107 protein-coding genes, 3 tRNA genes and 1 other annotated feature (2 of these 111 running past the window's edge) are annotated in these 115,343 nt (G+C 60.1%); of the genes, 61 read left to right on the top strand and 49 right to left on the bottom strand.

Features of this window, described 5'->3' with window-relative positions:
• On the bottom strand, positions 1-82 hold the beginning of the coding sequence (locus N675_RS11485) for an efflux RND transporter periplasmic adaptor subunit (RefSeq protein ID WP_038040060.1). 896 nt of this gene lie to the left of the window's left edge; 82 of the gene's 978 nt are visible here — the first part of the coding sequence; it begins with the start codon at positions 80-82; its stop codon lies beyond the left edge, outside the window.
• Entirely contained in the window at positions 75-2,420 is a 2,346-nt protein-coding gene (locus N675_RS11480; protein WP_051914689.1) for an FtsX-like permease family protein, read from the bottom strand. The genes N675_RS11485 and N675_RS11480 overlap by 8 nt, the downstream gene beginning before the upstream one ends.
• A 219-nt stretch (positions 2,421-2,639) precedes the next feature.
• Here N675_RS11480 and N675_RS11475 point away from each other — a divergent pair, with 219 nt between their 5' ends.
• Positions 2,640-4,532: a peptide ABC transporter substrate-binding protein gene (locus N675_RS11475; protein WP_038040059.1), complete on the top strand. Its 1,893-nt coding sequence runs from the start codon at positions 2,640-2,642 to the stop codon at positions 4,530-4,532.
• Positions 4,533-4,596: 64 nt separating this feature from the next.
• On the opposite strand, the gene N675_RS11470 is transcribed toward N675_RS11475, so the two are convergent.
• The 4 genes from N675_RS11470 to N675_RS13815 all read right to left on the bottom strand — a co-directional run bounded on the left by N675_RS11470 (position 4,597) and on the right by N675_RS13815 (position 7,647).
• The gene (locus N675_RS11470) at positions 4,597-5,331 is read right to left on the bottom strand and encodes an ABC transporter ATP-binding protein (protein ID WP_038040058.1); all 735 of its coding nucleotides are present in this window, start codon (positions 5,329-5,331) and stop codon (positions 4,597-4,599) included.
• Between the two features lie 14 nt (positions 5,332-5,345).
• Positions 5,346-5,618: a GlsB/YeaQ/YmgE family stress response membrane protein gene (locus tag N675_RS11465; RefSeq protein ID WP_422396429.1), complete on the bottom strand. Its 273-nt coding sequence runs from the start codon at positions 5,616-5,618 to the stop codon at positions 5,346-5,348.
• Positions 5,615-6,382 (bottom strand): tRNA (guanosine(37)-N1)-methyltransferase TrmD, encoded by a 768-nt coding sequence (gene trmD, locus N675_RS11460; protein ID WP_051914688.1) that lies wholly within the window; start codon positions 6,380-6,382, stop codon positions 5,615-5,617. Before trmD ends, N675_RS11465 begins: the two co-directional genes overlap by 4 nt.
• A 65-nt stretch (positions 6,383-6,447) precedes the next feature.
• Positions 6,448-7,647 (bottom strand): HD domain-containing phosphohydrolase, encoded by a 1,200-nt coding sequence (locus tag N675_RS13815; RefSeq protein WP_231578030.1) that lies wholly within the window; start codon positions 7,645-7,647, stop codon positions 6,448-6,450.
• Between the two features lie 619 nt (positions 7,648-8,266).
• Here N675_RS13815 and rfbB point away from each other — a divergent pair.
• From rfbB to N675_RS11440, 3 genes are read left to right on the top strand one after another with little or no spacing between them, the layout of a single operon-like run.
• Complete coding sequence (gene rfbB, locus N675_RS11450; protein WP_051914686.1) at positions 8,267-9,310, top strand: dTDP-glucose 4,6-dehydratase; 1,044 nt, start codon at positions 8,267-8,269, stop codon at positions 9,308-9,310.
• A gap of 19 nt (positions 9,311-9,329) precedes the next feature.
• Positions 9,330-10,043: a SpoIIE family protein phosphatase gene (locus N675_RS11445; RefSeq protein ID WP_038040752.1), complete on the top strand. Its 714-nt coding sequence runs from the start codon at positions 9,330-9,332 to the stop codon at positions 10,041-10,043.
• Positions 10,040-10,420, top strand: a complete 381-nt coding sequence (locus N675_RS11440) for an ATP-binding protein (protein ID WP_231578029.1) — start codon at positions 10,040-10,042, stop codon at positions 10,418-10,420. The genes N675_RS11445 and N675_RS11440 overlap by 4 nt, the downstream gene beginning before the upstream one ends.
• Here N675_RS11440 and N675_RS13810 read toward each other — a convergent pair.
• Positions 10,395-11,630, bottom strand: a complete 1,236-nt coding sequence (locus N675_RS13810; protein ID WP_051914684.1) for an Ig-like domain-containing protein — start codon at positions 11,628-11,630, stop codon at positions 10,395-10,397. The two genes, N675_RS11440 and N675_RS13810, sit on opposite strands and share 26 nt — an antisense overlap.
• A gap of 218 nt (positions 11,631-11,848) precedes the next feature.
• Here N675_RS13810 and N675_RS11430 point away from each other — a divergent pair, with 218 nt between their 5' ends.
• The 3 genes from N675_RS11430 to aroC are packed head-to-tail and all read left to right on the top strand — an operon-like array spanning position 11,849 to position 15,594.
• Positions 11,849-13,606 carry an ABC transporter substrate-binding protein gene (locus N675_RS11430; RefSeq protein WP_038040057.1) on the top strand — a complete coding sequence of 586 codons (1,758 nt, stop codon included), beginning with the start codon at positions 11,849-11,851 and terminating at the stop codon, positions 13,604-13,606.
• A 20-nt stretch (positions 13,607-13,626) separates the two neighbouring features.
• Complete coding sequence (locus tag N675_RS13805; protein WP_051914683.1) at positions 13,627-14,514, top strand: GNAT family N-acetyltransferase; 888 nt, start codon at positions 13,627-13,629, stop codon at positions 14,512-14,514.
• 9 nt (positions 14,515-14,523) lie between these two features.
• Complete coding sequence (aroC, locus tag N675_RS11420) at positions 14,524-15,594, top strand: chorismate synthase (RefSeq protein WP_038040049.1); 1,071 nt, start codon at positions 14,524-14,526, stop codon at positions 15,592-15,594.
• Here the strand turns inward: aroC and aroA are convergent.
• The 15 genes from aroA to N675_RS11350 form a co-directional block, all read right to left on the bottom strand.
• Positions 15,591-16,901 carry a 3-phosphoshikimate 1-carboxyvinyltransferase gene (aroA, locus tag N675_RS11415; RefSeq protein WP_038040048.1) on the bottom strand — a complete coding sequence of 437 codons (1,311 nt, stop codon included), beginning with the start codon at positions 16,899-16,901 and terminating at the stop codon, positions 15,591-15,593. The genes aroC and aroA overlap by 4 nt on opposite strands.
• A gap of 16 nt (positions 16,902-16,917) precedes the next feature.
• On the bottom strand, positions 16,918-17,373 hold the full coding sequence (locus N675_RS11410; protein WP_038040047.1) for a dTDP-4-dehydrorhamnose 3,5-epimerase family protein: 456 nt from the start codon (positions 17,371-17,373) through the stop codon (positions 16,918-16,920).
• A gap of 101 nt (positions 17,374-17,474) precedes the next feature.
• Positions 17,475-17,547: transfer RNA gene (locus tag N675_RS11405), tRNA-Arg, on the bottom strand.
• 42 nt (positions 17,548-17,589) lie between these two features.
• Positions 17,590-18,294, bottom strand: a complete 705-nt coding sequence (locus N675_RS13800) for a class I SAM-dependent methyltransferase (RefSeq protein WP_051914682.1) — start codon at positions 18,292-18,294, stop codon at positions 17,590-17,592.
• Between the two features lie 238 nt (positions 18,295-18,532).
• Entirely contained in the window at positions 18,533-19,555 is a 1,023-nt protein-coding gene (locus N675_RS11395) for a glycosyltransferase family 2 protein (protein WP_231578028.1), read from the bottom strand.
• Between the two features lie 44 nt (positions 19,556-19,599).
• The gene (locus N675_RS11390) at positions 19,600-20,601 is read right to left on the bottom strand and encodes a methyltransferase (protein WP_051914681.1); all 1,002 of its coding nucleotides are present in this window, start codon (positions 20,599-20,601) and stop codon (positions 19,600-19,602) included.
• Between the two features lie 18 nt (positions 20,602-20,619).
• On the bottom strand, positions 20,620-21,750 hold the full coding sequence (locus N675_RS11385) for an FAD-dependent oxidoreductase (protein ID WP_338417757.1): 1,131 nt from the start codon (positions 21,748-21,750) through the stop codon (positions 20,620-20,622).
• An 84-nt stretch (positions 21,751-21,834) separates the two neighbouring features.
• On the bottom strand, positions 21,835-21,969 hold the full coding sequence (locus N675_RS14780; RefSeq protein ID WP_338417753.1) for an NAD(P)-binding protein: 135 nt from the start codon (positions 21,967-21,969) through the stop codon (positions 21,835-21,837).
• The gene (gene rsmG, locus N675_RS11380; RefSeq protein ID WP_051914680.1) at positions 21,966-22,826 is read right to left on the bottom strand and encodes a 16S rRNA (guanine(527)-N(7))-methyltransferase RsmG; all 861 of its coding nucleotides are present in this window, start codon (positions 22,824-22,826) and stop codon (positions 21,966-21,968) included. The genes N675_RS14780 and rsmG overlap by 4 nt, the downstream gene beginning before the upstream one ends.
• 17 nt (positions 22,827-22,843) lie before the next feature.
• On the bottom strand, positions 22,844-24,718 hold the full coding sequence (gene dxs / locus N675_RS11375; RefSeq protein WP_038040044.1) for a 1-deoxy-D-xylulose-5-phosphate synthase: 1,875 nt from the start codon (positions 24,716-24,718) through the stop codon (positions 22,844-22,846).
• A gap of 197 nt (positions 24,719-24,915) precedes the next feature.
• Positions 24,916-25,617, bottom strand: coding sequence for a hypothetical protein (locus N675_RS13795; RefSeq protein ID WP_051914679.1), 702 nt, complete (start codon positions 25,615-25,617; stop codon positions 24,916-24,918).
• Position 25,618: 1 nt separating this feature from the next.
• Positions 25,619-27,112 carry a sensor histidine kinase gene (locus N675_RS13790; RefSeq protein ID WP_051914678.1) on the bottom strand — a complete coding sequence of 498 codons (1,494 nt, stop codon included), beginning with the start codon at positions 27,110-27,112 and terminating at the stop codon, positions 25,619-25,621.
• 115 nt (positions 27,113-27,227) lie between these two features.
• A complete protein-coding gene (locus N675_RS11360) occupies positions 27,228-27,923 on the bottom strand; it encodes a response regulator transcription factor (protein ID WP_038040043.1) in 696 nt (231 codons plus the stop codon).
• A 51-nt stretch (positions 27,924-27,974) separates the two neighbouring features.
• Positions 27,975-29,855 (bottom strand): hypothetical protein, encoded by a 1,881-nt coding sequence (locus tag N675_RS11355; protein WP_038040042.1) that lies wholly within the window; start codon positions 29,853-29,855, stop codon positions 27,975-27,977.
• A 10-nt stretch (positions 29,856-29,865) separates the two neighbouring features.
• Complete coding sequence (locus tag N675_RS11350) at positions 29,866-32,256, bottom strand: flippase activity-associated protein Agl23 (RefSeq protein WP_051914677.1); 2,391 nt, start codon at positions 32,254-32,256, stop codon at positions 29,866-29,868.
• Positions 32,257-32,389: 133 nt separating this feature from the next.
• Here N675_RS11350 and N675_RS11345 point away from each other — a divergent pair, with 133 nt between their 5' ends.
• Positions 32,390-33,265, top strand: a complete 876-nt coding sequence (locus N675_RS11345) for a pyruvate, water dikinase regulatory protein (protein ID WP_051914676.1) — start codon at positions 32,390-32,392, stop codon at positions 33,263-33,265.
• A gap of 8 nt (positions 33,266-33,273) precedes the next feature.
• Here the strand turns inward: N675_RS11345 and N675_RS11340 are convergent, their stop codons facing one another.
• Positions 33,274-34,662, bottom strand: a complete 1,389-nt coding sequence (locus N675_RS11340) for a hemolysin family protein (RefSeq protein WP_081887083.1) — start codon at positions 34,660-34,662, stop codon at positions 33,274-33,276.
• A gap of 127 nt (positions 34,663-34,789) precedes the next feature.
• Positions 34,790-35,818, bottom strand: a complete 1,029-nt coding sequence (locus N675_RS11335) for a sigma-70 family RNA polymerase sigma factor (protein WP_038040041.1) — start codon at positions 35,816-35,818, stop codon at positions 34,790-34,792.
• A 226-nt stretch (positions 35,819-36,044) separates the two neighbouring features.
• On the opposite strand from N675_RS11335, the gene N675_RS11330 reads away from it, so the two are divergent.
• The 3 genes from N675_RS11330 to N675_RS11320 all read left to right on the top strand — a co-directional run bounded on the left by N675_RS11330 (position 36,045) and on the right by N675_RS11320 (position 41,120).
• Positions 36,045-38,603, top strand: a complete 2,559-nt coding sequence (locus tag N675_RS11330; protein ID WP_038040040.1) for an AAA family ATPase — start codon at positions 36,045-36,047, stop codon at positions 38,601-38,603.
• A 211-nt stretch (positions 38,604-38,814) separates the two neighbouring features.
• Positions 38,815-40,254 (top strand): NfeD family protein, encoded by a 1,440-nt coding sequence (locus N675_RS11325; RefSeq protein ID WP_081887082.1) that lies wholly within the window; start codon positions 38,815-38,817, stop codon positions 40,252-40,254.
• A 29-nt stretch (positions 40,255-40,283) separates the two neighbouring features.
• On the top strand, positions 40,284-41,120 hold the full coding sequence (locus N675_RS11320; RefSeq protein ID WP_038040038.1) for a slipin family protein: 837 nt from the start codon (positions 40,284-40,286) through the stop codon (positions 41,118-41,120).
• Here the strand turns inward: N675_RS11320 and pyrB are convergent.
• Positions 41,117-42,088 carry an aspartate carbamoyltransferase gene (gene pyrB, locus N675_RS11315; protein WP_338417752.1) on the bottom strand — a complete coding sequence of 324 codons (972 nt, stop codon included), beginning with the start codon at positions 42,086-42,088 and terminating at the stop codon, positions 41,117-41,119. The two genes, N675_RS11320 and pyrB, sit on opposite strands and share 4 nt — an antisense overlap.
• Positions 42,089-42,339: 251 nt before the next feature.
• On the opposite strand from pyrB, the gene N675_RS11310 reads away from it, so the two are divergent.
• Positions 42,340-43,485 carry a site-2 protease family protein gene (locus tag N675_RS11310; RefSeq protein WP_051914674.1) on the top strand — a complete coding sequence of 382 codons (1,146 nt, stop codon included), beginning with the start codon at positions 42,340-42,342 and terminating at the stop codon, positions 43,483-43,485.
• 55 nt (positions 43,486-43,540) lie between these two features.
• Positions 43,541-43,972, top strand: a complete 432-nt coding sequence (locus tag N675_RS11305) for an Hsp20/alpha crystallin family protein (protein ID WP_038040034.1) — start codon at positions 43,541-43,543, stop codon at positions 43,970-43,972.
• Positions 43,973-43,981: 9 nt separating this feature from the next.
• On the opposite strand, the gene N675_RS11300 is transcribed toward N675_RS11305, so the two are convergent.
• Both N675_RS11300 and accD read right to left on the bottom strand, forming a co-directional pair.
• Complete coding sequence (locus N675_RS11300; protein WP_038040029.1) at positions 43,982-44,818, bottom strand: acetyl-CoA carboxylase carboxyltransferase subunit alpha; 837 nt, start codon at positions 44,816-44,818, stop codon at positions 43,982-43,984.
• Entirely contained in the window at positions 44,815-45,714 is a 900-nt protein-coding gene (gene accD, locus N675_RS11295; protein WP_038040026.1) for an acetyl-CoA carboxylase, carboxyltransferase subunit beta, read from the bottom strand. The genes N675_RS11300 and accD overlap by 4 nt, the downstream gene beginning before the upstream one ends.
• 129 nt (positions 45,715-45,843) lie before the next feature.
• Between accD and N675_RS11290 the strand changes: the two genes are divergently transcribed.
• From N675_RS11290 to N675_RS11225, 14 genes are all read left to right on the top strand, one after another.
• Positions 45,844-47,130, top strand: coding sequence for a glucose-1-phosphate adenylyltransferase (locus tag N675_RS11290; RefSeq protein WP_038040024.1), 1,287 nt, complete (start codon positions 45,844-45,846; stop codon positions 47,128-47,130).
• A 103-nt stretch (positions 47,131-47,233) separates the two neighbouring features.
• Positions 47,234-48,439 (top strand): hypothetical protein, encoded by a 1,206-nt coding sequence (locus tag N675_RS11285; RefSeq protein WP_231578027.1) that lies wholly within the window; start codon positions 47,234-47,236, stop codon positions 48,437-48,439.
• A 353-nt stretch (positions 48,440-48,792) separates the two neighbouring features.
• Positions 48,793-50,688 carry a peptide ABC transporter substrate-binding protein gene (locus tag N675_RS11280; RefSeq protein WP_038040020.1) on the top strand — a complete coding sequence of 632 codons (1,896 nt, stop codon included), beginning with the start codon at positions 48,793-48,795 and terminating at the stop codon, positions 50,686-50,688.
• Positions 50,689-50,816: 128 nt separating this feature from the next.
• Positions 50,817-51,776 carry an ABC transporter permease gene (locus tag N675_RS11275; protein ID WP_038040018.1) on the top strand — a complete coding sequence of 320 codons (960 nt, stop codon included), beginning with the start codon at positions 50,817-50,819 and terminating at the stop codon, positions 51,774-51,776.
• 33 nt (positions 51,777-51,809) lie between these two features.
• On the top strand, positions 51,810-52,769 hold the full coding sequence (locus N675_RS11270; RefSeq protein ID WP_081887081.1) for an ABC transporter permease: 960 nt from the start codon (positions 51,810-51,812) through the stop codon (positions 52,767-52,769).
• Between the two features lie 15 nt (positions 52,770-52,784).
• Positions 52,785-54,116 carry a threonine synthase gene (thrC, locus tag N675_RS11265; protein ID WP_231578026.1) on the top strand — a complete coding sequence of 444 codons (1,332 nt, stop codon included), beginning with the start codon at positions 52,785-52,787 and terminating at the stop codon, positions 54,114-54,116.
• A complete protein-coding gene (gene thrB / locus N675_RS11260; RefSeq protein WP_051914673.1) occupies positions 54,103-55,026 on the top strand; it encodes a homoserine kinase in 924 nt (307 codons plus the stop codon). The genes thrC and thrB overlap by 14 nt, the downstream gene beginning before the upstream one ends.
• 133 nt (positions 55,027-55,159) lie before the next feature.
• Positions 55,160-55,477, top strand: coding sequence for a 30S ribosomal protein S6 (gene rpsF / locus N675_RS11255; RefSeq protein WP_081887080.1), 318 nt, complete (start codon positions 55,160-55,162; stop codon positions 55,475-55,477).
• 56 nt (positions 55,478-55,533) lie between these two features.
• Positions 55,534-55,992: a single-stranded DNA-binding protein gene (locus tag N675_RS11250; protein ID WP_038040016.1), complete on the top strand. Its 459-nt coding sequence runs from the start codon at positions 55,534-55,536 to the stop codon at positions 55,990-55,992.
• Positions 55,993-56,021: 29 nt separating this feature from the next.
• Positions 56,022-56,327: a 30S ribosomal protein S18 gene (rpsR, locus tag N675_RS11245; RefSeq protein ID WP_038040015.1), complete on the top strand. Its 306-nt coding sequence runs from the start codon at positions 56,022-56,024 to the stop codon at positions 56,325-56,327.
• Positions 56,328-56,376: 49 nt separating this feature from the next.
• Positions 56,377-57,912 (top strand): peptidylprolyl isomerase, encoded by a 1,536-nt coding sequence (locus N675_RS11240; RefSeq protein ID WP_081887079.1) that lies wholly within the window; start codon positions 56,377-56,379, stop codon positions 57,910-57,912.
• Between the two features lie 77 nt (positions 57,913-57,989).
• A complete protein-coding gene (locus N675_RS11235) occupies positions 57,990-59,033 on the top strand; it encodes a DUF1648 domain-containing protein (protein WP_038040014.1) in 1,044 nt (347 codons plus the stop codon).
• 55 nt (positions 59,034-59,088) lie between these two features.
• Positions 59,089-59,769 carry a CDP-alcohol phosphatidyltransferase family protein gene (locus tag N675_RS11230; protein WP_231578025.1) on the top strand — a complete coding sequence of 227 codons (681 nt, stop codon included), beginning with the start codon at positions 59,089-59,091 and terminating at the stop codon, positions 59,767-59,769.
• Positions 59,770-59,797: 28 nt separating this feature from the next.
• Positions 59,798-60,775 (top strand): lysophospholipid acyltransferase family protein, encoded by a 978-nt coding sequence (locus N675_RS11225; protein ID WP_051914672.1) that lies wholly within the window; start codon positions 59,798-59,800, stop codon positions 60,773-60,775.
• Here N675_RS11225 and rimO read toward each other — a convergent pair.
• Positions 60,720-62,141 (bottom strand): 30S ribosomal protein S12 methylthiotransferase RimO, encoded by a 1,422-nt coding sequence (gene rimO / locus N675_RS11220; protein WP_038040011.1) that lies wholly within the window; start codon positions 62,139-62,141, stop codon positions 60,720-60,722. The two genes, N675_RS11225 and rimO, sit on opposite strands and share 56 nt — an antisense overlap.
• Before the next feature lie 172 nt (positions 62,142-62,313).
• On the opposite strand from rimO, the gene N675_RS11215 reads away from it, so the two are divergent.
• Positions 62,314-62,385, top strand: a tRNA-Ala gene (locus N675_RS11215).
• A gap of 43 nt (positions 62,386-62,428) precedes the next feature.
• Positions 62,429-62,644 (top strand) — a binding site (T-box leader).
• Between the two features lie 79 nt (positions 62,645-62,723).
• Complete coding sequence (gene leuS, locus N675_RS11210; RefSeq protein ID WP_038040009.1) at positions 62,724-65,207, top strand: leucine--tRNA ligase; 2,484 nt, start codon at positions 62,724-62,726, stop codon at positions 65,205-65,207.
• Positions 65,208-65,245: 38 nt separating this feature from the next.
• On the opposite strand, the gene N675_RS11205 is transcribed toward leuS, so the two are convergent.
• Positions 65,246-65,884, bottom strand: coding sequence for a YdcF family protein (locus tag N675_RS11205; RefSeq protein ID WP_051914671.1), 639 nt, complete (start codon positions 65,882-65,884; stop codon positions 65,246-65,248).
• Between the two features lie 75 nt (positions 65,885-65,959).
• On the opposite strand from N675_RS11205, the gene N675_RS11200 reads away from it, so the two are divergent.
• The 23 genes from N675_RS11200 (at position 65,960) to N675_RS11090 (ending at position 84,438) form a co-directional block, all read left to right on the top strand.
• A complete protein-coding gene (locus tag N675_RS11200; RefSeq protein ID WP_051914670.1) occupies positions 65,960-66,640 on the top strand; it encodes a regulatory protein RecX in 681 nt (226 codons plus the stop codon).
• Between the two features lie 109 nt (positions 66,641-66,749).
• Positions 66,750-67,391, top strand: a complete 642-nt coding sequence (locus tag N675_RS11195) for an MBL fold metallo-hydrolase (protein ID WP_038040004.1) — start codon at positions 66,750-66,752, stop codon at positions 67,389-67,391.
• 29 nt (positions 67,392-67,420) lie between these two features.
• Positions 67,421-69,094 (top strand): CTP synthase, encoded by a 1,674-nt coding sequence (locus N675_RS11190; protein WP_038040002.1) that lies wholly within the window; start codon positions 67,421-67,423, stop codon positions 69,092-69,094.
• A 14-nt stretch (positions 69,095-69,108) separates the two neighbouring features.
• On the top strand, positions 69,109-69,378 hold the full coding sequence (locus tag N675_RS11185; protein ID WP_038040000.1) for an AtpZ/AtpI family protein: 270 nt from the start codon (positions 69,109-69,111) through the stop codon (positions 69,376-69,378).
• A gap of 16 nt (positions 69,379-69,394) precedes the next feature.
• Positions 69,395-70,201, top strand: a complete 807-nt coding sequence (atpB, locus tag N675_RS11180) for a F0F1 ATP synthase subunit A (protein WP_051914669.1) — start codon at positions 69,395-69,397, stop codon at positions 70,199-70,201.
• Positions 70,202-70,273: 72 nt separating this feature from the next.
• The gene (atpE, locus tag N675_RS11175; protein ID WP_081887076.1) at positions 70,274-70,519 is read left to right on the top strand and encodes an ATP synthase F0 subunit C; all 246 of its coding nucleotides are present in this window, start codon (positions 70,274-70,276) and stop codon (positions 70,517-70,519) included.
• 115 nt (positions 70,520-70,634) lie between these two features.
• Positions 70,635-71,138: a F0F1 ATP synthase subunit B gene (gene atpF / locus N675_RS11170; protein ID WP_038039998.1), complete on the top strand. Its 504-nt coding sequence runs from the start codon at positions 70,635-70,637 to the stop codon at positions 71,136-71,138.
• A gap of 15 nt (positions 71,139-71,153) precedes the next feature.
• Positions 71,154-71,744 carry an ATP synthase F1 subunit delta gene (gene atpH / locus N675_RS11165; RefSeq protein WP_051914668.1) on the top strand — a complete coding sequence of 197 codons (591 nt, stop codon included), beginning with the start codon at positions 71,154-71,156 and terminating at the stop codon, positions 71,742-71,744.
• A gap of 22 nt (positions 71,745-71,766) precedes the next feature.
• A complete protein-coding gene (atpA, locus tag N675_RS11160; RefSeq protein WP_038039997.1) occupies positions 71,767-73,302 on the top strand; it encodes a F0F1 ATP synthase subunit alpha in 1,536 nt (511 codons plus the stop codon).
• Between the two features lie 25 nt (positions 73,303-73,327).
• Positions 73,328-74,221, top strand: coding sequence for a F0F1 ATP synthase subunit gamma (locus N675_RS11155; protein WP_038039996.1), 894 nt, complete (start codon positions 73,328-73,330; stop codon positions 74,219-74,221).
• A 27-nt stretch (positions 74,222-74,248) separates the two neighbouring features.
• On the top strand, positions 74,249-75,661 hold the full coding sequence (atpD, locus tag N675_RS11150; protein ID WP_038039993.1) for a F0F1 ATP synthase subunit beta: 1,413 nt from the start codon (positions 74,249-74,251) through the stop codon (positions 75,659-75,661).
• A gap of 21 nt (positions 75,662-75,682) precedes the next feature.
• Positions 75,683-76,138 (top strand): F0F1 ATP synthase subunit epsilon, encoded by a 456-nt coding sequence (locus N675_RS11145; protein WP_038039992.1) that lies wholly within the window; start codon positions 75,683-75,685, stop codon positions 76,136-76,138.
• A 62-nt stretch (positions 76,139-76,200) separates the two neighbouring features.
• Positions 76,201-77,499 (top strand): UDP-N-acetylglucosamine 1-carboxyvinyltransferase, encoded by a 1,299-nt coding sequence (gene murA / locus N675_RS11140; protein WP_038040709.1) that lies wholly within the window; start codon positions 76,201-76,203, stop codon positions 77,497-77,499.
• 92 nt (positions 77,500-77,591) lie between these two features.
• A complete protein-coding gene (locus N675_RS11135) occupies positions 77,592-78,185 on the top strand; it encodes a TlpA family protein disulfide reductase (protein ID WP_038039990.1) in 594 nt (197 codons plus the stop codon).
• Between the two features lie 56 nt (positions 78,186-78,241).
• Positions 78,242-78,685: a hypothetical protein gene (locus N675_RS11130; RefSeq protein ID WP_038039988.1), complete on the top strand. Its 444-nt coding sequence runs from the start codon at positions 78,242-78,244 to the stop codon at positions 78,683-78,685.
• 19 nt (positions 78,686-78,704) lie between these two features.
• Positions 78,705-79,160: a cytochrome c maturation protein CcmE gene (locus tag N675_RS11125; RefSeq protein ID WP_038039985.1), complete on the top strand. Its 456-nt coding sequence runs from the start codon at positions 78,705-78,707 to the stop codon at positions 79,158-79,160.
• A 34-nt stretch (positions 79,161-79,194) separates the two neighbouring features.
• Positions 79,195-81,192, top strand: coding sequence for a heme lyase CcmF/NrfE family subunit (locus N675_RS11120; protein ID WP_038039983.1), 1,998 nt, complete (start codon positions 79,195-79,197; stop codon positions 81,190-81,192).
• A gap of 18 nt (positions 81,193-81,210) precedes the next feature.
• A complete protein-coding gene (locus N675_RS11115; protein WP_051914667.1) occupies positions 81,211-81,681 on the top strand; it encodes a cytochrome c-type biogenesis protein in 471 nt (156 codons plus the stop codon).
• 12 nt (positions 81,682-81,693) lie between these two features.
• Positions 81,694-82,065 carry a hypothetical protein gene (locus N675_RS11110; protein ID WP_038039982.1) on the top strand — a complete coding sequence of 124 codons (372 nt, stop codon included), beginning with the start codon at positions 81,694-81,696 and terminating at the stop codon, positions 82,063-82,065.
• A gap of 24 nt (positions 82,066-82,089) precedes the next feature.
• Positions 82,090-82,800, top strand: coding sequence for a heme ABC exporter ATP-binding protein CcmA (gene ccmA, locus N675_RS11105; RefSeq protein WP_197066298.1), 711 nt, complete (start codon positions 82,090-82,092; stop codon positions 82,798-82,800).
• Positions 82,787-83,464, top strand: coding sequence for a heme exporter protein CcmB (locus tag N675_RS11100; RefSeq protein ID WP_038039980.1), 678 nt, complete (start codon positions 82,787-82,789; stop codon positions 83,462-83,464). The genes ccmA and N675_RS11100 overlap by 14 nt, the downstream gene beginning before the upstream one ends.
• 57 nt (positions 83,465-83,521) lie before the next feature.
• Complete coding sequence (ccsA, locus tag N675_RS11095) at positions 83,522-84,229, top strand: cytochrome c biogenesis protein CcsA (RefSeq protein ID WP_051914771.1); 708 nt, start codon at positions 83,522-83,524, stop codon at positions 84,227-84,229.
• Between the two features lie 14 nt (positions 84,230-84,243).
• Positions 84,244-84,438 carry a CcmD family protein gene (locus N675_RS11090; protein WP_038039978.1) on the top strand — a complete coding sequence of 65 codons (195 nt, stop codon included), beginning with the start codon at positions 84,244-84,246 and terminating at the stop codon, positions 84,436-84,438.
• Positions 84,439-84,444: 6 nt separating this feature from the next.
• Here N675_RS11090 and N675_RS11085 read toward each other — a convergent pair whose 3' ends face one another.
• The 12 genes from N675_RS11085 to N675_RS11030 form a co-directional block, all read right to left on the bottom strand.
• Positions 84,445-86,745 (bottom strand): xanthine dehydrogenase family protein molybdopterin-binding subunit, encoded by a 2,301-nt coding sequence (locus tag N675_RS11085; protein WP_038039976.1) that lies wholly within the window; start codon positions 86,743-86,745, stop codon positions 84,445-84,447.
• Between the two features lie 11 nt (positions 86,746-86,756).
• A complete protein-coding gene (locus N675_RS11080) occupies positions 86,757-87,320 on the bottom strand; it encodes an NUDIX hydrolase (RefSeq protein ID WP_231578024.1) in 564 nt (187 codons plus the stop codon).
• The gene (locus tag N675_RS11075) at positions 87,317-87,928 is read right to left on the bottom strand and encodes a nucleotidyltransferase family protein (protein WP_051914665.1); all 612 of its coding nucleotides are present in this window, start codon (positions 87,926-87,928) and stop codon (positions 87,317-87,319) included. Before N675_RS11075 ends, N675_RS11080 begins: the two co-directional genes overlap by 4 nt.
• An 18-nt stretch (positions 87,929-87,946) precedes the next feature.
• Positions 87,947-88,717: an XdhC family protein gene (locus N675_RS11070; protein ID WP_038039972.1), complete on the bottom strand. Its 771-nt coding sequence runs from the start codon at positions 88,715-88,717 to the stop codon at positions 87,947-87,949.
• A gap of 4 nt (positions 88,718-88,721) precedes the next feature.
• On the bottom strand, positions 88,722-89,057 hold the full coding sequence (locus N675_RS11065; RefSeq protein WP_038039970.1) for an XdhC family protein: 336 nt from the start codon (positions 89,055-89,057) through the stop codon (positions 88,722-88,724).
• Positions 89,058-89,080: 23 nt separating this feature from the next.
• Positions 89,081-90,340, bottom strand: a complete 1,260-nt coding sequence (locus N675_RS11060) for a vWA domain-containing protein (RefSeq protein WP_038039968.1) — start codon at positions 90,338-90,340, stop codon at positions 89,081-89,083.
• 12 nt (positions 90,341-90,352) lie between these two features.
• Complete coding sequence (locus tag N675_RS11055; protein ID WP_038039966.1) at positions 90,353-91,264, bottom strand: AAA family ATPase; 912 nt, start codon at positions 91,262-91,264, stop codon at positions 90,353-90,355.
• A gap of 108 nt (positions 91,265-91,372) precedes the next feature.
• Positions 91,373-92,242, bottom strand: coding sequence for an FAD binding domain-containing protein (locus tag N675_RS11050; RefSeq protein WP_038039964.1), 870 nt, complete (start codon positions 92,240-92,242; stop codon positions 91,373-91,375).
• A gap of 84 nt (positions 92,243-92,326) precedes the next feature.
• Positions 92,327-94,681 carry a xanthine dehydrogenase family protein molybdopterin-binding subunit gene (locus N675_RS11045; protein ID WP_038039962.1) on the bottom strand — a complete coding sequence of 785 codons (2,355 nt, stop codon included), beginning with the start codon at positions 94,679-94,681 and terminating at the stop codon, positions 92,327-92,329.
• A gap of 81 nt (positions 94,682-94,762) precedes the next feature.
• Positions 94,763-95,239 carry a (2Fe-2S)-binding protein gene (locus tag N675_RS11040; RefSeq protein WP_038039960.1) on the bottom strand — a complete coding sequence of 159 codons (477 nt, stop codon included), beginning with the start codon at positions 95,237-95,239 and terminating at the stop codon, positions 94,763-94,765.
• 45 nt (positions 95,240-95,284) lie between these two features.
• Positions 95,285-95,731, bottom strand: coding sequence for an SRPBCC family protein (locus tag N675_RS11035; protein WP_038039958.1), 447 nt, complete (start codon positions 95,729-95,731; stop codon positions 95,285-95,287).
• 251 nt (positions 95,732-95,982) lie between these two features.
• The gene (locus N675_RS11030) at positions 95,983-96,804 is read right to left on the bottom strand and encodes an SCO1664 family protein (protein ID WP_197066297.1); all 822 of its coding nucleotides are present in this window, start codon (positions 96,802-96,804) and stop codon (positions 95,983-95,985) included.
• Positions 96,805-96,998: 194 nt separating this feature from the next.
• Here N675_RS11030 and tig point away from each other — a divergent pair, with 194 nt between their 5' ends.
• From tig to clpX, 3 genes are read left to right on the top strand one after another with little or no spacing between them, the layout of a single operon-like run.
• A complete protein-coding gene (tig, locus tag N675_RS11025; protein ID WP_038039955.1) occupies positions 96,999-98,567 on the top strand; it encodes a trigger factor in 1,569 nt (522 codons plus the stop codon).
• Positions 98,568-98,572: 5 nt separating this feature from the next.
• Positions 98,573-99,196 (top strand): ATP-dependent Clp protease proteolytic subunit, encoded by a 624-nt coding sequence (locus N675_RS11020; RefSeq protein WP_038039953.1) that lies wholly within the window; start codon positions 98,573-98,575, stop codon positions 99,194-99,196.
• 35 nt (positions 99,197-99,231) lie between these two features.
• Entirely contained in the window at positions 99,232-100,494 is a 1,263-nt protein-coding gene (gene clpX / locus N675_RS11015) for an ATP-dependent Clp protease ATP-binding subunit ClpX (RefSeq protein WP_038039952.1), read from the top strand.
• 150 nt (positions 100,495-100,644) lie between these two features.
• On the opposite strand, the gene N675_RS11010 is transcribed toward clpX, so the two are convergent.
• On the bottom strand, positions 100,645-101,115 hold the full coding sequence (locus tag N675_RS11010) for a ClbS/DfsB family four-helix bundle protein (RefSeq protein ID WP_038039951.1): 471 nt from the start codon (positions 101,113-101,115) through the stop codon (positions 100,645-100,647).
• 146 nt (positions 101,116-101,261) lie between these two features.
• Between N675_RS11010 and N675_RS11005 the strand changes: the two genes are divergently transcribed.
• The gene (locus N675_RS11005; RefSeq protein ID WP_038039950.1) at positions 101,262-102,320 is read left to right on the top strand and encodes a polyprenyl synthetase family protein; all 1,059 of its coding nucleotides are present in this window, start codon (positions 101,262-101,264) and stop codon (positions 102,318-102,320) included.
• A gap of 12 nt (positions 102,321-102,332) precedes the next feature.
• Here N675_RS11005 and N675_RS11000 read toward each other — a convergent pair whose 3' ends face one another.
• Entirely contained in the window at positions 102,333-103,412 is a 1,080-nt protein-coding gene (locus N675_RS11000) for a DUF1786 domain-containing protein (protein WP_038039949.1), read from the bottom strand.
• On the bottom strand, positions 103,384-104,379 hold the full coding sequence (locus N675_RS10995; protein WP_038039948.1) for a metallophosphoesterase: 996 nt from the start codon (positions 104,377-104,379) through the stop codon (positions 103,384-103,386). The genes N675_RS11000 and N675_RS10995 overlap by 29 nt, the downstream gene beginning before the upstream one ends.
• A 102-nt stretch (positions 104,380-104,481) precedes the next feature.
• Between N675_RS10995 and N675_RS10990 the strand changes: the two genes are divergently transcribed.
• A complete protein-coding gene (locus N675_RS10990; protein WP_231578023.1) occupies positions 104,482-105,186 on the top strand; it encodes a metal-dependent transcriptional regulator in 705 nt (234 codons plus the stop codon).
• Between the two features lie 59 nt (positions 105,187-105,245).
• A complete protein-coding gene (gene recJ / locus N675_RS10985) occupies positions 105,246-106,928 on the top strand; it encodes a single-stranded-DNA-specific exonuclease RecJ (protein ID WP_038039947.1) in 1,683 nt (560 codons plus the stop codon).
• On the opposite strand, the gene N675_RS10980 is transcribed toward recJ, so the two are convergent.
• On the bottom strand, positions 106,925-107,707 hold the full coding sequence (locus tag N675_RS10980) for a BtpA/SgcQ family protein (RefSeq protein WP_051914664.1): 783 nt from the start codon (positions 107,705-107,707) through the stop codon (positions 106,925-106,927). The two genes, recJ and N675_RS10980, sit on opposite strands and share 4 nt — an antisense overlap.
• Before the next feature lie 108 nt (positions 107,708-107,815).
• Here N675_RS10980 and N675_RS10975 point away from each other — a divergent pair, with 108 nt between their 5' ends.
• The 3 genes from N675_RS10975 (at position 107,816) to N675_RS10960 (ending at position 111,633) form a co-directional block, all read left to right on the top strand.
• A complete protein-coding gene (locus N675_RS10975; RefSeq protein WP_051914663.1) occupies positions 107,816-108,328 on the top strand; it encodes a hypothetical protein in 513 nt (170 codons plus the stop codon).
• A 66-nt stretch (positions 108,329-108,394) separates the two neighbouring features.
• The gene (gene ade, locus N675_RS10970) at positions 108,395-110,104 is read left to right on the top strand and encodes an adenine deaminase (protein WP_051914662.1); all 1,710 of its coding nucleotides are present in this window, start codon (positions 108,395-108,397) and stop codon (positions 110,102-110,104) included.
• 1,458 nt (positions 110,105-111,562) lie between these two features.
• Positions 111,563-111,633, top strand: a tRNA-Cys gene (locus N675_RS10960).
• A gap of 133 nt (positions 111,634-111,766) precedes the next feature.
• Here N675_RS10960 and N675_RS14380 read toward each other — a convergent pair.
• The 4 genes from N675_RS14380 to N675_RS13785 all read right to left on the bottom strand — a co-directional run.
• Positions 111,767-112,084: a hypothetical protein gene (locus N675_RS14380; RefSeq protein ID WP_156100880.1), complete on the bottom strand. Its 318-nt coding sequence runs from the start codon at positions 112,082-112,084 to the stop codon at positions 111,767-111,769.
• Positions 112,085-112,179: 95 nt separating this feature from the next.
• Positions 112,180-112,578, bottom strand: a complete 399-nt coding sequence (locus N675_RS14375) for a hypothetical protein (RefSeq protein WP_156100879.1) — start codon at positions 112,576-112,578, stop codon at positions 112,180-112,182.
• Positions 112,579-112,914: 336 nt separating this feature from the next.
• Positions 112,915-113,778, bottom strand: a complete 864-nt coding sequence (locus N675_RS10950; RefSeq protein ID WP_156100878.1) for a hypothetical protein — start codon at positions 113,776-113,778, stop codon at positions 112,915-112,917.
• 388 nt (positions 113,779-114,166) lie between these two features.
• Positions 114,167-115,343: the final stretch of a hypothetical protein gene (locus N675_RS13785; protein WP_156100877.1), read on the bottom strand. Its footprint extends 2,108 nt past the window's final position; 1,177 of the gene's 3,285 nt are visible here — the last part of the coding sequence; its start codon lies beyond the right edge, outside the window; the stop codon is at positions 114,167-114,169.

Raw genomic sequence — 115,343 nt, 5'->3', positions numbered from 1 at the left:
GATGATTGCGGACAATCAGCACGCTGCCGATCCCGACAAGGAGTAGGACAGCAACGATCCCAATGATCCAGCGTCTATTCATAACGCAAGACCTCAACTGGGCGAAGACGAGCCGCAACGAACCCAGGCCCGATGCTTGCCAGTGCTGCAGCAGTCAGCGTCAACGCACAGGCAAGCAGTGGAGTGGCAAATGAGAGCGCGAGATGAATGCGGAAGAGGCGCTCCCCCGCTTGCGCTATGAGCGCTTGGGCGATCGGGTAGCTCGCGGCTAAGCCGAGTGTCAGCCCAATGATGCCCATGCCAAGTCCTTCACCGGTAATCAGGAGGAGCAGCTGGCCGGTGCTCGCCCCGAGTGCACGCAGAATGCCGACCTCGCGTCGCCGCTCTGTGAGGTTCAGGAGAAGGGTATTTGCAATGCCAGCAATACCGATCACGAGCACAATGAGCACCATAGCGCGCAAGAGAAGCGCGAGAATCGCAATAACTTGCTTGGCTACTTCTTGGTCCTGATAGATCGCAAGCGTAATCGGACGAAGAGAGCGGTACTGTTGTTCCAGGCCCTCTAAGGCAGTGTCAACAGCATGGGGAGCGCTCGACAAGAGTTGAAGCCCAAAGAGCCGTGCATGCCCTCCGTGTCCCTGAAGTCGCTCAAGGTCGTTGGCACGAAGAAAGACTTTGCCCACCGTTGTTGCACCCAGATACGTGCTGTCATCGTCAACAATGCCCACAACTTGGATGAGTACGGACTGTCGATCCATATCGAGTCGCACGACACTACCGACCTGCGCGCCAACACGTTGCGCCAAGTTTTGCGTCAGCACGGCAGCCATTGGTAGTGCTGGTCGGAGCCACGTTCCGGCAACGAGGTGAGGTTGGTAAATCGTCGTCTCTGCTGGTACCCCCCAAATATCTGTTGCAACACTCCCAATAGCACCCGAGGTACGTTCCCAGGCCTCTGCATGTAGAATGTCCGGATCAGTGCGTTCAAGTTGCGTCGCGAAGCTCGTTGGGGCAAGTTGTCCGAAAAGGACCCATCCTTCGGCGCGGTAGCGATCGTAGAGGCCAGCAATTGTCCGATCGATGGAAAGCGAGACCGTTTGGCTACTCGCAAAGGCAGCAGCTGCTGTTGCAACGATCAGGGCCGTGATCGTCGCGCGGCCAAGCCGTCGGAAGAGGTTGCGAGCACCAAGCACAAGCAAAAAGAACGTCCGCTCGTGAGCGCGTATCTGTGTGCCGATGCTAAGTGAACGTCCTGTTGATTGCTGTGTTTCCCTGAGGAGCAGAGCCGAAGGCGTGCGCAAGGCTTGCCAGCAAGGGAGCGCGGCTGCGAGCAGGCTTACACCGATTCCCGCCGCAAGCGCAAGAGCGCCGTCGACAATCTGGAAGTGATAAGCCGGCAGGAGCAGACCAGCGAGATTCGCCAGGTAGCCTGTGATGGCACGTCCAAGCAGGATTCCGCTACCGAGTCCGGCAATCGCACCGAGAAGGCCAAACAGCGCTGCCTGGACGAGAACCATGATCGCGATTGCATGATGCGATGCGCCAATTGCTTTGAGCACGCCAAGGACATGCCGCTCTTCAAGCAAGATTGCCGCAATGGTGTTCGCGACAAGAAAAACGCTGATACCGAGTGCCAAAAGCGAAAATGCGCGCAGTAATGCAAGAAGTGTTTGCAGCTCACGGCTGCCGGTTAGCTCTCGTGGATCACGCACCGTCCAGCCGCCGGTGCTGATTCCGCGCCGGGCAACGAAGCGTTGGAGTTCCTGTGCGGTTGTGCCAGCGAGCGAGGGTTGTACGGTTCGGATCAACAACGTATTGTCACTTGCTATACCAAGGTTGGCTCGAACATCACGCGCGGGAGCGTACAGAATGATCTGATTGCCAATGCTTGCTGCAAGTGTCGCTGGGGCGCGAACGAAGCCCACGACACGAGCGTAGGTTATTGGATCGCCGGGCGTTGGCTGGAGGGCGATGAGGTCACCAAGGTGCAGCGAAATGAGGGCTCTGGCGGTGATATCAACGACAACTTCCCCATGCTCTGGCCAGCGTCCGGTAATCAGGGTCGGAACATCAAGCTGCATGTGCGAGAAATCGTCGACGCCAGTCAACTGGGCATAGAGACGGCGAGAGCCGACGATCAGTCGGGTGAATTGCACGGCGCGACTTTCAACCCCTGCCACGTTCTCGCGGCGGGCTACAACGCTGAGCAGTGCTGGGGTTGCAGGGTAGGCATAGGCTGTAATATCAGGCTGATATGTTTGCGCGTACGTGGCACGCTGGGCCTCAACGAGCAGTCGCCCGGTAACCAGGACGGCGATCAGGACGCTGACTCCGAGCGTAATGCCAATGGCGGTTAATAAGCTCCGCAATGGACGCGCACGAAAATCGCGCCAGGCTTTCTTGAGAGCAAGACTCACCATTCGGGTACGCTTTCCGGCCGAATTCGCCCATCCACCGGCGAATACGCTCCAATTTTAGTCTCTTCGCCGATGGTACTTCAGCCGAGCCAGCCCCTTGCATCATTGTTACGGTTTCCTGTAATGTATCGCCTTGTATATGCATGGCAAGACGTTCGAGTCGTGCCAGCGGTGCTGGGTTAGGGATCGTATAAGAACCTACTTGGAGGAGGGGGATAGTCCATGGAGAAGCTCGTTGAACAACTCCGTGCCGAAGCGCTCGCTGGTTTGATCTCTCGCCGCGAGCTGCTCAAACGAGCCGCTGTCCTGGGGTTGAGTGCCCCGACAATCGCGGCGCTGCTTGCGGCATGTGGTGGCGGCGGGAATGCGACCCCAACAGCTGCGCCAGCAACTCCAGCAACTCAAGCAACAACAACCCCAACGAAGGCTGCGAGTGCTGCCTCACCGACTCTGCAAGCTGCTGCCGGGACGACGCCGACGGCCGGCACTGGAAAACGCGGTGGTGGTGGGACGCTGAAGTTACTCTGGTGGCAAGCGCCAACGATCCTCAACCCACACCTCTCGCAAGGAACCAAGGATTTTGATGCGTCAAATGTTGTCTTTGAGGCGCTTGCCTATGTGAATGAAAAGGAAGAGCTTGAGCCGAGACTGGCAACTGAGATTCCGAGTGTTGACAAAGGCACGCTCGATCCACAGGGCATGTGGGTCGTTTGGAAACTCCGCAAGGGTGTGAAGTGGCACGATGGCCAGCCATTTACGGCAAATGACGTGAAGTTTACCTTTGAATTTGCATCGAATAAGGCGACGGCAGCGACAACGTATGCCACCTATGAGCCGGTTGACCGTGTCGAAATCCTCGATGACTACACGGTTAAGGTGTACTTTAAGCAGCCGACGCCGGGTTGGTTTGGCCCGTTTGTTGGTCTTTTGGGCCTCATCTTGCCGCAGCATGTCTTGAAGGACTATGTTGGGGCAAATGCCCGGAACGCGCCATTTAACCTCAAGCCGATTGGTACCGGGCCCTATAAGGTCGTGCAGTTCAATCCTGGTGACGTCGTCGTCTATGAGATTAACCAGGACTACTGGCAGCCGGGGCAGCCATACTTCGACCGCATTGAGCTCAAAGGCGGTGGCGATGCCACGAGTGCTGCGCGGGCAGTTCTCCAGACCGGTGAGTACGACTATGCCTGGAATCTGCAGGTCGAGGCGACTGTCCTCAAGCAGCTCGAACAGGCAGGCAAAGGCAAGCTTGTCATTTGGCCAGGGACCGGCACAGAACGGATTATGGTCAACTTTGCTGATCCGAATACGGAAAAGGACGGTGCGCGCTCGGAGCCCGATGTGCCCCATCCGTTCTTCAGCAATCCCAAGATTCGTCAGGCGCTGGCATTAGCTATCCAGCGTGATGTTATTGTCAATCAGCTCTATGGTCAGACTGGCAAGACAACTGCGAATAACCTCAATGCCCCTGAGAAGTACAAGAATCCTGATCTCAAGTGGGAATATAACCTCGATAAGGCTGCGGCGCTGCTCGATGAGGCTGGGGCAAAGATGGGTCCCAATGGTGTACGCGTCTACAATGGCAAGCCGCTCCAAATCCTTTACCAAACTTCGATTAACCAAATTCGGCAGCGAACCCAGGAAATTGTGAAAGCCTCGCTTGAAAAGATCGGCTTCAAGGTTGATCTCAAGAGCATCGATTCCAAGGTCTTCTTCTCCTCGGAAGCTGGCAATCCTGACACGTATGCCCATTTCTATGCCGACATTGAGATGTACACCAATGGCCCATCGTCGCTGTATCCCTACAGCTGGACACAGCGCTACCATTCATCACGCATTGCCAGCAAGGCCAATAACTGGTCTGGCGACAACATCACCCGGTATAAGAACCCCGATATGGACAAGGTCATTGATTCGCTGAAGAGCGAAATGAATCCTGATAAGCAAATCCAATTGTTCCGTGAGGTGAATCGCATCAGCGTGACCGATGTCGTTGAAATTCCGCTCGTCCATCGAGCGAGCGTGGCAGCGGCTTCGAAGACGCTCACGGGTTATCGCTCGTCAACCTGGGAGTCAGATCTCTGGAATATTGGCGAGTGGAAGCGTACCTCGTAGACGGCGTTGCGCTGTAGAGGCATGATGAGCGCCCTGCCAGGGGAGTTTCCTGGCAGGGCGTTTGCTATCCGTAATGCGGTACGTGCTCGGGGGTTCCCTGTCCTGCGCTGTTCTCAACGAGATCGATGATCTGGCCATCCCGGAGATGCACGGTAGCCTGTGCCCACTGGGCAACGGCTGAATCGTGGGTGACGAGGACAATTGTCCGCCCTTCCTGCCAAAGAGTTTGGAAAAGCTGCATTACCTGCTCACTGGCTGCTGAATCGAGATTGCCTGTTGGCTCATCGGCCAGGATAAGCGGTGGATCGTTGGCGAGCGCACGGGCGATAGCAACACGTTGCTGTTCGCCGCCAGAGAGTGTTGGCGGAAGACGATCAGCTAAATGGGCTACGCCGACACGGTCCAGAAGCAGTTGTGCTCGCTTTCGCGCTTGTCGCGTTCCGGCAAAGATCAGGGGGAGTTCCACATTCTCGAGCACTGTCAGCGTTGGCAGCAGTTGAAAAAATTGGAAAACAATACCGACAGTGTGGCGACGCCAGCGGGTCAACGCCTCTTCGCTGAGTCCGTTCAGCGTTGTGCCGGCTACACGCACGATCCCACTCGTTGGCCGGTCGATGCCTGCAAGGAGATTGAGGAATGTCGATTTGCCACAGCCCGACGGCCCCATGATTGCATACCAGCTTCCCCGGGGAATGCTCAGTGTAATGTCACGCAGCGCCCAGTAGTCACGTTGACCTTGGCGATAGATCTTCGAGACATGGTCAAGTTCAATCAGTGGACTGCTGTTTGCCTCAAACATGGTCTACTCTGCGTCTATGACGTGCCGCGGAGTACTGAGAGCACAACCAGTAAGAGTGCTGCGCCAATGGCTGCAATCAAAACACTGCCAAAGAAGCCGACTGGTCCATGGAAGCCGAGTCGCGAGAACAGATAGCCACCGATGATCGCACCGACAAGGCCGATAGCAATGTTGCCAAGACAGCCGAATCCTCGTCCTCGAGTCATGAGGCCGGCGAGCCATCCCGCGAGGAGGCCAACGAGGAGCCAGCCAAACAATGAGCCAACGACGAACATCGACAGGGTCACGACTCCGTCCTCTCTGCCATTTCAGGATGGGCAAACGGATCAGGGGGGCATTCCGCAAGCAGTTTCCAGTCGCGCGGTGTGAGATTGGCACGCTGGAGAAGGTCTGGACGCCGAGCCTTGGTTCGGCATAGTGCTTGCTGACGCCGCCATTCAGCAATCTTCGCATGATTCCCACTCAGTAATACGCTCGGGACTGCAAGTCCACGAAAGACTGGTGGGCGCGTGTACTGTGGATATTCCAGTAATCCCGAGCTATACGATTCTTCAGCCAGCGATTCCGGATCAATCACCCCTGGTATCAGTCTTGCGACAACATCGATGATAACGGCAGCCGCTAGCTCTCCGCCGGTGAGCACGTAATCACCAATCGAGAGTTCTCGTGCGTTGAGGATAATCCGTACTCGGTCATCAATCCCTTCATAGCGCCCGCAGATAAGGGCGAGGCGGGGAAATTGTGCAAGCTCACGGGCAATGTCTTGGGTAAATCTCTCGCCTGAGGGGGTGAGCAAAATCACGGGCGTGGTGTGCAATTCTGCGCCGAGCACGTCTTCAACTGCATGGACAATTGGCGGCGCCATCATGACCATGCCTGCCCCGCCGCCGTAGGGTTCATCGTCGACTGAGCGATGCTTGTCAGTGGTCCAATCACGGATATTGTGGAGATGGACGCTGACAAGCCCGCGCTCTTGAGCGCGCCGGAGAATGCTTTCGCTCAGTGGACCACTAAACATACCAGGGAAAATAGTAAAGACGTCAAAGCGCACGCGCGACCCTCCACTGCTAGAGGAGAGCCTACCAGAAATGGCGTGGTTTGGGCTTGGCGTTGTCGCTAGGAATCAACGATCGATGGTTGGACAGTTGTCGCAGGTGTATGCGCGGGGACTGGTTCATTTGCGCCTACTGCTCGCAGAAATGCCTCAACAACAACGGGGTCAAATTGGGTTCCTGCGCAACGACGAATCTCGGCAATCGCTTCTTCGTGGGAGCGAGCACGCCGGTAGCTCCGGTTACTTGTCATCGCGTCATAGGTATCGGCGACCGCAATAACGCGTGCCCCAAAGGGGATCTGTTCTCCAGCAAGCCCGTCGGGATAGCCAGTCCCATCCCATCGTTCATGATGATGCCGGGCAATGAGTGCGATTTCACGGTATGGGGTCAGCCGCCCTAAGATCTCACTACTCTCAATCGGATGTTGCTTGATGGCTTCAAATTCTTCTTCGGTTAGTCGACCAGGCTTCAGTAAGACAGCATCACTGATCGCAATCTTGCCAAGATCATGGATGCGCGCGGCAGCGATGATCGTCTCGCGTTGTGCGCTTGGCAAATCCGGGAATTGATTAAGGATCTTTTCCACAAGTTTCGTGACTCGCTGCGAGTGTTCTGAGGTATAGACGTCGCGCTTATCGAGGAGATCGGCGAGTAATTCAAACGTCTCACGTGTCTCTTGTTGGAGCTTGTAGTAATTGCGGAAGGCTAAGTATGGCCCGACAAGGGGAATGATCATTAACACGAGCGCTAGTGGATTTTGATGTGCAAGCACGGGATAAAGTGCACCAAGGGTCGGCATAGCAAGAAACTCAACGACCATACTAAGCGTAGTTTTCCGCCAGAGGGTAAAGAAATCTGCTCCGATAGCTAAAGAGACTACTGTAATTAAGACGACAGATTGTGTGATGCTTGCAGCAGCAGCTGCGATGAGCATAATCACGAAATTGTGCTTGCCGTCAAGCGGGCTGAGTTGCGGGTTGGCAAAGGAGTAATATATCCAACCTGCAATAAAGGTCTGCAATCCATAATTCGAGGCATTAACTATCATCTTAATAGGGGCTCGCTTCTCAAGCAGATCATTAAGTGTTGACCCTGCTATTGCGATGATCGCCCCCCACAAAGGACCAAGGGAGAGCGCAGCGGCGAAGTTTAGCGCTGAGGACACATTGAAGCCTAAGTCAAATTGCTTCACTGGAAAGAAGATCGTAAGGCTATCGCCAATGACAATGCCAGCACACAGGACAAGTGCGGCAAAAACCATTAGGGGGGACCAGATCGGCTGCCATAGGTAGGGGCCTACTCCTGCGAGCAGCCCCCCTGTTAAAGCTACGAGCATAGTTACGGCAATAATCAGGCTTGTTTTGCGTCGCATACTTGAATACGCAATGGCAATCCTTACCTTACTCAGTGTCTCATTGTAGAGCTTTGTGATAGCAGCGTCTATGGTCTTCAGCTATGAATTGCTGGTATTTTCGTCATGTTTTGCTATGGTAGGAAAGTCCCCAAAAAGAAAAGCGCCACTCGATTTAAAGAAATCGAGATGGCGCCCTCTCCTGGCATAATACCCACTACCAGGTCTTAGCCCTCGTTCGCGACAATTAGCCCCACTTCCAGCTCTTCCACTTCATGGAAGTGATCCCCCTTCCCTCCAGTATACAGAGCCTTCTCTCTTTTCTAGTACTCTCGCCTGTCGATTGAGTACTAGTGTCACTTTGTAGTGTAGTCTTTAGTCCTATCAAGACAAGACAAAAGGGCTAGGAAGCTTGGACATAATGGCTAGGAGAAAAGTCATGACGGCTGCGCATGTGCCCGCTCGTCGCTGTGGGCAGCGCTTTGGTAGCCTTCTCCTACGGTGGTTGGCTGTCTAGGCGGGCAGGTCCATGGTGCAGGATGTAACGGACAAACTTCAAACATTTCGCCGTGTGTTAGTGACGGGAGGCGCTGGCTTTATTGGCAGTCACTTCGTGCGTCTTCTCCTCGCTGCCGGGATTTCCGAAATACGGGTACTTGACAAGCTGACCTACGCGGGTAACCTTGCGAATCTCGCGGATGAGCTCAGTGCTCCCGCTGTCACGTTCATCCAAGGCGATATTGCCGATCCTAAGGCTGTTGCGGCAGCAATGGCTGGATGTGACGCCGTTGTGCACTTCGCGGCTGAGACGCATGTCGATCGCGCGATCCTCGAGCCAGCACCATTCATCCAGACCAATGTCCTGGGAACACAGGTCTTGCTGAATGCTGCGCTCGCCTATCACGTTCGGCGTTTTGTGCACGTGAGTACGGATGAGGTCTACGGCGAGGTCCTTGTCGGCGCTGTGAATGAGGCAGCGCCGTTACGCCCGCGCAATCCATATGCGGCAAGCAAAGCTGCAGCTGATCTCCTCGCCTTGTCTTACTATGCATCCTATGGCTTGCCTGTCGTCGTAACGCGAGGCGCAAATACCTATGGCCCGTATCAGCACCCAGAGAAGCTCATTCCACTGGCGATTACCAATGTTCTTGAAGGCAAACCGGTGCCAATCTATGGCGATGGCTTGCAAGAGCGCGATTGGCTCTTTGTGACTGATCATTGTCGAGCAATCGCCTTTGCCCTGGCGGATGGTCAGCCGGGCCAGATTTATAACATCGGGGCTGGAAATCATCGCCCAAATCGTGAGGTTGTCCGTGCGATCTTGCGCCTCTTACACTGCTCGGACGAGTGGATCACCTATGTCACTGATCGGCCTGGCCATGACCGGCGTTATGCTGTCGATCCGCAAGCACTGATGGCTCTTGGCTGGCGACCAACTGTCTCGTTTGAGGAAGGATTACGCCAAACGGTTGCCTGGTACCAGCAGCGACGCGACTGGTGGGAACCGATGAAGCAAGGGGAATTCGCTGCGTATGCTGCGCGAAACTACGGCTCCCGCCAACGCATGGGCTAGTGCCCTGCGGAGCACGGCAATGCCGCTCACTATCGACTTCGCCATTGCAAAAACACATCGCTACGGAACCCGCGAGAGCGGTGATACGGCGGAGGTCATTGAGCGCCCTGCTGGTGGGTTCTCGGTTGTATTGGTTGATGGTCAAGGAACAGGGGCAGCTGCGAAGCTGCTCAGTTTGCAGGTTGCGGGACAAGTCGTTTCCTTGCTCAATGCTGGGGTGCGTGATGGAGCGGCAGCACGTGCTGCCCACGATTACCTGTTTGCGACACGCGGAGGCAAAGTTTCGGCAGAGTTGTGCATTCTTTCGGTCGATCTTGCATCGCGCTCTCTTGTTATCACTCGCAATAGTACTGTCCCAGTTGTCCTTTGGCGTGATGGGGTGATCTCGCTTGTCGATGATCAGAGCGAGCGCATTGGTATCTACCGTCATACGCGTCCACACGTTTTTGAATTGCCGATGGAAGCCGAGACGCGTGTCGTCATTGTCAGTGATGGGGTCATACATGCGGGGGAGCGGTGGTCCTGTCCCTTCACGTTGCCAGCCGCTGTCGAGGCGATCTTTGCAGTGGCTGTTACGGCGGAGTGTGCTGCTGACGAGTTGCTCCAGCAAGCGATTGCAGCCGATCGTGGCCGCCCGAATGATGATATGACCGTCGTCGTCTTATCGTTAGCTGCTGGCGGTGCAGAGCAGCCTATTCGCAAGCTCCGTCTCACCGTACCGTTGACGCGATGATGTCTGCGCAACTGAGCTCTCAGCCGTTTCCGCATCGTGTTGTGCTGGTCGGTCCCTGCGGGGCCGGTAAATCCACAATCGCCAAGGCTTTGCAAGATCGCGGCGTTGAAGTCGTCGTCGTTGGCCAAGAGCATTCAGCAATTCATGACCTTTGGCGTCGTGTTGGTCCGGCGTTGCTTGTGTTCCTTGATGCGAGTCTCGCGGTGATTCGCCAACGCCGCGGTCCGGATTGGCCCGCGTGGCTCTATCAGATCGAACAGGAGCGACTTGCTGATGCACGTGCTCATGCCGATCTGATACTTGATACTGGTGTGCTCACTGTTGATGATGTTGTCCGCGCTATTCTCACTGCTATCCAGCAGCAATCCTCAGGGTAACGCGTGCTGCGGCCGCGGGTACGCTGAACAGCGGTGAGCCGGGATTTGCCTCACGCTGCCAGCGCTCGGCGCCCAATGGCGCTAAGGTAACGGTTGCGGTCGATTCCGGCCCAACCGGTCGCTCAAACCGTGCCCGCTCGAAATACTGTACCCAGTGATCACCCTCGCGAATCTGCTCAGAAATCGGGAAACCAAAGATTGCGAGCCCGCCATTTTGCTCCCAGAAGGTACGGAAAATACCGGAAAGTGTATGGCCAGTTTCTGGGAAATAGAGCACGCCAGGCTGGTGCGGATCAGTCACGGCTGGATCTGGATGTCCTCGGAGTTCTATTCCCAGCAGACCGAGGGTGACTGTCCCGTCGTGGTGCAACTCAAGTCGGGCGTTGACACAGTATTGGATCAAGCGCCCGTCGGACGTTGCAAGCTCCGGACTAATCGGCGGGCCAAAGAGGGCTGCTCCATTATGGCTTTCCCAGAAGCGTTTAAAGGCTCCACGCAAAACCTGTCCCGTCTCTGCAAAGTAGCGAGCTGTAGCACTTGCAGGATCGGCAACAACGGTAATGTTCCAGCGCCCTGTTGCTCCTTCCCGGGTTTGGGTGGTGATTGCCGCAGCAAGTTCATGCGTGCCTGGGGTGAGGCTTGCAACCGCGCGAATCACTGTTACGTGGCTTGTGGTGTCCTGCTGCCATGTCGGCGAAAGAATTGGTTCTCCGTCAATCCGGAGGTCAATGATTGCCGGGGTGAGATCACCAGGGATCGTGAGCAAGATCGGCACAATGCCAGCTGCATATCGGTCAGTGGGCAGCGGTTCGCGAAGCTGAAGTAAGAGTTGACTTGCGCTATTGGCTACTGAGAACGACCATGCCCGCTGGCTTGTATGGCCTTGGTCATCGCGGGCTATAACCGTGACAGTGTATTGTCCGGCTGAAAGTGCTGTTTCGTATTCGAGCCTCCACGTCTGCGCGCTCACCGTATAGACAGCCGGCTGCACTTCTTGTCCATTCAGCAGCAGTTGCACGTGCTGGAGTGGGCGTGAGCCAACCACTTGGACGCGGATCGTTGTCGTGCTCCTCGTAATTGTTTCTCCAGGGCGTGGGGTCATAACAGTAATATTCGGCTGCGTGAGCAATCCCAGGCTCGAGCGCGCAAAGACGAGGAGGACGAGAAGGCTGCCCACTGTTGCAAGTGCAGTTAACCAGTTCGCGCGCACTTTGTCCTTGCGCCCTTCTGATCGTGTACCATCCCTCATATGCCAGCGACCACGCTGCTTCATGGCTGATCGCAGCATCGTTCAAGGATGGCCGTCAGTTACGCCCTGCACCTCACTTGTCGCTGTCCCCCACTGTCAAGCCTACCAGATTGCGGAGGCAACTGAGCTTCGGCGTTGACCAGCGTACAATCACGGATGAGGAGGGATGGGAACAGGCTATGCGGACGCCCTTAACGCGATGGTGGATTGCACTCTGCATTCTCTGCGTCGTGCTTGTTGCTGGCCCCGCGTTGCTTTTTGCTGCACGCTATAACACTGGTCTTTTCCCAACGCCAACGATGGCGTCGTTGCCTTTCTCTACCCCATTGCCTACCCAGACACCCGAACGCCGCGAGCCAGCACGCTCTGCTCCTGCGACGATACCGCCGAGTCCTGAGCAGGAAACGGTGCTGGTTGCACCTGCGCCGAGCCCGTCACCGCCGGCTCATGGCCCGCAAGTGCTGACATTGCTTGGATCGCCACAGGGTGTCTTAACGCTTGATCCTGCTCTTGTCCAGGATGCAGATTCTGCCTTTGTTATCCGTCAAATCTTTCGTGGCCTGATTGACTTCGATGATCACCTTATGCCAATCCCCGCACTTGCCCAGCAGGTGCGTGTCTCAGCTGATCAGTTGACCTACACGATCACGCTTCGCGACAAACTCACATTTCAGGATGGAACGCCGCTGACCGCGTGGGACGTGAAATACAGCTTCGAGCGGGCAACAGACCCGGCCCTTGTCGGCGGCGATGGTCGTAAGCTTCCTGCCTGGAATGTTTTCCGCGATCTTGTTGGCGCGGAAGATCGGATGCTTGGTCGACGCAACGATATACCTGGCATTCGCATCATCGATGATCAAACGCTTGAAATTCAACTCACTCGCCCTTCTCCAACACTGTTACTTCGGCTCGCCACTCCGCCTGCGTTCATTGTGAGCCAAGCGAATGTAGAGACAGGGCCAAATTGGTGGAAACATCCAAATGGGAGCGGTCCGTTCCGGGTAGCCCAGTGGAGTGATCGACTGCTCGTCCTTGAGGGGGTGCCTTCTTATCGACCATCGCCGCCGATCCTGCACGAGGTGCGCATAAAGCTCGGCCTCGATGCGCTTGATCCAGTGACGCAATATGAGCAAGGGCAAATTGATCTTGCTGATGTCCCATTAAACGAACTTGACCGTATTCTTGCCCCTCGCTCGCCTTATCGCAACCAACTGCAGATGCAGCCATTGTTTGAAGGAAATTTCCTCTTCATCAATCCCGATCTACCGCCTTTTACCGATCCCGCGGTTCGGCGAGCGCTGGTGCAAGCGATCGATGTCACCAAACTTGTCCATGTCACACTGCAAGATCGTGTCGTAGAGGCGAAGGGCATTGTGCCCGCCGGGGTGCTCGGACAAGACTGGACTGCGTCGCTCGTGCCTTTTGATCCTGCCGCGGCAAGCTCAATCCTCCATGCTGTAACAGCGTCGGCTCCGCTCGAACTCAGTTCTGGAGGGAGTGACGTACTGGTTGTTCTTGCCAAGGCTCTGGAGCGCGACATCCATGTCCCCGTGCACGTGCTGAACTACGACTGGCCAGATTATCTGGCTGACCTCTCCCACCATCGCTTTGCGTGCTTTCTCGTCAGCTGGCTGGCCGATTATCCCGACCCTGAAGCATTTCTCAGCACACTCTTCCGCTCTGATAGTCCAGACAACATGCTTGGGTACAACGATCCGCAGATCGATGCGTTGCTTGACCGTGCGTCTCACTCGACTGATCCTCTTGTCCGAGTGGCCATCTATCGTGCTGTGCAGCAGCAACTGCTCGATGCGGCAATTGTTGTGCCACTCTATCAAGACGTTGCCTATATCCTCGTGCAGCCGCGTGTTCATGGCTTACCCTTGACGCCATTGGGAATACTTGGGCTTGAGCGTGTATGGATTGCCGGCTCGTAGACAGAGAATCGTGGTGAACTGTGGCACGTCGATACACCATCACACCGCTACTACCAAGTGATGCCCATCGGGTTCGCTTGTCGTGGTCAAGTCGGTATACGCCTCAAACGTTGGCACAACATCTCTCGGCATATCCTGGGCTTTCATGCTGGATTCCGGAGAGTGGAGAATACGTTATTGCTGGTCCGTGGCGTCATCGGAGCGAGATCATCGGCATTCTCGAGTTATCTGCAAACCAGCATGCTCCAGTGCTGCTCGATTACGTCAGTGAAGCTGCCCATGAGCACGGCGCACGGTTGCTGGTCATGCAAGAGCAGCATGAACGGCGCAGTCCCATCTTCTACGCCAACGTTGGTTTTACGCTGATCGAGCAGATCCTTGTCTATGAACTGACAGTCTTTCATCCTCCAATGCCTGATGGGCGCCTGCGTTTTGAGCGCGTCTCGCCTGACGATCCGTTTGTGTTTGGTGAATTACTCTCGGTTGACCACACGGCGTTTTCTTGGCTTTGGCGTAACAGTGAGGCGGAATTCACTGATTATCTCGCGGATCCCCAGGTCGATGTTTATCTTGGGCGCAATGCACAAGGGGAAGCGGTCAGTTACGTTGGGGTCACGAGGATGCGTGGCTGGGGGCATCTTGACCGCCTGGCTGTTGGGCGCGACTATCAAGGCCAGGGCTATGGCCTCGCGTCTCTCACGTGGGCCGTTTGGCTCCTTGCCCAGCGCGGCGCGCATCGAGTAGCGCTGAGCACTCAGGCTCGCAATCGCCGTAGCCGAGCGCTCTATGAGCGCTTCGGATTTCATCACACTCCAAGCTTCGATTACGATATCTACGGCCGTTGGCTTGGTGAGCCGGTACCACTTGACGACGAGGTCGAGATCCATGACCATCGATTGAAAGGGTAACGAACGCAAATGGGAAGCACGTTCGGGCGACTTTTCCGGATCACCACCTGGGGAGAATCACACGGCCCAGCGCTGGGCGTTGTTGTCGATGGTTGTCCTGCTGGCCTTCCACTGTCCGAAGAGATCATTCAGCGTGATCTCGATCGGCGTCGTGCTGGCCAAAGCGCAGTCACGTCTCCGCGGAGCGAACGCGACCGCGTACAAATTCTCTCGGGCGTGTTTGACGGCAAAACGACTGGAGCACCGATTTCGCTCATTACCTATAACGCGGATGTCGATTCCTCAAAATATGAACCGCTGCGCGATGTCTTCCGGCCTGGCCATGCTGACTATACCTACTGGATCAAATATGGGCATCGCGATCATCGCGGAGGTGGGCGCTCAAGTGCGCGTGAGACCTGGGGACGTGTCGCAGCTGGTGCTATTGCCCGTCAACTCCTGCGTATTGCTGCGGGGATTGAAGTCTACGCGTTTGTCCGTGAGTTAGCCGGTATTGAAATCGAGACGTTTGACCGGGAAGAGATTGATCGTAATCCCGTTCGCTGTCCTGATCCAGTGGCGGCTGAGAAAATGGTTGCAGCGATTTTGGCAGCCAAAGAAGAGCATGACAGCGTGGGCGGCATCGTTGAAGTGCATGCAGTAAACGTTCCCCCTGGACTCGGCGAGCCAACGATGGACAAGCTTGACGCTGTTATTGGCCAAGCAATGCTCAGCATCCCGGCAGTGAAAGGTGTTGAGATTGGGGAGGGGTTCGGCGCGGCGCGCATGCGTGGCAGCCAACACAACGACCCGTTTACCGTTGATGCTGAAGGACGTGTGCGCACGGTAACGAATAATGCTGGGGGGATGCTTGGTGGCATCTCAACTGGCGAGCCGATTGTTGTTCGTCTGGCCGTGAAGCCCACATCATCAATTGCCCGCCCGCAGCAGACGGTTGATATCGCTGGCAACCCTCGCACGATCACGGTTGAAGGCCGCCATGATCCATCCATCTGTCCACGTGTTGTCCCCGTTGCTGAGGCGATGCTCTTACTCGTTTTGGCTGATTTCTATCTACTCAATCGGGCTGCACGGCTCTAGACACGGGCTGGTGCAAGGACGGACTCCAGCCGGGTGAAGAAATCTGGAAACGTCTTGGCGACACAGGCAGGATTCAGGATCGTGATCCCCGGTCGTACCGCTCCAAGGATTGCGAAACTCATCGCGATCCGATGGTCGTCATAGGTCTCAATTGCTGCAGGGCGGAGAGTCGTGGCCGGGTAGATCGTCAAGCCGTCCGGATATTCTTCAACCGTAACGCCTAAGCGACGAAGTTCCGTGACCAGCGCGTGAATACGGTCGGTCTCCTTGTGACGGATATGCGCAACATTCGAAATCCTGACAGGCTCTTCGGCAAGCGGCGCAATTGCCGCGAGTGTTGGCACCGTGTCGGAGATCGCGTTCATATCGGCTGAAATACCGCGCAGCCGTGCTGGCCCTTCCACCGTCGTGGCGTCTTCATTCATCGTGACGCGACAACCCATCGCTGCCAGGAGATCGACGAAGTGGAGATCTCCTTGCGATGACCGGCGACCAAGATGCTGAACCGTGATCCGGCCTCCGGTAACCGCGGCCAGCGCAAAGAAATACGAAGCAGCTGAGGCGTCTGGTTCAACCACGTAGGAGCGCCCAGTGTAACCCTGCTGGCCGGCAATCTGGAAATGGCGGCCATCTTGACTCACGTGAACCTCAGCCCCAAAAGCACGCATGGTCGCAATGGTCATGTCGATGTAGGGCCGAGAGACGAGTTCACCGACAACAGTAATGTCAAGACCATCGTGCGTACACGGCCCAATCATCAGCAAAGCACTGAGGTATTGACTACTCAACGTGCCAGGTAATGTCACCTGACCACCACGTAGTCCGTTGGCGCGAACCCGAATTGGCGGACAACCAGTACCAGCGAGGGATGTCGCGTCGACGCCAAGCTGTTGCAGGGCATCGAGCAGCGGCTGCATCGGCCGTTCTCGCATGCGCGGAAGACCATCGAGGATGTACTCTCCATGACCAAGAGCGAGTGCGGCAGTGAGGAAGCGGGCAGTTGTCCCGGAATTGCCAACAAAGAGCGTCGCATGTCCAGCAGGAATGCGTCCACCACAGCCGATGACGCGAAACGTTGACGTCGTCGGGTGCTCTTCGACTGCTATCCCGAGCCGCCGTAGTGAGTCGCTCATGACGGCAGTATCATCGCTAAAAAGCGCGCTAGTCAGTACCGATTGTCCGCGGGCAAGCGCTGCCAGCAGTAAAGCGCGATTCGTGACACTTTTGGACCCGGGGAGTACGACTTCTGCATTGACTGGACGGGTAACAGGCTGGATTGTCAATGCAGACGGATAGGGCGTTATCATTGTCTATCCTTCGCCATTAGTGATAGCGGATTTCCCATGAATACGGAATTTCTGGCGTGTTGTAGGGCAATCGATATTCGTCAGGATCATCCGGGTTATAGGGCTCAGTTGGGAAATTGAGCAAGTAACAAGGTTCTGTGCCGATATTTTTGAATCCATGGGCTACACCCGGTGGAATCTTGAGGACAATGCGATTGTCATCGCCAAGGAAGAACTCGTTGAGTTCGCGGTATGTCGGTGAGTCTGGGCGAAGGTCAAAAAGGGGCACTTTGATCATGCCACGGATGCAGACGAAATAGTCTGTTTGCTTCTTATGCCAATGCCAAGCACGGATCACCCCAGGATAGGATATTGAGACATAGCACTGGCCGAATCCTTCAAAAAATGCGTCGTCTCGGCGAATCAGTTCAGTGAGGGAGCCGCGCTCATCGGCGTGGGTCACGAGTCGCTTAATTTCGACGCCGTGGATCACGCTTCCCCTGTCCCTCCCGTCCTTGCTGTACGCCAACAGGCGAGTATACCAATCGTGCACAAACCAAGTGAAAAAACAGCGAGGCACATGCCTCGCTCTCGTACCCTCGGAGGGATTCGAACCCCCAACCTCTTGGTTCGAAGCCAAGCGCTCTATCCCTTGAGCTACGAGGGCGCGCTTGCCTCATCACCACATTGTAGCAGATTGATGGCTCGGTCAGCGAGTGCCAAGCCACTGCGCAACGACCCGAATTCGCCCGGACCGGCCGCGCGCTGCTGCAAGCGCACTGAGAGGCGTACTTGCAAGCGTTATCCCTGGATGAAGCCAGCCAAGGATCTGCGTCAGCTGTCTGCCTGCTCGTAAGCGTTGGTGCAGCCAGAGCCGGATCCCCCATGCCCATTCGATGCCGTACCACTCATGGGCGATGGTACGAGGATGAAATCCCTGCTGAATCAGGAGCTGTCGCAACGTCTGGGTAGAAAATGTCACGAGATGGCGAGGCGGATCGTAGCCGATCCAGTAACGCTTCAACCATTGCGCCGCCCAGGAATCACAATTTGGAACCCACAGAATCAGGTGTCCACCTGGACGAAGCAGCCGTCCAATGTGCTTGAGGGCGTGGGCTGGTTCAGGAAGATGTTCCAGTACATGGCGTAAGAGCACGGTATCGAATGTGTTTGCTGGCCAGTGAGCCGTCTCGAGCGTCCCGACCGTGATATCAAGCTGGAGATGCTCTCGAGCGTGCGTTGCAGCGTGCTCACTCGGCTCTAAACCAGCAACCTGTGGATTGCCCGCTTCACGAATGATCTGCAGGAGCGTGCCGTCTCCGCACCCAACGTCAAGAACACGGCGTGGTGGGGCGAGATACGGCCAGAGCGCATGTGCTTCTCGCAACAGCGCTGCCCGATACGCTTGTCTCATGATCCCTGATCGCCGAAATGGGCGATAGGCTGCAGAATAGTATCGAGCAAGGATCGCAGGGGTTGGTCGTGGACGAAGATACCACAGCCCGCACTGACCGCACTGCACAAGGACAAAGCTCGCTCGCGTATCGGTTGTGAAGTCCCATACCGTGTGCAGTGGACGAGGGTCATTGGCCTGACAACCGGGGCAGCAAGGCCATTCAAGCGTCGTGGATTGGAAGGTGTCGGAGGATCTACTATTCGCCATCACGCTGTGCGACCCTTGCCCGATGAGCCAGATGCTGGCGAATGCTATATTCTGGGCGAGCGCTCGCATTGGTGATCAATTCGCCGAGGAGCCCGGTGAGGAAGAACTGGGCACCGAAAATCATTAGGAGGACTCCAAGGAGTAGCAGGGGGCGGTGCCCAATCGGATGTCCCATGAACCACTGGAGGCTGAGGTATGCGTTGATCATAAAGCCAAGCCCGAGGCTGATCATCCCAAACCAGCCGAAGAGATGGAGTGGCCGTCGCGTATATTGCGTGAGGAAGAGCACAGTCAACAGGTCAAAAAATCCACGGAAGAATCGCGCAGAGCCAAATTTGGAATGGCCAAACCGACGTGGCCGATGCGCAACCGGAACTTCAGTTACGCGAAACCCTCGATGATGAGCAAGGACTGGAATGTACCGGTGGAGTTCGCCGTAGAGTGAAAGCTCTTCGATGACTTCACGTCGGTACGCCTTCAGCCCACAGTTAAAATCGTGCAGTGGTACCCCTGTGAGGTGGCGAACGACAAAGTTAAACCAGCGGGATGGCCAGCGCTTCGAGGCAGGATCTTGTCGCTGGTATTTCCAGCCGCTGACGAGGTCTGCATCAGCTAATGCCTCAAGGAGTCGCGGAATCTCAGCTGGTACGTCTTGCAAGTCAGCATCGAGGGTGACAACGACTCGTCCGCGGGCTGCCTGGAAGCCAGCATGGAGTGCTGCACTTTTGCCAAAATTTCGCCGGAATTCGATTACTTGTACCCGTTCATCTTGCGCGTGCAACGCACGCAGGATGTCGACGGAGCCGTCACGGCTTCCGTCGTCGACAAAGATCATTTCTGCCGAGAGTGGTAGCTGCTGAAGCACCCTGCAGAGTTCCTCATACAGCACAGGTAAGCTTTCGGCCTCGTCATAGACCGGAACGACGATCGAGAGTTCAGGAGTGAGGAGCGGCAGTGGTGTAATGTCACGTTCAATGGCTTGGATCCGAAGCGCTTGACGCGTTTTGCTCATCGGCCTCTCCATCCTACGCACCCCTGAATCTTACGCGCAGACGTCTAGGCAGGTGGTCGTTGAGCTAGGATCAGCATTTCATGCGGAAGTGTTGGGATTGGCATCAGCCTGAATCCTGTAAACCCAGCTGATGTCAGCCATGCGCGCATTTCTTCCTCACTGGGGACATGCCCGTTGTCCGTTGAAAGCAGCATGTGAAGATCCATGAGTGCGTAGTCGAGACTTGTCTCATCCCAGTGACGGATGGCCAGCCATCCGCCTGGCCGAAGTGCTGCCCACGTGCGCTGGAGTAGACGGAGGGCACGCTCCTCGGGCTCACTGTTGAGAATGCCGAAGAGAAGGGCCAAATCGTAGTCGTGGCCGAGCGCATCAACAAAGAAGTCGCCTTCTTGCAGGAGAAGGCGATCAGCAAAAGCGTACTGCTGTACCAGTTGACGGGTCACAGCAATGACTGGGGGAAGGTCAACGATAACAGCCTGTGCTGTGGGCAACTGGCGAACAAGGGCGACGCTGTAGGCGCCGTGGCCGCCACCAAGATCGATAATCCTGGGGGCCGCGCTTTTGTCGAGCAGGGGAAGTAGCGCTGCTGCGACATCGTCGGCGACCATTCTTGCAAGCTCGTAGAGCCCTAGGGTGAAGAGGCGTACCCAATCGACACGGTCTTCGTTCTGTTGATTTGCCGCAGGTTTATGGCCGGTCTGCACGGCTTCGTGAAGCCGTGACCAGCGACGCGCAAAGACGCTCTGGAGACGAATCGCATGACTGAGTGAGTAAGGCGAGGCGGTATTGAGCGTTGCAAGGCTGAGCGGCGTTGCCTCCCACGTGCCATTGCGCTCTGTGACGAGACCAAGGGCCTTCCCAGCACGCAGCAGGCGTCCCAGTGCTTGCGTATCAACATGAAGGCGGTGAGCAAGTTCGGTCGTTGGCAGTGGCTGAGGAGCAAGGGCATCAATAATGCCCAATTCTGCGAAGAGCATGACCACAGCACTCGTACGGTATCCCTGGACAAGATCAAGTATGGTTTCTTGCGCCGGTGTCCTCGGCATTGTCATCCCCCTTTGCTTCTAGATGGTGCGCGCAAGTTGTCGGGCAGCGATCAGGACAGGGTCCCAAACAGGAGAAAAGGGCGGAGCATACGCAAGGTCAAACCACTGGAATGCCTCAACATCGAGGTCAGCATGTAACGCAACAGCAAGCGTGTCAATGCGCTTGCCTGCTCCTACTCCGCCAACAATCTGTCCCCCAAGGAGCCGCCCACTGCCGCGCTCAGCAAGCAACTTCACGGTAATGGGGGCACTTCCTGGATAATATCCCGAACGGGTTGTGCTCCGGATCGTCGCCGTTGCGTATGTGATCCCAGCCTGCTGTGCTTCACGTTCGTTGAGGCCAGTGCGTGCAATTTCAAGATCGAGGAATTTGGTGATAGCAGTTCCGACAACGCCGGGAAACCGGTAAGCGTTTCCGGCAACGTTTTGTCCACAGATTCGACCTTGCTTGTTGGCTGTTGTTCCGAGCGGAATCCATGCCGGACGCCGTGTTACAAGATGAAACGTCTCAGCACAGTCTCCGGCTGCCCAGACGTTCGGAGCGCTAGTGTGCAAGGTTTCATCGACGTGAATCGCGTTGGCGACACCGAGAGCAATACCTGCTTCCCGGGCGAGGTCACTGTTTGGCTCGATGCCAGGGGCAAAAATCAGCAGGTCAGCAGGAAGGACGTCATCACCCACAGAGATGCTCTGAATGCGTCCCTGCTGTATGTGCAGCTGGGTGATACGGTCTTGGAGGCGGAGTTCAACGCCAGATTTTTCGATGGCTTCAGCAACGAGGTGTGCCATCTCCGGGTCAAGCGTGTTCATGATCTGCGGTGCTTGTTCGATCAACGTCGTGGAGATGCCGCGCACGACAAGGCTTTCAGTGGCCTCAAGGCCAATGTAGCCGCCGCCAACGACAACAGCGTGTCGTGGGCGCTCATGCTCAATCCAAGTGCGGATTGCCAGTGCATCAGGGATAGTGGTGAGGGTGAAGACGCCAGCAGCATCTTGACCGGGTAGCGCGAGCGTTCGCGGGCGTGCGCCGGTGGCGATCACGAGTTGGTCGTATGGCTCTGTGTAAACCTGGCCCTGAGAACGCTCAACCACGACCCGTTGAGCTGTCGCATCAATCTCACAAACTACTTCGCCGAGACGGAGATCAATCCCTCCACGCCGATGGGCTTCGGGCGAGCGTGCAATAAGCGTGCCTATGTCGTCGACCAGACCGGCGATGAAGTATGGCAGCCCTCACGCCGAATAGGATGTGTACTGCCCTCGTTCAAAGACGGTAATTGTCCAATCTGGTCGTAGCCGGCGGATTTGCCAGGCAGCGCTCATGCCCGCTGCGTCTCCACCAATAATGACAACGTGCTGACTGCTCATGATATACCTTCCTTTTCGTCTTCCCTGGCAGCCGTACCGCGGGAAAGAATAGGCCGTTTTTGCGGAATACCAGCACGGCGTGGATAGTTCGATGGAACTGGACGATCAAGTCGCACAACAACGATGCGAGTTGTCGCGAGGGCTGGATGAGGCGGGGTGCGAACGTCAACGATCGTGCCGCCCAAGATGTGGAGAGCATAGTGCGCTGCATGGATTTCGACATCGACTCGTGGCCCTTTGGGGAAGATGCCATACCCGCCAACATGAAGAAACGGGAGGCAGAGTTCCAAAAGCGTTGGTAACGGCGCGAGGCCGCGGGCGGTAACAAGGTCAAAGTGCCCGCGATAACCTGGATTGTGTGCAATCTCCTCGGCGCGTCCCTGGATGACGAGCACGTGAGTAAGGCCGAGGGCCTGCAGAACATGCTCCAGAAATGCAACTTTCTTGCCGGTTGCTTCAAGCAGGGTAAGGTTCAGATCGGGTAGCGCAAGCTTCAGGGGAATCCCAGGAATGCCAGCGCCTGTTCCAACGTCCAGGAGCTGACAGCCAGGTATGGACGCAGTGGAGGATCCGCCTGTTGCATGTGCGGCATCTTGGAGCGAAGAACAACCTCCTGAGCGCTGTATTTGGCAGTAGTGAAGGATGAGTGGCACAAGCGCAAGCGCGTCCCCGAAGAGCGTACGCTGGAGCCCTTGCCAGTCCGTGATACCAGTAAGGTTGATCCGCTCCCGCCACGACAGCAGCAGTGTTCCATACTGGGCAAACTGCTCCAATTGGGCAGCCGAAAGCCGAAGATCGCAGGCTTCGGCAATTTCGCGGAGCACCGACAGGTCAGCGGGATGAGCGGCGCGTGTCATGGCACAGGAGGTAGGTGCTACGACACCGGCGTGTGTCGAGCCTGCCGAACGAGTGCGCGTGCCTGTCTGGCGATGCTCTCTGCATCGATCCCCGCCTGCTTCCGGAGCGACGATTGCGAAGCATGATCGTAGAAGCGGTCTGCTAAGCCAAGCACGCGCACGGGTATCTGGGTGCCTTCGTTTGCGAGCAGCTCGAGAACGGCGCTGCCGAAGCCACCAGCGGCTTGTGCTTCCTCAATCGTCACGAGCAAGCCAGTTTCACGGATGGCATCGAGAATGAGCGTACGGTCAAGCGGCTTGACAAAGCGTGCATTAATGACCGTTGCTTCAATGCCTTCTTCCGCGAGGATGTCCGCCGCTCGCTCAGCTGGCAGAACAGTCGAGCCAATCGCGAGGAGGGTAACGTCGCGTCCTTCTCGCAGGAGTTCACCGCGACCGATTGGTAGCGAATGAGGATCGCCCAGAAGCGGAACACCAACGCCTGAGCCTCGCGGATAGCGGAGCGCGATTGGCCCTGCTTCATAGTCAATGGCGGTTTTCAGCATATGCCGTAACTCGTCTTCGTCTTTTGGTGCCATCACCACCATATTCGGTAAGCAACGGAGGTAGGCAAAGTCGAAGACGCCATGATGCGTTCGGCCATCTTCTCCAACGAGGCCAGCGCGATCGAGCGCGAACACAACCGGCAGTCGCTGAATACACACGTCATGAATGACTTGGTCGTAGGCACGCTGCAGAAATGTTGAGTAAATCGCTGCAACGGGACGCATCCCTTGCGTTGCGAGGCCCGCGGCGAAGGTAACAGCATGTTGCTCAGCGATGCCGACATCGAAGAAGCGCTCAGGGTGCGCTTTAGCAAACGGCAAAAGACCAGTGCCATCAGGCATCGCTGCTGTAATAGCGACTATGCGCGGATCGTGATAAGCAAGCTGGGTAAGGGTTTCGCCAAACACGTCTTGATACCGCGGTGGCGTCGGCGGAGCGCCTGGCACCTTCACGGCCGCACTGTGATGTTTGAATGGGTCATCCTCTGCTGGCTGATATCCCTTGCCTTTGACCGTGAGCGTATGGACAAAAACCGGCCCATCAATCTGCTTAACGAGCTGGAACGTCTCGATGAGCTCTCGGAGATTGTGCCCGTCAATCGGGCCGATGTAGGTAAAGCCGAGCTCTTCCCAAATCATGGTATGGTAGACCGCCTCTTTGAGGCCGTCGAGAAAGCGATAACTCAGGTTAAGCAAGAGATCACCTTGTGGCAATCGGCGGAGAAGCCGCTCAATTTCTGCTTTGGCTTGGCGATAGCGTGTATTGGCGCGGATGCGGCTCAGATATTTCGCGAGTCCGCCGACATTCGGGGCAATGGACATCTCATTGTCATTGAGAACAACGATGAGAGGTACTTGAAGACTCCCAGCGTTGTTCAACGCTTCATAGGCCATACCTCCCGTTAACGCGCCGTCGCCAATAACGGCGACGGTGTGGAAACGCTCACCTTTAAGTTGCCCTGCAACGGCGATGCCTAGGGCTGCGGAGATGGATGTGCTCGCGTGTCCGGCACCAAAGATGTCATGCTCGCTTTCTTCGCGCTGGAGAAAACCGCTAAGTCCGCCTTCTTGCCGGATTGTATGGAAGCGATCGCGGCGGCCGGTTACGAGTTTGTGTGGATATGCTTGATGCCCAACATCCCAAACGATCTTGTCCCGTGGCGAGTCGAAGACGTAGTGCAACGCTAAGGTGAGTTCAACCGTGCCGAGGTTGGGAGCAAAGTGCCCACCGGTTTTGCCAATCACGGTCTCAATAATTGTCTGGCGAATTTCTTGCGCTAACACTTCGAGTTGCGGAATCGTGAGCCTCTTGAGATCTTGTGGGCTATTGATCTGTTCAAGATACATCCCTGTTCCTCCTCGCCGGCATGCGGCGCGATGTCATGGCTGCGGCTGATCCTAGCAGGTTCTGGAACCAAGAGCAAAGGCCAGGCTATGCCTCTCTACAGAAACGGAGAGCGGGGGTGGTCAGTTCCGACCACCCCCACGGCGACTGCGGCGGCTGCAGGTAGTGTGCAAGAGAAAGGGATACGGCGAAAGCGTCGCTAGACACTGCTCCCTGAGGAGGGTGTTGGCGTTGCGTTCGTTGATGGCTGAGCGCCCTTGTGATGGCCCCAGCCATGGCCACGTCCGAAGTTCGGGAAGCCAGCGCCGTATCGGCCATGCCACTGCTGTGTCAGCAAGGTATCGAGCCGCTGCGACAGCGCGTTGAGTGCGCTGTTGGCAACATCCTGCGTGAGAACACCTTGCTGCACGAGCGTGTTGGCGTTCGTCTTCGCCACATCAAGGAGCGCGCTCTTCAGCTGGTCCTGACTAACGCCGTGCGCTTGGGCAACAGCAGCAAGCGTCTGGCCGTTCCGCAGCTCAAGCAGGAGCTGATCGACCGTCAGGCCGGTCTTCTGCGCGACAGTGCTCAGGATCTCAGCTTCCGGCAGAATGAGCCGCTGCGCGCACTGCTGTTGTGCTCGGTTGGCGATAAACTGCTGAATCTGCGTGGCCTGTTGCTGGCTAATGATGTTGTTCTGCACCAACTCGTTCAGCAGGTTGCTGAGCGGACCTTTCCCCTGCGTGTTCGGCATGACGCACCGGGCTTTGGTTGTTGTCGTTGGGGTCGTGCTTGGTGTCGCCGTCGGGGTTGTCTCACCCTGGGCAGCGACGAGCAAAGCACTGCCACCCACGATCAACGCTGCAAATGCACTGATGACTGCAATGAGGACAAGTAACTTCCTCGAAAGCAGCCGATTCATCTCAGATACCCTCCTTCCGTGCAAGTTCAGCCGATACAGACCGTAGGTTCGACTGAACCGGCAACGTAATCGTGAACGTTGTGCCCTTGCCGAGTTGGCTCTCGACTGTGATCGTGCCTCCGTGCGCAGTCACGATCTCTCGTACGATCGCCAACCCGAGGCCAAACCCGCTCTCCGTCTCTGCAGCCGCACGCTCTGCAGGAACACGGTAGAAACGGTCAAAGAGGTGAGGCAGTGCCTCTGGCGGAATACCGGATCCGGTATCGCTCACGGTGATACGTGCAATTGGTTGGTGCGTTACAGGATCGATACTACGCTCAGCGGCAATGCGAATAACAGCACCAGTCTGGCAGTGCCGGAGTGCATTGGTAAGTAAGTTATCGAAAAGTTGGGTAAAGAGATCGGGGTCGACGGCAAGCTCAAAATTCGCATCGACAGCGTTCTCGAGATGGATCCCGTTTTGCTCCGCAGCAAGGCGATGCCGTTGGAACGCTCGTTGAACAAGGTCAGCAAGTGCGACTGGAACAAGAGCAGGCTGCCGCTGCCCTGTCTCGAGCCGCGAGAGTTGCAGCAACTGCGTTAGCAGTCGGCTCATTCGCTCGCTCTCATCGTTGATGATCTCAAGCGCTTGGAGTTCTTCCTGCGGATCGTCGAATGTCTGCTCACGGAGTGCCAGTGCATAGCCCTGGATAACCGTAAGTGGGGTACGCAATTCATGTGCGATGTTGGCAAGAAGCTGCCGTTGGCTCTCGAACGTAGCCCGAAGACTCCGCACCATTGCGTTGAAGCTCCGCACCAGGCGCCCAACCTCATCCGGTCCTTCTTCGTGCAGCACCACGTTGAGTTGGCCAGCTGCTACGACGTCCGCTGCACGCGTAAGTCGTTCGATGGGGCCAGCAATCGCACGGCTGATAAACCACGTTGCCCCACCTGCTGCGATGAGTCCCAGCAAGAGGGAGAGGCTCAACGGGAACAAAAGGCTCCGGGCGATTGGTGCTGGACTGAGTGAGGTCAGCAGCACCAGAACTGCTCCGCCGCTCCGTGGAATCGGAGCGAAGATAACTTGCTGTTGATCGATGACCCCGCCATTAATTGCCATCGGCCGGTTCGGAGGCCGCGTAATGGCAAGGAGCGTGTCAGCATTGTCGCGCATACGCTGCTGCAACGCGCTGACCATACTTGGAGGGAGAGGGGTATTGGGTGCTGAATCCATCAACAAGGTGCCTTGGCTATCGAAGATCAGCAGTCGGGCTTGAAGCCGTTCAGCTTGTTGCGTGAGGTATGTCTGAATGGTTGCGGCTGTCGCACCAGGGCGTTCGCCTAACGAGGTGACGCCCGTCGCGAGCGGAACCGCCAGTGTTTGGAGCCGCTCAACAGCGAGCTGGCGCTGGAAGTGGCGAATCGGTACACTCGCCGCCATCGCTGTTGTCAGCACCATAACAAGCACCACCCCAATACATCCAACAAAAATGCGGGCTCGGACGCTTCGCAGCACTGCTGCAACTCCTTATGTCGCACCAGGTTTCCCCAGTGCTATTGTTACCCTACTGTGCCTCTGTAACCGGAGCGTAACCGTATCAATCGTGCAAGGGGATGGCTGCCACGACCGATTACACCGTGTCAGCCGATAGGGTGTCGTGCACCACAAGTCGATATCCCAGGCCGCGTACGCCTTCAATCGTTACCTTCGTGCCAGCAAGCCGCTGGCGAAGTCGGTTGACATGCACATCGACGGTGCGCGTCTCTTCATCAATCTCCCAGTCCCAGACAAGGCGAAGCAATTGTTCCCGCGTGAAGAGGGAGCCGGGGCGCTGGGCGAGGGTGACGAGGAGATCGAATTCGCGAGGGCGCAACGCGATCGGGCGGCCATTCGCTGTCACCGTGCGATCAGCCGTATTGATCTGGAGATCGCCAACGATCAGTTCTTTCACCAATGCCGCTTTCCCACTTGCCCGTCGTAGGGCAGCCCGAACACGCGCCAAAAGTTCCCGAGGCTTAAACGGCTTGGTGACATAATCGTCGGCGCCGAGATCAAGCCCCTCGACAACATCGCGCTCGTCATCGAGGGCAGTCAGCATAATGATTGGGGTATCGTGGCGCATGCGAATGGCACGACACACCTCACGTCCGTGAATACCAGGGAGCATCAAGTCAAGAATGACGAGGTCTGGTTGGATGTCGCCAAACTGGCGAAGCGCTTCTTCGCCACTTGCAACTGTGATAATCTCGTGACCCTCGCGCCGGAGGAAGACTCTGAGCAGATCGGCAATCCGTTGGTCGTCCTCAACGACGAGAATGCGTGCCATGACGACCCGATTCCTCCTTGACTTCGTGCGTACATTGTGTCGCGAATGCCCCTATTGCGTCGGGGTTGTGCTCGTCGTTGTGCCATACAGCCGCTGTGCAAGATCTGGTTTCAGTCCAAGAGCGAAGGTTGTTGGTGCTGCAGGCGTCGCGACGCGTCGTTCAATGAGAAACCCAAAGTAATGCTTAAGACCGCGTGGGCTGATGGCAGAAGTAAGAAGCGTTTTCCAATTCGGTGTTGCATAGGCTGGTGCAAGTTCCAAGGAAAACGGGAAGCTGCGAACCACGAAGGTTGATGACGGTGGAAGATTCTCCGTGCTGATCAGCACATCCAGGTCTGGACGTGTTGTTGGTGTCAGCCCTGCTTGCACGACAACGTGCGGGAAATCGCGGAAGTACCAGCGGAACGGTTGGGCAAGCGCAGGATCGATACCAATGCGAAGGCCATGCCCGCCTGTCGGATCCTGGCTATCAGCTTGGAAGGTTGTTGTGTCCTCACTCAGCTGCCGAATGCGATTGGCGAGGGAGCGTAGGCCGGGGGAGGGCATATCAGCAAGCAACAACTCTCCTGAACGAACCGTATTTGTCGCTTGAAGCATTGTTGAAGTTCGCACGTCAAGACCAAGAAGTAAGAACAAGACGATAAACGTAAGGGCAGCCCAGCGGGCGGTAGCACTGCGCCAGAGCGTTGCCACACCAAGCAGGATTGCGAGGGTGAGCAGCGCAAGGCTGAGGACATTCAGCCACCAGCTGATCCCCTCATTCCCAGGCCCGTCGATAAGCCGGCCCAGTAAGCTAACGGCCGCTAAAAAGAGCAAAAGGATTGCGCCGAAGAGTGCGAGATCAGTTCCTTGGCGCAGGGCTCGCCATGGCGTGGCCGCAACAAGCCGTGCGAGTCCAATTCCCCCAAGCACTGTCAAGGGAGTAACGAGCAACCCAAAGAGCACCAAGGATTGTTCCCCGCTGACAAGTGCGAGCAGAGTCGTGAGCGCTGTCCAGAGTGCTGCAATCCGGAAGAGGGGCCAGTGTGTGCGCGTCTGGTCGCGTATCGACCAAACAATGCCAATCAGGGCAAAGACGAACATCGGGAATGCGTCAGTAAACAGCAGGAAGATCGGCAGTTGCCAGTGAGCAAATGGGTGAGCCAGTGTTGCATTCCAGAGCATGTGCATACTCTGTCCAAGGAAGATTCCTAAGGCAGCTGGGTGCGTGAAGAAAAAGCTTGCGCCAAGAATAAGAGAAAGGATCGCACTCCCGAAGCTAACAGCCATCGTTGGTGGAGTGAGTGTTCGTCGCAGTGCTCCCCACAGAACGAGGGCGAGCAGCACAAGCCAACCGAGTGGATGCGTGAGGGGCAGCAAACCGGCAAGTGCACCGAGTACTCCGGCACGCCAGGAGGTAGCGGGGCCAGGATTTTGACTTATGGCAACGAGGCAAAACGTGAGCGCGAGCAAGAGCGATCCGCCGTCCAGCCGTGTCGAAAGCGCAGTCCAGACTGGGGAAATTGCAGCAAGAACGCCAGCCGCAAGGGCAACGGCGGGATCATGCCGTCGAACTGCGGCGAGAAGCCCAGCAAGCGCGATAAGCCCGGCAACAAGAGCGACGAGGCGCGCTGTACCATCGCCTTCACCAAAGAGAAAGAAGGACAAGCTGGTGACCAGCGTGGTCAGCGGCTGACTGAGACCGCTTGCGGAAACGGATTCACCGCGCAGGAGTGACCGCGCATCGTAGGCGAGTTGGGCCTCGTGAGGACTCAGTGGGTAATTGCCGAATCCAATAAGTCGTATGCCAAGTGCGAGCACGAGAATGAGCCCACTCGCGAGCACGAAGCGACGAACCCGTGTGAGATCAAGCCGGTGGTCAAGTACTGGATCAGCAGTTGTGGTTTCAGCCTCGGTATACATAGCCTGAGCCCAGACCTGATGCGATTCCATTGACACTCCCCTATTGTCCTCCATAGTGGAGTTGGTCGAAATATGGGACGAGATCGTTACGGATGTAGACACGGAACCGGTACGACCCAATCGGGGCTGGTAGCTCTCGATACATGACGAGCCGGAAGAGCTTTGCCTGCTCGTCTGGCTTGGCAAGGCTCGCAATACTTGACCAGACACTGCGAAGGACATCACCTGCACTATAGGGCGGCGGTTGTGAGGTTTGATAGTTTTGCCGTGCCGGATTCTTCAGTTCTGGCGCAATCGCGAACCGTCGATACGTCTGCTCTTCGGGGAACCACCAGCGCATCGGATATTCGATCACCGTATAGCGACTGCGCAACAGCGTGTCGGTTTGTGGTGTCAGGAACTCGAGTGAGTAGAGAATGATCGATGGCGGTTGTGCGGGGAGAGAGCTGAGCGAGGTGCCGAAGTATCGCGCATTGGGAAATTCCCGCAAATACCAGTTAAACGGCCATTGGGTGCCTGAGTCATACCAGATATCGAGGCCCATGCCGCCAGTTGTCTCGTGCGAGAGCGTCTCGAGTTCATGCGTGAGCTGGACAACCTGGGGCGATGTCTGAACATAGACCAACATGTCGAGCGGGACATCGCCCTGGCGGTAGGTGAGCCGCCACCCAACGTGAATCTGCGCGAGGAGCAGAATTGCCGTGCAACCGAGGGCGACACCGAGCGTGAACTGCCGTAAACGACGGTCAATGCTGAGCGCAAGGATGAGCACGAGTAAGAGCAGCAGCGGTAGCCACAGCCAGCGCCAGTGGGCCAGGGCTTCTGGTCGTGGCACGCGCTGAAGCTGGTTCTGCACTGTGGTATACGGGCCTGCACTTGCCCAGGCAAACGCGAAGAACCACGCTGCGAGCAAGAGTCCGCTGAGCCCAGCTAGCCCTACGGCAAGGCGTCGTTGTCGTGTTTCCCAGTGTGCCCAATGCCGCACAAGATATTCCGCCAGACCGCCGAGCAGTGATGCTGCAAGCAAAGTGAGTGGCAACGCAATGTGGACAACGAGCCACGGCATCTTCTCACCAGCCCATGACAATGCGGCGAGAATGCCAAGGCTCCAAAATGCAAGGAATGCGCGCAGACGCCAACGACTGCTCAGCTCATGGCCGCGGATCAGCGCTCGAATGGCTTGCGCGACAACCAGGAGAATACCAATGGGAAAGAGCAAAACAGCGATGAACTCGTATTGTGGTGTCAGCAAAAGGTAGTAGAACCACGGTTGCTCACCGCGTTGAACGTCATGCTGCCCAAGCCAATATCCAATTGCGCCGAATGTACCACTGAGCAGTCCGCCGAGATTCGTGAAGATGCTCGTGTAGAGTGTGACAAAAATCGCGAGCGCAATCGTAATTCCGGCAACGAGCCCCGTTTGATCACGAAGTCCCGTGTGCAGGGCGTAGGCAACGGAGCCTGGCGGCGCTTGGCCAAGCAACCCGTCAATCCATCCTTCTCCTGGCTGACGCGCGCGGTTGAGAACCCAAAGTGCTGCTAGGATGCACAGGAGGAGAACGCCAGCTGTCCCGACGATGAGGGGATGGACAAGGAGCGCGATCAGGAAGGCCCGTACCATCGGCCACGAAGGGTTTTCCCACGGGATTGCTGGCAAGGATCCAACACCGAGCCGGTGGAGAATGCTTATGAGTGCGCCTTCAGCGACCAATCCAGCGCCAGCAACCCAGAACAGTGCTGGTGCAACGCGAAAGGCCACGGCGATGCCCAGAAAGATGATGAACAGTGCGATGAGAATGTAGGTGACCTCGTGTGTGGTGAGGAGGAACCCGATTGTTGCCAGACCAGTAATCAGCCAGCGGCGTTCGGGATGTTCAAGATAGCGCAATATCGCAATGGCGAGTAATGCGGTGCCGGCTAGAGCAAAAATGTCATGGCGGATAAAACGACTGTAGTAGAGGATGCTTGGCGAGCAAAGCAGAAGCAGTGAAGCGATCAACGCGCCCCAACGCCCGAGGAGTCGTTCATCACGTAACAAAGCGGGCATCAGGACCAGCGCAACGCCAAACAAAGCAGCGGGAATCCGCGAGGCGAAATCACTTGATCCAAAGAGGAGGAACGCTAAAGCAACCAGATGAAAAAGCGCCGGCCCATGCATCAGCGGGTGGTGAATATACCCTCGGCCTTCTGCATAGACCCACGAGAAATAGGCGTGGAGCGATTCATCGTGGTGAAGAGCGCGCGAGCCGAGATCCCAAAAGCGCGTGACGATTGCGGCGAGGGCAAGAAGTGTATAGGCAACCTGTTCAAGAGTAGGGTGGAGGAGTTGCCACGACCAGGCGAAAGATGGTTGGGGCAGCTGCACTGTTCGTGGTAACCGCGAAGGCTGCTGTATTGTCTGCTCAGGTTGCGTTGCTTGCTCTCGTACCATTGTCGAGTTCGTCTACCAGCTTTCCTCGCGCGCGATTCTATCACGTACGCACACGCCTCGTTGGCGAGCCATACAGAAGCGGCGTATGCTCTCTCAAATGAAACCAGGCTGCGTTGGGAAGGATCTGATCAACATGGAGAACGTCCGCCCTCACTGCACGATTATTATCGTTTCTGATGGCTTAGGGTCGACGGCCCAGGCTGCTGTCGAGGCGGCGCAAGTGCAGTTTCCGGGTGTCGATTTCACCATCGAGCGCTACCCTGGTGTGCGTACGAAGAACCAGATCCTCGATATTGTTGAAGAAGCGGCGCGTTGCAACGCCATTATTGTGCATACGATCGTTCTCGTGGAGCTGCGACAGTTCCTTTTACGTGAATGTCGCCAGCGGTTGATTGACCATGTCGACTTACTTGGTCCCTTATTGGGCCAGATTTCACAGAAAGTGGGTGTTCGCCCAATTTTGCGTCCTGGCGCAGCCCGCGGCATTGACGCTGATTACTTCCAGCGGATTGATGCCATTCAGTACACGGTCCGCCATGACGACGGACAAGGGCTCGACACGCTTGATGAAGCCGATATTGTGCTGGTCGGTGTCTCCCGCACGTCAAAAACGCCACTGAGTGTCTACCTGTCACTTTCAGGCTGGAAGGTCGCAAACGTGCCGATTGTTCTCAACGTGCCGATTCCACCGCAACTTGAACAGATCGATCAACGGAAAATCGTTGGGCTCATCATCGATAAGGATGAGTTAGTGCGGATTCGCCAGAATCGGCTCCAAGCGCTTGGCGGGACACTGCCAGGTGAATATGCCGATCCCGAGAAAGTCGCCGAAGAGCTGATTTATTTCCGGCGGATTGCCCGACGGGGCTACCCTTGGCCGTTGGTGAATATTACGGGTAAGTCAATCGAGGAATCGGCCAAGGAGGTCGTCTCAGTCATTGAACGACAGTGGTTTCGACCACGTGGAACGTCTTCACCTGCGAGTGTTGACAAGTTAATCGGCTCGTAAGCGCGCTGCTACGAGCGCGACGCTTTGGCATCCCCTGCAGTGGGAGATGCGGGCGTGCTGGCTGTTTCCTCCAGTACTTCCTCGCCAGGCTGGATTGGACTCAGTCGAAGTCGGGAAATGCGGAGACCATCGAGGGCCTCGACGCGCAGTCGATAGTTACCAACTTGGATCTCATCACCAACTTCTGGCTTACGCCCAAGCTGACCAAAGACGTAGCCGCCAATCGTATCGAAGTTCTCATCTTCAATGGCCAAGCCGAAGCGCTCGTTCACCTCATCAATGAGCAGCAGTCCGTTCACCAGGACATCGCCATTGGGAAGGATCTCAATATCACGTTCTGGACGCTCGAATTCGTCTTGCGTTTCGCCAATGATGTGCTCGACAACGTCTTCAAGTGTCGCAAGTCCAGCCGTTCCGCCAAACTCATCAATGACGATCGCTACCTGGGTGTGTTGCGCCTGCATTAAGCGCAGGAGCTCGCTCACTGGTAAGCTTTCTGGCACTGTCAGCGCTTGCCGCACGAGACCGCGAAGGTTCAGCTCTTCTGGAAAGCACTGCCCTTGCAAAAGGCGAAAGAGGTCTTTCACGTGCAGCACGCCAATGATCTGGTCAATCGTCCCGTCATAGACAGGGTAGCGCGAGCGTCGTTCGCGGGCGATTGTCTCGATAAGAGTAGGAAACGAGATGGTCGCTGGCAGTGCGATCAGCTCGGTTCTCGGCACCATAATTTGGTATGCCGTCAGTTCGCTAAAGGCCAGCACGCGCTGGATGAGTTCGCGCTCATGTGGGTCGATTTCTCCACTTTCGGCGCTTGACTCAACGAGCATTTCGAGTTCTTCGACGGAGTAGACAAGGTGTCGCTCTGGCTCGTAGCGAAGCCCAAATGGCCGCAGCGTGAGTTCGGTTAACCAGTAAACCAGCAAGATCGCAGGGCGGAAGACGATTGAGATTGCCCGCATGATGGCAGCGGTGACCATGGCGAGCTGCTCGGCGCGCTGAATCGCGATCATCTTGGGCACTTGCTCGCCATAGACGATATGCAACAGCGTGATCAGAATGAACGCAAGGGCAAATGCAAGCGTGTGCGCCGCAACTGCCTGAAAACGGCTCGGCACCGCCGTGAGCCATTGGCTAAAGAGATTGGCAAGCGCTGGTTCGCCCAGCCAACCAATTCCAAGGCTGGCAATGGTGATCCCAACCTGCGCCGCAGAAATAAACAGATTGGGGTCATCCATGAACCGTAGCGCAGTACGGGCAAGACGGTTGCCCTGCTCAGCGAGCTGTTCGAGTCGCGTGCGCCGAGCTGAGACGAGCGCGAATTCAGCAGTGACAAAGAGCGCATTCATTGCAATGAGGAGAAGGAGAAGTGTCAATGCAAGAGGTTGTGGAATATCCATCGTCCTTGGTTGCGTCCATTCCCTTCAGTTCGTCATGCAGTGTTGGCAATACTGTTCCCTCGTGTATCCAAGACAGCTACTGACACGAGGAACAGCGTCAACACAAAGTATAGCATTACACTCGGGATTAGAGCCCTGCATAATACTCCGCAAGGCGTTCCTTGGCAATATGCCGCAGTTTCCGCAAAGCCTCATTTTCGATCTGTCGGACACGCTCACGGCTAATGCCAAGTAATTCGCCGACTTCCGCAAGGGTGCGTGGCTGATCGTCAGTGAGGCCGTACCGGAGTTGCAGCACAAGCCGTTCCCGCGGGGAAAGCATCTCAAGGGCTTCGGCGATATCTCGCCGCATGAGGCTTTCTTCGGCTAACTCTTCGGGACTTTGGGTAAATTCGTCTGCAATGAGGTCACTCAGGCTGGTATCGTCCTCGTCCGTCAGTGGCCGGTCCAGCGAAATCGTTCGCTGTGCAGCGCGGACAATCTGCGCGATTTTCTCCGGTTGGACGCTCATAGCCTCGGCAATTTCTTCGGGTCGCGGTGGTCGACCGAGTTCCTGCGAAAGTTGCGTCATGACCCGGTGGTAGCGCGTGATGCTGTCGGTCACGTGAACGGGGAGACGAATGGTGCGCCCTTGATCGGCGATGGCTCGGGTAATGGCTTGGCGGATCCACCAGGTGGCGTAAGTGCTAAACCGGTAGCCGCGGCGCCAGTCGAATTTTTCAACCGCCCGCATGAGCCCAATGTTGCCCTCTTGAATCAGATCTAAGAGGGAGAGGCCACGTCCAACATAGCGCTTGGCAATGCTCACGACCAGTCGTAAATTCGATCGTACAAAGCGTTGCAGTGCTTCGGTATCGCCCTCTTTAATCCGCTTGGCGAGTTCTACCTCTTCCTCTGGCGTCAGCAACGGGGCCTGGGCAATTTCCTTCAAATACAGCCGGAGCGGGTCACTTGTCGCTGAAGGATCAGCTTCCAGGAGTTTGCTGAGGTCGTCTTCACTGAGCGGTTCGAGTTCAACCGCATCCGGCTCAAGAACATCTGGCAGCAGCTCCGATGGTTCCTCCGTTGCCTCCGCTTCAAAGGCTGCGCCACCCTGCACTGCTGGGTTGTCATCTTCCAAAGAGAACTCTCGCTCTTTCCGTCGCCTCGGACTCATCGGTGCTGCGTGACCCTCCCATGTACCTGAACGCGCATTCTCCCTGAACCTCACGCACTATGACGCGCGGAGGAGAGGTTGACCTGGCTACGGTCTAGCTCCCTTCATTCCTCCCAGTATACGTTCCAGGCAAGTCCTTCTGGTAGCCGATCAACGTCCGTTCAGCGCTCCGCTATACTCACATTCCTGCAGAAGGCCTGCAGGCCGAGAATCAGTGGGGTGGTGCATGGTTCCACAGCTGCTGCGCATAAGCCAATTCCTTTGCTATCGCCAACCGGTTGAGCTCGATTTTCGCGGCATGCACGTTGCATGTCTCTGCGGCGAAAATGGGGCTGGCAAGTCAGCATTGCTTGATGCCATAACCTGGGCGTTGTGGGGCAAGGCGCGAGCAAACGATCAGGATCTGATTAGCCTTGGTGGTACCGAGACACGTGTTGAGTTGACATTCAGTCTCAATGGCCGTGAATTTCGCGTTATCCGGCGTCGTTCCGCAGCTGCCCCTGGTAGTGCCGCAAAAGGCGTGCTTGAGTTACACGCGCGTGATGGCGAGCGCTGGCATGTCCTGACAGAAGGCGGCATGCGGCAGACGCAAGAGCGGCTGAACCGCTTGCTTGGCATTGATTACGAAACGTTCGTGAATTCAGCCTTCCTTCTTCAAGGCCGGGCTGATGCGTTTACGCGGAAGACGCCGGCTGAGCGTAAGCAGGTCTTGGGTGACATCTTAAACCTGCAAATTTATGACCTGTGTCAGAAATATGCCCGAGAACAAGCTCGGGCCATCGAGGCACAGCTGGCAGAAGGGGAGCGGGAAGGAGCCCGACTGCGTCAACTTGTTGATCAGCTCCCGGAGCTTGAAGCTGCAGCTACTCAGCAGCATGCCATCATTCAGCAACAAGAGGCACGGCGGGACGATCTCCAGCAGCGCTACGAGTCTCTTGCACAAGCTGTCCGCGCACTTGAGCACTTAGCGGAGCTTGCTGCAGATCGGCGAGAGCGCTTGAAGAATCTTCAGACAGAGGCAGCGACGCTTCAGGCGCGACGGGCAGAGCGCGCGCAGCGGCTCGCAATAGCGAAAGAGATCCTCGCGCGGGCCGAGGAAATTACCCAGCAATACCAGGCGCTGCAAGAGGCACGCAATCAATTACAAGAGCTGAATGAACAACTGCGTCAGCGGCAAGGGCTCTTAGTGCGCCAGCAAGAGCTTCGGACCTTGCTTACGCAAGAGGTCGCGTGCGTCGAACGTGAACTGCATGCCGTGGAGCAGCAGCTTGCGCGTTTTGCTCAGGATCTCCAGCATCTCCCTGCATTGGAGCAGGAGATCGTTCAACTTGCGTCCCAATACCAGTCCCTTGCTGATCTTGATAGTCAGCGGGATGCGATTGAAACAACCATCCAAACAACACATGCCAAACTTGCTGAACTGCAAGCACAGTGTGAGCAACTCAAGGCACAGGGTCAGCAATTGAAACAGCAACTGCGCCAGCTGAATGCCATCGGTGCAACGTGTCCGGTTTGTCTCCGGCCGCTTGATCAGGCGGATCGTGAACGGCTGATGCAAGAGCTCAACCAACATGGGCAAGAGTTGAACGCAGAGTATCGGCAGAAACAGGCAGAAATCGCAAATCTCAAGGCAGAACTGCAACGCCTCGAAGCTGAGCGGAATCGTGTACGGCAAGACCTCTCGGCCCGCGAACAGCTGCAGCAGCGTCTCCTGCGCTTGCAAGAGCGTGTGCAGCTTATGCAGCAACAGCGTGAGCAGCAGTCTGCCTTGGCCGTACGGGCGGACGAACTACGGCAGCAGTTGCAATCGGGGACGCTGGGCCAAGCCTATCGCGATGAGTTGCGACAGATTCAAGAGGCGCTCGCCGCTATCCCGTACGATGAAGCTACTCATCTCGCTGCACAAGCGAAAGTGCGTGATCTGGCCGATGCCGAAGCGCGTTACCATGATCTACTCCAGAAAGCTGCGACGATTGAGCAGGAGGAACGTGAACTCTGTTCTCTCACTGAGCAACTCGAGCACGTGCAGCAGGACATCGATGCGCTGGTGAATGAGCTCAGCGGGATTGAGCAGCAGCTCACGGGGTTGGCGCCGTTGCGAGCGCAGATGAACACCCTCGCTGAAGAGCTCAACGCTGTTGATCTCAGCCTGCGTGAGGCACACGCTGAATTGGGTCGCATTGAGCAACGACTTGCTGATGCGCGTCAGGGTGCCGAACAACTCGAGGTTTTGGAGCGCGCGCAGCAGCAATTGCGCGATGATCTGCAGTCCCTCGACGTGTTAGTGCGTGCGTTTGGTCGCGATGGGATTCAGGCAATGATTATCGAGGATATGCTTCCGGAACTTGAAGAGCGCGCGAATGCCATTCTTGATCGTATGCCCGGCAATACCATGCGCCTCTCGTTCCGGACCCAGCGACCGAAGCGCACAGACAACCAGCTTACGGAGACGCTCGATATCATCATTAGTGATGAACTCGGCCAACGCCCATATGAGCTGTACAGTGGCGGTGAAGCCTTCCGCTTGAATTTTGCGATCCGCGTTGCGCTCAGCATGTTGCTTGCTCATCGGGCTGGGACACGCCTCGAAACCCTCGTAATCGATGAAGGCTTTGGCTCACAGGACGCAAAAGGGCGTGAAGGGATTGTTCAGGCACTTCGAGCAGTCGAAGACGAGTTTGCGCTGATCCTGGTCATCACGCATCTTGAGGAACTCAAGGATCTGTTCCCAACGCGCATTACAGTCGTCAAAACCGTTGAGGGATCGCAGATCTATGTGAACTAGGCTCGTTCGCTTGTCTCACGTTCAAGCCGGATGCCGGTGTGCCGTTTCGGCTGCACGTTCCCGCTTCCTGCGCTCCCTTAACTTCCCTTTAACTTTCCGCCTCACGGGATCGGGATGATGGCTGCTGGCGTTTTATTTGTGGGAGATTGTGTACGGCCAAATGCACCAGATAGCCCTACGGTATACTTGTGTTGAGTGAGGAACTGGCAGAATGCGAACATGGCACCTCCGACTGGGACTCTTTTTCTTTAGTCTTCTCTGCCTATTAACTTATGGGCCATCTGCGTATGCCCAAGACCCGCCGTCTCGAGTCGCGCTCCTCCACATCGATGGTGCCATCACGCCCATGATGGCGAATTACCTGCATCGTGGACTGCAACAAGCGCAGCGCGAGCAGGTGAACGCGATTGTCGTCCAGATGAATACGCCGGGCGGGCTCTCAAGCGCGATGGATGACATTGTGACCGATTTTCTGCAAAGCCCGATCCCGGTGATTGTCTACGTTGCACCGCCAGGAGCGCGGGCTGCGTCTGCTGGGGTCTTTATCACCTATGCAGCCCACATTGCCGCGATGGCGCCAACGACCAATATTGGCTCGGCAAGTCCGGTGTTCCTAGGCCCGTCTGGCGAAGCCACATCACCTGATCAGACGATGCGCCAGAAGGTTGTCAATGATGCCGTTGCAAAGATTCGGAACCTTGCTACCCTACGCGGTCGCAATGCTGATTGGGCTGAGCAAGCGGTTCGCGAAGCGGTCAATATCACTGCCGATCAAGCACTGCAACTCCACGTGATTGATCTGATTGCGCCCACCCTTCCTGATTTGCTTGCGCAGGTCGATGGACGAGTCGTCAAGGTCGCGACTGGCGAGGTTGTGCTCCATACGCGTGATGCTCAGGTGATTCCCATCTCGATGTCGCTCTCTGAGCGGTTTTTCCAATTGCTGACTGATCCAAACATTGCCTATATCCTGCTCAGTCTTGGCATGCTTGGCCTATTCTTTGAGCTTGCGAATCCGGGTGGAGTGCTTCCGGGCATTATCGGGGGCATTCTCCTCCTTCTTGGCCTCTTTGCCTTGGGTAATCTCGATGCCAATTGGACTGGTGTCTTGCTGATGGCGTTCGCCTTCCTCCTCTTCCTCGCCGACGTGTATTTCCCGACCCATGGGGCACTGACGGTTGGCGGTATCATTGCGTTTGCGCTTGGTTCGTTCTTGCTGCTTAGCTCACCAGCAAGTCCAGTGTTTCAGGTTTCACGCCTGGTCATTGCAACGGTGGTCGGCCTCATTTCGGGCCTCTTTGTTCTCGTCGTTGTGCTGGTTGCCCATGTGCACACACGACAGCCAACGACGGGACGCGAAGCCTTGATTGATCAGATTGCCGTTGTACGCGAGAAGCTTGATCCTGAAGGCATGGTCTTCGTCATGGGCGAGCTATGGCGTGCGCGCTCGATCAATGGGCCAGTCAATGTTGGCGAGCGTGTACGGGTTGTTGCTGTCGAAGGACTCACGCTGCTTGTTACTCCTGAACTTGAAGTCGGCTCTCCTGACCATTTGCCAACGCTTGCTCCCGCTTCGCTTGAGCGTGGATGGCGACCTCTCGCTCGACGGCTCATGCAGAGTGTGATCGGCGTTCGCTCGTCGCGGGTCTAACGAGACTTCCAGAGAAGGGAGGAGAGACAATGGGTGGGCTCATTGTTGCCGTCATCATCGTTCTCTTTGCGTTGATTGTCCTCAGTTCGGCAGTGCGTGTCGTGCAGGAATATGAGCGGGGGGTCATTTACCGGCTCGGCCGGTTAGCTGGGATCCGCGGACCAGGGCTCATCCTACTTGTGCCGTTCATCGAGCGAATGGTTAAGGTCGATCTTCGCGTTGTCACCATGGATATTCCAACTCAGGAGGTGATTACGCGAGATAATGTCACGATCCGCGTGAATGCCGTTGCCTATTTCCGAGTCGTCGATCCAAGTGCGGCCTATAACAACGTTACCGATTACTTCCGCGCAACCTCGCAAATTGCCCAGACGACATTACGCAGTGTCCTTGGCCAAGTCGAGCTCGATGAGTTGCTGGCGGAACGCGAGAAGATTAACCAGAAGCTTCAAACGATTATCGATGAACAGACTGAGCCCTGGGGTATTAAAGTCAGCATTGTGGAGGTCAAGGATGTGGAGTTGCCCGACACAATGCAGCGGGCAATGGCACGACAAGCTGAAGCCGAACGCGAACGGCGGGCCAAGATCATCCACGCCGAAGGCGAATACGCTGCGGCAAATCAGCTTTCCGAAGCTGCGCGCGTCCTCCTGACAGTGCCTGGGGCGTTGCAATTGCGCTATCTGCAGACGCTGACCGAGATTTCTGCCGAGCGCAACAGTACTATCATCTTCCCTCTGCCGATCGACTTGATTACCCCGTTTCTTGGCGATCGCCGCTTAACGACTGCGCCAATTGCTGGGGGTGAGGAGCCGCAGCCGAGCGACGGCGCGTCATCCAGCAAGGGCTCGTCATCTGGCGATTAACGTATTGTCCAGGCCGAACCATCCGAGGTCGTCAAGTCGGCGTGGAGGAGATTAAAGACCCACTCGAGCAATGCCATCCGGAGAAAGAGGCCATTGTGCGCCTGGCGGAAATAGGCCGCACGTGGATCACGATCCACGCTGGGGGCGATCTCCTCGTTGCGTGGTAAGGGGTGCAGAATAATGCCGCGCGGGTTGAATGCATCGAGGAACGTCTCATCGAGAATAAACCGGCTTCGCGCCTGTTCATATTCGGCCTGGGTTTGGTAACGCTCACGCTGGACGCGAGTCTGATAGACGACATCCAGGGTTGGCGCAAGCGCGAGGAGATCATCACATTCCTGCACGTTCAAGCCGGCAGTAATGAGCTCCGCGATCAATTCTGTGTCCAGCCGAGCGACCGAAGGTGCGCAGAGAAAGACCTCAATATCCTGGCAATGGCGGAGCAGACGCGCAAGCGAATGGACCGTGCGGCCATAGCGTAAGTCGCCGACAAAAGCGATGCGGAGATGGTCGAGGCGCCCGTGTTCGCGCCAGATCGTGTAGAGGTCAAGTAGGGCTTGGGTTGGGTGTTCATTCGCGCCATCACCGGCGTTAATCACGGGAATCGTGGCAACGGATGCCGCACGCGCAGCTGCACCTGCCTGGGGATGCCGGATAACCAGCACGTCGGCATAGCCCGAGATAATCCTGGCCGTATCTTCGATACTCTCGCCCTTCGCTGCGGAGGATGTGGCGGCTGCATATTCGGCTGAGATCACCTGGCCACCAAGCCGAACCATGGCCGCTTCGAAGCTCAACCGCGTTCGCGTGCTTGGTTCGTAAAAGAGCGTTGCCATGACCTTATGTCGCAAACGGCTCGCCAGCGCTTCAGCTGTGCAGTGACGCAGGGCTTCGGCCCGCTCAAAGAGGAGAAAAAGTGTTGCGCGATCAAACTGCTCAACCGACACAACGTGACGGGGCATCTCCATCCGTGCCGATACTCCTTTCACACACGTCACACACGCTCAGCACACGCTGCTCCGCACGAGCAACTCCAGCTTGGATCATGGGGGATGAGCCCGTCTGCAGGAACCCATATCCGATCATAGCGTATTGACACCGTTGGAACAAGAGGGGTCGTTCGTACGCAGTCGATGTAACGTGAGGGTACTGATAGCCGTTTCCCTCTGGCAGAATGGTGAATTTGCCGATATCCTGAAACAAACAGGTGAGGCGGGGTATGACCTGGACATGGCGACTGTTTACGGTTCGTGGTATCGAAGTTCGTGTGCATCCCACCATGCTCCTAGTGGTGTGCTGGGCGGCCTGGCACTGGGGAACGCACGCGTTTGATCCTCTCCTCGGCGTGCTGTTCAGCTTGTTCCTGATTATCGCGATCTTTGTCAGTGTTGCTGGCCATGAACTCGCCCATGCGATCTTTGCACACCGGAGTGGGCTCGCAGTAAATGGCATTACCTTGCTCCCAATCGGTGGCGTGGCGCAAATCGAACCAGCACCGTTGCTCCCAACCCAGGAAGCACGTATTGCCTGGGCTGGTCCCGCGTTGAATCTCTGCGTAACGCTGCTGCTCACCCCGGTGGTTGTGGTGAGTTGCCTTTCGCGCGGCATCAATTCCATCGTCCAGCTCGCGATGGTTATGCGTGAGGCGAGCGTGACCAATTTTGTCTTGGTCGTCTGGGGGGCAAACCTTTGCCTGGCACTCTTTAACCTCGTACCGGCATTCCCGCTTGACGGTGGGCGTGTGCTGCGTGCCTGGCTCACGGTCATCTTTGGGCGTCGCATTGCCGGACAGGTCGCTGTACTCTTCGGGTATGCTGCTGGCGTGGCATTATTGCTTGCTGGCTTGTATTTCCGTGATCCCCTGATTGGGATTATCGCGGTTTTTATGCTTGCAGCGACGCTGATCGAGCAGCGGTTGCTCCGTCTCGAGCTTGCGATGCGCCGTCTGCCAGTTGGCCAGTTCGCCGTGTGGGACATGGGCGGTATTGCTCCCGATGCCTCGTTGGTTCATGCCTTGCACGGCGGGCCACGCGATCTTGCCGTTGTTGATGCTGAGGGACAGGTTGTCGGGATGCTCTGGCGCGAAGATGTGCTCCGGTACGCTGCGCTTGCGTATGAGTTAACTGTCCGCGATGTTATGGATCCTCATCCAGTGACGGTTGATCTGTCACTCCCGGTCTACGATGCCTATTTGCGCATGCTCGAAACGGGGCATCCAGCCGTGCCAGTGACCGAGCGAGGGCGCTATCGCGGCATTTTCACCGCTGATCGGCTCTTGCATGTCTACCGCTTCCTCGGCTCGCAACAACGAAAGCGTGATTATTCGCTTGTCCTCGCTGAACTGCTTGGCCTTGTTGCCCGCTAGAAGCGCACGCGCGTTGCCTGTGCAGGATGAGAGTATCACGAGAAAGGGGAATGCAATGCATCCTTGGGATCCATGGGGAGAATTGCTTGGATACGAGCCGGTCGATGTTGCTCGTGACCCTGCTCCACGTGTACGGCGCCCAGGAGCGGTCAGCGGCGTTGGTGTCCCGGTCGATATCCTCGAAACAGACGATGCATATGTGGTCTACGCTGTTATTCCAGGCGTACGCCCTGAGGAGATCCAACTCCAGGTTATTGACAATACCTTGCAACTCAGTGGCGAAGTGCGCGAGCCGAGCGTGAGTGGAAACTGGCTCTCACGTGAGCGCCGCTTTGGCCATTTCCGTCGTCGTCTGCCTCTGCCAGGCGCAGTACGCGTCGAGGACGCCGAAGCAGAATATAGCAACGGTGTCCTCATCGTCCGCTTGCCGAAAGCAGCTGAGAGCGGTGCTCGGTCTATCCCGATCCGGCGCCCAAGCCGTATGTAGTGCGTCGCACTACTGCGAGGCGTTCGCTGATTGGAGTTCCCAATAGTTCAGTTGTCGATATTTCTGATATCGCTTTGCGAGAAGCGCGTCGTAGCCTTGAGCAGTCCAGGTTGCGCAGAGCTCGTGAAGATGGCGGGCAAGCGCGGCTCCGACGCGTTGAATTGTCTCATGTGGTGCCTCGTGTGCTGGTACCGGCTCTGGAATAACCTCATCGATAATGCCGAGCGCGGCGAGATCTGCTGCGGTGAGACGAAGTGCCGTGGCGGCTTCTGGTGCGCGTGCTGGATCGCGCCAGAGAATTGATGCACACGCTTCTGGCGAAGCAACGGTGTAGACCGCGTTTTCGAGCATGAGGATGCGATCAGCAACGCTGATGGCTAAGGCTCCGCCACTCCCCCCTTCGCCGATGACAACCGTAACAATTGGGACACGGAGGGCTGCCATTGTCTGCAGACACGAGGAAATTGCCCAGGCTTGGCCACGCTCTTCGGAACCAAGTCCTGGATCTGCTGCTGGGGTATCAATAAAGGTGATCAGCGGCAGGGTGAAGCGTTCAGCAAGCCGCATGAGCCGCTCAGACTTCCGATAGCCCTCAGGATGCGGCATGCCGAAGTTGCGGCGGACGTTTTCCTGGGTTGTCTCACCTTTTTGATGGCCAATGACGACAACGGCCCAATCGTTGAAATAGCCGATTCCGCCCACGATTGCTGGATCGTCGGCGTAGAGGCGATCACCGTGGAGTTCGACAAAGTCGTGGAGCAGATCCTGAATGTAGTGCAGGGTATGCGGTCGTTGTGGATGTCGTGCTAAGGTTACCCGTTCCCAGGCTGACAGCGTCTCTGTCATTGCGTGATCCCTTCGACAACCGGGCGTTCCTTTGCCTTCTGACGATTGCCCTGTAGTACCGAAATCACGGTGGCAATGCGTTGCGGCAGTTCCCGTCGCTGGACAACCGCATCGATCATGCCATGCGCGAGCAGGAACTCCGCGGTTTGAAAGCCCTTTGGCAACTTCTGCCGTGTTACCTGCTCAATCACACGTGGGCCAGCGAACCCGATCATCGCCCCGGGCTCAGCGAAAATGACATCAGCACTCGTGGCATAGCTTGCTGTCACTCCGCCGTAGCATGGATCAACCAAGACCGCAATATGCGGGAGTTGCTGGTCAGTAAGGCGGCGGAATGCAGCGATCGTGCGAGCAAGCTGCATGAGTGCGACGGCTCCTTCTTGCATCCGGGCGCCACCGCTTGACGAGACCGTCACCACCGGCAACCGCCGTTCACAGGCGCGCTCGACGAGGCGGACAAGCTTTTCGCCAAAGACGGCTCCCATGGACGCCCCGAAGAACCGGAATTCTGTTACGGCGATCGCGACTGGCACGCCGCAAATCGAACCCTGGCCGGTGACCAGTGCTTCATTCTCGCCAATGCGCTGCGCTGTCTGCCGCGCTTTCTCGCGGTACGATTCGCCAAGGGCGACGAACTGCAGTGGATCGCCAGTAATGAGGTCAGTATCCCACGCCGTAAACGTATTGTGGTCAACGAGCGTCGCAATCCGCTGTTGAGCGGTAAGGCGGGCATGATAGCCACACCGCGGGCAGACGTAGAGTTGTCGCTCAAACTCGCGGACGTAGATCAGCTCACGGCACCGCTCGCATTTGACCCAGAGGTCATCTGGAATCATGGGGCCGGTTGATTCCGGATTGTCGGGTTGCTTTCGCCGTGGTCGCCACACTCGTGACATGGATGCCTCCTCGTGCTGCTCCCGGCGTATGATACATGTACAAGCAGGAGGGCTGCCGCCTACGGTGTTCCCCACCATGCGAATGTGACAGATCGAGCACGCGGCCGGATCGGGCGCAAGGGGGCGGGCATGAACGATGTCGTGGTTATGATCCTGGCAGGAGGACAGGGAGAACGACTCAGTATCCTCTCACGTCAGCGTGCCAAGCCGGCTGTTCCCTTTGCTGGGAAATATCGCATCATTGACTTTGCACTGAGTAACTGTGTCAACTCTGGCTTGTTTGATATTGCCGTCCTCACGCAGTACCGTCCGCATTCGCTTAATGAACATATTGGTCATGGCCGCCCGTGGGATCTCGACCGCGAACGCAATGGCGGCGTTGTCATCTTGCAACCCTATCTTGGCCGCTCGCATTCCGGCTGGTATCGCGGTACCGCTGACGCGGTCTACCACAACCTCTTTTATATCACGCGCCGGCCATATACCGATGTGCTCATTTTGGCCGGTGATCATGTCTATGCCATGGATTATCGACCGATGATCGCCTTTCATCGTCAACACGATGCCGATGTAACGCTGGCCGTGCAACCAGTCCCCTGGGAAGAGGCAAGTCGCTTTGGGATTATGCTCGTCGATGATGAAGACCGGGTTATTCAGTTTGAAGAAAAGCCAGCCAAGCCCAAGAGCAATTTGGCGTCAATGGGAATCTATCTCTTTAAGCGCGATGTGCTCGTTGACCTCTTCTCCCTCCATGGTCCAGACGTTCCCGAATTCATCGACTTTGGGCAGGATGTGATCCCCTTCCTGATTCCTACCGGGAAAGTGTTTGCGTATCGTTTTGAAGGATACTGGCAGGATGTTGGCACGATTCAGTCATACTGGGAAGCTAACATGGCCCTGCTTGAGGATTTGCCGAAGCTGAATCTCTATGACCCGAATTGGCGAATCCACACACGCAGCGAGGAACGCCCTCCAGCCAAAATCATGGACGGATCAGTAGTCTCGCGTAGCCTGATTTCCAATGGCTGCATCATCATTCGTGCCCGTGTAGAGCATTCGGTGCTCTCACCAGGGGTCATTGTGCATGAAGGCGCGGTCGTTCGCGATTCAATCGTCATGACAGATACGGTGATTGGGCCTGGGGCTGTTGTCGATCGCTGCATTCTTGACAAAAGCGTGCAGGTGGGGGCTGGAAGTTATCTCGGGTATGGGGATGACTTTACGCCGAACTGGCTGGAGCCGACAAGACTCTATAGCGGCATCACTCTCGTTGGGCGCAAAGCAGTGATTCCGCCCGGGATTGTCGTTGGACGAAATGTCCTCATTGGCCCAGATGTGAACGAATCGGATTTTCCGAGCCGTGAAATTCCGAGTGGTGAAACGATTAATCCGCTTGCCACAGTTGTCTGGTCGTAGCTTGTCAGCGCATCGAGTGTATGACAGGATAGCATGCTCGGGAGCGGTGAACGGAGTACACTTGACACTTTGAGACCTGGCGAATCGGCTAAGGTCTCAGGATATGCTACAATGGCACTATCACGCGTACGAACGCAGCATGATCGTTGCCAGAGGGAAGGGAACCGACACATTGATGGACGGTGCATGTACGCCAATTCATGAAGAAGTTGCACGACGATCGATTTTGCATCTTCTCGAGCTACGTGAGGGATTGACACCCGAAGATCGAGCACGCTTCGATCGACTGTTGCGTGTCGACGAAACGGTGGGAGAGCTTGTCCTGCCGGCCCACATGACCCGCTGGGTGGAGCGCTACTTCGGTTCGACGGAGGCTGTGCTCAGGCAAAAGGTCGTGAAGGTTACGAATCGCTGGACGCTTGATGCCACGCTCTTCAACGAGTTACGGGCACGGCGCCCCCTCGGCGCCCGAATTCCTGCTGAGTTGGCCGATGAGCTTGCGAAGACGGCTCCGGATCCATTCTGCGAGCCTGAGCTCAACACGCCGGAGGATATTTTTGGGCGTGTTCAAGGTCGCTATGCGCTAACAGCAAGCAACATCGCGAAGTATGATGGTCTCCATGGCGTGATTATCTTTCACGAGCATGATCCTCTTGCGTTCCACGAAGCCCTCGTCTTAGATGTGCTTGAGGTTGCGCAAGAATGGCTTCGCCGCGCACACGAGTATGACCAGGAAGCGGTGTATCCGCTTTTCATGTGGAACTGTCTTTGGAAGAGTGGGGCTTCCATCCCGCACGGTCATGCGCAGATTAGCTTGACCCGTGGGATTCACTACGGCAAGGTTGAACGTGAGCGTCAAGCCGCCGAACACTATCGTCAGGCAACGGGTAGCAGCTACTTCGCCGATTGGTTTGCGCTGCACGCGGCACTCGGACTTGGCAGGCAAATCGGGCAGATTCAGGTTATGGCGAGCATTGTTCCCCTGAAAGAAAAAGAGATTGTGCTCTATGCACCTGAGCTGAATCGTGATCTTGGTCACATGATCTATCGCACACTCCGTTGTCTTGTCGACGATTTGAACGTTGTCTCGTTTAATCTGGTGATCTGGCTGCCACCGCTTGCGGCAACCGGCGAAGACTGGAGCGATTTTCCGGTGGTCGTTCGAGTACTTGACCGGGGTGATCCACTGTCGCGTACATCCGACTTTGGCGCAATGGAACTCTATGCTGCGAGCGTTGTAGCGAGCGATCCATTCCGCGTCGCTGATGCCCTGTGGCCGTGCCTCATCGAGACTGGTATGCCGATTTAAACAGCGTTTGTGCCGGGTCATTGTGGCTGCTGATCGATCGGTGTGTGCTCAATATCGCCGCTGCACCTGTGATTTAGCCTCAAGGACGCTCTTCTTGGCAACGGAGCGCAGCACGGAGGCAGCGAGCTTTCATTGCCAACGCTGCGTCGACTTCCTGTCGGTGACGCGGGTGTGACATGCGTTGACCGCCCTAAAAACCATCGGGAGGGCTTCGGTCGTTCTTGACAGATCGCATTCGGCGTCTTAGAATGACGCCGTCATTCCGTCTGGCGTCGCAAGTCGGCGATGACAGAACGGAAACAGCATCTGCGGGAGCAGGCAGTGATGGGAACCACAGAGGAGGAGGCTGTCCCATGAGCCAATCGGCATTTGAGGAGCTCCGTCAGGCTGCGCTTGCTGGCACGATGAACCGACGTGAGGTGCTCAAACGTGCGGCTGCGCTTGGGTTGAGTGCGCCAGCGATTGCTGCGCTACTTGCAGCCTGTGGTGGTGGCGGCGGGAATGCGACGCCAACGCCGACAACGGCTCCAGCGGCGCAGCCTTCGCCAACGCAGGCCACCACGCAACAAGCAACCGCAACCAAGCCCGCTGCGACAGCAACGACCCAGCCAACGGCACAAAAGCGTGGTGCCGGCGGGCAGCTCAAGCTGCTCTGGTGGCAAGCCCCAACGATCCTGAATCCCCATCTGTCGCAGGGAACGAAGGATTTTGATGCATCACACATCGTCCTCGAGCCGCTTGCTGACATTGATGACAATGGCCAGCTGGTACCAGTTCTCGCAGCTGAGATTCCGTCACTCGAAAATGGTGGCGTAGCGAAGGACGGCAAGTCGGTCACGTGGAAGCTGAAGCAAGGCGTCAAGTGGTCGGACGGTCAGCCGTTCACGTCGAAGGACGTGCTCTTCACCTGGCAGCTTGTTTCCAACAAGGACTCCAATGCGACAACGGCTGCCAACTATGAGGTCATCGATTCGATTGAAACCCCAGATGATTACACCGTCAAGATTAACTTCAAGCAGCCGACGCCGGGTTGGATGAACGTTTTTGTTGGCCCCTACGGGATGATCGTCCCTGAGCATATCCTCAAGGACTACGTCGGCTCGAAGCTGCAGAACGCTCCGTTTAACCTCAATCCAGTCGGCACTGGCCCCTATAAGGTGAAGGACTTCAAGCCTGGCGACGTGATTACCTTTGAGATTAACGAGAACTATCGTGATCCCAATAAGCCCTTCTTTGCCACCGTTGAGATGAAAGGTGGTGGGGATGCGGCGAGCGCAGCGCGCGCTGTTCTGCAAACCGGCGAGTATGACTATGCCTGGAACATTCAGGTCGAGCCAAGCATTCTCAATCAGCTTATGCAAGGTGGCAAAGGAGAAATAGTTACAGGTAGTGCAACGAATGTGGAGCGCATCCTCATCAACTTTACTGATCCAAACAAAGAGGTTGATGGCGAGCGCTCGAAGCTTGGCAATCCGCATCCTTTCCAATCTGACCCGAACGTCCGGCAGGCTTATGCGTTGCTCTGCCAGCGTGACGTGATTGCCAAGCAGCTTTATGGGCAGGCTGGCGATGCAACGAGCAATGTTCTCGTGGCGCCGAAGGCGTTTGTCTCGCCCAATACGAAGTGGGAGTTTAATCCCCAGAAGGCCGCAGCGTTGCTTGACCAGGCTGGCTGGACGAAAGGGCCGGACGGCGTCCGCCAGAAGAATGGCGTCCGGATGGAGATCACCTACCAGACGACGGTCAACCAGGTTCGCCAGCGGACGCAAGAGATTATTAAGGCGGCGTTCGAGCAAGTTGGCATTAAAGTGAACCTGAAGACGGTTGATGCGAAGGTCTTCTTCTCCAGCGATCCTGGTAACCCAGATACCGCCGCTCACTTCTACACTGATATTGAGATGTTTACCAACGGTCCTTCCTCCGTCTATCCGCTCGATTATATGGTCAGCTGGTATGGGAAGCCCGATAACATCGCGCAGAAGTCAAATAATTGGTCTGGCAATAATTACGAGCGCTGGCAGAATAGCGACTACGATAAGCTCTACGAGCAGGCGCAGACCGAACTCGACCCAGAGAAGCAGAAGCAACTCTTTATTCAGATGAACGATCTCGTCGTCAACAATGTCGTCAGCATTCCGCTTGTTGCCCGGAAGCTTGTTGGTGTAAAGGCCAAGAATCTCTCCAACTTGAATCTTTCTGGCTGGACGGATGATACCTGGAATATTGCGAACTGGGTTCGCACGCAATAACGGCGTATCCTGAGGGGGGAGACAGGATGACCTTCCTGTCTCTCCCGTTCTGTTCTTCGCGTGTAGTCTGCCGGGACGTGCCTGCAGGCCTTCTTGCGGGGCAATTGCGGTGATGAGGTAGGTGTGCGATGACGCGCTATCTGATCCGGCGAATACTCACAGCAATTCCGACGTTGCTGGCGATCAGTGTGGTGATCTTCACGATCTTGGCTCTTGCTCCAGGTGATCCGCTGTCGGAGTTCGCGGTTAATCCAGCTGTTCCGCCGGAAGTGCGTCAACGAATTCGCCATAGCCTTGGGCTCGATGAGCCTATTCCGGTTCGCTACGTCAAGTGGCTCAAGTCCATGGCAACGGGTGATTTTGGGTACTCGTTCCGTACCCACGGCCCGGTGCGCGACTTGATTGTTCAGCGCTTGCCTACGACGATTTACGTGATCGGGACGGCGTACCTGATCTCGGTGCTGCTGGCTATTCCCATCGGTGTCATTTCGGCCGTGAAACAGTATTCGATCTTTGACAATATCGCGACGACATTTGCGTTTATCGGCTTCTCGCTCCCCACCTTCTTTACCGGCTTGCTGTTAATTCTCATTTTCAGCGTCAAACTTGGATGGCTTCCAATGATTTACCGCACAACCATCGATACTCCGGGCTTAGCTGGACTGTGGGAAAAGATTAAACAGGCCATTATGCCGATCACGGTGCTTGGTCTCTTCCAGACAGCGACACTGATGCGCTACACTCGTGCGGCAATGCTTGAGGCGATCCCGCAGGATTATGTGCGGACAGCCCGCGCCAAGGGGCTCAGTGAGTTTACGGTCATCACGCGCCACGTGATGCGTAATGCCTTAATTCCTGTCGTCACCATCGTTGCGTTAAGCATCCCAGGCGTTTTTACGGGCGCGGTCATTACCGAACAGATCTTCCGTGTCCCGGGCATGGGGTCGCTCTTAATCTCGGCGATCAACGACAGCGATACTCCGGTTGTGATGGCGATTACCATCATCTTTGCGGTACTCGTTGTGCTCTTTAATTTGATCGCCGACATTCTCTACGGCGTCCTTGACCCACGGATCAAATACGACTAGGCGCCCGCCTGCCGGGCAGTTGGGGGGTGCAGGATGGCAGAAGTGACGGGAGGACAAGTGCAAGCAGCAACGCCGGCAGCCGTCGAGCGCCTGGCTGGACTTCGCTCGCAGAAGCCGCGCTCACTCTGGAGTGATGCCTGGCGACAATTCCGACACCATCGTCTTGCCCTCCTTGGTGTTGGTGTTCTTGTTGTTATTGTTCTTGCGACGCTTATTGGACCGCTCGTTTGGCCAATTCCGTGGAATGTGTTTGACATGGCCCAGGCAATGCAACCTCCGTCGCTGCAGCATCCCTTTGGGACAAGTGACCTTGGCTATGACATGCTGGCCCGCGTTCTGTGGGGTGGACGGATCTCGATCGCTGTTGGCATCGTGGCCATGCTTGTCTCGATTTTCCTCGGTACAACGATTGGATCACTCGCAGGCTATTTCGGTGGACTCATCGATTCGCTCTTAATGCGTCTAACCGACCTCTTTATCTCCTTGCCCAGTCTGCCACTGTTGCTGCTCGTAACCTATCTCTTCCGCGATCGCATGAAGGCGATTTTTGGTCTCCAGCTTGGTACCTTTATCCTGATTGTGACGGTGATCGGTGCGCTGAACTGGATGCCGGTTGCCCGTCTGGTGCGTGCTTCCTTCCTTTCGATCAAGCAAAAGGAATTCATTGAAGCCGCTCACTGCATTGGTGTACCGACGCTGAGCATTATTGTGAAGCACATCCTGCCGAATACCCTGAGCCCCGTTATTGTTGCGGCAACGCTTGGTGTTGCGGAAGCGATCATCACGGAATCCGCGCTCTCCTTCCTCGGTCTCGGCTTTCCGCCAGACATTCCAACATGGGGGCGCTTGCTCTACGATGGCCAGAACATGATTGAATTTGCGCCGTGGATGGTAATCTTCCCAGGGCTTGCAATCTTCCTTACTGTCCTCTGCATCAACTACGTCGGTGACGGTCTCCGTGATGCGCTCGATCCGCGGCGGATGAATGTCTAGGGCGAGGCGGTTCGGATGGATGGAGCTGACGATCGTCCAGGGCAAATGACAACGCCAGTGACGGCGTTGGACGCCGATGCCATGCCATCCTTGCGTTGCCGCGCATGCGGCATGCAATATCCAGCACAGCAAGCCCCTGGACGTTGCTCTTGCGGAGGACTCCTCGACCTCGATATCGCGGTTCCATCTGGCCTTGATCGTGATGTCTTCACGCGACGCCTCGCGAGTCATGACCTGCTCGACCGAAGTGGCGTCTGGCGTTATCGCGAATTCCTTGTTCCCTTACCATCTCCTGTCATTGTCACGCGGCCGGAAGGGAATACAAACCTCTACCCTGTGCCACGCATCGCCCAATGGGCTGGGTGCGCTCAGCTTTGGCTGAAGCATGAAGGGGAAAATCCTACCGGCTCGTTTAAAGATCGTGGCATGACCGTTGCGGTCAGTCACGCTCGCTGGATTGGCGCTCGGGCCGTCGCCTGTGCCTCAACAGGGAATACCTCTGCCTCGGTTGCAGCCTATGCAGCTCTTGCTGGCTTACCAGCTGTTGTCTTTTTGCCTGAAGGCAAGATTACGGCTGCGAAGTTGGGCCAGGCAATTGCCTACGGAGCGCGGATTGTCCAAATCCGCGGCGACTTCGACGCGGCGATGCGGCTGGTCCAGGAGGCAAGCGCAGCATTCGGCCTGTATCTCTTGAACTCGGTCAATCCATTCCGGCTGCTCGGGCAACAGACAATTATGTTTGAAATGCTACACCAGCTTGCCTGGGACGCGCCGGACTGGATTGTCCTGCCGGGCGGCAATCTTGGGAATACGGCCGCTTTTGGCCAGGCATTAGTACGTGCGCACGCTGCTGGCCTTATTGCGCGCCTGCCACGCCTGGCGACCGTCCAGGCTGAGGGGGCAGCGCCATTCTATGCTGCCTTCCAGCGGCGCTTTACCGCATTTTCGCCGGTGCAAGCTGAGACCATCGCAACCGCAATCCGTATTGGCAATCCTGTGAACTACGAGCGGGCACGTGATGCGATCGTCGCCACAGACGGTGTTGTGACTGCCGTTAGCGATGCGGAGATTCTCGAAGCAAAAGCGATGATCGACCGCGCCGGCATCGGGTGTGAGCCAGCCTCTGCAGCTGCCGTCGCTGGCCTGCGACGTCTGATCAGCGAGGGTGTCATTGACGCGAAGTCCAACGTCGTCGCCGTGTTGACTGGTCACGTGCTCAAGGATCCTGAGACAATCATGGCGATGCATCAGACCGCCGCTGAGCCTTCCCCTGCGTGGGTGAACCGCCCGATCGTTGTCGAGCCGACTCTTGCTGCACTGCGTGAGGTGCTCGATGCCCTGGCTTAACGTTCGCGTTCCAGCGTCGAGTGCCAATCTTGGCCCGGGTTTCGATTCGCTTGCACTTGCGCTCGGATCCTATTTGACTATCACGGTGCTACCGGCATCGCGTTTCCATGTGGTCTCGCCGCTTCCCGATGGTGGGCGCAATCTGGTTGAAGAAGCGATGCACGTCGTGGCTGAGGCTACCGGCCGTTCATTGCCATCCTGCCGTGTTGAAGTCGCCTCAGCGATCCCGGTTGCACGGGGGTTAGGCAGTTCAGCGGCTGCAATTGTCGGGGGATTAGTTGCCGCGAATGCGTTGCTGGGGGCACCACTGACGCAACGCGAGCTTTTGCACCTTGCCTGGAGCCTCGAGGGGCATGGTGACAATGTCGCGGCTGCCTTGTTCGGCGGTGCTGTCCTCGCCTATGGTACGGCCGACCATCCTCGTGCGTACCAGATCCCGTTGCGTGTCCCACTCATGGCGGTCCTCTTTATTCCGCATGCCCATGGCTATACCAGCGAAGCGCGTGCAGTCCTACCGCACACCGTTTCCCGGACGGTGACGGTCGCCACCGCGGCTCGTTGTGCGCTGCTGACGCTTGCGCTCACGACCGGACAACTTGAGTTGCTGCGAGAAGCGATGACGGATGAGCTTCATCAGCCGTACCGCGCTCGTCTCTATCCCTACTTGCCGGAGGCGATCGCTGTTGCGTGCAATGCCGGGGCGTTTGGTGCGGCGCTGAGCGGTGCTGGACCGGCTGTCATCGCGTTGACGAGCAACGAGCGAGTGCAGCAGGTAGCGTTCGCGTTTCGTGAGTTTGCTGCCCAGCGTGACATCCCTGCTGACATTGCCGTGCTTCCGGTTGTTGAACACGGGGCGCAATGTCACGTCATAGCTGAACGCGACGTTGAGCCTGATACGGTGAATCCCTGAGTGAATTGGGTATACTCAACAGGACGCTGGCACTCGGGCCAGCAGGTGTGAGCCTTTCTGCGCTGTGACGGACGCGGGATCTGGCAACGGCCCGCGCCGCGAGCCAGCGTAAGCCCATGGAAAGGAGGAACCGTTGCCACGCTATGAGCCTGAACCCCGGCCGTATGAGTTGATGGTGCTGTTCCGGCCTGATCTTGCGAGCGATGGTCTCGACGCGGCCGTCGAGCGCATTCAGCAACTGCTGACGTCTCTCGGCGGAACCGTCACGCAGATCAAGCGTGACACGCCGTGGGGGCGCCGGCGCCTAGCTTATCCTATTCAGCATTTTCAAGATGCGATTTATGTGCTCTATACGTTCACCTTCCCACCATCGAAGACTCGCGAGATCGAGCAAGAGTTACGGATCAATGAACAGGTGATTCGGTTCCTGCTCGTTCGTCAAGACAAATAGGTGGAGGTTACACGAGCGTGTCGGGCGTGCCGGGGCAGGGGAAAGGATAGAAGACAATGTCGCGGGGGCTCAATCGTATCCAGATTATCGGCAACCTCGGACGCGACCCGGAAATGCGCTATACCCCGAGTGGCACGCCGGTGACGGAGTTCAGCGTCGCGGTTAATCGGCGCCGCCGTGACGCTGAGGGCCAGTGGACTGATGAAACAGAATGGTTCCGGGTGATCTGCTGGAACCGTCTTGCTGAGATCTCGGACCAGATGCTGCGCAAAGGCGCGCGTGTCTATGTCGAGGGGCGCCTGCAGGTGCGGGCCTACCTTGACCGGATGAACCAGCCGCGAGCAGTGGCCGAGATCATCGCCAACAACGTGATCGTGCTCTCGTCCCGCAGTGACATGGCCGATATCGGCGATGAGACGGTATCAGGCCGCGATTGGGAGAGTGGGAATACTTTCCCAGGGGAGTACGGCGTAGCGCCAGGTGAAGAAGAAGATCTCGGAGACGTTCCCTTTTAGCAGACGTGTCGCGGAGGAGTTGGATAACGATGGTCGATGAACCGGTAACGCAGGAAGAGACGACAGCAACGGCGCAGGGAGCAGCCGAAGAAACGACGGCGCGCCGACCGACTGGGACAGCCCGCTATTACCCGCGCCGCAAGGTCTGCCCGTTCTGCGTCGAAGGGGTGAAGGTGATTGACTATAAGGATTTTGGACGCCTTCGCCGCTATATTTCACCGCATGCCAAGATTGAGCCTCGTCGCTCGACCGGTGTTTGCGCCAAGCACCAGCGACAGCTTGCGGTCGCTATCAAGCGTGCGCGCCATCTTGCCTTGTTGCCGTTCGTTGCCTAGGGTGAACGGCGCCGCAGGTGGACAACTGAGGAGGGGTTAGGAGCAAAGCATGCTTGACCGGATCCGGCGCCGGTTTAGAGGGGATCGTTTTGCCACCGAGCCTCAACGGCGCCGCACCCGTCGAGAGCGTGAACAAGCCCAGCAACGGCTGGTCATTCTGGTCACCGTTATTACGCTTGCCCTGGTCTTTGTCATTCTTGGCGTTGGCTCAGCGTATCAGTACCTCTATCTGCCCCGCCAAGTCCTGGTCGAGGTCAATGGCCAACAAATTACGCGGGGTGACTATTGGAAGATGCGCAAGCTGGTACTGCTCAACGAGATTGCCCAGTACCAGCAACTGGCAAGCCTTGTCTCAGGGCAGCAAAGCGTGCAGTATCAGCAGCTTGCCCAGCAAGCGCAGTCACAGCTCTCGACGGTCGAGCGTGATCCTGTCGATCGCTCAACGCTTGACCAGATGGTTGACGACCTCCTGATTGTCCAGCACATGGGCGACCTTGGGGTGACCATCTCTGATCAGGAAGTCGACCAGTATCTGCTCAGCTTCTTTGCTCCTGCCCCGCTCGCTTCCCCAACCCCCACCCTCGGCGTTGATGCGACAGCGGCCGCGTGGGCCACGGCGACCGCAACGGCAACAGTGCCGACACCGACCCCAACACCGTCTGCAACTGCCACAGCAACGCCGGCGAAAGCGAGCACGACGCCAACAGGGACGCCGGGTAGTACGCCAACACCAGCAGCGTCCGTGACGGCAACCCCTGCCACAACGACGCCGACCACGAGTGCCACACCGAGCGGTACACCGGCACCAACCAGTACACCAGGCACGCCGGTTCCAACAGCGACTCCAACGCCAACACTTTCTCCCGGCCAGGCTCAGGCAACAGCGACAGCCCAGCTTGGCCAGTATCAGCGCTCTGTGCTGAATCAGACCGGCATGTCACTTTCAGACTTCAAGCGCCTCTACGTTCGCCCGATGCTTGCGCGCGAGAAAGTGCAGCGGGTGCTCCAGGAACGTGTTCCCTTGCGTGCCGAGCAGATTCATGCGGCGCATATCCTCGTCTCAACGGAAGACGCCGCCAAAGCGATCATTACGCAACTGCAGCAGGGTGCTGATTTCGCTGATCTCGCCAAGCGGTTGAGCATCGATTCGACAACGGCGGTCAATGGTGGAGATCTCGGCTGGTTCCCGCGTGGCTATATGCCCAAGGCGTTTGACGATGTGGCATTCCAGTTGCAACCCGGACAGTTTGGCGGCCCAGTGAAGACTGAATATGGCTGGCACGTCATTAAGGTGCTGGAGCGCGAGGCTGATCGGCCGCTCAGCGTGAACATGCTCCAAGTCTTGCGAGATCGTCAGCTGCAGCAATGGCTTGATCAGCTCCATCAGCAGGCGAAGATTGTCTGGCACGCTGGCTTACAGCCGGCAGTGACGCCGTCGGTTCCGGCGCCCTTTGAACCACCGCCGGATGCGCCGCCGACGCCAACACCAACGCCGCTCCCAACACCGACGCCAGGCCCCACGCCTACCGGCACGCCACCAGTTCCTGCTGGCACGCCAGCGGCACAGGCGACGCCAACCCCATGACCGCTGGCGTGCGCTGCTCTACCATTAGAGGGAGCTGCGTGCGACGCGGAGTATGGGTAGATGAGGCGTAGGCCGCTATGGAGTCGAATGTAGCCGAAGAACAGCTCCGTCCTCCCCCGGTGCTTCATATGCGGGCGGCTCGATCCCGTGGCGTCCTCATCGCTGGCATGGTCGCCGCTATTCTCTTGGGTATTGGTGTTCTTGGCTTGTTGATCGCGTTTTCACCGGAACACTCCACCCTGATTCGCATCCTCATTGGTCTGGCGGCGATGGCAGCCGTCGGGGCAAGCGGATTCCTCGCCTATTTGCTCATTGGTTATTTTTCGATGCGCTATAGCATTGTTGGCCGAGAGCTCTGGATTCAGTGGGCGCATCAGCGGCACCGCGTGCCGATTGAGCGCATTACCTATGCGGGGCCAGCAGCACCCATCCTTGGGCTTGCGCGAAACCGCCGCCTGCGTTTCTGGCCTGGCTACTACGTGGATCAGCTTGATACTGCCTTAGGCACCGTGCATGTCGTTGCAACGCAGTCGCTGAGCCGTCAACTCCTTGTTTCGACGGATACGGCACATTTTGCTATTTCGCCGATGCATTCTGCTGAGTTCCTCGAGCAACTCACGCTTGCCCAACGCGCCGTCCAGCAAACCTGGTCGCCGCAGGCAGCGAAACGGCAGATAACCGGTTCGCTGCCACGGGTATCCCTCGAGGAGGCTCAGCCGCGCACGATGCGAAGCTCAGTCGCCTTGTTACGCAGGGCTCGGCCAATTTCTCACCTCCCGTCACCGGTGCAGGTCGTTCGCGATGACCCACTTCTGCGTACGTTCCTCATCCTCGCTGTCCTCCTCAATGTTGGCCTGATCCTCTTGTTGCTGATCGAGTACAATCGCCTGCCCCAGACGCTCGTGCTCCATTGGAATGCCAATGGCCTGCCCGACCGCATCGGCGATCGACAAGAGATCTGGATTTTGCCCATTATTACAACGTTGGTGACTGTGGCAAATCTGGTACTGGCCTGGGTGCTCTTTCAGATCGACCGCATGGCAGCTCGCTTTCTCGTCGGATTAACAAGCCTTGTTCATCTCGTCACCTGGGTGGCGTTATTTTCGGTCATTCGCGGATAATCCGCATTGACCGGCTCGCCGGTCAACCTGGCACAGGGGCGATAGGGGAGAGGCGATGGTGGCCAACCTGATTACCCTAGCCCGTGTTGCGTTGCTCTTTGTCGGCATCGCCATGCTCTACAGCTCGAGCTATACCGTCGTCCTCTTCGCGGTCGGGCTGCTGCTCATCGTCTTTGTTGGCGATGCTGTTGACGGGATTGTGGCACGACGCTCTGGGCAAGCGACCGCATTTGGCGCCATCCTCGATATTGCCGGTGATCGCGTCGTCGAAAATGCCCTCTGGATTGTGTTTGCCGACCTCGGGCTCATTGGTGTCTGGGCTCCGCTCTTGGTGGTAACGCGTGGGTTCCTGGTCGATGCACTACGGAGTGTTGCCCTCAACCAAGGCAAGACGCCATTTGGTGAACAGACGATGGCACGGACGACACTCACGCGGTTTTTGACAGCATCGCGGTTTATGCGTGCGCTCTATGGCGTGGCGAAGCTTTTGGCCTTCGCGTTTCTTTCTGGCCTGGTTGCTGCTCGGCATGCTCCATCGGGCAATGATCCGCTCCATGCGCTCTATACGGTTGCTGGCTTTACCACCGTCGGCTGGGTGACGGTCTATGTCACCCTTGCGCTCGTCGTCGTGCGCGGTTTGCCGGTGCTGGTCGATGCGTTGCCTTATATCCAGCACATCAATCGGGCTGATCCGCCGCAGTCCGAGAATCCAGCAGCATCGACGCGTCTCCGCTAGAATTGCAGTATGCCGGTGGAGGGCGGAGATGCAACACGAGAGAACAACAGAACACACCACACGAGCTGAGCGCGAGACGATGGGGCGGCTGGCGCAACTTATCAGCCGCTTCGCGGACATCATGCCGCTTCAGCCGGCGTATACGTTCGCGGACCGTGTCGGGGATCTCGCATACCATCTGTTGCCCCACTACCGGCAAAATGTGCTGCACAATGTCGCAACCGCATTTGATCTTTCGCTGAATAGCCCGGACGTTGAGCGTATTGCTCGGCAAATCTTTCGGACAAGTGCCCGTAACTTTCTCGATCTCCTGCGTGTTCCTTCCCTCTCCGATGCGGAAATTATTCGTTCCATCTGGGTTGATCCAGCGCAGTGGGCAACCGTTGAGTCCTTACAGCAGCAAGGTCGCGGTGCAGTTGTGGTAACTGCGCATCTTGGTGCGTTCGATTACGTTGGGCAATTACTGGCAGCGCGCCGCCTGCCGTTTGTTGCCCTTACAGCTCGAACCGTGCCTCATCTTGTCGATGCTGCGGTCTTGCAATTGCGAAGCAGCCGCGGCCTCCGCCTTGAACGCGTGTCACCAGTTGGCCTACGCCGTGCGATACAGGCCCTTCGCCGCGGTGAGTTTGTTGGTATGGTTGCCGATCATGATTTCAGTGGCCGCGGGGAACTGGTTCCCTTCTTTGGGAAGGCGACCATCTTACCGCTTGGGCCGGTGCGTTTGGCTCGCGCGGTGAATGCGCCAATTCTTGCCGCGTTCGCCCGCCGGCTTGCTCGTGGCTATCAGTTAATCATTGAGCCGCCATTTTACGTTGAACAAACAGCTGACGCACAGCGCGATTTGCGCAGAGCGCTTTTGCGGATTGCAACCATGCTCGAAGCCTCAATTCGCCAGACCCCAGGGCAGTGGGTCACATTTCAACGGGTTTGGCCTGAGCAGCGTCCGCAGTTTATGCCGATGCCTTTCGTCCTCGGCGAGACCGAGCGTTTCGCCCATTACTACTGACACGCTGCGCCTGCCGTTTGGTCTGGGCTTCACCCCAAAGGTCGTACGGCCCAGCTTCCGTAATCTGGACGGGGACGAATTCCCCAATCGGCCACGCGCCTGGAACAAAAACGAGGCCATCTACCTCGGGAGCATGGCGTGCGGCGCGACCGGCCGAGATGGGCTCGGTTGAGCCGTCTTCTGCCTCAAGCTCACCGACTCCCTCAATCAAGACCGGCAGAACTTGGCCGACCAGCGCCCGGTTCTTCCGAAGCGAGATCTGCTGTTGCAGTTCCATAATGGTTGCCCGGCGCGCTTCTGCGATATCCGGTGGGACCTGCTGCTCATGACGAGCGCTCGGCGTCAGGAGTTCGCGGGAGTAGGTGAAGACACCGACGTGATCGAAGGCAATTTCCTCCAAAAATGCACAGAGCCGTTCGAAGTGCTGCTCTGTTTCGCCAGGAAAGCCGACGATGACCGTCGTCCGGAGGGCGACGTTCGGTAAGCGCTCACGCGCATAGGCAAAGATACGCCGGTACTGATCGAGATTGCTCGGCCGCGCCATTGCTCGAAGAATCTCAGGATCAGCATGCTGAATCGGCATGTCGATGTAGGGGACACATGCCGGCACTTCGGCCATGGCGTCGATGACGCGGAAGATGAGTGGGCTCGGATAGAGATAGAGCAGCCGGAGCCAGGGCAACGCGGGAACTTGTTCCCCAATCAGCCGAAGGAGGCCAGCTAATCCATGCTGAATGCCAAGGTCAGCTCCATACCGGATCGTATCTTGCGAAACGAGGACGACCTCTTTCACGCCAGCGTCGACCAGCTCGCGAATCTCCCGCACAATCTCCATCGGGCGTTTGCTGGTCTGGCGTCCTTTGATCAAGGGGATCGTACAGAACGAGCAGGCGTGGTCGCAGCCGTCGGCGATCTTGACGTAGGCGCTGGGACGACGCGTCGGTGTCCGCTGGAAGGTAGTGACGAGGCCTGGACGCTCGTCTGCCGGTCGTGCCGGCGCAATCGGAATGTCCAAAAGTTGCCCAACGAGCTCAGTAATCTGTGGCCAGTTGCGCGTTGAGATCATCGCGTCAACAGCTGAGGGGATCTCTGCGCGATGTGCATCGAGGCTGACCATACAGCCGGCGGCGATCACGCGTTGGCCTGGACGCCGCCGCGCGAGCATCTCGTTAATGGCGGCGACTGATTCTGCTCGGGACGCGGCTAAAAACCCGCAGGTATTGACAATAATAACGTCAGCGTCTTCGGGGGTTGGTGACAACTGCAGCCCGCAGGCGCTCAACGCCTGAGCCATGCCTTCTGAATCGACTTGATTCTTTGCGCACCCGAGCGTGATGATATGAAAGCGCGCGTCCTGTTTGGCCACTCTCTGCTCCTTGCTTCTCTATCCTGCGGCGCTTTGGGCCGCATCGTATCGCGATGGAAGTATGCGCAACGCGAGACAATTGCGGCTAGGTACTAAGGAGGCTTCGGGAAATTGACCGGCGGAGCGTCCGTCTGCTATACTCGATGTTGCGCCTTTGAGTGTGGCGCAGTATGGGGCTGTAGCTCAGTGGGAGAGCACAACGCTGGCAGCGTTGGGGTCGGGGGTTCGAGTCCCCCCAGCTCCACAGGGGTTTATGCCGCACTCAAGGCGCACGCTCATACAAAGCATGATCGGCGTTGAAGAGGAGGAGTAGCGCGCGGGCGTCGTCAGCGAGCCAGGGAGGGGTGGGAGCCTGGTTGACCTGCCGCGCGTGAACTCGCCTCGGAGCTGAGTCTGCGAATCAGGAGCAGGCTCCGGATGCGCCCGTTAGCGCGCTTCGAGTGGGTCAGGAGCGCTCGCTTCTGACCAAGGAGGGTGGTACCACGGCAAGGCCCGTCCCTTCAGGGGGCGGGCCTTCTGGTCAAGTGCCTTACCTGACCGGGACAGGATCGAACGCCAGCGTCAGACGAAGGAGGCTGGACCATGGCAATCACCAAGCAGAATCGCCAGACTGAGCAGTATCATCCGCAAGCGATTGAGCCAAAATGGCAAAAAATTTGGGAAGAAACCGGGATTTATTCCTATACGGCTGAGGATCCCTCCCGTCCAAAGTGGTATCACCTCGTGATGTTCCCCTATCCGTCCGGGAATCTGCATATCGGTCACTGGTATTCCTATGCGCCCGCTGATGCCGCAGCACGGTATCGGCGCATGCGCGGGTACAACGTCCTCTTCCCCTTCGGCTTCGACGCGTTTGGGTTGCCTGCGGAGAATGCTGCGATCAAGCGCGGAATTCACCCGCGGATCTGGACCATGCAAAACATCGAGCGCATGAAGCAGCAACTCCGCACCATGGGCGCAATGTTCGATTGGACCAAAGAAGTTATTACCTGTCAGCCGGAATACTACCGGTGGAACCAGTGGTTCTTCCTGCAGTTTTATAAGCGAGGGCTGGCCTATCGCGCGAAAGCTCCCGTCTGGTGGTGCCCGAACTGTCAAACAGTGCTGGCGAATGAGCAGGTCATTGCTGGCCGCTGCGAGCGCTGTGGGACGGAAGTCTACCGCCGCGACCTAGAGCAGTGGTTCTTGCGGATCACGGCATACGCCGAAGAGTTGCTGCGCTTCGATGGGATTGAGTGGCCCGAACAGGTCGTCACGATGCAGCGCAACTGGATCGGCCGCTCTGAAGGTGCACGCATCGTCTTCCGAACCGAGCATGGCGATCCGATCGAGGTGTTCACGACGCGGCCCGACACGCTCTGGGGCGCTACGTTCATGGTGTTGGCCCCCGAGCACCCGCTGGTTGAGAAACTCACCACTCCTGATCGTCGGGCTGAGGTCGAGGCCTATGTCCAGCAAGCTCGCCGTCGGAGTGACATTGAGCGCACATCGACTGAACGGGAAAAGACTGGTGTCTTTATCGGCGCCTACGCGATCAATCCGGTGAACCAGCAGCGTATCCCGATTTGGATTGCTGATTACGTGCTCATGGGGTATGGGACTGGCGCCATTATGGCTGTGCCGGCCCATGACCAACGCGACTTTGAATTTGCCCGCAAGTTCAACCTGCCAATTGTTGTAGTCATCCAGCCAGTGGATGCAACGCTTGATCCGGCGACGATGACCGAAGCGTATGACGGCGACGGTGTCATGGTCAATTCTGGCCCGTTTGATGGCACGCCAACGGCCCAGGGTGAAGCGATTCGGCGGGTGATCGATTGGCTTGAAGAGCAAGGCATCGGGAAGCGCGAGGTAACCTATCGCCTGCGCGACTGGCTCATTTCGCGCCAGCGCTATTGGGGGACGCCCATCCCGATCATTTACTGTGATGCCTGTGGCATTGTGCCCGTGCCAGAGGAACAGCTACCGGTTCTGCTTCCCGACGATGCCGAGTTTATGCCGACCGGCCAGTCGCCACTGGCCACGCACCCAACGTTTGTGCATACCACCTGCCCGCAGTGTGGGCGGCCAGCCCGCCGTGAAACTGATACAATGGACACCTTTGTCGATTCCTCCTGGTATTGGTATCGCTATCTCAGTCCACATTACGCCGATGGCCCGTTTGAGTCCGAGAAAGTCACCTACTGGACGCCTGTTGATCAATACACTGGTGGTATCGAGCACGCGATTCTGCATCTGCTCTATTCTCGCTTCTGGACGAAGGCGTTAGCCGACTTAGGCCTCGTCAACCACCGCGAGCCGTTTACTCGCCTGTTTAACCACGGTGTGATTCTGGGCGAAGACGGCGAGAAGATGTCGAAGAGTCGGGGAAACGTCATCGATCCCGATGACCTTGTTGCGCAAATGGGTGCCGACACCGTCCGACTGTACTTGATGTTCATCGGCCCCTGGAGCCAGGGCGGGCCGTGGAGTTCTCGGGGCGTTGCCGGCGTGCAACGCTTCCTCAACCGCGTGTGGGCGCTGACGACGGAGACCGCTGACATTGCGCCCGACTTGCCGGATGGGCAGGAAGCCCAGGGGCTGCGGCGCCTGCTGCACCGCACGATCAAGGCGGTTACCGAAGACTTTGAAACCTTCAGCTTTAATACGGCTATTGCTCGCATGATGGAACTGGTGAACGAGTTGTCGCGGTTGCGTGACACGGACGTCGTCCGGCAGCCAGCATGGCGCGAGGCAATTGAGACGCTCTTGCTCTTGCTTGCGCCTGCCGCACCGCACATTACCGAAGAACTCTGGGAACGACTGGGCAAGCCGTACAGCATTCACCAGCAGCCGTGGCCAACCTGGGATCCGGCGCTTGCTGCTGAAGAAATGGTGGAGATCGTTGTCCAGGTCAATGGCCGTGTGCGTGACCGATTGCTCGTGCCAGCGACGATTTCTGAAGCGGAGGTTGTGGAACAGGCAAAGGCGAGCGAGCGCGTTCGCCCGTACCTGGATAATCAGGACATTGAACGGGTCGTCTATGTCCCAGGACGGCTCGTCAACCTGGTCGTCCGCACGCCATAATCCTGTGCGGGCGTGACGATGTGCGAGCTTGGCTGCGCCTAGGCGTATCCGGCGAGATACGCCAGGTAAGCGCCAAGCTCGCGCACCATGTAGGCATATTCAACGCGCGAGCCGCGGCGAATTGGACTGGTTGGTGTTGGCGAGCTGCGAGCGGCAAATCCAAGGTCGTGGAGCATGCGCTTCGTTCGGAAGAGATGAAAGCCATCGCTGACGACGAGGAGGTGGCGCACACCCGCTCGGTGAAGCGGCTCCTTGGCCGCGACCAGGCTTTCCCAGGTATTGCGGCCATTAGGCACCACCAGCAAACTGCTCGGTGGAATCCCGAGATGCTCGAGGTAGATTGCGCCAACCTCAGCTTCCGTTGGCTCACTAGCGCTGGCTGTACCGCCGACGAGGACAATCCGTGGGGCAAAACCTGCTCGGAAGAGCGTTGCTGCATGATCAAGCCGAGCACGAAACGCGCTTGAAGGCCGTCCGCCATATTGTGCGGCACCGAGCACAATGATCGCGTCGGCTGGACCGCGTTCATCGGTTCGCGCATCGACATAAATTGCGAGAATCACGACGGCGAGTCCAACAGCGCTGGCAAGACCTCCGGTGAGCAGCAGCAGGCTCAGAATGCGCGTGAGGGAAAGGGGTTGTACCGTCCGACGCGTTGGGAATGTAACCTCTGTCACAGAACCTCCCACTGTTCTCCCCCGATTCTACTCATGGCACTGTCTCGGCATACTTAACAAGAAGGAGTGTGCGGTATGGAGCGTCAGGGCCGGCAACCCTCTCCCACAGGAATAAGCGGACGCATCACACGCCTCGTCCCGCGTGGCCGCACTGGTGAGCGCATTGCGATCTATCTCAATGACACGTTCGCTGGTGAGATCTCGGCTGAGGTTGCGGCCCAGCAAGGCTTGGCTGTCGGCCAGGAACTTGATGCAGCATCCTTTGCATCGCTTTTGCTGCGAGACGAACAGAAGCAAGCGCTTGACGCTGCGTTGCGGCTGATCGCTGCTCGCCCACGGAGTGCCCACGAGATTCGCCAACGCCTGCAGCGAAAAGGATTCTCAACGGAAGCCATTGATCAAGCCGTGGCGAAATTGCAGGAATGGCGGTATGTGGATGATGCCACATTTGCAACCCTCTGGGTGCAAAGCCGCCAGCAGGCACGTGGACGGCGGCGGCTGCTCCAGGAGTTACGCGAGAAGGGGGTTGCGCCCGAGCTTGCCGAAGCGGTCTTGCCAACTGCCGATGACGAACTTGCAGCAGCGCGGCAGTTTGTCGCCAAGCAGGCTCCCCGACTCACGCAGGTGCCGAAACGCGTCGCCCGACGACGCTTAGCGGGGATGCTCGAGCGGCGGGGGTTCTCCTGGCAGACGATCCGAACAGTGCTGCGCGAAGTTGGCATCGCTGAGACGCTCGATGACGAGCCGGAAACGTAGACTGCTTGCCCGGGTGAACGGACACTGTTATACTCAGATAGGCAGCTGGAAGTGCTCACTTCCAAACGCCCCTTCGATGAGCCGCTTGACGACCGCAGGTAGGTGGTGAATGGCGGAGATCAAGTGGTTTGGCCACGCGTGTGTCCGCATTCGTACTCGTGATCTTACTATCATCATCGATCCCGTCTCGCCAACAACTGGGTATCAAATGAGTCGCCAGCGGGCCGACGTGGTGGCCATTACGCACAATCATCCTGGGCATCGAGCCCTCGACCAGGTTCGTGAGCCCTATCACCTCCTCGAGGGGCCAGGTGAGTACGAAATTCGGGGGGCGTTTATCACCGGGATTCGCACCTTTCACGATGACGAGGGTGGCAAACGTCTCGGCAAGAACACGACGTATCTTTTTGAACTCGACGACCTGGTGATCTGTCACCTCGGTGATATCGGCCACGTCTTAACCGATGCTCAGGCCGAACAACTGAGTGTCGTTGATGTCTTGCTGGTACCCGTCGGCGGACCGCCAACGATCACACCACAGCAGGCGGTTGAAATTATCGGGCAGATTGAGCCTGCAGTCGTTGTGCCGTTGCAGTATCGCACTGAACGTGGTGATCACGATCGCGCGCCGCTTGATGCGTTTTTGCGTGAGGTGGGCGCAGCCGAAGTTGTGCCACGTGAGACGTTGACCATTCGCAAAAGTGACTTGGGCGACACCTTGCAAGTGGTCGTGCTCACACCAGGGGGCTAAGCGCCAACGCTCGGCTGGAGGTGCTGCGGATGCCGAAGTATATCTTCGTGACTGGCGGCGTTGTTTCCTCGGTAGGCAAGGGAATTACGACAGCAGCGATTGGTCGGCTGTTGAAAAGCCGCGGACTGCGTGTCGCACTCATGAAGCTCGATCCCTATTTGAACGTTGACCCAGGGACAATGTCGCCTTATCAGCATGGCGAAGTCTTCGTGACGGAAGATGGTGCGGAAACTGATCTTGATCTTGGTCACTACGAGCGCTTTACCGACGAAAACCTGAGCCGAGCCTCGAACGTGACCACTGGCCAGATCTATTCAGCGGTGATCGCAAAGGAGCGGCGTGGCGAGTACCTTGGTGGCACGGTTCAGGTCATTCCGCATGTCACCAACGAAATCAAAGCACGTATCCGCGCGGCTGCCGAAGCACACCAGCCTGATGTTGTCGTTGTTGAGGTCGGCGGTACGGTCGGCGATATCGAAGGGCAGCCGTTTCTTGAAGCGATCCGGCAGATGCGCCGCGAGGAAGGACGGCGCAACGTCCTCTACGTCCACGTCACGTTGCTCCCCTATATCAAGGCAACTGGGGAGGTCAAGACAAAGCCGACCCAGCACAGCGTCAAGGAATTGCGCGCCATTGGCATTCAACCCGACATCATCATCTGCCGCACCGATTACCCAGTCGATGATGGCGTTCGTGCAAAAGTCGCCCTCTTTGGGGATGTGCCGGAAGAAGCGGTCTTTCTCTTGCCAACTGCCGAGACAATCTATGAAGTGCCGCTCTTACTCGAAGCAGCAGGATTAGGGCAATATCTTTGCGAATCGCTCGGCTGGGGTGATCTGGTTCCTGACCTCACGCAATGGCGTGAGCTTGTAGCGCAGCTCAAGGCCGATGCCCCACGCGTTCGGATTGCGTTAGTGGGGAAGTATGTCGAATTACACGACGCGTATCTCAGCGTCGCCGAAGCGCTGACCCACGCTGGCCTTGCCCACGGCGTTCGCGTTGAGATTGTCTGGATCAATGCCACCACGGTGACGCGGACTGAACTGGAGCAAGCTCTTCGGCATGTTTCAGGCATTGTTGTGCCGGGCGGATTTGGCCCGCGCGGGGTAGAAGGGAAGATGCTTGCGGCGCGGTATGCGCGCGAACATGCTCTTCCCTATCTCGGCCTCTGCTATGGCTTGCATATGGCGGTTATCGAATTTGCGCGCAACGTCCTGGGCTTGACCGGGGCGAATAGCACGGAAATTGATCCGGAAACCCCTCACCCGGTTATTGACTTGATGCCGGATCAGCGAGGTGTTGATCTTGGCGGAACCATGCGCTTAGGAGCCTATCCCTGCTGCCTGGTGCCTGGAACCCGCGCGGCTGAAGCGTACGGCACCGCGCTGATCTCGGAGCGGCACCGCCATCGCTGGGAGGTGAACAACGCGTATCTCGAGCGGTTCCGCAACGCCGGGCTCATCGTCAGTGGCCATTCTCCCGATGGTCGGTATGTTGAAATCATGGAGCTGCGTGATCACCCCTGGTTCGTTGGGGTGCAGTTTCATCCGGAATTCAAGTCTCGTCCGACGCATCCGCACCCGCTCTTCCGCGCATTTATTGGCGCGGCAAAGCAGGTGTTGCGCGAGGGTGACCAGCGGCCGCTGCCGCTGCTTGCAGTTGAGCCGGTGCGCACAGAGTTGCAGCCGATCCGTGGTTTGTGATAGGATGCGCGATCGTGAGTGGATGGCGGCCGCCGCGCCGAAGCCCGCGTGATTGGCAGGCCATCGGGACGGCGACCGGACTCGGATTTTCGGTCGTCATCAGCCTGATCCTCTGTATTGGCGGCGGTGTCCTGCTCGACCAATGGCTCGGCACGGCCCCATGGCTCACACTGGTTGGCGTCGTGCTTGGCCTGGCAACGGCGGGGTACCTGCTCTATGAGCTGGTGAGCCTGGGCCGGCCAACTCGGCCAGGGAAGCGACGCGACGGCGGTCAGGGCTCATGAAGGAGTAGATGACTCCGTGGAGCTGCATATTGAAGTCGCCCCAGAAACGCTCTGGACGCTGCCCTTCCCGGGCGGTGAGTTGCGAATCACCAACTCCTTCCTCACAATGCTCGTTGTCATGGCCGTGCTTGTGCTTGGCGGTGCGCTGATTGCCCGCTCGGCAACACTTATCCCCGGTCGGCTCCAGTCAGTTGTTGAGATGGTGGTCGAATTTCTGCTGGGGGTTGTCGAGGGAAGTGCCGGGAAGCGCCTTGGTCGCCAAGTTTTCCCGCTGATCGGCAGTCTCTTTATCTTCATCATTGTGGCGAATTACACGGGGCTTCTGCCTGGTGTCGGTACGTTTGGTCTGAAGCGGGAGATTGCCGAGGCCGCAGGCCAGCACGGCGGCTCGACTGTTGCCATTGTCCCGCTCTTTCGCTCCCCAAGCGCTGACTTGAACATGACGCTTTCGATGGCGCTCTTGAGCTATCTCACGTTCCAAATCCTTGGCATTCGGAGTCAAGGCGTGCGTGGTCGGCTCAAGCATATGGCTACGCCATTTTTCATCTTCCCCATTGAAGTCATTAGTGAGCTTTCGCGTATCGTCTCGCTTGGCTTCCGTCTTTTCGGCAACATCTTCGCTGGCGAGACGCTCATGACGGTGATGTACGCCATTGCCAATGCCATCAAGATCACAGTTGTCGGGTTACTCGTTCCTGTCATCTTCCTCTACCTTGAAGTGCTCTTTGGATTTATTCAGGCACTCATCTTCTCGATCCTGACGCTGATTTACATTGTGCTGGCGGCTGGTGAAGCCCATGGCCATGGTGAAGCTGGGCATTGATTGCTGTTGTGATCGAGTGGGCGCGTGGTTTGTTTAGCGTGCGCAAGGGAATGGTGAAGGGAGGTTAAACCGGTGCTCTCCAATATTACGAATCCCGCAGTCGTCGTACCGCTTGCAGCGGCATTGGCGATTGGCCTCGGGGCGTTCGGTCCGGGTATTGGTATCGGTATTGCCGTCTATGGCGCGCTGAGCGCGATTGGCCGTAACCCGGAAGCTGCTGGTGCGGTGCAGCTGAACATGATCATCGGTGCGGCACTGGCTGAGGCAGTCGCAATCTACGCCTTCGTGATTGCGCTGATCATCGCATTCGTGCTCTAAACGTGGACGTGGTGGCGTGCCGGGAATTCTCGGCACGCCAATTTTCCATGCAGTACATGGCATTGCCTGCTATCCTCAATACCGGTGTGTACAGGAGGGGGCTGAAGGGAACGATATGGGCGCCCTTGGACTAAGCTGGGAAAACTTCCTCGTTCAACTCATTGCCTTCATCATCTTCGTTGTCCTCTTCTGGCGCTACGCCCTCGGTCCAATCACGCGGATGATCGATCAACGGCAGGCGCGGATTCGGGAGGGGCTCGAGGCTGCTGAGCGCATGAAGCGTGAGCTCGCCGAGGCCCAGGCGCGCAACGAAGAGATTTTGAATGAGGCGCGGCGTGAGGCACAGCGTATTGTCGCAAGTGCTCGCGAGAGCGCTGAGCAACTCATTGCCCGCGCTCGTGAAGAGGCTCAGCAGCAAGCGGCGCAGCTCATTGCGCAAGCCCAGGAAGCGATTGCTGCTGAGCGGCAACGGGCCTGGGATGAGCTGCGGCGCGATGTCGCTGACCTGGCGATTGCTGCGGCTTCGAAGATCATTCGCCAGCAACTGGATCGCGAGCATCAGCTTGCGTTGATCGAAGAGACGCTTGCCGAAGTCGCGAACGGGCGCGTACGGCGATAGGGGACGGGGCGGTCTATGCCAGTTGCAGGAATTGCCCGGCGGTACGCGCAGGCTGCCTTCGCAGTTGCGAAGGAGCATCGTGCTGTCGCTGAATGGCAGCGAGCGCTCGAAGCGTTTCGTGAAGCGCTTGCTGATGCCCAAACCCGCGAGTTTTTCGAGAGTCCTGCGATTCCACTTGATGCCAAAGTGCAGGTTCTCGACCGGCTTTTCCCAGCGCAGGAGCAGCGGTACGTTCGGAATCTCCTCGTACTGTTGCTCGAGCGCGGACGGTTGCACCAGCTTGACGATGTCATCACGGCATTTACCGATCTGGCCTTAGCTGATCAGGGCATTGTCCAGGCGACCATCACCACTGCGGTCGAGCTCGGGCCCAATGAGCAAGCGCAGGTGCAAGAACAGCTGGAAGCCTTGCTTGGTCATCGGCTTCAGATCACGTGGCAGGTCGATCCAGCGATTCTCGGTGGCGTCGTCATTCAGGTTGACGATCAAGTGATTGACGCGAGCATTCGGACACAACTCCAGCAACTCCATCGCCAACTCGTGACAGCTGGCGGGATACGCATCGCTGCTGATGGTCGCTCGGCGAACGCTGCAGAGCAGCCCTAACATCCAAGAGTAAGGAGGGCCTATGTCAGTCCGTGCAACGGAGATCACCGAAATTCTCAAACAGCAAATTGAGCAATACGGCTCCCAAATGGTCGTCTCAAGCGTTGGCCATGTGGTGCAAGTTGGCGACGGTATCGCCACTGTGCATGGCCTGCGCGATGTGATGGCTAGCGAGCTGGTCGAATTCACCCGAACGGGTGTAATCGGTATTGCCTTCAACCTGCAAGAAGACTCGGTTGGTGTCATCATCCTTGGCGACTACACCGGCATTGAAGAAGGCGACGAGGTCCGGACGACCGGTCGGATCGCCTCGGTTCCGGTTGGCCCGGCGTTGGTTGGGCGCGTGGTGAATGCGCTCGGTGAGCCAATTGATGGCAAGGGCCCAATTCAGACCGACAAATACCGGCCTATCGAGCGCATTGCTCCTGGCGTCGTTAAGCGCCAGAACGTCAATACGGCGCTGCAGACCGGAATTAAGGCGATTGACAGCATGATCCCGATCGGTCGTGGGCAGCGCGAGTTGATCATTGGCGACCGTCAGACGGGCAAGACCGCAATCGCGATTGACACCATCATTAATCAAAAGGGCCAGGGCGTGATCTGCATCTACGTTGCCATTGGCCAGAAGCGCGCACAGGTTGCCCAGACAGTCGCAACGCTTGAACGCTACGGTGCCATGGAGCACACGATCGTCGTTGCCGCGACTGCGTCTGATCCCGCCCCGCTTCAGTACATTGCGCCCTACGCTGGCTGTGCGATGGGCGAAGAGATTATGGAGAGCGGCGGGCACGCGCTGATTGTCTATGACGACTTGAGCAAGCATGCCTGGGCCTATCGCCAAGTCTCGCTGCTGATGCGGCGTCCGCCGGGGCGTGAAGCCTACCCGGGCGACATTTTCTACCTGCACTCGCGCTTGCTCGAGCGGGCAGCCCGGCTGCGCGATGACCTCGGCGGTGGAACGCTGACGGCGCTGCCGATCGTTGAGACGCAGGCAAATGACGTCTCGGCGTACATTCCGACTAACGTGATCTCCATTACTGACGGGCAGATCTACCTCGAGCCTGACCTCTTCTACGCCGGTATTCGCCCAGCGATTAACGTTGGCCTCTCGGTCTCGCGCGTCGGTGGTGATGCGCAAATCCGAGCCATGCGGCAGGTTGCTGGTCGTCTGCGCCTCGAGTTAGCGCAGTTCCGCTCGCTGGCAGCCTTCGCGCAGTTCGGTTCTGATCTCGACCCAGCCACCAAGCGCCAGATTGACCGCGGCCTCCGCTTGACGGAAATCCTGAAGCAGCCGCAGTATCAGCCGGTTCCGGTCGAGGAGCAGGTCGTGATCATCTGGGTGGCGACCAATGGCTACCTCGATGACATCCTGGTTGAGCACTGCCAGGAATTTGAGCGGCAATATCTCGAATACATGCGCACGAGTCATCCGGAGATTCTGCGGCGGATCGCGACTGAACGCGAGCTGAAGGACGACTTGATCCAGCAGCTACACACGGTGACGAAAGAGTTCAAGCAGGCAATCTGGACGCCGCCGCAGGCGCGCGTGACCGTGTAAGTGCCCGGGTCAGGGAGGGATTAGCATGGCCCAGGCGATTACGCCACGAGAAATACGCCGCCGCATTCGGAGTATTCGCAATACGGCGCAAATTACGCGCGCCATGGAGATGGTGTCGGCTTCCAAGATGCGGCGGGCCCAGCAAGCTGTGTTGGCTGCCCGCCCCTATGCTGACCGCATCCGGTTGATGCTGGCCGACTTGGCAGCGATTGCTGACCGTGCGGATCTGTTGCGCTCGTTCCCCTTGTTGAGCCGCCGGCCGATCCGGCGTGTCCAGGTCATCATGATCACGTCCGATCGCGGTCTCGCCGGGGCGCTCAACACGAACGTCATTCGCCGCGCGGTCGAATTTATGACGCATGAGCGTCCGGAGCGGCTGGAAGATTTTGAGATCGTGGCTGTTGGGCGCAAAGGGCGCGACTGGCTGGTTCGCTACGGCTGGCCGATGATCGCCGAGTTCACCAAAGTCGGCGATCGGCCATCGATCGAAGGCATTCGGCCGATCGCGGAGATCGCGACCCAGGACTTCATTGAGGGCAAGGTCGATGCCGTCTTCGTCGTCTACACGCACTTCATTAATACACTGCGGCAAGAGCCGCGAGTGATGCAGCTCTTGCCGATTGAGCCGCCAGCCGAGGCGCATGAGATCACGGATTACATCTTTGAGCCGAACCCGCAAGCGGTTCTGGAAGCGCTCTTGCCGCGCTTCATCGAAGTCCAGCTCTACCGCGCGTTGCTTGAAGCGGTTGCGAGTGAACATAGCGCGCGAATGGTTGCGATGCGCAACGCGACCGAGAACGCGCTCGAGCTCGTGCAAGAGTTGACCCTGACGTACAACAAGGCACGCCAAGCGCAGATCACTCGCGAAGTGACTGAAATTGCCGCGGGTGCGAATGCCCTTGGCAGCCTTGGATCCTAAGGGAGTATTGGAGGAGGCGGAACGCCAATGACGACCGCAGTTGCAACAGGCCGCATCGTGCAGATTCAAGGCGTCGTAGTCGACGTCGAATTCCCGCCGGGGCATCTGCCAGAGATTTATAACGCGCTCGTTGTTGAGCGCGAAGGACAAGAACCACTCGTTCTGGAAGTCCAGCAGCACCTTGGGAACGACTGGGTGCGTGCAGTGGCAATGTCGACGACCGACGGGTTACGTCGGGGTATGCCAGTCCGTGACACGGGCGGCCCGATTATGGTGCCCGTTGGCCCGGTGACGCTTGGACGAATCTTCAACGTCGTCGGCGAGCCGATCGACGAACAAGGGCCGATTCCACCAGACGCTGAGCGCTATCCGATCCATCGCCCTGCCCCGTCATTTGAGGAGCAGTCAACGGAGGTCGAGGTCTTTGAGACTGGCCTGAAAGTGATCGACCTCATCGCTCCGTTCACCAAGGGTGGGAAGACGGGGGTCTTCGGCGGCGCTGGCGTTGGCAAGACGGTTATCATCATGGAGCTGATCCGCAACATTGCCGCTGAGCACGGTGGGTACTCGGTCTTCTGTGGCGTCGGTGAGCGGACACGTGAAGGCACGCAGCTCTGGGGCGAGATGCACGAGTCGGGCGTCGTCGACAAGACGGTGCTTGTCTTCGGGCAGATGAACGAGCCACCTGGCGCGCGACTGCGTGTCGGCCTCACTGGCTTGACCATGGCGGAATACTTCCGCGATGAAGGCCGCGATGTGCTGCTCTTCATCGATAACATCTTCCGCTTTGTCCAGGCTGGTTCGGAAGTGTCGGCGCTCCTTGGCCGCATGCCGAGCGCTGTGGGGTATCAGCCGACCCTCGGTACGGACATGGGCCAGCTCCAGGAGCGGATTACTTCAACCAAGCGTGGCTCAATTACATCGGTGCAGGCGATCTACGTGCCTGCAGACGACTACACTGATCCCGCGCCAGCGACGACGTTCGCGCACCTCGATGCGACGATCGCGCTTGAGCGCTCAATTGCTGAGCAGGGCCTCTACCCGGCTGTCGACCCGCTGGCGTCGACGTCGCGCATCCTTGACCCGCGGGTGGTCGGCCAGGAGCACTATGAAGTGGCCCGCGAAGTGCAGCGCGTGCTCCAGCGCTATCGCGACCTGCAGGACATTATCGCCATCCTCGGTGTTGAAGAGTTGAGCGAGGAAGACAAGCTGATCGTCGCGCGAGCACGCAAGATTCAGCGCTTCCTCTCGCAGCCGATGTTCGTCGCTGAAGCCTTTACTGGCCGTCCCGGCCGCTATGTCCCGCGCCATGAGACTGTCCGCGGGTTCAAGGAGATTCTCGAGGGCAAGCACGATTCACTGCCCGAGCAGGCCTTCTACATGGTCGGGACGATCGACGAGGCGGTGGAACGCGCCGAAGAGATGGCTCGTCAAAGCTAGCCGGTAGGAGATGAGCGAGCCATGGCGAAACTACGCGTCGAGGTCATTACTGCCGAGCGCCTCGTCTACGAAGCCGACGACGTCGATATGGTCGTTGCCCCTGGCGCTGAAGGGATGCTCGGGATTCTGCCGCGGCATGCGCCCCTGATCTCCCTGCTCTCGATGGGGGAGATGCGGATCAAGAAAGGCGGCGCAGAGCAGTCGCTGGCGATCTTCGGGGGCTTCCTGGAAGTGGCCAACAACGTTGTGCGCGTTCTCGCCGATACGGCGGAGCGAGCCGAAGAGATCGACGAGGCACGCGCTGAAGAAGCCCGGCAGCGTGCGTTGGCTCGGCTTCGCGAGCGCACGACCGAGATTGACCGTGCGCGGGCAGAAGCGGCATTTCGCCGGGCAGTCGTGCGCTTAGAAGTGGCACGCAAGCGTCGGGGGCGGAGTGCTTCCCTGCGACAGGAGGAGTTCCCGGGCGCCGGTGAATAGCCACCGGCGCTCGCTTCTTTCGATCGATCTGATGAATGGACGCGGCAGCGGAGGCGGAAGTCGTGGCAGTAGTTGCAGCAGCGCGTGATTGCATCGTCGTACGTGGTCGGACGCGGTTGCATGGGCGTGTTGCCATTGGGGGTGCGAAGAACGCAGCGTTGCCGGCAATGGCAGCAGCGTTGCTGACGGAGGAAGAGTGCACGTTAGAAAACGTGCCCATCATCGAAGACGTGCTGGTCATGGTCGAACTCCTCCGCCAGCTCGGTGCAACGGTTGACCTCGACCCTGAGCAGCATCGTGTGCGGATCTGCGCTGCTACGATTCACGCGTTTGAAGCGCCGCCAGAGCTCGTGGCGCGCATGCGGGCTTCATTCTTAGTGACTGGCCCGCTCCTCGCTCGTTTTGGCTGCGCGCGTTCGATTCCACCCGGAGGGTGCCAGCTCGGTTCCCGGCCGGTCGATGTCGATCTCCGCGGTTTTGCCAAGCTCGGCGCGACGATTGAGCTCGTCGATGGCGCCTACGAAATGCGGGCTGGGCGCCTGCGCGGCAGTGAAATCTACATGGACTACCCAAGCAATACCGGCACCTACAACGTCCTGATGGCAGCCACGCTCGCGCAGGGGACGACGACCATCCTCAACGCCGCAGCTGAGCCAGAAATTGTGAACCTTGGCAACATCCTGCGCGATATGGGTGCCCGCATCCATGGCATTGGTACGCCGAAGCTCGTTGTGCAGGGGGTTGACCGGTTGCGCGGCTATCGTGCGTCGATCCTCCCTGATCGTCTCGAAGCCGGCACGATTGCCATTGCCGCCGCGATGACCGATGGCGAGGTGATTATTGATCACGTCGTCGAAGACGATATGGCGCCGTTGACCTACAAACTCCGGGAAACCGGTGCAGAAGTATGGTGGGCTGAATCGTCCATGCTGGTTCGTGGGACGGGACACCTGCGGGCAACGGAAATCCAGGCCCTGCCGTTCCCGGGCTTCCCAACGGACCTGCAAGCCGCCTTCGCCGCGTTGCTGACGCAGGCACATGGGCGGAGTCGAATCGTCGAGCGGATCTTCAACGATCGCTTACGCTATGCCGCCGAGTTGGCCAAGATGGGTGCACGGATTCAGGTGCTTGATAAACAAGAAGCCCTCATCGAAGGCCCGACGCCGCTCCATGGTGCACCGGTGCGAGCCCTCGATATTCGCAGCGGTGCCTGCCTCGTCCTGGCTGGACTCGTCGCTGACGGCGAAACTTGGATTCACGATGCCTATCACTTGCGTCGCGGCTACGAAGATCTGGTTGGCAAGCTTGCCTCACTCGGCGCCGACATCGGCTACGCCAACGACCTTGCCGCCTCATCCTGACGCTAGCAATCCTCGCTCGGCTGGGACATACTTGCTTTGTGAAGACCTGCACGACCTGGGTGCAGGCGCTGAGCGAAAGGTCATCGGTGAAGATGGCCACAACGCATCCACTGCGAAGTCGCTTGCCCGCGCTCGTTGTCGCGCTTGTCGTCGTTGGGCTCCTTGGTGTTGTCACCTACGCGATTGCATCTCCTCGGGCCTCATCAGAATTGGGCGTAGGGGGCAAAATCAACACCGGTGGCAAACTCTATCGCTTTCAAGGGCGGACTGCCGGTGACTTCCAGTTGACGGGATTTGATGGTCAACCCGTCTCCCTCGCTTCGTACCGTGGGAAAGTGGTGGTCCTGAACTTCTGGGGGTCCTGGTGCCCACCATGCCAGGACGAGGCTTCCGTCCTGCAAGCATTCGCACAGCGGCACGCCAACAGCAACGTTGTCCTGCTGGGCATCGACCTGTGGGAACAGTCGGAGGCGGATGCCCGCGACTTCATCGCCAAGTTTGGCCTTGCCTATCCCAACGCGCTTGACAGCACGGGCCACGTGGCGATTGAATATGGCGTTTCCGGAGTTCCCGAGACGTTTGTGATTGCGCCAGATGGCCGGTTGCTGGGCAAGTACACCGGGCCGATTAAGTCAGTTGAGCAGCTTGAGTCGATCATCCGTGACCTCGGCGCACCACTCTCGTAGGTGTGCCAGGGTTTGTGGCGAGGGTAGCGTGCGAAAAGGGCAAGTGCGGCAGAACGGTGGATCTCGCTACAGTTCTTCGCATCGGGCTTCGCCTGCTGCATACGGCAGCGGCAGTAGTTTGGCTTGGCGGGGGTGTCTACTACGTGCTCGCATTGCGGCCCCTGCGCTCTCAGGGAGTCGATGCTGCGCCAGCCGTGATCGCAGCGGCTCAGCGACGGTTCGCACGTTGGGCCAGCGCGTCGACGTTGTTGCTGCTCGCCACGGGCGTGCCGCTGATGTTCGACCGGTTGGCCGATGGACGTGGGACAGCAACTTACGTACTCTTGCTTGCCCTCAAGGTGGGGGCAGCAGTCGCAGCGTTTTGGTTGGCGTGGCCGTTGGCGCGACGGCGCACCAACCGATTCGGCGATGCGCGACCATGGCTGATCGTTGCGCTCGGCTCGCTCGCCTATCTCCTTGGTGTCGTGCTTGCCACACTGTACCCCGTTCTCCAGCGCTAGGGACGGAAGGAGGAGTTGCATGACGGGGACAGCGATCGCACAGCCCGTCGAGCGGTCGCGACGGCGCTGGCTCGATGTCCGATGGTTGATTGCTGCGCTCATCATCGCGGGCGCGGTGGGGTACCTCATGTACACCAGCCTGCAGAGCACTGCTGCGTCATACTTCGTGACGGTCAGTGAGCTGCAGCAGCGCGCCGCAGAGGTCCAAGGGAAGCGCGTCCGGGTTGGCGGACAGGTCGTCGCTGGTTCAATCCACACTGGTGGCCCAGGCGAGCCGATTCGTTTTGCCATTACGGATGGCCAGCAGACATTGCCCGTCGTCTACAGCGGCGTCTTGCCTGACATCTTTACCGATGGCCGTCAAGTGATCGTCGAAGGTGTCTTCCGGCAAGGGCAACCACTGGAGGCTGATACGCTGTTGACGCAGTGTCCGTCAAAGTTCCAGGCCCAAGCCACGCCAGGGCAAGGGCAATGACGGGTGCAGCGCGATGAGAGAAATGGAGTAGGCCGTGGCGCAGATCGGCGCAGGATCGCTCCTCCTTGGACTTGTGCTTGCAGCCTATGGCCTGGTAGCGAGTATCGTCGGAGCACGATGGCGGCTTGCGGAACTCGTTGAAAGCGCTATTCGTGCTGTCTGGGGGGTGACTGCCTTCATCGTCATCGCGGTCGCTGCACTGGTCACCGCCTTCCTTCGCCATGACTTCCGCCTTGCCTATGTTGCCGGGCGGTCAAGCCGTGATATGCCGACGCAGTATGTCCTAGCCGCGCTCTGGGGTGGCCAGGAGGGTAGCCTGCTCTACTGGACGATGATCGTGGGCCTGCTTGGCTCGCTCGCGCTCGTGCTCCATCGACGCCGTGACCGTGCGCTCATTCCCTATGTTGCGGCAACACTCTTGTCCGTCATGGGCTACTTGCTCGTTATTCTCAACTTCGTGACGAGCCCATTCACCCTCTTGCCAACGACGCCGCCGGATGGCGCTGGCCTCAACCCATTGCTCCGCGACCCAGGGATGATGTTCCATCCCCCCTTCTTGCTTGCTGGGTACGCGAGCTTTACGGTGCCGTTTGCCTTCGGTGCCGCTGCCTTGATCACGGGGCGGCTGGGCGCAGAGTGGCTGCGGGCAATTCGTCGCTGGACATTGATTGCGTGGGGAATCCTCGGAACCGGCCTCTTGCTCGGTGCCTGGTGGGCCTATCACGTTCTCGGATGGGGCGGCTACTGGGGATGGGATCCAGTTGAGAACCTGGCACTGTTGCCGTGGCTGACCTCGACCGCGTTCTTGCATTCGGTGATCGTGCAAGAGCGTCGTGGCATGCTCAAGGTCTGGAATCTGGCGCTGCTCCTTGCCTCGTTCTTGCTCTCCGTCTTCGGCACATTTGTCGTGCGTAGTGGTCTCCTCTCGTCCGTCCATGCATTTGCCGTCTCGCCCATCGCGCCATGGTTCTTAGGGTATGTCGCTGCCGTGACCATTATCGGCATCGGCCTGCTGATCTATCGCCTTCCCTCCTTGCAGAGTGAGCGGGTCATTGAATCGGTCACATCGCGCGAAGCTGGCTTTCTCCTCAACAATTTGCTGCTTACGGCCATGGCATTTGCGACGTTCTGGGGGACGGTGTTCCCCCTCTTTAGCGAAATCTTCTCAAGCACCAAGCTGACGGTTGGGCCGCCGTTCTACAACCAGGTGAATGGGCCACTGCTGCTTGTCCTCGTTGCGTTGATGGGGATTGGCCCGTTGCTTGCCTGGCGGCGCACCGCCTGGCGGCCACTCTGGCGGCAAGTGCGTTGGCCGTTGCTTGGGGCTGGTCTTGTGCTGGTTCCGCTCTTGGCCCTCTTGAGCAAGCCAGTTGCCGCAGTTGCCTATGCCGTCGTTGCATTCACCGCGATTGTCACGCTTTTGGAGTACATCCATGCCCTGCTGGCGCGGCGGCGGAATGCACATGAGTCCGTGCTGACCGCTTTCGTGCACTTGTTGCGTCGGAATAACCGGCGCTACGGTGGCTACATCGTGCATCTGGCGATGCTCTGCATTGCCGTCGGGGTGATCGCCTCCAATCTCTTCCAGCAGGAGCGACAGTTTGTCCTGAAGCCTGGCGAGCAGGGGCAGATCGGCCCGTATACCATCGTCTACAACGGGCTGCAAGACAAACGGGTCGCCGATGCTGAAGTGATTGCGGCGCAGGTGTCGATTCTGCGCAATGGTCGCCAACAAGATAGCGTCACGACCTATCGCTTCTTCTACCGCAACTATGAAGACCAGCCAACTGCCCGCATGGGGATTACCACACTTGGGATGACAGACGTCTACGTCGTGCTCGACCGTTGGGAAAATGATGGCACGGCAAGTCTGCGAGTCTATCTCAATCCGTTGGTCAGCTGGATCTGGCTGGGTGGTGTCGTCTACATTCTTGGAACCTTAACCTTGTTCTGGCCGCAAGTTGCAGCGGTGCGGCTGCCGGCTCGCCGCGCTGCGCCCGAGCCTGTGCCAAGCCAGGCGACGTCATCCTAGCGACAAGGAGGTGCCGCGATGCGGCAATGCCATCATCGACTCATGCTTCTGCTGGCCATGGTCGTCCTCAGCCTGCTTGCTGGAGCGTATCCTGTGTTTGCCGCCGAGGGGCTTTCGCCTGAGGCGCTGAAGATTGCCAATGAGCTCAATTGCCCCGTCTGTGAAGGACAAAGCGTGCGTGATTCGAATTCGCAGCTTGCTGGCGAGATGCGCCAGCTCATCCAGCAGATGCTCGATGCCGGCCAAACGCCTGACCAGATCAAGGCCTACTTTGTCCAGCGCTATGGCGTTGGCATTCTGCGTGATCCGCCGAAGGAAGGCTTTGTCTGGACGCTGTGGTGGGGTCCGGTCGTGGGGCTCGTGATCGGGATCGCTGTGCTCACCCTCTATTTCCAGAGTCGGAAGCGCCCGAGCGCAGTGCAGCCGGCTGACGAGACGGATCTCACCGATGTTGAAGCGGTAGCACAGCGCTGGTTAACCAGCGAGTAAGGCGGCGGCCACGTGTGGTGGAGCTATGTCCTGATCGGTGTCCTTGCCCTTGTCATCTTTGGCTTTGTCCTTGCCCCGCTCCTTCGTGCCTGGGAGCGTGCTGCACCGGATGAGGCGACAGCCCGGCTTGCTGACCTCCTGGCGCAGCGTGATGCGCTTGTGCAAGCATTGCGGGATCTTGAGCTTGACCGCGAGACGGGCAAGATAACCGAGCAAGAATATCGCGAGACGCGCCAGAGTTACTTGCGCGATGCGGCTCAGATCGTGCGCCAGCTCGAGCAGTATGAGCAGGTCGTGAGCGCCGAGATTGACCGGCAGATCGAGCAGTTGCGCCGGCTTGCGCAAAGTGCCAGCGTGTCTGCCGGCCGGCAGTCGCGCGCCTAGTCACTGATGGCAACGGAGCGAGCGATGGCTGCTGTTTCGCCGCTGATTCGTGCGACTGGCCTCAGCAAGCGGTACGGCGTGCGCCGCGTCCTGCGCGATGTCTCCTTGACGCTTGGGCCAGGCGAGGCAGTGGTGATCGTTGGGCCAAATGGCGCGGGGAAGTCGACGTTGCTCCGCATCCTTGCCACGCTGGTTCGTCCAAGTGCGGGCACCGTCTGGTATTTCGACACGCCCGGTTTGCCGCTTGCCCAGATTCGCCGTCGTCTCGGCTTTGTTGGCCATCAGACACTGCTCTACGAGGATTTGACCGTTGCCGAGAACCTCAGGCTCTACGCTGGGCTCTATGCGCTCGACAACGTCGCTGCTCGCATTGCCCGTGTCGTCGAGCTCCTCGGTATCGCCCACCTGGTGCACGAGCGGGTGCGCACCCTGTCACGCGGGCAGCAACAGCGCGCGGGTTTAGCCCGGGCACTGCTCCATGATCCCACCATCCTGCTTTTTGACGAACCAGATACAGGGCTTGACCAACAGGGGCGCCAGTTGCTGCATGCGCTGATTGCTGAGCATTGCCAGCGCGGCGGGGCAGTGCTGCTCACGACTCACGCGGTGGATTTTGCGACCACCGTGGCAACGCGGCAATTCCAGTTGTGTGATGGCCAACTCTGGCCTCTTCCGGAAGGCCAGGCAGCATCGCCGATCCCTGCGCCGGTTGGAGGCGACCATGTCCGTCCCTAGTGCCGTGCGCCAACTCGCGGCAGTCGTGCGCAAAGACGTGGTGCTTGAGTGGCGGGGCCGCGAGCTTGTGAGTGGCATGGTGCTCTTCGCCGTTCTTGCGTTGCTCACGTTCAATTTTGCGTTTGACCTCACCGGGGTCAATCGTGCTGTCGCGGGTGCAGGTGCGCTCTGGGTTGCACTCATCTTCGCGAGTCTGCTTGGGCTTGGGCGTAGCGCATCGGTCGAGCGAATGCACGGTGCGTGGGAAGGCGTGCTGCTGAGTCCCATCGACCGCGGGACGCTGTTCCTCGCCAAGCTTGTTAGCAGTCTTCTCTTCCTTGGCCTGGTCGACGCCGTGGTGTTGGTGCTCTTTGCTGGCTTGTTCGGCGTGCCAGTGTTGCGCCTTCCTGTGATCGGGATCGTTGCGTTGGGGACGATCGGCCTGGCACTCCTCGGGACGCTCCTGTCGCCAATGGCGGCAACGACGCGGGCTCGTGAGGTGCTCTTGCCCGTGATGCTCTTTCCGCTCGCTGTTCCGGTCGTCATTGCTGCGGTTCGGGCAACCGTGCTGGTGCTCACCGAGCAGCCCCGCGATGCCTGGGCCTGGATACAGCTGCTGGCCGGGTTTGATCTGCTCTTTCTGGGTGTTGGATACCTGATCTTTGGCGCAGCCGCGGAGGACTAGCCTGCTCGTGACGTGGTGAGGCACGATTGTGTGCCGGAAAAGGAAGGTGGTGTGGTGATGCAGCTTCCGCTCGCACGCTCCCGACGAGGGACCTGGTGGGTTACCCCGCTGCTTGGATGGCTTGGTGTTGGGCTTGTTGCCCTCTCGCTTATCCTGATCTTCCTCTATGCGCCGACCGATAGTGTCCAGGGGCAGCCGCAGCGGATCTTCTACCTCCATTTGCCTGCGGCATGGCTGGCGTACTTCTCGTTCTTTTTAATCTTTGTCTCGAGCATTGCCTATCTCTTGACGCACCGGACCGGTTGGGACCGGCTGGCGCGTGCCTCGGCTGAGCTTGGCTTTGTCTTTACGACGCTGGTTCTGCTCACCGGGTCAATTTGGGGCCGGCCTATTTGGGGCACCTGGTGGACATGGGATGCGCGGCTGACGACAACGTTGATCCTCTGGTTTATCTACCTCGCCTATTTCGCCTTGCGCTCCTACGTCAGTGATCCCGAGCGCAAGGCACGGTATGCGGCAGTCCTCGGGATTATCGGCTTTGTTGATGTCCCGATCATTCACATGTCCGTGCTCTGGTGGCGGACGCTTCATCCGCAGCCGGTTGTCGTTCGCTCGGGCGGACCAGCAATGCCGCCCGCGATGCTGCTCACCATGCTGGTCACCCTGCTTGCCTTCTTCGTGCTCTACCTGTTCTTGTTGGTTGAGAAGTATGAACTTGAGCGCATGAAGGATACCCTGGTTGATCTCCGCGACCAGGAGTTGTGAGAGGGGATTGCGACATGTCCCATGGCCTGGTGTATCTCTTTGCCGCGTTCTTCATCACGTGGATTATCCTTGGTGCCTACATCCTGGCACTGCACCGGCAAATCCAAGCGCTTCGGGCAGAAGTTGAGATGCTCCGCGCGCAGCGTCGCCAACTCAGCGATGCACCAACGGCTGGTGAGCTTTCGAAGCAGCTGACTGAACTGCCGTAATCCGCCCTAAACCGGTTGGGTGATGCGGTGCCGGGCTGCCTGTATTGCGCGCCAGACCCGCTCTGGCGTAAGTGGCATGTCAAGATGCTGCACGCCAAGCGGCCGTAAGGCGTCAAGCACGGCATTGACCAGCGCTGGCGGAGCGGCTGTCGTGCCAGCTTCGCCGATGCCTTTGGCTCCGAGCGGATTCACTGGGCTTGGTGTCTCAACGTGGGCAGTGTCGATGACGGGCACATGAGCAGCGCGCGGGACGCCGTAGTCGAGGAAGGTTTGGGTCAGTGGCTGCCCTGATTCGCTGTAAATGATCGCCTCGTAGAGCGCTTGACCAAGCCCTTGAGCGACGGCGCCGTGGAGTTGCCCTTCGGCCAGCAACGGGTTGATGACACGCCCGCAGTCGTCGACGGCGAGGTAGCGCAGGAGCTGGACTTCGCCTGTCTCAGGCTCGACACGGACGAGCGCGAGATGGACGCCGAAGGGAACAGTGCGACCAGCCGGGATGAAGAACTGCGTTGCTTCAAGGCCGGCTTCAGCCTCGCCGGGTGGCCCATCGAAGCGGTAGGCTGCGCGCGCCACAGCTTGCCAGCTGACGACCCGGTCGGGGGTACCGCGCACCGCGAAGCCGCCTTCGACAAGTTCGATATCCTCCGGACTGGCCTCAAGCAGCGTGGCGGCAATCCGCTGTGCTTTCTGGCGCACCGTTTGTGCGGCAAGATAGGCGGCTGAACCGCCGACCGCTGTGCTGCGACTGCCGAACGTGCCGATTCCCTGGGGGATTGCTGCGGTATCACCGGTGCGGACGCGGATACGCTCGAGCGGAAGGTGCAGCACGTCGCCGACCACTTGTGCAAGCATCGTCCAATGCCCTTGCCCGCTCGGCGCAAGACCACTTAAGACCGTGACACTCCCATCGGGGTGAACGCGCACTGTTGCGGTTTCCCAACCGGGTCCGGCAAATTCGCAGTAGCACGCAATGCCGATGCCGAGGAGTTCGCCGCGCTGGCGCGCTTCTCGCTGCAGCGCACGCGCGTGCTCATAGCCAAAGCGCTCAAGCGCCTCCTGAAACACGCGGGGGTAGTCACCACTGTCATATTCCGCGCCGGTCGGGCTGCGGTAGGGAAAATCCGAGGGCCGCAGCAGATTGCGCTGGCGCACCAGCGCTGGATCAAGGTCGAGCGCGGCTGCGGCAGCATCCATCAGCCGTTCGAGGAGATAGGCAGCTTCTGGGCGACCTGCGCCGCGGTAGGCTCCCAGCGGCGTCTTGTTAGTGAGCACGCCGAGCGCGCGAACGTGGTGCGCTGGTACCCGATATGGACCGGCTGAAAGCAATGCCGTTCGCACGACGGTCGTTGACGCGTTGTATGCGCCGAGGTCAGCGAGTAGTTCAATGTCGAGTCCGAGCAGGGTTCCATCGCGGCGAAAGGCCGCACGCACGCGCTGGTGCTGGTCACGCGCGTGATTGGTGGCGAGCAGACTTTCACTCCGCGTCTCCACCCACTTGATTGGACGGCGGAGCTTCCAGGCCAGCGCCGCAACCAGGACGTATTCAGGGTAGACGCCTCCTTTGGAGCCAAATGCGCCGCCAATATCTGGCAAGATCACTCGTACCTGGTATTCTGGGATGCCAAGTGTTGCAGCAATCGCGCCACGAAGCGTATGTGGCACTTGGGACGATGCCCAAACGGTCAGCTCCTGGGTCAGCGGATCAACTGTTGCTGCAGCACCGCGGGGCTCCATGAACGCGGCGTAGATGCGCTGGTTCCGGAGTGTCAGCGAGACGACCTGATCGGCCTGGGCAAAGGCAGCGTCAATGTCCCCGTGGGTACGCTCCCACATGAATGCAACGTTATCTGGCCAGTCCTCGAACAGTCGCGGCGCATCGGGCTGGCATGCTTGTTCGGGATCAGTCAGCGCCGGCAAGGGCTCGTAGTCGACAGAAACACGTTCAGCAGCATCAACAGCCGCTGCGGTCGTCTCGGCAAGAATGGCAGCGACCGCGTCACCAACGAACCGCACGCGATCGACGGCCAGGGGATAACGTCGAAAACGGCGGTCGGGCGGGAGATCGCCGGGCTCTGGGAGGGGCTGGAGCCAGCTCGCAAGCGTCTGACCGGTCTCGATGTGCACGACGCCGGGAACGCGCAGCGCGTCTGCTTGCTGGATCGCGCGGATCCGGGCATGCGGATAGGGGCTGCGCACAAGGACGAGGTGGAGCATGCCCGGGAGCGTGATGTCGTCGAGGAACGTTGCTGTGCCACGTAGAAACCGCTCATCTTCGAGCCGCCGAATGCGCTGTCCGACGTACACCACTGCCTTCCTCCCTATCCCGCGTGATCACTGTTCGTCTCGTGCGGATGATGAGCAGGTGTGGACGCTGCTCGCCTCAGCGCACGCCAATCGGCGATAATTGCGTGGTCGTGACTGAAGGCAAGGTCGGGAAGGGCGTCAGGAGAAAACAGGCCAACCGCATCGTTCTCGTCGTGGTCGGCGTGCAGCGTCCCGCCGATCGGCTCGGCAAGGTACACGGCCAACACGACCGGATTGCCGGATTCCGAATAGAGCCCGAGGAGGCGCGTCAACCGGACGTCGAGCCCAACCTCCTCGCGTGCTTCGCGGATTGCGGCGTCTTCGACCCGTTCCCCGCGCTCAACGAACCCTGAGGGGAAAGACCAGCGGCCGAGGCCAGGCTCGATTGCTCGGCGCTGGAGGACGAGCTGGCCGTCCACGTCGATGAGCACGGCGACGGCCAGCTTCGGATCGGCGAAGAACGTTTGCTGGCAGGCGGGGCAGTGCGGTCGCGGACGGCCCGAAACAACGCGTTCGATGACGGCACCGCCACAGTACGGACAAAACCGCACCGGGCGATTCGGATCCAGATTGATCACCTTGCCTCTCCACGGTGTGCAAACGCTTGGCGAAGGTGCTCGTAGTCCTCCCAGGTGTCAAGGTCAGCTGGCCGGTGGTAGTGCGCAAGGTCGACCAGGTGTACTCTATCGCGATGCCGTTCGATGACTGGCCGAGCGCCGGTATCGCCTTCGAGTTGCTGCAGCTCGGGGAAGAGCGCGCGGGCGATGAGCACTGGATTCCCTCGGCCTTCGGCATAGCGTGGCTGGACAATGGGAGCGCGGGTCTCGCGAAAGGCCGCGACCAGCGCCTGGATCACTGCCGGCTCAACGAGTGGCTGGTCGCCGAGGAGAAACACGACGGCCTCGACATCCTCGGGAAGGTGATCGAGCGCCGTCCGAACCGACGTGCTCTGCCCCGCCGCATAATCGGGGTTGAGGAGCACCGTGCAGCCGGCGACGTCGATGTGCTGCTGAATCGTGTCTGCCGCATGGCCGAGGACAACGAGAAGTGGGTCGAGGCCGGCGGCCTTCGCGGCGTCGATCACGTATTGCAGTGCTGGCTTGCCGCCAAGCTGAAGCAGTTGCTTCGGCTGGCCAAGGCGCCGTGACAAACCAGCTGCGAGCACAACCCCGCCAATCTGGCCCATCGCTGCCACGACCGTTTACTAGGCCGTTGCCTTCGCCGGCTGGAGTCCCTGGGCCCGTGGATCGCGTCCGCTCCGCACGGCGATGATCTCGGCCAGGATGCTGATGGCGATCTCGGCCGGGGTCTTGGCACCAATGTCCAGCCCAATTGGCCCATGGATGCGCGCAAGCTCGTCGTCCGTAAACCCGGCGCGGCGCAGTCGCTCCTTGCGCGCTTCGCTGGTCTTCCGGCTGCCGACGGCACCGATGTAGCCAGCACGCGAGCGCAGGGCAACGGCGAGCGCTGGGTCTTCGAACTTCTCGTCATGCGAAAGGATGACGATGTCGGTTTGTGGGCCAAGTGGCAGCTTTTGCAGCGCTTCATCGGGCCAGGCAACGATCAGCTCGTCGGCGTGGGGGAAGCGCTCACGGGTGGCGAAGAATTCGCGCGCGTCGATCACAATTGTGTAGTAGCCCAGCTCCTTGGCCATGGCGACCAGCGGGATGGCGATGTGCACGGCCCCAACCACGATCAAGCGGCGTGGTGGCAGGAAGCTCTCGAGGTAGACATCGACCGTTTCGCCGCTGGCCCTGGTGTAACTGCGCGTCGTTGCCTCGCCGCGCGGCAACACGTCCTGCGCGTCGCGGATTACCTGGGCGTCGAGGTCGGGGTCGCCGAGGGAGCCGACGGTTCGGCCGTCCTCGTAGACCAGCATCTTGGCTCCCAGCGGCTCCCCCTGGACGAGCGTTGCCTGGACGACCGGTATTTCCTGCTCAATGGCCTCACGGAGTGCTGAAAGAATTGCTGACATGGTTTCACTCGCTCTGCTGCGAAGACTTCACGACCAGCGGCTCGACGAAGACGTCGATCGCGCCACCGCAGCTGAGCCCAACGTTCCAGGCCATCTCGTCGCTAATGCCGAAGTGGACGAGCTGCGGTCGGCCGCTGGCCAGCACTTCCTGCGCCACTTCGAACACGGCGCCTTCGACGCAGCCGCCACTGACTGAGCCAGCCATCCGGCCGCTCTTGGTGACAGCCATCTTCGCCCCAACCGGCCGTGGCGTTGAGCCATATGCCCGGACGACCGTCGCCAGGGCGATCTCTTCACCCTCGTTGATCCACTGTTCGACTTCGGGAAGCACGTCTCGCATGATTACCCCTCCGATCACTCTCTTTAGGCAGCCTGTGACGTCTCGGGCAGCACAGGATGTTGTCGCCGGTCAGGACGTGACTGATCGATCCGGCTCAGGTGTGCTGCGAGCGCCTGCAGGCTTGCCAGGTTATGGACAGGCAAGAAGTCGTCGATGTAGGGCAGGGCTGCTTGCATGCCCCGCGTGAGCGGCTCATAGCGTGGTGAGCCAAGCAACGGGTTGAGCCAGATGAGCCGGTAGCTGCTGCGTTGGAGCCGCGCCATCTCGCGCGCAAGCAATGCGGGATCACCGCGATCCCAGCCGTCGCTGATGATGATCACGATCGCGCCGTTACGCAGCACGCGGCGCGCCCACTCCATGTTGAAGGTCTGTAACGATTGCCCGATGCGGGTACCGCCTGACCAGTCTTGCACTTCACGCGCAACCCGCGCCATCGCCTCGTCGATCGAGCGATTGCGCAGGAGCCGGGTGATGCGCGTCAGGCGGGTGCCAAAGACGAAGGCCTCGACGCGTGCAGCCCGGTTCTCCAGAGCGTAGAGGAACTGCAAGAGGATGCGCGAGTAGCGGTCCATTGACCCGCTGACATCGCAGATCACGACGAGTTGTCGCGGCTTGAGCTTGGTCTGGCGGCGGGCGATGGTGAGTGGTACGCCGCCGGTCTGCAAGCTGCGGCGCATGGTTCGCCGGGGATCGACGAAGCGGCCTTTGGGTGACGGTGCTTTCCGCCGCGAGTGCCGCTTGCTAATCTCCCAATCCATCTGTTGCATGAGCCGGCGGATCGCTAGCAACTCGTCCTCGGTGAGATCAGCAAAGTCCTTTTCGCGCAAGACTTCGACCGGGCTGTAGCTGAAGATGTCGCTTGACTCTTCGCTTGGCTCCTCGTCGGACTGCTCGGGCGCTTCGCTCACTTCGAGGAGCGTCTTCGCCTGTGCGCCGAGGAGTGGCAGTTGTTGCCCGCCTTCTCCTTCTTGCTCCTCCGGTTGCTCTTCGGGCGGAATCGGGACGAGTTGGTCAGGCTGGGCGTTCTCGGGCAAGCCGTCGACGTACTCCGGCTTGGCCCGCCAGAAGGCATCGAAGAGCCGATCAAAGACCGGGTTTTCGTCCTTGTTCGTCACCAGGCACGCGCGGGCAGCTTCCTTGAACTCGAGCCGGTTGCCGATGTCAATGTGCTCGATTGCCCGGACGAAGTCCATGGCTTGTCCGGTTGTCGTCTTCACTCCAGCCCGGCGGAGCAGCCGAGCGAAGGTGATGGCGCGTCGCGCGAAGTTCTGTGTCGCTGTCATGGTTCCCTGTGATCAACTCTCTGCTACAGCAGTTGCAACCAGATCATCCAGCTTCTTCTTGCGGATGTACTGCACGTCTTCCTGATGCTTGAGAATGGCCCCGAGGGTAGCCGAGGCAACCTCAACGGTCAGTTCCTGCTGGTTCAGAGCCAGGAGTGCTGCAGCCCAGTCGAGCGTTTCGGCCACGCCCGGGAGCTTGTAGAGATCTTCGCGGCGCAGCGCTTGGATGAAGCGCGCCACCTGACGCGCGAGCCGCTCCGAGATGCCCGGGAGCCGGACGGTGAGGATCTGGAACTCCTTCTCGAGCGACGGGTAGTCGATCCAGTGATAGAGGCAGCGGCGCTTGAGCGCGTCGTGCAGCTCACGCGTCCGGTTTGACGTAATGATCACGTAGGGTGGCTGCGTTGCGCGGATGGTGCCGATTTCCGGAATGGTGATCTGGAAGTCCGAGAGCAACTCGAGCAAGAAGGCTTCGAATTCCTCATCGGCGCGGTCGATCTCGTCGATCAGCAACACGGGTGGCCGGCCCTGGTGGCGAATCGCCTTGAGCAGGGGGCGCTCGATGAGGAAGGTTTCGCTAAAGATTTCCTGCATGGCCACATCGCGGCCGACCTGCTGGTCTTCCAGCAAGCGGATCGCGAGCATTTGCCGTGGATAGTTCCATTCGTAGACGGCGTGGCTGATATCGAGCCCCTCGTAGCACTGCAAGCGGATCAGGTCGGTGCCGAGCGCGCTTGCGAGTACCTTGGCGACTTCCGTCTTGCCAACGCCGGCTTCGCCTTCGAGCAAGAGCGGCTTGGGCAGTTTCAGGGCGAGGTAAATGGCCGTTGCTAAGCTCGTTTCACACACGTAGCGCTGCTCGGCAAGCGCCCGCTGCACCGCTTCGACGGATGTCAAGTCGTGTACGGTCTGCGTTTCCACCATATCCTCGCAATCTCCGATCATCGTTTTACTCTGATATACATGATATCAAACCCTGCACGGCTTCAAGGTGCCGTGCAGGGTGGTTGCGCGGTGTTTGGGTACGCGGCGTTAGGCGCTGCGTGCCCGTTCAACAGCGCGGCTCACCGCTCGTTCGGTGAGGACGCGGGTCAGGTGGGCGCGATACTCCTCGGACGCGAAGATGTCGCTGTTGAACGTCATGCCCTCGCTTGCCTGCGACGCCGCCTGCTTGATGACGTCAGCGGTCGGCTCCTGGCCGATCAGGGCGTTCTCAACTGCTTGCCGGCGCACGGCATACGGCCCCGCGCCGGTCACCGCGACACGCGCTGCGCTCACCTTGCCGTCTGCTCCCAGCGTGACGACTGCGGCGACGCCGACCACGGCGTACCCTGACGCCGGGTTGGCGAACTTCTGGTACGACATGCCGGTGCGGGGTGCTGGCTTGGGGAAGGAGATCGCCGTGAGCACCTCCGTCGGCTCGAGCGCCGTGGTGAAGAGGTCGACGAAGAACTGATCGGCGGGGATGGTGCGCTCGCCGTTAGGCCCGACGGCCTTCAGTTCGGCGTTGAGGGCGAGCACGACCGCTGGGAGGTCGGCTGCAGGGTCAGCGTGGGCGAGCGAGCCACCGATCGTGCCCATGTTGCGGACCTGCAGGTCGCCGACAACGTTCAGCGCTTCGGGGAGAATCGGCAGCGTGCGCTGGACGAGCTCGTTGCGCATGATGTCGTCGTAGATTGTCGTCGCGCCGATGACGATCCGATCGCCTTCCTCCCGAATACCGGAGAGTTCAGGAATGCGCCGGATGTCGATCAAGGCGGAGGGCGTTGAAAGGCGGAGCTTCATGGCCGGAATGAGGCTATGCCCTCCGGCGAGGAGCTTCGCGTCGGGGTTTTCGACCAGCAAGTTCACGGCCTCACTGACCGATGAGGCTCGGAAATAGGTGAACGGGGCTGGATACATTCCCTGCGCTCCTTCCGCTGAATCACTTGATCATGCCGAGGGCGAGACGCGGGTCGGTCCGCGTCTCGCCCGGTACCGTGCGTGCTAGTGCCCGCGTGCCTCCCGCACCGCTTGCCAGATCCGCTGCGGCGTGAGCGGGATGTCGATGTGCTTGATGCCGAATGGGGCAAGCGCGTCGATGATCGCGTTGGCAACGGCTGGCGTTGCTGCAATCGTCCCAGTCTCCCCTGCGCCCTTAGCGCCGAGCGGATTGACCGGCGTCGGGGTCACCGTGCGATCAACCGTGAACGATGGCAGCATGCTGGCCTTCGGCAGGGCGTAGTCCGACATGGTCGCGCTCAAGAGCTGGCCGTTCTCGTCGTAGGCGGCGAATTCGTAGACCGCCTGAGCAAGGCCCTGGGCGATGCCGCCGTGCACCTGGCCGTCGACGATCATGGGGTTGACGACGTTCCCGACGTCATCGACCGCCACGTACTTGCGGAACGTCACGCTGCCGGTGTCGGGATCGACTTCGACGACGCAGATATGGCAGCCGAACGGGAAGGTGTTGTTGCTTGGGTCGTGGAAGTACGTCTCTTCCAAGCCGGGCGTGACACCTTCGGGCATCTTCCAGGCCAGATAGGCGTTGAGGGCGACTTCTTGGAACGTCATGCCGCGGTCGGGTGCGCCTTTGACGAAGAAGCGGCCGTTTTCGAAAGCGAGGTCTTCCGGCGCAACTTCGAGCAAGTGGGCCGCGATCTTCGTAGCCTTTTCCTTGATCTTGCGGGTCGCCATCACGATCGCGGTCCCGCCGACTGCCAGGGAGCGGCTGCCGTAGGTGCCCATGCCAAATGGCACCATGCCGGTGTCGCCGTGGATGATTTCGACGTCCTCGAAGGGCACGCCGAGTTCGTCAGCAACGATCTGGGCGAAGGTTGTTTCCTCGCCCTGGCCGTGGGGGTTCGACCCGGTGAGCACCGTCACCTTGCCGGTTGGATGCACCCGCACGGTTGCGCTTTCCCACAGCCCGCCCTGGAAGCCCATCGCGCCGGCTGCTTGTGAGGGCGCAAGGCCGCAGACTTCGACATAGGTGGAGAAGCCGATGCCAAGGTAGCGCCCCTGCTTGCGCAGCTCTTCCTGCTCGCGACGCAGTGCCTGGTAGTCGACGAGTTCGAGAGCGCGGTTGAGCGCCGCCTCATAATCGCCACTGTCGTAGACGAGGCCCGTGGGTGTCGTGTAGGGGAACTTCTCCTTGGGGATGAAGTTCTTGCGCCGAACCTCTGCAGGATCCATGTTGAGCTCGCGAGCGAGGAGGTCAATCATGCGCTCAAGCAAGTAGGTGGCTTCCGGCCGGCCTGCGCCGCGGTAGGCATCGGTCGGCGTCGTGTTCGTCAGGACGCCATAGACGTCAACGTGGATGACGGGGATCGTGTAGGGCCCGGCGAGAATCAGCCCGAAGAGCCAGGTCGGCACGCCAGGCGCGGCGGTCGAGAGGTAAGCGCCCATGTTCGCATAGGCCTTGACGCGCAGGCCGGTGATCGTGCCGTCGCGCTTGGCCGCCAGTTCGACATACTGGATGTGGTCGCGGCCGTGAATCGTTGCCACGTAGTTCTCGCGACGGGTTTCGACCCACTTGATCGGCCGACCAAGGTCGCGCGAGATCGCGCTGGCGATCAGCTCGCCGGCGTACATCGGGATCTTGCTGCCGAAGCCGCCACCGACGTCCGTGGCGATCACCCGGATCTTCGTCTCGGGCAAGCCCGTCACCGCGGAGAAGAGCAGCCGGTGGATGTGCGGGTTCTGGCTCGTGCACCAGACGGTCAGCTCGCCCGTTGATGGGTTGTAGGACGCGACCGCACCGCGCGGCTCCATAGCCGTTGGGATCAGCCGGTGGTTGATCAGGCGTTGGGTGAGCCGCACCTCGGCCTGGTTCCAGGCGGCGTCGAAGTCGCCAGCGTGGAGCTTCCAATGGAACGCAATGTTGTTGGGCACGTCATCGTACAGCTGCGGTGCGCCGGGCTGGGCGGCTTTCTCCTGGTCGACGACGGCCGGCAGCACCTCGTACTCGACCTCGATCGCGTCGGCGGCGTCCTCGGCGATATAGCGGTTTTCCGCGACCACGACCGCGACGGCATCGCCGACATAGCGGACTTTGTCGACGGCCACAGCGCGGTAGGTCGGGACCTTCAGGTCGCTGTCGGGCACGAGCCAAGCGCAGGGGACGGGGCCCAGCTTGTCGACCAGGTCTTGTCCGGTGTAGACCGCGACGACGCCGGGCATCGCCTTGGCCTTGCTGGTGTCAATCCGGACAATGCGGGCGTGGGCGTGCGGGCTGCGCTTGATCGCCATCGCCAGCATGCCAGGCAGCCGAATATGGTCGGTGAAGTTGCCGTGGCCGGTGATCAGCCGCGGATCTTCCCGCCGCTTGACTGATGCGCCAAAGAGCTTGGTCACTGCCATTGCTGCTCCCCCTTTCTGGGGCTTGACGCTCCGACTGGCTCCGTTGTGCTGCGTGCGCTGCCCAGCTCCCCACCGTATGCGTTAGGCCCGGGCTGAGGCGCGCATCTTCTCGGCGGCGTACTGGATCGCCTTGACGATGTTCTGATAGCCGGTGCAGCGGCAGATATTCCCTTCAATGCCGTGCCGGATCTCTTCCTCGGTCGGATTTGGGTTGCGCTGCAGCAGGTCGACGGCGGTCATGATCATGCCAGGGGTGCAGTAGCCGCACTGCAGGCCGTGCATCTCCCAGAAGCCTTCCTGCACCGGGTGGAGCTGGCCATCCTTCGCCAGGCCTTCGATGGTTGTGATCTCAGCACCATCGGCCTCCACCGCAAAGATGGTGCAGGACTTGACCGCTTTGCCGTTCATCAGCACCGTGCATGCGCCGCACTGGCTGGTATCGCAGCCAACGTGGGTGCCCGTGAGGTTGAGCACGTCGCGCAAGTAGTGGACGAGCAGCATCCGTGGCTCAACGTCGTGCGTGTACTGCTGGCCATTGACGGTGATGGTCACTTGCATACCTCCGCTCCTTTCGCTGACCACTCCTACGCCGGTTTCACCGCGTTACCCCTGGCTCGTGATCTGCTGTTCGATGCACGAGAGGAACTGCTCGATCAGTCGCTTGGCGACGCTGCCCATCATCCGCTGGGCGACGCCAGCGACCGGGCCACCAACTTCAACGTCGCCGTCGTACTCGATCTGGGTCTGGTTCTCGCCAGCCGGGACCAGGCGAAGCGTGCCCAGGCCTTTGACGAAGCCCGGTCGCCCACTGCCTTCAATCTCCATCTGGTAGTCGCTGGGGGGATGCACGTTGAGGAGGCGCACCTTCCCTTCGTAGGTGCCGCGGACTGGCCCGATGCCAACGGTCATGCTCATGGTGTATTCATCCGGGCCAACCTGGTTGAGTTTCTCAACACCCGGCAGGCATTTGGCGATAGCATCCGGGTTGGTTAAGTGGTCCCAGGTTGCCTGCTGTGGGGCACGAATCGTATAGGAACCCTGGATTTTCACCGAACGCTCCCTCCCTGCTTCCCTTGCTCCGTCAGGTTCATGACACAACTGGAGCTATGGTCGGACAACGGGTCGTCCATTCCTGCCCCTTCCCCGACCGGATGCTCCAGGCTTGCCTCATCGTTGGCCAATCCTCTCGGCCGCTCAGTTGCCGACGTGGTGACACGATGCAAGCGGTGCCGTTGCGTCTGCCTTGTATGATAAGCGGTTTTTCCGCTGTGGTCAAGAATCTGTTGCGGCGTTCACAATGCTTACCAGCCGAACGGAATGTTGCGCCGGGGATTGAGCATCGGGAAGAGCGGCTGGGCGAGCAGGTGCTGGACTCGTACGAAGAGCTGGTCGAGTTCGGCGCGCTGGATGTAGGGGCGCAGCAAGGCGCGGACGAGTCCGGCGTGGCGTGCTAAGCGGCGGAGGTCAGCGAGCAGAGCGGGGGGAATCAGCTCGCCGCAGAAGTCCCACAGCACGGTACGCAACTTGGGGTCGACGTGGAAGGTCAGGCCGTGGTCGATGCCCCAGACCCGTCGGTCATAGCGACCAACAAAGTAATGGCTGGCTTTACGGTCAGCGTTGTTGGTGATCAGGTCGAACAGCGCGATGCGGCGCAACTGGTCGGCGTAGAGCCGCTGGCTGGCGCGGTTGCGGAGCAGCGTATCATCGGGCTCGATGTAGAGCTGGACAGTGCCGATGCCGTGTGGCCCGCTGCGGATGACGGTCGGGGGAATGAATGACCAGCCGAGGACGCGGCTCAGCAGGTAGGCGGCGTACTCCCGCTGGTAGAGCGTACCAGCGGGGAAGTCCCAGAGTGGCGCTTCACCGCGCTTCGGCTTGTAGATGCCAAGCAGCGGCGGCCGGTCAGGGAGCTCGAGCACAACGGCGAAGGTATAGTTTGACCCCCACGGCACGAGCTGGCAGTCGGTGATCTGCCCGTCCGCCAGCCACTGCCGGACCTGGCGAACCGTGACCGGGCCCTCGGGGAGCACAACACAGCGTTGGCGCCCAGCTACCTCTCGGGGTGGGGAGACCGGTGGCATTGGTTGGTTGGCTTCAGGCTCGTGCTCGCTCATCGCTGCCATCGTTGTCCGCCTCCGTGCGTTCCAAACGATACCATAGGCATACCAGCGCTGGCTGAGTAGACCGAATGCAGGTAAACGAGTAGGATTAACGCAGTGTCTATCGTCGCCCGTGCGCAACGCCCGGCGATCGGGGATCAGGGCAGGGTGGAGAGCCCGACCGAAAGACGTTCGTTGAGAGGATGGAGTACCGACGCGTGAAGCTCACCACTGAACGCTTGCCGAACAGTACGGTTCGCCTTGATATTGCAGCTGACCCAGACGAATTTGCCCATGCCTATGAGCGGGCGTTCCGCCGCATTAGCCAGCGCGTTGCAATCCCGGGCTTCCGGCCGGGTCGCGCGCCGCGCCAGTTAGTGGAGCGGCGGATCGGCCGCGAGTACATCGTTGCCGAGGCACAGCGGGAGTTGATGGATCGCCTCTACCGGCAGGCAATTGAGCAGGAATCGCTCATGCCGGTGGCCGAGCCATCGGTCGAGATCTATCAAGAGGAGCCGCTGGCTTTCCGTGTTGAAGTCCAGGTCTACCCGACCGTTGAGCTGGGCGACTACCACGCGATCCGCGTCGAGCCGCGAACAGTCGAGGTGACGGATGCTGACGTCGATGCCGTGCTCGAGAACCTGCGGCTCCAGCAGGCGGTCTGGAAAGAGCCGGCAGAGCCGCGGACGCCGCGCGAGGGCGACCAGGTGATCGTTGACCTGCAGGCGTTCGAGGGCGACGAGCCGTTCCAGAGCCCGCTTGAGGGCGCGGCCTTCGTCCTCGGCGAAAGCAACCTCTTCCCGCAGATCGAAGAGGCACTCAAGAGCCTGCGTCCTGGTGAAACGGCTGAGTTCGACATCAGCTTCGCTGAGGACGACGAGCGGGTCAGTCCGGAGTTGCGGGGCAAGACGCTCCACTATCGCGTCACCCTCCGTGAGATCAAGGAACGGGAATTGCCGGAGCTCGATGATAGCTTCGCGGCATCTGTCGGCGACTTTGACTCGCTGGTGGCGCTGCGGGCGCGCATCCGCGACGACCTGCTGCGCCAGCGGGCGCTGGCGGCGCGCGAGGCCGTGGTGGCGGAAGCCATTGACAAGCTCAGCGAGCAGGCGACGATCGAGCTGCCGCCCGCGCTGATCGACCGCGAAGTCGAGCACGAGCTCGAGCACCTGCGTCAACGGCTCCGCGAGCAGAACTCGAGCCTTGAGGAATACCTGCGGCTGCGCGAGCAGACGCTCGATGACCTGCGGGCTGAACTGCGGCCGCAGGCGGAGCGTCGGTTGCGCCAGTTCCTTGCCCTCGATGCCTTTGCCAAGGCTGAGGGGCTGGCCGTGACCGAGGATGACCTCGCTGCGGAGATCGAGCGGCTGAGTGCCGGCAGCGAGAACCCTGAGCAGGCTCGCGCGATCTACCAGTCGCCCTACTTCCGCGACTTCCTACTCGATGAGCTGCAGAGCCGCAAAGTGACCGAGCAGCTGCTCGCGATTGTGACCGAGGGGCGCGGCCCGGTCGTTGGCGAAGCCGCGCGCTTCCTCGAGCCGGCTGAGGCTGCTGCCGAACCAGCGGCTGAGGAGGCTGCCGACAGCGAGGCGGCAGCGATAGCTGAGGACGCCGCTGAGAGCGCAGCGACTGCCGAGGATGCTGCTGCGGACATGGCGGCGACAGACCAGCAGCCGCTCGATGAGCAGGCTGAGCCGGTGCCAGTGGCAGCAAGTGAGCCAGCGGCTGAGCCGGAGGCGGCGTCGGATGCGCCGGCGCACGACCAATCCCACGAAGAAGGAGTATGAGGCCCATGATGTGGTATCCCAAGCCTGAAGCAGTTATCCCGATGGTGATCGAGACGACGACGCGTGGCGAGCGCGCCTATGACATCTATTCCCGGCTCTTGCGCGACCGCATTATCTTCCTCGGTACGCCGATCGATGATCAGGTCGCTAACGCGATCGTCGCCCAGCTCCTCTTTCTCGCTCATGAGAATCCCGAGCAGGATATCAAGCTCTATATCAACAGCCCTGGTGGGCTCGTCTATGCTGGCCTGGCGATCTACGACACGATGCAGATGATTGAGCCCGATGTGGCAACCTACTGTGTCGGCCTTGCGGCGAGCATGGCTGCCGTGTTGCTGGCGGCTGGCGCGAAGGGCAAGCGCTTTGCCCTGCCCCACTCGCGCGTGCTCATCCACCAGGGAACGTCGGGCTTCCGCGGCTCCGTGCCGGATATCGAGATTCAAGCCCGCGAGACGATTACGCTCACGACGAAGCTGACCGAGTTGCTGGCGGTCCATACCGGCCAGTCGTTTGAGCGTGTGAAGCGCGACACTGAGCGCGACTACTTCATGTCGGCGCAGGAAGCACGAGACTACGGGATTGTTGACCACGTGCTCGAGCCCGCGAAGCTTGCTGGACTGCGCAGCTAACGCTGGGAGCGGCACAGATGGAGATGGGATAAGCAATGACGACGCGCGGGGGGCGAATTTTCTATCGCTGTTCGTTTTGTGGCAAGAGCCAGGAAGAAGTACGCCGGCTGATCGCTGGGCCGAATGGCGTTTACATCTGCGACGAATGCGTCCAACTCTGCCGCGAGATTATTGAGGAAGAAGCGCCGCGGCATCGGGCAGCCCCCACGATCAGCCGGATTCCGACGCCCAAGCAGATTTACGAGCAGCTGAGCCAGTACGTCATCGGGCAAGACCGCGCCAAGAAGGTGCTCTCGGTTGCCGTCTACAACCACTACAAGCGGATCCTGGTTGGTGATGACAGTGACGTTGAGCTGCAGAAGAGCAACATCCTGCTGATCGGGCCGACTGGCAGCGGCAAGACGCTGCTGGCGCAGACGCTGGCCAAGTTGCTCGACGTGCCCTTCTCCATTTCTGACGCGACCGCGCTCACCGAAGCTGGCTACGTCGGCGAAGATGTCGAGAACATCCTGCTCCGGCTGATCCAGGCGGCCGGCGGGGATGTGCAGCGGGCGCAGACGGGCATCATCTATATCGACGAGATCGATAAGATTGCCCGCAAGGGCGATAATCCCTCGATCACCCGCGACGTCTCAGGCGAGGGCGTGCAGCAAGCCCTGCTCAAAATCCTAGAGGGGACCATCGCCAACGTGCCGCCCCACAGCGGGCGCAAGCACCCGCACCAGGAGTACATCCAGATCGACACCCGCAACATCCTTTTCATCTGCGGGGGCGCGTTTGAAGGGCTGGACGAGATCGTCCGGCGGCGGATCGGCAAGGACTCGACGATCGGCTTCGGCAAGTCGGCCAAGGATCGGCTGCAGGAGGAGAACGTCCTGCATCAGGTGATTCCCGACGACCTGCTCAAATTCGGCCTGATCCCAGAGTTCATCGGCCGCTTGCCGATCGTGGCCGCGCTCGATCCGCTGACCCACGATGACTTGATCCGCATCCTGGTCGAGCCGAAGAACGCCTTGGTGAAGCAGTATCAGAAGATCTTCGCGCTCGACAACGTCGAGCTGATCTTCACGCCCGACGCTCTCGATGCAGCAGCGACGCTTGCCGAGCAGCGCAAGACGGGCGCGCGCGGGCTGCGCACGACGCTCGAAGAAGTGCTGCTCGACGTCATGTACGAGTTGCCGTCGCTGCAGGGCGTGCGCAAGTGCGTGATCGACGCCGACGTGATGTACCGGCGGCGGCCGCCGCTGCTGCTCACCGAAGAGGACGAGCCGCTGACCCTCTACGAAGAAACAGCCTGACGGGGAACACGGGCGGCGCGGGGGTGGTGACAGTGCCACCCCCGCGTTGTTGTGTGCGCCGTATGCCCATGGGGCGCAGCACCGCGCAACCGCGCCCGGCCCGCTGCCCCCTGCGTTTGCCTTGCCCCGTGCGCTGATGAGGGCGGGCGCCTATTCAGCGTGCTTCTGCCGCCCTCGCGCGTGCCCGCGTACGAAGTCGAGCACGTCGCGGAGGTGCTCCTGATAGTGCTCGTAGGTGTCGCCCGCGACAAGCTCACGCGTCAGCACCGGCGTCCGCTCCAGCAGGTCGACGAGGCGCTGATGGGTTTCCTCAAACTCCCGCTGGACTTCGTCGAGCGGCTCGTCGTGATGCCGGGCAACGATCTCGGCGTTGATGCGGTCGACGTCGGCCTCGTCAATCGGCTCAGGCTCCTCGCCGCGTTCCAGCGCCTGGATCCGTTCCATGAGGATGCGTTCCCAGCCGGTGATGTGGATCATCATGTCCTTGAACGACCAGGTGCCGACGGTGCCGGGATCGGTCAGTTCCTTGGCGCTCAGCCCACGCAAGGCGTTGCGCAACTCGACCCAGGCCATCTGCACATCGCGCAAGATTGCCGCGCGCTCCTGCTGACTGATTGCCATGCTGTTCACCCCCTCCCTCTGTACCCACATACGCAAGACAGGATACCAGCTGGGGGAGGCGCGCGACGGCGAGGACTGGACAAGCCCGCGGCCGTGCTGCAGGCTATGCTGGGCAAGGCGGCTGCGTGAGCCGGAAGTGGGGAGACATGACTAGGCACGAGCTGGCACAGTGGATCGCGGCGGTGGAAGCCGAGATGCGGGCGGTGATCGATGGCGTGGCCGCGGCTGGCGGCATCGGGCAGACACCGAGCTTCCCGCTCTACGACGCGTTAGCCTACCACCTGGGCTGGCTCGACGAGGCTGGCCAGCCGCTCGACCGTCCGGCTGGCAAGCGGCTGCGCCCGCAGCTCTGCCTGCTCTGTTGTGCCGCAGCCGGTGGCGAGCCGAGCCAGGCCGTGCCGGTTGCGGCGGCGATTGAGTTGCTGCACAACTTCACGCTGATCCACGACGATATTCAGGACCGCAGCCTGCTTCGTCGCCACCGTCCGACGATCTGGGCGCGCTGGGGGGCATCCCAGGCGATCAATGCGGGTGATGCGCTCTTTGCCATCAGCGAGCTGGCGTTGTTGCGGGCCGCTGCGCGACCGAGCGTTGCGCCCGCGCTCGTGCTCGAACTCCTCCACGCGTTCAACGACACGACGTTGCGCATCGTCGAGGGGCAGGTGCTGGATCTCGACTTTGAAGCGCGGGACGAGGTTAGCGTCGACGAGTACTGGCAGATGATCCGGGGCAAGACCGCGACGCTGCTGGCCTACGCTGCCTGGGCTGGCGCTGTGGTGGCTGGGGCTGATCGCGAGCGGGCGGAGGCGTTCTGGGCGTTTGGCGAGCGACTCGGGCTGGGATTCCAGGTGCAAGACGACTATCTGGGCATCTGGGGGCAGACCGAGCAGACCGGCAAGGTGTCGGCCGACGACCTCCGCCAGCGCAAGAAGACGCTGCCGGTCGTGCTGCTGCTGGCGCGCGCGGCCGAACGTGACCGCCAGGTGCTCCAGGCGCTCTGGTGCCGTCAGCCGCCGCTGGACGATGAGGCGATCGCGGTGATGCTGGACCTCCTGGCGCGCTACGAGATCGAGCAGGCGATGCGGGGAATGGTCCGCCAGCTCCACGACGAGGCGCAGGCGGCGTTAGAGCGCGCGGCCGAGCCGGGAGCGGCCCGTGATGCGCTGACAGCGCTGCTGAGTCAGCTGGCTGAGCGCTCAGCCTAGCGCCGCAGCGCGTCAGTGGACGGTCAGGCGCGGCAGGCCCGTGAGCCCGTACTCGCGCTCAAGGAGGCGAAGCGTCGCCTCGACGAGACCGAAGGCGCCGGTGAGCATCATGTCGCCGAAGGGGGCGGCTTCGTAGTAGCCCAGGCCGCGGGCGAGGTGGCGGTTTGGCCCGGTGATGGCGACGAAGGGGAAGGAGCCGGCGGTGCGGTAGGCGGGGTGGAAGGCTGCGCCATGCCCGCCGCCGGCGATGACGTCCTCGTGGGTCAGCTGGCCATGCTGCAGCCGCTCGACGAGCCCGTTGAGCAGGTTGGCCGTGATGCCGCCGGTGTGGTGCTCGAAGAGGCCATAGACGGTGCCACGGCGCATGGCGATGGCGAAGGTGTGCATGTTGCCGATGTTGACGAGCACGGCGCCGTCCTCGGCGGCAGCAGCGGCCACGAGCGGGTCGCAGAGGCAGCCAAGCACGGCGGCCGCGCCGGTGTCCATGATCACGGCGCCGGGGATGAGCTGGGCGACGGCGTGCATGCGCAGCATGCCGGGCGGCGGCGTGCGAAACGCCATCTGGTAGGGATCGCCGCCGGCAGCGAGCAGGCGCTGGAGGAAGGCGTAGCGGGTGTCGTGGGTGTCGCGGCCCGGCGCATAGCCGTGATCCTGGACGGCGATCGCGACGATGGATGGGACGGTGACCTCGAAGGCGGCCAGCGCATGGCGCAAGGCTGGCAGGTCGACGTCGCCGAGCCAGACCGCATCGGCGTCGGGCGGTGGCGCCTCGACGAGCTGGATGCCCATGGCGCGCACGCGCTCCAGGTCGTTGTGGAGCGTGCGGGCGGCCGCGGCGGTGGCGTAGACCGGCAGGCCGGCGGCGCGGTGCGCCAGGATCGCCTCGCTGCTTGCTCCACCGCCCATCACGGTGCCGTAGAGGAAGAGCGGGCGCCCGCGGGCCGTGACAGCGCGGATGCGGGCAGCGACAACCTGCGTCTGCGCCGGCAAGACGAGCTTGGGGCAGTTCTCGGGCGTCTGCTGGGCGTCGTAGAGCCAGATGTCCTGAGTGCCCGCGCCCGCATCAAGCGCGAGGATGCGCACCGACGGCATGGGTGACCTCCAGCGGCACAGCGGCGGCGACGTCGACGACAACGTAGCGGGCGGGCTGGTCGCACGGGGCCTCGCTCCGGACAGGGGCCGGGACGAGGACGCAGCAGACGAGTTCCGGCGGGGCGAGGAAGCGCACAGGGAGCCAGGTTGTGCCAATGCCGTTGGTGACGTAGGCCAGCGTGCCGTCGATCCAGTGGAGCCCGCGTTCCCAGGTCGGCAGCGGGCGGTGGCGCACGCGGTCGAGCCACCAGGAGAGGTCGAGCGGGCTGAGGCGGCGCGTGGGGGAAAGCCGGACTTGCCCGCCGTGGGTATGGCCGACGAGGGCGAGGTGGGCGAACCCCGGCGGCAGCTCCGCGAGCGCTTGTGGCGCGTGAGCGAGGAGCACGCGCAGCGGCGGCTGTTCCTCGCGCAGCCAGGCCGGGTCGAGCCAGGCATGGCCGCTGTAGGGGTCGTCCAGGCCGGTGATCGTCACGGGGATATCGCGAATCGTGACCGTCTGCTGCTCGTTCTGCAGGACGGTCACGTCACGCTCTTCGAGGAAGTAGGCGATGCGCCGTGCCTGCGCTGCCCCGCGGATGTGGTCGTGGTTGCCGAGAACGGCGAAGACACGGGGGTGGCGGGCAAGCTCGTCGAAGACGTCGGTGGGGATGATCCGCCCGCCGTCGAAGTAGTCGCCGCCGAGCAGGATAAGGTCGGGATCCCAGTCGAGTGCTGCGGCGATGGCGGCCCGGGTGAGGGTGGCATTGAGGGGATGCCTTCCAACGTGGAAGTCGCTGAGGAAGGCGAGTCGCATGCCCATGAGGGCGTCGGGCAAGCCGGGGATGCCGAGTTCCAGCAAGTGCTGGCGCAGGCGACGCGGCTCGACCTGCCAGCTGTACCACCCGGCTGCGAGGAGGCTGGCAAGGCCGACTGCCGCGATGGCGACAGATCGCCAGCGTCGTGATTGGGTGTGTCGTGGTTGAGCCACCGCGCTCATCCTTTCTGCTCTCTGCCGGCGCGGCCCCTGCGTATACTTGCGCCGGAGTGGGCGCATGGCGGCGCCCCTGCAGTGCTGGAGTGTAGCAAGCCGATGAGTCAAGAGCGAGCAGCACGCCTGGGTGAGCATGCCCCAATTACCCAGGCCATGGAAGATTATCTGAAGACGATTTTCCAGCTGGAAGAGGAGCTGGGCGGGCGCGTGACCACCCAGGCGATCGCCGACCGGCTGGGCGTGCAGTGTCCGTCGGTGACGAACATGCTCAAGCGGCTGGCCGCGATGGCGCTGGTCGAGCACCAGCCCTACCGGGGCGTCGCGCTGACGCCGCGGGGCCGGCTGGTGGCGCTGGAGGTGATCCGCCACCACCGCCTGCTTGAGCTCTACTTGACCCGCGCCCTTGGCTATAGCTGGGATGCGGTGCACGACGAGGCCGACCGTCTGGAGCACAGCATCTCGGAGGAGCTCGAAGCCCGGATCGACGCCGCGCTCGGTTACCCGGAGACGGATCCCCACGGCCACCCCATCCCACGGCCAAGCGGCGAGCTGCCGTCCTGCCCGGCCGCGGCGCTGGCTGACCTCGCGGGGGGAACCTCGGCGATCGTTGCCCGCGTCTCCGACCGTGAGCCGGAACACCTGCGGCGCCTGGCACAACTCGGCATCGCCCCCGGCACGCCGATCCAGGTGCTGCGTGCCGCATCCGGGCGGCAGAAGACGATGACGGTGGCGCTCGGCGATGCCGTCCACGAGCTGCCGCTGGCGCTCGCCCGCGACGTCTACGTGCGGCCAGTCGAGTCCTGAGCGGTGGTGCTATACTGGCTCCGGTGCGAACGTACGCAGGAAAAGGAGACGGGCCCGCAATGCGCTATGACCGCTGGCTTGAGCCGGAGCCGCTGCCTGACGAGACCTACCGCCTCACGCCGTTCCCGCTCCTCAGCATCGTCCTTTACCGCCGCGGGGTGCGGACGCCGCAGGATGCCGCCCGGTTCCTCGATCCCCGCCTGGAGCACCTGAGTGACCCGCTCGCCTTGCCGGACGCCGCCCGGGCCATTGCCATGCTCCGCCGGGCGATCGCCCAGCGCTGGCCCGTGCTCGTCTTTGGCGACTACGACGTCGATGGCCTCACCGCGACGGCGATGCTCACGCTGGCGTTGCGGCGCGCGGGGGTGCCGGTTCAGGTGCGCATCCCGAACCGGCTGACCGACGGCTACGGGCTGCGTCCCGACGACCTTGAGCCGATCCGCCGCAGCGGTGCGCGCCTGCTCATCGCCGTCGACTGCGGCAGTAGCAGCGCGGATGAGCTGGCGGCGCTCGTCGAGGCCGGCATCGCCTGCGTGGTCATCGATCACCACGTGGTGCCGGCGCCGTGGCCGCTCTCGGCTGTCCCGCTCGTCTCGCCGAAGCGGCCCGAGGCGCCCTGCCCGGGCTGCGAGCTGACCGCGGCCGGGCTGGTTGCCCAGCTCTTGCGTACTATCGTCGAGCCGGAGCTGCTGCCGACGCTGCTTGTGCTGGCCGCGTTCGGCACGATTGCGGACGTTGCCCCGCTCACCGGCGACAACCGCGTGCTTGCCCGGCTGGGCCTGGACGCGTTTGCCGAGGCCGCGCCGCTTGGCCTGCGCCGGCTGGCGACATTGGCCGATCTTGACCCCGCCAGGATCACGAGCCGGCAGGTCGGCTTCGTCCTCGCGCCACGGCTGAACGCGGCCGGGCGCCTCACCGACCCGCAGCTTGCCCTCGACCTCCTGCTGACCGACGACGAGGCGGAGGCTACGCAGCTCGCCCTGCGGCTCTGCGAGCTGAACGCGGAGCGCCAGCGGGCCGTTGCGCGCATGATCGAGGAAGCCGAGGCGCGACTCCAGGCGCTGCCTGCATTGCCGGAGGTGCTGGTGCTGGCGGACGAGCGCTGGCATGTGGGGCTCGTGGGCTTGCTGGCCAGCCGGCTGGTCGAACGCTACGAGCGCCCGGCGATTGTGCTGGCGCAGCAGAACGGCGTCAGCCGCGGCTCAGCGCGCAGCGTGCCCGGGTTCGACGTCACCCACGCGCTGGCCGCCTGCCGCGACCTGCTGCACACCTTCGGCGGGCACAGCGTGGCGGCCGGCTTGACCCTGCCGTCGCACCAGGTCGATGCCCTCCAGGCGCGGCTGGTCGCGCTGGCGCGGCAGCTGCAGCCGCAGCGGCGCCCGCGGCCGGTTCGCGAGCTGGTGCTCGACGCAGAGCTGTTCCCATCAGAGCTTGAGCTGCGGACGCTCGACCTCCTTGAGCGGCTCGAACCGTGTGGGCAGGGCAACCCCGCGCCGCGCTTCCTGCTGCGCAACGTCCGCCCGGTCGAGATCCGGCCCAGCCAGGATGGCCGGCATGTGCGCTTCAACGTGCTGGTTGATGGGCAGCCAGCGGCGTTCCCCTGCATCTGGTTCCAGGGGGGCAGTGAGCAGGACGTGCTTGCTGCGCCGCGGGTCGACCTGGCGCTGACGCTGCGGCGTGACGAATGGGCTGGGCTGGTTGCCCTGACGCTTGAGGTGCTCGACGTCCGGCCGGCGTCCTAGGCAGGGCGCAGCGCATGGCGTAGCGCCGCGACCCGCTGAGGGTCGACCGGGGCCGTGACCTGGCCCCCAACCTTGGCCCATGTGCCGACGATGCAGCCATCGACGCGGTCGCGGACTGCGGCAGCAAGGTCGGGCGTGACCCCGCTGCCCAGGTAGAGCCGGGCGGACGGGAGCGTGGCGCGCAGGCGGGTGAGGTCGGCCAACGCTGGCGGGCTGCCGGTCTCGGGTCCGGTGAGGATCAGCGCGTCAGCCCCGCCGCGGTCGAGCGTCTCGCGGGCGGCCTGCTCGAGCGACACCGGCGCGAGTGGCTGCGCATGCTTGACCAGCACGTCCGCCCAGATCTCGACGGGCGCCGCGAGCAGCCGCCGCTGGCGCATGAGTGTCGCCGCCGGGCCGGTGATCAGCCCCTGGTCAGTGACCATTACGCCGGTGAGCACGTTGACGCGGATGAAGGCGGCCTCGACCGCGACCGCGATGCCGAGCGCCGCCTCAGCGGCGTTGCGGAGCACGTTGATGCCGAGCGGCAGCTTCACCTGCTCGCGCACGGCCAACGCGACACGCGTCATGGCGGCGACGACCGCGGGCGGAACCATGTCGGCGAAGAATGGCCGGTCGCCAAAGTTCTCGAGGATGATGGCGTCGGCGCCACCAGCGGCGTAGGCACGGGCATCGGCGACGGCGCGGGCCAGCACCCCCGCCAGCGGCTCGCGGGCGAAGGGCGCGCCCGGCAGCGGCAGCAGGTGGACGACGCCGATCAGTGCAGGGCGTGGCAGTTCCATCAGACCCTCCCGGACGAGCGTGTGCCAGCTGAGGAATACTCTACCTGAGCAGAACGGAGGCGGGGCAGGAGCAGCGGTGGGGTGGGCGAACCGAGAAAGGGGGCAACGATGCACCAGCCACGTGATCCATTCCCCGGCCCATCTGCCAACGGCCACGCCAGCCCGACCGGCCAGCCGGTTGGGATGCGCCAGCGGCTCGAGCAACTCGCCAGGTGGCTGCGGGCGGCCGGCTTCTGGGCGTACCTGACGCCCGGCGCGTCCAACGAGTGGCTCGTCGCCTGCGACACGGCCGAAGGGCACCTCGACGTGCGGCTGAGCGATGAGGGCGTCGTCGTCGAGGCCTGGGACACGTCGCCAGGGCTGTTCTGGGACGTCGAGGACGAGCGCCGGCGGGCCGTCCTCGAACGCATGGCCCGGATGACCCTGCCGCGGCTGGCGCATGCCCTGCTCGGGCCAGACGCCGATGCCTGGTGGGACGAAGCCGACCACGGCGTTGGGCTGCGCCTGCGGCTTGTCCTACCGGAACCACTGGCCGAACACGCCCTGGCAAGCGCGGCCCGCGATCTCTTGAACGAACTCGGCCGCGACCTGGCCTGGCTTGAGCAGCGCTTGCTAGAGTAGCATCCTGACAGCGCTGGCCTCGGCCCGCACGCGTGGCGCACACCGGAACAGAAAGCGAGGTGGACAATGGCAGGCCTCGGGATCAGTGACCTGACGGTGGAGCAGTGGCGGCGGCTGCTCGCAGTTGCGCGCGGGCACGCCCCGGCCGACCTGCTGCTCCGCAATGCCCGCGTGGTCAACGTCGCGAGCGGCGAGATCGAACAGGCGAACGTCGCCATCGCCTTCGGCCGCATCGTCGGCGTCGGCGACTACGACGAAGGCGAACGCGAGATCGACCTGGCAGGCGACTACCTCGCGCCGTCGTTCATCGACGGCCATGTCCATGTCGAGAGCTCGCTGCTCTGGATCGACCAGTTTGCGCGCGCGGTCGTGCCCCACGGCACCGGCGCCGTCGTCACCGACCCGCACGAGATCGCTAACGTCGCAGGCGCAGCCGGCGTGCGGGCGCTGATGGAGGCGGCGCAGGGGCTGCCGCTGGGCGTCTTCTTCACCGTGCCCTCCTGCGTGCCCGCCAGCCCGATGGAAAGCCCCGGCGCGGAACTCCCGCCGCAGGAGATCGCCACGCTGCTCGCGGAGCCGGCCGCCGTTGCCCTCGGCGAGATGATGAACTTCCCCGGCGTGCTCGGCGGCGACCCCGACGTCTACGCCAAGTTGCGCTTGCCCGCACGCCGCCGCGACGGCCACGCCCCAGGCCTGAGCGGACGCGACCTCAACGCCTACATCGCCTCCGGCATGGCCTCTGACCACGAGTCCACCCGGCTCGAGGAGGCGCGCGAGAAGCTCCGCCGCGGGCTGCGCGTCATGATCCGGGAGGGCTCGACCGAGCACAACCTGCTCGAACTGCTGCCCCTCGTCACCGACGCCACCTACCCCCAGTGCTGCTTTGCCAGCGACGACCGCGACTGCGCGACGCTGCTGCACGACGGCCACCTCGACGCCGTGCTGCGCAAGGCAATCAGCGCGGGGCTCGAGCCTGTGCGGGCGATTCGCCTGGCCACGCTCAACACCGCCGAGCACTGGGGGCTGGACGGCTTTGGCATGGTCGCGCCGGGATACTGGGCCAACCTCGTCGCCTTCGACCGCCTCGACGAGATCCGCCCGCGGCTCGTGCTCTACCGCGGCCAGGTCGTCGCCGAAGATGGCCGGCCGACGTTCCAGACACACGCGCCGATCCCCGACGCATTACGGAACACCGTCCACATCGCCCCCCTCTCGCCCGACCAGCTGCGCCTGCCAGCCGCGGCCGAGATGGTGGCGGTGGGGGCAATCCCCGGGCAGATCGTGACCCGGAAAGTGCCGGTGCAGCCGACCGTGCGTGACGGCGCTGTCGTGGCCGACCCGTCCCGCGACCTGCTCAAGCTGGTCGTCGTCGAGCGGCATCACGCGACGGGGCGCGTCGGCGTGGGACTCGTGACCGGCTTTGGACTGCAACGTGGCGCGCTGGCCTCCTCGATTGCGCACGACGCCCACAACATCGTAGCCGTGGGCGTCGACGACCGGGACATCGTGGCGGCCGTCGAGGCGGTCGCGGCGATGCAGGGCGGGCTGGCGGCTGTGGCCGATGGGCAGGTGCTGGCCCAGCTCGCGCTGCCGGTGGCCGGGATCCTCTCGCCGGAGCCGCTTGAGGTGGTGGCGGCGCAGTACGAAGCCGTGGAGCAGGCGGCGCGCGCGCTTGGCTGCACGGCCCCAGCGCCATTTGGCCTCCTCTCCTTCATGGCGCTGTCGGTCATCCCCGAAGCGCGCGTGACCGACCGCGGACTCGTGCTCCTCGCCTAGCGCCGGCCCTGCGTGGGCACACGGCCGCTGCCTGCCCCAGCCGGGTGCCAGTCGCACGCCAGCTGCGCGTGTGTGCCGCACGCATTCCCCTTCTGACGCTCCCGTGCTGTTTCTGACGCACTTTCTGACGCTCGTGCGCCAGGGGAGCGTCAGAAGCATTTTCCGCATGCAGACAAGCATTTTCACCCTGCCACCTACAGTTTCTGACGCTTCTGACGCTCCTTTGCAGCACTTTTCTGGTCTTCATCTTCCCGCACGTACTTGGCCTGGGCCCGAGCACAACAACTGCAGGCGTGACGTGCCGCCGGTGCACAATGACGGGACGTCCGTCTGACGCGCTCGTGGTGGTTCTGACGCTCGTCTGACGCTCGTGCGCCAAGGGAGCGTCAGAAGCGTTTTCCGCATGCCGACGCGGATGTTTCCGTGGTTTCTGACGCTTCTGACGCTTCTGACGCTCCTTTGCAGGACTTTTCTGGTGTTCATCATGCCAGGCGTCTCGCGGGCCTGCCACCACGTCCAGCGGCTGCGCCGTCCAGCCCGCCTGCCCGCGACACGCACCGGCTGCGCCGGCTGTGCCGCCCGCCTGCTGGTGCACCGCCCCGCACCCGACCCGGTCTGACACCCCCGCGGATCGCTGCCACGTCTGCCACACGGCTGGCCGGGCAGCTGCCCGACCGACGCGCCTGACACGCCCCCTGTTTTTGACGCCCTGCTGACGCACTTCTGACGCGTTTCTGACGCCCCTGACGGTGAGGAGCGTCAGAAGCATTTTCGGCTTCCTGATGCGGAACATGACACGCCACCCCCGAGTTTCTGACGCTTCTGACGCTCCTTTGCAGGACTTTTCTGGTGATGCCGTTCGCTCAGGACAGCTCCCCGTGCATTTCGGATCGTGCCATACGCTCGGCTCAGGTGTCAGCCATGCATGTTCGGGCAGTGTGCGGGGCGAGGGGAGTCTGCCCGCTTTGCCCGCGTTCGCCGTGAGCAAGGCCGTGTCGCCTGCGCCGGGCTGGGTGTCGCGGCGTGGTGTACCGGCGCGTGGGTGCCTGCAGCCCGGCAGCAGGGCGCGTCAGCCTGTGCTGTTGACGGGGCCAGGGCAGAGACGACGCGGCTGCTGCATGCTGGGCCACGTGTGGGCAAAGCGGCTGCTATGGGCTGGGGCAGGGGGTGAGCGAAGCAGCGGCTGCATACCGGGCAGGGGGGAAGTGAAGCGGCTGCTATGGGCTGGGGCGGGCGTGACGCGTCGTCTCCGCTGCCACCGGCTGCGCCCCCGGCAAGCGGGGAGGGGCGGCACGGCGTGGGGCGCTGGCGCTGGCTGCGCGGCGTGCTGGAGCGTGGTGAGCGCGGCCTCGCTGCTTCCCGGCGCGTGCGCGTGCTGGCTGCGTGGCCTGTCGGGGAGCGGCGGGCGCTGCGTGTGGGCGGCGGATTCTGGTATACTCACCACGGATCGCGCAGTGGGGCGCCGTAGCCAAGTGGCAAGGCAGGAGTCTGCAAAACTCCGATCGGCGGTTCGAATCCGCCCGGCGCCTCCGCTTCTTTGTCTCAGGCCCGGCAGCAACCGCTACGATCTGGGATCAGCCCTCAGCTGAGCGTGCTGTATCCCGGCGCCGCACCACCGGTGGCCGAGACGCTGCTCCTCTGGTACTGTCCGGCAGCCGGAGCTCATAGACGCTCGCCCGCGCCGTCAATCCCTGGCCGACGGCCGATCCGCTCCCTCCGAAAGCGTTCACGCTCCCCGCCGGTATCCGCGACTCCCGGTACCGGGCGTCCACGCTGGGTGTCGTCTGCACGCGCACGCTGGCAGCCGAATGCGACGGGGAACAGCACCAGGCCCAGACTCGTGACACGATCCCCCCACACCGCTGGGCCGGGAGGCGGGCATGATGCCGTCTCGGTTCGTCCGTGTTGGGCCAGGCCGGTTCGCTTGCCCCAGGCCTGGAGGCGAGCATGACGCCGTCCAGGCGCTTGCCGGTTGCTCATCAGTCTGGCTTGCGCGCGGACGACCGTGCGTGCGAAATTTCCCAGCTGATCACGCGCCCGGTCGGGCTGCCTGTGCTTCGCTCGGGGCAGCGCCGTCAGGACGCGAAGGCGTGTGTGCTGAGGTTGAACGTCAGCCGCGTGCCGTTCTCGCGCTCAAGCGTCACGATATCCCCGGCAACCCCCACGACCGTGACCCACTGCTTGTCGCCGTTGGGCACCCGGAAAACCCCGTCAATCCGGAAATCGGTGCCGGTGTCATCGGCAGCACTCGTGAGGACGACGGCGGCGTAATCACACGGTCCGCTCGGCGGGTTGGACGGCGTGGTCACCGTCGTGCTCACGCAGCCCGCGTAGACCCCAATGTACCGATCATGCCAGCGGCCCGCATAGGCGTTCTGATCGACGAAGAAGCCGTTGACGGTGTCGGGGAGCGGAGCGCCGTTGGTTGGCCCAGTGATCCCTTCGATGCGACATCCGCCCTCAGGGCCCGCCACCTTCCCGGCTGCCTGCTCCGGCGTGCAGGTTGGTCGGGCCCACGGGGTAGGCGCCGTGTGGGGGAACGGGATCTTCGGGGGACGTCCGTCGGGAGTCGGCGTCGGAGCGGTTACTGTCGGCAGAGCGGCCGCGCCCTGCGGGGCCGTCATGGTCGGCGTTGGGGCTAGCGCGGTGGGGGAGGCAGCCGCTCCGAGCGGCGCCGCTGACCTGCTCGCCGGCCTGGGCCACGCCAGCACCACGCCAAGGGTGAGCGCGGCCAGCAACACCAGCCCGACGAGCCCTCCAATGATCGACTTCATCAGTGCCCCCTATCTGAGCAGCTTCCATGAGCCAGTCTACGGACAATTGGTCGACTGGCTGGCGAATTTAATACAGAGCGAATACGAGATCGACGGGAAATACGCATTCAAGTCCTGCCAGGCTTGGTCGCTGGTAAGCCCTTGTGTAGTATTCAGCGGACCTTCCAAATACATTGGCCGGGTTGCCTGCTCGATCCAATACCACTGACTCGCATTGACCTCATAGTAGACCTCCGGTGTACCCTCGGCAAGCGTCCACCCCCAAGCGAAGTTGTAGTAATCTCCTTTGTTGAAGTTCGAGTTATTCGCTGCATAACATACCCAGTTGGTTTGATCACAGCCGTCAGCACTGCCATAGTCGACATAAAGCGGTCCCCCAGTGCTGCTGTAGCCGCTGTACCAGTCGTACACTTGATTGGAGTAAACGTCGAATCTACTCCACGTTTCGATATCGGCACCGCCCCAGACCATGACCTTTGTGGTGACCGCCGTGGCATAGTTGCTCACGCTCTTGACTGTGTTGGCAAATGCCGTGCCGTTCGTCGCGTTGAAGTAAAGCGAGTTGTTCGTGCCGACTACGAGGATCAAGGAGCCGTTTCCGGGATTGCACCTGGTATAGCCGTTGATGAAGCTCTCGGCAAGGTTGACAATGGTGCTTTGGGGATACCATACGCCATTAAAGAGCTTGTGTTGTGTCCCGTCTGGATTGAGCCCGCCGAAGTCAAGGATTACCATACTGTGGGCGCTATAGGTCCTGTCGTGATTGGCCTGGTTACACCCGAGGCTGTCAAGGAGCGAAGGGTTATTCCCGTCAACGTAGAAGCTCCAACTTGTCGGCGGCTTAGCGCTGGCGCGGGCTGGTCCAGGAGTGAGGGCAAGGGGCAGGGTGAGTAGACTCATGAGGGCGAGCGCTCTCCAAAGTCGCCTGTCGCTTCGGAGTTGCCATCCACGCATTTGCCCTCCTTGCCCTTAAGCTGAAGACGATGGTGCCTAACAGAATATCACCTGAGCAGCTACGCTGCCAACAGCGCCAACCTTCCTGCAGGCTCTGCCCCCGTTGTCCGCTGCTCTGCTCCTGGCATGGCCAGGCCATGGTGGCGTAGCTGCGCCGGTTCGTCTCTGCGCTGCTGCACGCCATGTTCGAGTCTGTTCGTCGCCAGGGCTGGCTCGGCCGGAGCCCGCTCGATGTCCTGGATCCCCATACCGGATGACGCTGCTCAGCGGTTCGAATCCGCCCGGCGCCTCCGCTTCTTTGTCCCAGGCTGTCGCTGGACTGCCGGCATCCCCCTCAGTGCTCCCAGAGGGCGCGGTCATGGACGCGGCACCAGCGCCAGCGGCCATCCTGGCAGGCACAGCGGAAGCGCACCCATTCCGGCTTCTCCGGTACGAACGCAACGACGTAGCGCACGCCGCAGACCACACACCGCCGCGGCCGCCGGTGCTCCAGCGTGTCGTGCGCGGCGGCAGGACCATCCGGTCGCGGCGCTCCGGCAGCCGTGGCGGGCGCGGGCGTGCCAGGCTGCGGCACTGGCGTATCAGGCGGTGGTGCGGCAGCGGCTGGTGGGTGGGCCGGTGTGGCCGCGTGACCGGCAGCCGGCTGGGCGGGAGCGCCGGGCAGCGTGCGATTATGGGCAGGCGCAGCATCACGTGCGGGTGCGACGTCGTGTGTACTGAACGGGCGCTGCTGGCCGTACGATACTGCCGTATCAGATGTATTGAGTAACGCTGAATAATCGGATGCTACTACCGCATCACCTGATCGAGACGGCAGCTGGCGGGCCGTGTGGGCGAAGGTGCCGGTGCTGCTGTCGTGCGTGCGCGGAGCCGGGGTGCCTCTACCGGGGGCAGGCGGCGTGGACGGCGTGTCGACCTGCTGGTGCTGAAGACCAGAAAAGTCCTGCAAACGAGCGTCAGAAGCGTCAGAAGCGTCAGAAGCCACGGGAAGATCCGCGTCGGCATGCGGAAAGTGCTTCTGACGATCCCCTGGGGCATGAGCGTCAGAAATGGCTGGGGGAGCGTCAGACGTGTCAGAAGGACGCAGGGGCTGGGGCGTGGCTGTGGCGCTGGTCGGGTGCGCACCGGGCTGCCCGTGTGTGCTCGAGGGGGCTGTATGGAGGGCGAACGCGGGGTCGAGGCGGCGGTTATCCTGCTCGCATGTGCGCGAGGGGGCTGACGTCAGCGTGGATGCGGGGTCGCGAGGGCGGCCGTCCTGCTCGTGTGTACGTGAGGAGGCTGAAGCCGCCGGGATGGTGCTGACTCCTGCGGGGTGATGCACACCAGAAACGTCGTGCAAAGGAGCGTCAGGAGCGTCAGAAACTCCGAGGGGGAGCTGGATTTCCTTGTCCTGATGGGCAAAGTGCTTCTGACGCTCGGTGAGGGTGGGTGCGTCAGAAATGACGGTGGGTGCGTCAGACGCGTCAGAAGGCCAGGGCGTCTGCCAGGCTGGCCGTGTATGCGCCTCCGCT

It is taken from the genome of Thermorudis peleae, assembly GCF_000744775.1.
In the GTDB taxonomy this organism is placed as follows: domain Bacteria; phylum Chloroflexota; class Chloroflexia; order Thermomicrobiales; family Thermomicrobiaceae; genus Thermorudis; species Thermorudis peleae.
This window is presented reverse-complemented; position numbering and strand designations above follow the sequence as displayed.

Bases quoted from the DNA above. Each gene is read 5' to 3' on its own strand.
- N675_RS11480 (WP_051914689.1), bottom strand. From the start codon at position 2,420: ATGGTGAGTCTTGCTCTCAAGAAAGCCTGGCGCGATTTTCGTGCGCGT.
- N675_RS11475 (WP_038040059.1), top strand. From the start codon at position 2,640: ATGGAGAAGCTCGTTGAACAACTCCGTGCCGAAGCGCTCGCTGGTTTG.
- N675_RS11470 (WP_038040058.1), bottom strand. From the start codon at position 5,331: ATGTTTGAGGCAAACAGCAGTCCACTGATTGAACTTGACCATGTCTCG.
- N675_RS13815 (WP_231578030.1), bottom strand. From the start codon at position 7,647: ATGGTTTTTGCCGCACTTGTCCTGTGTGCTGGCATTGTCATTGGCGAT.
- rfbB (WP_051914686.1), top strand. From the start codon at position 8,267: ATGGTGCAGGATGTAACGGACAAACTTCAAACATTTCGCCGTGTGTTA.
- N675_RS11445 (WP_038040752.1), top strand. From the start codon at position 9,330: ATGCCGCTCACTATCGACTTCGCCATTGCAAAAACACATCGCTACGGA.
- N675_RS11440 (WP_231578029.1), top strand. From the start codon at position 10,040: ATGATGTCTGCGCAACTGAGCTCTCAGCCGTTTCCGCATCGTGTTGTG.
- N675_RS11430 (WP_038040057.1), top strand. From the start codon at position 11,849: ATGCGGACGCCCTTAACGCGATGGTGGATTGCACTCTGCATTCTCTGC.
- aroC (WP_038040049.1), top strand. From the start codon at position 14,524: ATGGGAAGCACGTTCGGGCGACTTTTCCGGATCACCACCTGGGGAGAA.
- aroA (WP_038040048.1), bottom strand. From the start codon at position 16,901: ATGATAACGCCCTATCCGTCTGCATTGACAATCCAGCCTGTTACCCGT.
- N675_RS13800 (WP_051914682.1), bottom strand. From the start codon at position 18,294: ATGAGACAAGCGTATCGGGCAGCGCTGTTGCGAGAAGCACATGCGCTC.
- N675_RS11395 (WP_231578028.1), bottom strand. From the start codon at position 19,555: ATGAGCAAAACGCGTCAAGCGCTTCGGATCCAAGCCATTGAACGTGAC.
- N675_RS11390 (WP_051914681.1), bottom strand. From the start codon at position 20,601: ATGCCGAGGACACCGGCGCAAGAAACCATACTTGATCTTGTCCAGGGA.
- N675_RS14780 (WP_338417753.1), bottom strand. From the start codon at position 21,969: ATGAGCAGTCAGCACGTTGTCATTATTGGTGGAGACGCAGCGGGCATG.
- rsmG (WP_051914680.1), bottom strand. From the start codon at position 22,826: ATGACACGCGCCGCTCATCCCGCTGACCTGTCGGTGCTCCGCGAAATT.
- dxs (WP_038040044.1), bottom strand. From the start codon at position 24,718: ATGTATCTTGAACAGATCAATAGCCCACAAGATCTCAAGAGGCTCACG.
- N675_RS13795 (WP_051914679.1), bottom strand. From the start codon at position 25,617: ATGAATCGGCTGCTTTCGAGGAAGTTACTTGTCCTCATTGCAGTCATC.
- N675_RS11360 (WP_038040043.1), bottom strand. From the start codon at position 27,923: ATGGCACGCATTCTCGTCGTTGAGGACGACCAACGGATTGCCGATCTG.
- N675_RS11355 (WP_038040042.1), bottom strand. From the start codon at position 29,855: ATGGAATCGCATCAGGTCTGGGCTCAGGCTATGTATACCGAGGCTGAA.
- N675_RS11350 (WP_051914677.1), bottom strand. From the start codon at position 32,256: ATGGTACGAGAGCAAGCAACGCAACCTGAGCAGACAATACAGCAGCCT.
- N675_RS11345 (WP_051914676.1), top strand. From the start codon at position 32,390: ATGGAGAACGTCCGCCCTCACTGCACGATTATTATCGTTTCTGATGGC.
- N675_RS11340 (WP_081887083.1), bottom strand. From the start codon at position 34,662: ATGGATATTCCACAACCTCTTGCATTGACACTTCTCCTTCTCCTCATT.
- N675_RS11335 (WP_038040041.1), bottom strand. From the start codon at position 35,818: ATGAGTCCGAGGCGACGGAAAGAGCGAGAGTTCTCTTTGGAAGATGAC.
- N675_RS11330 (WP_038040040.1), top strand. From the start codon at position 36,045: ATGGTTCCACAGCTGCTGCGCATAAGCCAATTCCTTTGCTATCGCCAA.
- N675_RS11325 (WP_081887082.1), top strand. From the start codon at position 38,815: ATGCGAACATGGCACCTCCGACTGGGACTCTTTTTCTTTAGTCTTCTC.
- N675_RS11320 (WP_038040038.1), top strand. From the start codon at position 40,284: ATGGGTGGGCTCATTGTTGCCGTCATCATCGTTCTCTTTGCGTTGATT.
- pyrB (WP_338417752.1), bottom strand. From the start codon at position 42,088: ATGGAGATGCCCCGTCACGTTGTGTCGGTTGAGCAGTTTGATCGCGCA.
- N675_RS11310 (WP_051914674.1), top strand. From the start codon at position 42,340: ATGACCTGGACATGGCGACTGTTTACGGTTCGTGGTATCGAAGTTCGT.
- N675_RS11305 (WP_038040034.1), top strand. From the start codon at position 43,541: ATGCATCCTTGGGATCCATGGGGAGAATTGCTTGGATACGAGCCGGTC.
- N675_RS11300 (WP_038040029.1), bottom strand. From the start codon at position 44,818: ATGACAGAGACGCTGTCAGCCTGGGAACGGGTAACCTTAGCACGACAT.
- accD (WP_038040026.1), bottom strand. From the start codon at position 45,714: ATGTCACGAGTGTGGCGACCACGGCGAAAGCAACCCGACAATCCGGAA.
- N675_RS11290 (WP_038040024.1), top strand. From the start codon at position 45,844: ATGAACGATGTCGTGGTTATGATCCTGGCAGGAGGACAGGGAGAACGA.
- N675_RS11285 (WP_231578027.1), top strand. From the start codon at position 47,234: ATGCTACAATGGCACTATCACGCGTACGAACGCAGCATGATCGTTGCC.
- N675_RS11280 (WP_038040020.1), top strand. From the start codon at position 48,793: ATGAGCCAATCGGCATTTGAGGAGCTCCGTCAGGCTGCGCTTGCTGGC.
- N675_RS11275 (WP_038040018.1), top strand. From the start codon at position 50,817: ATGACGCGCTATCTGATCCGGCGAATACTCACAGCAATTCCGACGTTG.
- N675_RS11270 (WP_081887081.1), top strand. From the start codon at position 51,810: ATGGCAGAAGTGACGGGAGGACAAGTGCAAGCAGCAACGCCGGCAGCC.
- thrC (WP_231578026.1), top strand. From the start codon at position 52,785: ATGGATGGAGCTGACGATCGTCCAGGGCAAATGACAACGCCAGTGACG.
- thrB (WP_051914673.1), top strand. From the start codon at position 54,103: ATGCCCTGGCTTAACGTTCGCGTTCCAGCGTCGAGTGCCAATCTTGGC.
- N675_RS11250 (WP_038040016.1), top strand. From the start codon at position 55,534: ATGTCGCGGGGGCTCAATCGTATCCAGATTATCGGCAACCTCGGACGC.
- rpsR (WP_038040015.1), top strand. From the start codon at position 56,022: ATGGTCGATGAACCGGTAACGCAGGAAGAGACGACAGCAACGGCGCAG.
- N675_RS11240 (WP_081887079.1), top strand. From the start codon at position 56,377: ATGCTTGACCGGATCCGGCGCCGGTTTAGAGGGGATCGTTTTGCCACC.
- N675_RS11235 (WP_038040014.1), top strand. From the start codon at position 57,990: ATGGAGTCGAATGTAGCCGAAGAACAGCTCCGTCCTCCCCCGGTGCTT.
- N675_RS11230 (WP_231578025.1), top strand. From the start codon at position 59,089: ATGGTGGCCAACCTGATTACCCTAGCCCGTGTTGCGTTGCTCTTTGTC.
- N675_RS11225 (WP_051914672.1), top strand. From the start codon at position 59,798: ATGCAACACGAGAGAACAACAGAACACACCACACGAGCTGAGCGCGAG.
- leuS (WP_038040009.1), top strand. From the start codon at position 62,724: ATGGCAATCACCAAGCAGAATCGCCAGACTGAGCAGTATCATCCGCAA.
- N675_RS11200 (WP_051914670.1), top strand. From the start codon at position 65,960: ATGGAGCGTCAGGGCCGGCAACCCTCTCCCACAGGAATAAGCGGACGC.
- N675_RS11195 (WP_038040004.1), top strand. From the start codon at position 66,750: ATGGCGGAGATCAAGTGGTTTGGCCACGCGTGTGTCCGCATTCGTACT.
- N675_RS11190 (WP_038040002.1), top strand. From the start codon at position 67,421: ATGCCGAAGTATATCTTCGTGACTGGCGGCGTTGTTTCCTCGGTAGGC.
- atpF (WP_038039998.1), top strand. From the start codon at position 70,635: ATGGGCGCCCTTGGACTAAGCTGGGAAAACTTCCTCGTTCAACTCATT.
- atpH (WP_051914668.1), top strand. From the start codon at position 71,154: ATGCCAGTTGCAGGAATTGCCCGGCGGTACGCGCAGGCTGCCTTCGCA.
- atpA (WP_038039997.1), top strand. From the start codon at position 71,767: ATGTCAGTCCGTGCAACGGAGATCACCGAAATTCTCAAACAGCAAATT.
- N675_RS11155 (WP_038039996.1), top strand. From the start codon at position 73,328: ATGGCCCAGGCGATTACGCCACGAGAAATACGCCGCCGCATTCGGAGT.
- atpD (WP_038039993.1), top strand. From the start codon at position 74,249: ATGACGACCGCAGTTGCAACAGGCCGCATCGTGCAGATTCAAGGCGTC.
- N675_RS11145 (WP_038039992.1), top strand. From the start codon at position 75,683: ATGGCGAAACTACGCGTCGAGGTCATTACTGCCGAGCGCCTCGTCTAC.
- N675_RS11135 (WP_038039990.1), top strand. From the start codon at position 77,592: ATGGCCACAACGCATCCACTGCGAAGTCGCTTGCCCGCGCTCGTTGTC.
- N675_RS11125 (WP_038039985.1), top strand. From the start codon at position 78,705: ATGACGGGGACAGCGATCGCACAGCCCGTCGAGCGGTCGCGACGGCGC.
- N675_RS11115 (WP_051914667.1), top strand. From the start codon at position 81,211: ATGCGGCAATGCCATCATCGACTCATGCTTCTGCTGGCCATGGTCGTC.
- ccmA (WP_197066298.1), top strand. From the start codon at position 82,090: ATGGCTGCTGTTTCGCCGCTGATTCGTGCGACTGGCCTCAGCAAGCGG.
- N675_RS11100 (WP_038039980.1), top strand. From the start codon at position 82,787: ATGTCCGTCCCTAGTGCCGTGCGCCAACTCGCGGCAGTCGTGCGCAAA.
- ccsA (WP_051914771.1), top strand. From the start codon at position 83,522: ATGCAGCTTCCGCTCGCACGCTCCCGACGAGGGACCTGGTGGGTTACC.
- N675_RS11090 (WP_038039978.1), top strand. From the start codon at position 84,244: ATGTCCCATGGCCTGGTGTATCTCTTTGCCGCGTTCTTCATCACGTGG.
- N675_RS11075 (WP_051914665.1), bottom strand. From the start codon at position 87,928: ATGGGCCAGATTGGCGGGGTTGTGCTCGCAGCTGGTTTGTCACGGCGC.
- N675_RS11070 (WP_038039972.1), bottom strand. From the start codon at position 88,717: ATGTCAGCAATTCTTTCAGCACTCCGTGAGGCCATTGAGCAGGAAATA.
- N675_RS11065 (WP_038039970.1), bottom strand. From the start codon at position 89,057: ATGCGAGACGTGCTTCCCGAAGTCGAACAGTGGATCAACGAGGGTGAA.
- N675_RS11060 (WP_038039968.1), bottom strand. From the start codon at position 90,340: ATGACAGCGACACAGAACTTCGCGCGACGCGCCATCACCTTCGCTCGG.
- N675_RS11055 (WP_038039966.1), bottom strand. From the start codon at position 91,264: ATGGTGGAAACGCAGACCGTACACGACTTGACATCCGTCGAAGCGGTG.
- N675_RS11050 (WP_038039964.1), bottom strand. From the start codon at position 92,242: ATGTATCCAGCCCCGTTCACCTATTTCCGAGCCTCATCGGTCAGTGAG.
- N675_RS11045 (WP_038039962.1), bottom strand. From the start codon at position 94,681: ATGGCAGTGACCAAGCTCTTTGGCGCATCAGTCAAGCGGCGGGAAGAT.
- N675_RS11040 (WP_038039960.1), bottom strand. From the start codon at position 95,239: ATGCAAGTGACCATCACCGTCAATGGCCAGCAGTACACGCACGACGTT.
- N675_RS11030 (WP_197066297.1), bottom strand. From the start codon at position 96,804: ATGGCAGCGATGAGCGAGCACGAGCCTGAAGCCAACCAACCAATGCCA.
- N675_RS11020 (WP_038039953.1), top strand. From the start codon at position 98,573: ATGATGTGGTATCCCAAGCCTGAAGCAGTTATCCCGATGGTGATCGAG.
- clpX (WP_038039952.1), top strand. From the start codon at position 99,232: ATGACGACGCGCGGGGGGCGAATTTTCTATCGCTGTTCGTTTTGTGGC.
- N675_RS11010 (WP_038039951.1), bottom strand. From the start codon at position 101,115: ATGGCAATCAGTCAGCAGGAGCGCGCGGCAATCTTGCGCGATGTGCAG.
- N675_RS11005 (WP_038039950.1), top strand. From the start codon at position 101,262: ATGACTAGGCACGAGCTGGCACAGTGGATCGCGGCGGTGGAAGCCGAG.
- N675_RS11000 (WP_038039949.1), bottom strand. From the start codon at position 103,412: ATGCCGTCGGTGCGCATCCTCGCGCTTGATGCGGGCGCGGGCACTCAG.
- N675_RS10990 (WP_231578023.1), top strand. From the start codon at position 104,482: ATGAGTCAAGAGCGAGCAGCACGCCTGGGTGAGCATGCCCCAATTACC.
- recJ (WP_038039947.1), top strand. From the start codon at position 105,246: ATGCGCTATGACCGCTGGCTTGAGCCGGAGCCGCTGCCTGACGAGACC.
- N675_RS10980 (WP_051914664.1), bottom strand. From the start codon at position 107,707: ATGGAACTGCCACGCCCTGCACTGATCGGCGTCGTCCACCTGCTGCCG.
- N675_RS10975 (WP_051914663.1), top strand. From the start codon at position 107,816: ATGCACCAGCCACGTGATCCATTCCCCGGCCCATCTGCCAACGGCCAC.
- ade (WP_051914662.1), top strand. From the start codon at position 108,395: ATGGCAGGCCTCGGGATCAGTGACCTGACGGTGGAGCAGTGGCGGCGG.
- N675_RS14380 (WP_156100880.1), bottom strand. From the start codon at position 112,084: ATGAGCAACCGGCAAGCGCCTGGACGGCGTCATGCTCGCCTCCAGGCC.
- N675_RS10950 (WP_156100878.1), bottom strand. From the start codon at position 113,778: ATGAGTCTACTCACCCTGCCCCTTGCCCTCACTCCTGGACCAGCCCGC.